Origin of the sequence: Bradyrhizobium oligotrophicum S58 (genome assembly GCF_000344805.1) — a bacterium.
Lineage (GTDB): Bacteria > Pseudomonadota > Alphaproteobacteria > Rhizobiales > Xanthobacteraceae > Bradyrhizobium > Bradyrhizobium oligotrophicum.
Map to the genome: position 1 here is coordinate 4,519,101 of NC_020453.1, position 115,343 is coordinate 4,634,443.

Annotated in this window: 97 protein-coding genes (1 of these 97 only partly in view); 57 read left to right on the plus strand and 40 right to left on the minus strand. The window is 64.8% G+C overall.

Going from position 1 to position 115,343, the window contains the following annotated elements:
- Positions 1–92: 92 nt before the first annotated feature.
- Positions 93–2,126, minus strand: a complete 2,034-nt coding sequence (locus S58_RS19405) for an acyltransferase family protein (RefSeq protein ID WP_042339910.1) — start codon at positions 2,124–2,126, stop codon at positions 93–95.
- A 1,236-nt stretch (positions 2,127–3,362) separates the two neighbouring features.
- Here S58_RS19405 and S58_RS38650 point away from each other — a divergent pair.
- Both S58_RS38650 and S58_RS19415 read left to right on the plus strand, forming a co-directional pair.
- On the plus strand, positions 3,363–3,518 hold the full coding sequence (locus tag S58_RS38650; protein ID WP_012043977.1) for a hypothetical protein: 156 nt from the start codon (positions 3,363–3,365) through the stop codon (positions 3,516–3,518).
- Positions 3,519–3,801: 283 nt separating this feature from the next.
- Positions 3,802–4,074 (plus strand): hypothetical protein, encoded by a 273-nt coding sequence (locus S58_RS19415; protein WP_015667064.1) that lies wholly within the window; start codon positions 3,802–3,804, stop codon positions 4,072–4,074.
- Here the strand turns inward: S58_RS19415 and S58_RS19420 are convergent.
- From S58_RS19420 to S58_RS19435, 4 genes are all read right to left on the minus strand, one after another.
- On the minus strand, positions 4,056–5,717 hold the full coding sequence (locus tag S58_RS19420; protein WP_015667065.1) for a DHA2 family efflux MFS transporter permease subunit: 1,662 nt from the start codon (positions 5,715–5,717) through the stop codon (positions 4,056–4,058). The two genes, S58_RS19415 and S58_RS19420, sit on opposite strands and share 19 nt — an antisense overlap.
- Positions 5,714–6,730 (minus strand): HlyD family secretion protein, encoded by a 1,017-nt coding sequence (locus tag S58_RS19425; RefSeq protein WP_407637884.1) that lies wholly within the window; start codon positions 6,728–6,730, stop codon positions 5,714–5,716. Before S58_RS19425 ends, S58_RS19420 begins: the two co-directional genes overlap by 4 nt.
- Positions 6,731–7,005: 275 nt before the next feature.
- The gene (locus tag S58_RS19430) at positions 7,006–7,374 is read right to left on the minus strand and encodes a PRC-barrel domain-containing protein (RefSeq protein ID WP_015667067.1); all 369 of its coding nucleotides are present in this window, start codon (positions 7,372–7,374) and stop codon (positions 7,006–7,008) included.
- A gap of 300 nt (positions 7,375–7,674) precedes the next feature.
- Entirely contained in the window at positions 7,675–7,908 is a 234-nt protein-coding gene (locus S58_RS19435) for a DUF6894 family protein (RefSeq protein WP_244440607.1), read from the minus strand.
- A gap of 196 nt (positions 7,909–8,104) precedes the next feature.
- Here S58_RS19435 and S58_RS19440 point away from each other — a divergent pair, with 196 nt between their 5' ends.
- Positions 8,105–9,118 (plus strand): SDR family oxidoreductase, encoded by a 1,014-nt coding sequence (locus S58_RS19440; protein ID WP_015667069.1) that lies wholly within the window; start codon positions 8,105–8,107, stop codon positions 9,116–9,118.
- Positions 9,119–9,133: 15 nt separating this feature from the next.
- Here S58_RS19440 and S58_RS39345 read toward each other — a convergent pair whose 3' ends face one another.
- Positions 9,134–9,265, minus strand: coding sequence for a hypothetical protein (locus tag S58_RS39345; protein WP_277996588.1), 132 nt, complete (start codon positions 9,263–9,265; stop codon positions 9,134–9,136).
- Between the two features lie 24 nt (positions 9,266–9,289).
- Positions 9,290–9,484 (minus strand): hypothetical protein, encoded by a 195-nt coding sequence (locus S58_RS19445; protein ID WP_042339917.1) that lies wholly within the window; start codon positions 9,482–9,484, stop codon positions 9,290–9,292.
- 548 nt (positions 9,485–10,032) lie between these two features.
- On the opposite strand from S58_RS19445, the gene S58_RS19450 reads away from it, so the two are divergent.
- Both S58_RS19450 and S58_RS19455 read left to right on the plus strand, forming a co-directional pair.
- Positions 10,033–16,209 (plus strand): HAMP domain-containing protein, encoded by a 6,177-nt coding sequence (locus tag S58_RS19450; protein ID WP_015667071.1) that lies wholly within the window; start codon positions 10,033–10,035, stop codon positions 16,207–16,209.
- A 13-nt stretch (positions 16,210–16,222) separates the two neighbouring features.
- Complete coding sequence (locus tag S58_RS19455; RefSeq protein ID WP_042340816.1) at positions 16,223–17,716, plus strand: HWE histidine kinase domain-containing protein; 1,494 nt, start codon at positions 16,223–16,225, stop codon at positions 17,714–17,716.
- Between the two features lie 14 nt (positions 17,717–17,730).
- Here the strand turns inward: S58_RS19455 and S58_RS19460 are convergent, their stop codons facing one another.
- Both S58_RS19460 and S58_RS19465 read right to left on the minus strand, forming a co-directional pair.
- The gene (locus S58_RS19460; protein WP_015667073.1) at positions 17,731–20,016 is read right to left on the minus strand and encodes an FdhF/YdeP family oxidoreductase; all 2,286 of its coding nucleotides are present in this window, start codon (positions 20,014–20,016) and stop codon (positions 17,731–17,733) included.
- Between the two features lie 314 nt (positions 20,017–20,330).
- Positions 20,331–20,891, minus strand: a complete 561-nt coding sequence (locus tag S58_RS19465) for a type 1 glutamine amidotransferase domain-containing protein (protein WP_015667074.1) — start codon at positions 20,889–20,891, stop codon at positions 20,331–20,333.
- Positions 20,892–21,112: 221 nt separating this feature from the next.
- Between S58_RS19465 and S58_RS19470 the strand changes: the two genes are divergently transcribed.
- A complete protein-coding gene (locus S58_RS19470) occupies positions 21,113–21,409 on the plus strand; it encodes a hypothetical protein (RefSeq protein WP_015667076.1) in 297 nt (98 codons plus the stop codon).
- Between the two features lie 101 nt (positions 21,410–21,510).
- Here S58_RS19470 and S58_RS19475 read toward each other — a convergent pair whose 3' ends face one another.
- Positions 21,511–21,744, minus strand: coding sequence for a hypothetical protein (locus S58_RS19475; protein WP_015667077.1), 234 nt, complete (start codon positions 21,742–21,744; stop codon positions 21,511–21,513).
- Between the two features lie 97 nt (positions 21,745–21,841).
- On the opposite strand from S58_RS19475, the gene S58_RS19480 reads away from it, so the two are divergent.
- Both S58_RS19480 and S58_RS19485 read left to right on the plus strand, forming a co-directional pair.
- Complete coding sequence (locus S58_RS19480) at positions 21,842–22,033, plus strand: DUF3072 domain-containing protein (RefSeq protein ID WP_015667078.1); 192 nt, start codon at positions 21,842–21,844, stop codon at positions 22,031–22,033.
- Between the two features lie 141 nt (positions 22,034–22,174).
- Entirely contained in the window at positions 22,175–22,462 is a 288-nt protein-coding gene (locus S58_RS19485) for a hypothetical protein (RefSeq protein ID WP_015667079.1), read from the plus strand.
- Positions 22,463–22,477: 15 nt separating this feature from the next.
- On the opposite strand, the gene S58_RS19490 is transcribed toward S58_RS19485, so the two are convergent.
- On the minus strand, positions 22,478–23,842 hold the full coding sequence (locus S58_RS19490; protein WP_042340817.1) for a glycoside hydrolase family 3 N-terminal domain-containing protein: 1,365 nt from the start codon (positions 23,840–23,842) through the stop codon (positions 22,478–22,480).
- A 209-nt stretch (positions 23,843–24,051) separates the two neighbouring features.
- On the opposite strand from S58_RS19490, the gene S58_RS19495 reads away from it, so the two are divergent.
- From S58_RS19495 to S58_RS19525, 7 genes are all read left to right on the plus strand, one after another.
- Positions 24,052–25,530, plus strand: coding sequence for a DUF4153 domain-containing protein (locus S58_RS19495; protein WP_015667081.1), 1,479 nt, complete (start codon positions 24,052–24,054; stop codon positions 25,528–25,530).
- A 23-nt stretch (positions 25,531–25,553) separates the two neighbouring features.
- Complete coding sequence (locus tag S58_RS19500; protein ID WP_015667082.1) at positions 25,554–26,255, plus strand: response regulator transcription factor; 702 nt, start codon at positions 25,554–25,556, stop codon at positions 26,253–26,255.
- Positions 26,252–27,877 (plus strand): sensor histidine kinase, encoded by a 1,626-nt coding sequence (locus S58_RS19505; RefSeq protein WP_015667083.1) that lies wholly within the window; start codon positions 26,252–26,254, stop codon positions 27,875–27,877. Before S58_RS19500 ends, S58_RS19505 begins: the two co-directional genes overlap by 4 nt.
- Before the next feature lie 321 nt (positions 27,878–28,198).
- Complete coding sequence (locus S58_RS19510) at positions 28,199–29,815, plus strand: ABC transporter substrate-binding protein (RefSeq protein ID WP_015667084.1); 1,617 nt, start codon at positions 28,199–28,201, stop codon at positions 29,813–29,815.
- Between the two features lie 24 nt (positions 29,816–29,839).
- Positions 29,840–30,817, plus strand: a complete 978-nt coding sequence (locus S58_RS19515; protein ID WP_015667085.1) for an ABC transporter permease — start codon at positions 29,840–29,842, stop codon at positions 30,815–30,817.
- A gap of 3 nt (positions 30,818–30,820) precedes the next feature.
- On the plus strand, positions 30,821–31,651 hold the full coding sequence (locus S58_RS19520) for an ABC transporter permease (protein WP_015667086.1): 831 nt from the start codon (positions 30,821–30,823) through the stop codon (positions 31,649–31,651).
- Positions 31,648–33,270: an ABC transporter ATP-binding protein gene (locus S58_RS19525; RefSeq protein ID WP_015667087.1), complete on the plus strand. Its 1,623-nt coding sequence runs from the start codon at positions 31,648–31,650 to the stop codon at positions 33,268–33,270. The genes S58_RS19520 and S58_RS19525 overlap by 4 nt, the downstream gene beginning before the upstream one ends.
- Before the next feature lie 3 nt (positions 33,271–33,273).
- Here S58_RS19525 and S58_RS19530 read toward each other — a convergent pair whose 3' ends face one another.
- Positions 33,274–34,584 (minus strand): NAD(P)/FAD-dependent oxidoreductase, encoded by a 1,311-nt coding sequence (locus S58_RS19530; protein WP_042340819.1) that lies wholly within the window; start codon positions 34,582–34,584, stop codon positions 33,274–33,276.
- A gap of 150 nt (positions 34,585–34,734) precedes the next feature.
- Between S58_RS19530 and S58_RS19535 the strand changes: the two genes are divergently transcribed.
- Positions 34,735–35,592 carry a VOC family protein gene (locus S58_RS19535; protein ID WP_015667089.1) on the plus strand — a complete coding sequence of 286 codons (858 nt, stop codon included), beginning with the start codon at positions 34,735–34,737 and terminating at the stop codon, positions 35,590–35,592.
- A 41-nt stretch (positions 35,593–35,633) separates the two neighbouring features.
- Here S58_RS19535 and S58_RS19540 read toward each other — a convergent pair whose 3' ends face one another.
- Both S58_RS19540 and S58_RS19545 read right to left on the minus strand, forming a co-directional pair.
- A complete protein-coding gene (locus S58_RS19540; protein ID WP_015667090.1) occupies positions 35,634–36,668 on the minus strand; it encodes a 2Fe-2S iron-sulfur cluster-binding protein in 1,035 nt (344 codons plus the stop codon).
- On the minus strand, positions 36,668–38,599 hold the full coding sequence (locus S58_RS19545) for an ethylbenzene dehydrogenase-related protein (RefSeq protein WP_015667091.1): 1,932 nt from the start codon (positions 38,597–38,599) through the stop codon (positions 36,668–36,670). Before S58_RS19545 ends, S58_RS19540 begins: the two co-directional genes overlap by 1 nt.
- 975 nt (positions 38,600–39,574) lie before the next feature.
- Between S58_RS19545 and S58_RS19550 the strand changes: the two genes are divergently transcribed.
- The 9 genes from S58_RS19550 (at position 39,575) to S58_RS19590 (ending at position 58,836) form a co-directional block, all read left to right on the plus strand.
- Positions 39,575–41,410 (plus strand): type I secretion system permease/ATPase, encoded by a 1,836-nt coding sequence (locus S58_RS19550; RefSeq protein WP_377812167.1) that lies wholly within the window; start codon positions 39,575–39,577, stop codon positions 41,408–41,410.
- A 3-nt stretch (positions 41,411–41,413) separates the two neighbouring features.
- Positions 41,414–43,363 (plus strand): HlyD family type I secretion periplasmic adaptor subunit, encoded by a 1,950-nt coding sequence (locus S58_RS19555; protein WP_015667093.1) that lies wholly within the window; start codon positions 41,414–41,416, stop codon positions 43,361–43,363.
- Positions 43,364–43,424: 61 nt separating this feature from the next.
- The gene (locus tag S58_RS19560; RefSeq protein WP_015667094.1) at positions 43,425–45,569 is read left to right on the plus strand and encodes an autotransporter strand-loop-strand O-heptosyltransferase; all 2,145 of its coding nucleotides are present in this window, start codon (positions 43,425–43,427) and stop codon (positions 45,567–45,569) included.
- Between the two features lie 583 nt (positions 45,570–46,152).
- Positions 46,153–49,416, plus strand: a complete 3,264-nt coding sequence (locus tag S58_RS38175) for a beta strand repeat-containing protein (protein WP_015667095.1) — start codon at positions 46,153–46,155, stop codon at positions 49,414–49,416.
- A gap of 575 nt (positions 49,417–49,991) precedes the next feature.
- Positions 49,992–51,833, plus strand: a complete 1,842-nt coding sequence (locus S58_RS38795) for a hypothetical protein (RefSeq protein WP_015667096.1) — start codon at positions 49,992–49,994, stop codon at positions 51,831–51,833.
- 268 nt (positions 51,834–52,101) lie between these two features.
- A complete protein-coding gene (locus S58_RS19575) occupies positions 52,102–56,334 on the plus strand; it encodes a sulfotransferase (RefSeq protein ID WP_015667097.1) in 4,233 nt (1,410 codons plus the stop codon).
- Between the two features lie 764 nt (positions 56,335–57,098).
- On the plus strand, positions 57,099–57,692 hold the full coding sequence (locus S58_RS19580) for a formyltransferase family protein (RefSeq protein WP_015667098.1): 594 nt from the start codon (positions 57,099–57,101) through the stop codon (positions 57,690–57,692).
- Positions 57,693–57,992: 300 nt separating this feature from the next.
- The gene (locus tag S58_RS19585; RefSeq protein WP_015667099.1) at positions 57,993–58,343 is read left to right on the plus strand and encodes a hypothetical protein; all 351 of its coding nucleotides are present in this window, start codon (positions 57,993–57,995) and stop codon (positions 58,341–58,343) included.
- Between the two features lie 58 nt (positions 58,344–58,401).
- Positions 58,402–58,836, plus strand: coding sequence for a hypothetical protein (locus S58_RS19590; protein ID WP_015667100.1), 435 nt, complete (start codon positions 58,402–58,404; stop codon positions 58,834–58,836).
- A gap of 6 nt (positions 58,837–58,842) precedes the next feature.
- On the opposite strand, the gene S58_RS19595 is transcribed toward S58_RS19590, so the two are convergent.
- Positions 58,843–59,064 carry a hypothetical protein gene (locus S58_RS19595; protein WP_015667101.1) on the minus strand — a complete coding sequence of 74 codons (222 nt, stop codon included), beginning with the start codon at positions 59,062–59,064 and terminating at the stop codon, positions 58,843–58,845.
- A gap of 208 nt (positions 59,065–59,272) precedes the next feature.
- Between S58_RS19595 and S58_RS19600 the strand changes: the two genes are divergently transcribed.
- The 3 genes from S58_RS19600 (at position 59,273) to S58_RS19610 (ending at position 63,427) form a co-directional block, all read left to right on the plus strand.
- A complete protein-coding gene (locus tag S58_RS19600; protein WP_042339929.1) occupies positions 59,273–60,163 on the plus strand; it encodes a DMT family transporter in 891 nt (296 codons plus the stop codon).
- A gap of 186 nt (positions 60,164–60,349) precedes the next feature.
- Positions 60,350–61,810 carry a caspase family protein gene (locus S58_RS19605; RefSeq protein ID WP_015667103.1) on the plus strand — a complete coding sequence of 487 codons (1,461 nt, stop codon included), beginning with the start codon at positions 60,350–60,352 and terminating at the stop codon, positions 61,808–61,810.
- 195 nt (positions 61,811–62,005) lie between these two features.
- Positions 62,006–63,427 (plus strand): caspase family protein, encoded by a 1,422-nt coding sequence (locus S58_RS19610; protein ID WP_015667104.1) that lies wholly within the window; start codon positions 62,006–62,008, stop codon positions 63,425–63,427.
- Positions 63,428–63,518: 91 nt separating this feature from the next.
- On the opposite strand, the gene S58_RS19615 is transcribed toward S58_RS19610, so the two are convergent.
- Positions 63,519–63,758 carry a BrnA antitoxin family protein gene (locus S58_RS19615; RefSeq protein WP_015667105.1) on the minus strand — a complete coding sequence of 80 codons (240 nt, stop codon included), beginning with the start codon at positions 63,756–63,758 and terminating at the stop codon, positions 63,519–63,521.
- A 2-nt stretch (positions 63,759–63,760) separates the two neighbouring features.
- Entirely contained in the window at positions 63,761–64,729 is a 969-nt protein-coding gene (cysK, locus tag S58_RS19620) for a cysteine synthase A (RefSeq protein ID WP_042339932.1), read from the minus strand.
- A 509-nt stretch (positions 64,730–65,238) separates the two neighbouring features.
- On the opposite strand from cysK, the gene S58_RS19625 reads away from it, so the two are divergent.
- Complete coding sequence (locus S58_RS19625) at positions 65,239–65,457, plus strand: hypothetical protein (protein ID WP_015667107.1); 219 nt, start codon at positions 65,239–65,241, stop codon at positions 65,455–65,457.
- A 143-nt stretch (positions 65,458–65,600) separates the two neighbouring features.
- Here S58_RS19625 and tgt read toward each other — a convergent pair whose 3' ends face one another.
- A complete protein-coding gene (tgt, locus tag S58_RS19630) occupies positions 65,601–66,755 on the minus strand; it encodes a tRNA guanosine(34) transglycosylase Tgt (protein ID WP_015667108.1) in 1,155 nt (384 codons plus the stop codon).
- A 219-nt stretch (positions 66,756–66,974) separates the two neighbouring features.
- Between tgt and S58_RS19640 the strand changes: the two genes are divergently transcribed.
- Entirely contained in the window at positions 66,975–68,051 is a 1,077-nt protein-coding gene (locus S58_RS19640; protein WP_042339934.1) for an aspartate-semialdehyde dehydrogenase, read from the plus strand.
- Positions 68,052–68,350: 299 nt separating this feature from the next.
- On the opposite strand, the gene queA is transcribed toward S58_RS19640, so the two are convergent.
- The 4 genes from queA to coaD all read right to left on the minus strand — a co-directional run bounded on the left by queA (position 68,351) and on the right by coaD (position 71,473).
- Positions 68,351–69,445 carry a tRNA preQ1(34) S-adenosylmethionine ribosyltransferase-isomerase QueA gene (queA, locus tag S58_RS19645; protein WP_015667110.1) on the minus strand — a complete coding sequence of 365 codons (1,095 nt, stop codon included), beginning with the start codon at positions 69,443–69,445 and terminating at the stop codon, positions 68,351–68,353.
- A 136-nt stretch (positions 69,446–69,581) separates the two neighbouring features.
- On the minus strand, positions 69,582–70,046 hold the full coding sequence (locus tag S58_RS19650) for a peptidylprolyl isomerase (protein ID WP_015667111.1): 465 nt from the start codon (positions 70,044–70,046) through the stop codon (positions 69,582–69,584).
- Between the two features lie 291 nt (positions 70,047–70,337).
- Positions 70,338–70,901, minus strand: a complete 564-nt coding sequence (locus tag S58_RS19655; RefSeq protein ID WP_015667112.1) for a peptidylprolyl isomerase — start codon at positions 70,899–70,901, stop codon at positions 70,338–70,340.
- 77 nt (positions 70,902–70,978) lie between these two features.
- The gene (gene coaD / locus S58_RS19660) at positions 70,979–71,473 is read right to left on the minus strand and encodes a pantetheine-phosphate adenylyltransferase (protein WP_015667113.1); all 495 of its coding nucleotides are present in this window, start codon (positions 71,471–71,473) and stop codon (positions 70,979–70,981) included.
- 297 nt (positions 71,474–71,770) lie between these two features.
- On the opposite strand from coaD, the gene S58_RS19665 reads away from it, so the two are divergent.
- A complete protein-coding gene (locus S58_RS19665) occupies positions 71,771–72,025 on the plus strand; it encodes a hypothetical protein (protein WP_015667114.1) in 255 nt (84 codons plus the stop codon).
- A 61-nt stretch (positions 72,026–72,086) separates the two neighbouring features.
- Here S58_RS19665 and gyrA read toward each other — a convergent pair whose 3' ends face one another.
- The 4 genes from gyrA to S58_RS19685 all read right to left on the minus strand — a co-directional run bounded on the left by gyrA (position 72,087) and on the right by S58_RS19685 (position 76,689).
- Positions 72,087–74,831, minus strand: coding sequence for a DNA gyrase subunit A (gene gyrA, locus S58_RS19670; protein WP_015667115.1), 2,745 nt, complete (start codon positions 74,829–74,831; stop codon positions 72,087–72,089).
- Between the two features lie 169 nt (positions 74,832–75,000).
- Complete coding sequence (locus S58_RS19675; protein WP_015667116.1) at positions 75,001–75,399, minus strand: DUF2306 domain-containing protein; 399 nt, start codon at positions 75,397–75,399, stop codon at positions 75,001–75,003.
- Positions 75,400–75,415: 16 nt separating this feature from the next.
- Positions 75,416–76,051, minus strand: a complete 636-nt coding sequence (locus tag S58_RS19680; RefSeq protein WP_015667117.1) for an HD domain-containing protein — start codon at positions 76,049–76,051, stop codon at positions 75,416–75,418.
- 143 nt (positions 76,052–76,194) lie between these two features.
- Positions 76,195–76,689, minus strand: coding sequence for a single-stranded DNA-binding protein (locus tag S58_RS19685; protein WP_015667118.1), 495 nt, complete (start codon positions 76,687–76,689; stop codon positions 76,195–76,197).
- A 460-nt stretch (positions 76,690–77,149) separates the two neighbouring features.
- Here S58_RS19685 and S58_RS19690 point away from each other — a divergent pair, with 460 nt between their 5' ends.
- The 6 genes from S58_RS19690 to uvrA all read left to right on the plus strand — a co-directional run bounded on the left by S58_RS19690 (position 77,150) and on the right by uvrA (position 85,090).
- Positions 77,150–77,902 carry an outer membrane protein gene (locus S58_RS19690; RefSeq protein ID WP_042339936.1) on the plus strand — a complete coding sequence of 251 codons (753 nt, stop codon included), beginning with the start codon at positions 77,150–77,152 and terminating at the stop codon, positions 77,900–77,902.
- A gap of 195 nt (positions 77,903–78,097) precedes the next feature.
- On the plus strand, positions 78,098–78,853 hold the full coding sequence (locus tag S58_RS19695; protein WP_042339938.1) for an outer membrane protein: 756 nt from the start codon (positions 78,098–78,100) through the stop codon (positions 78,851–78,853).
- Between the two features lie 311 nt (positions 78,854–79,164).
- Complete coding sequence (locus S58_RS19700; protein WP_015667121.1) at positions 79,165–79,950, plus strand: outer membrane protein; 786 nt, start codon at positions 79,165–79,167, stop codon at positions 79,948–79,950.
- Between the two features lie 214 nt (positions 79,951–80,164).
- Entirely contained in the window at positions 80,165–80,893 is a 729-nt protein-coding gene (locus S58_RS19705) for an outer membrane protein (protein ID WP_015667122.1), read from the plus strand.
- Between the two features lie 289 nt (positions 80,894–81,182).
- Positions 81,183–81,818, plus strand: a complete 636-nt coding sequence (locus S58_RS19710; RefSeq protein WP_015667123.1) for an outer membrane protein — start codon at positions 81,183–81,185, stop codon at positions 81,816–81,818.
- Positions 81,819–82,096: 278 nt separating this feature from the next.
- Positions 82,097–85,090 carry an excinuclease ABC subunit UvrA gene (gene uvrA / locus S58_RS19715; RefSeq protein WP_042339940.1) on the plus strand — a complete coding sequence of 998 codons (2,994 nt, stop codon included), beginning with the start codon at positions 82,097–82,099 and terminating at the stop codon, positions 85,088–85,090.
- Between the two features lie 314 nt (positions 85,091–85,404).
- Here uvrA and S58_RS19720 read toward each other — a convergent pair whose 3' ends face one another.
- The gene (locus S58_RS19720) at positions 85,405–85,707 is read right to left on the minus strand and encodes a hypothetical protein (RefSeq protein ID WP_015667125.1); all 303 of its coding nucleotides are present in this window, start codon (positions 85,705–85,707) and stop codon (positions 85,405–85,407) included.
- Between the two features lie 179 nt (positions 85,708–85,886).
- Positions 85,887–86,873, minus strand: a complete 987-nt coding sequence (locus S58_RS19725; protein ID WP_015667126.1) for a lipase family protein — start codon at positions 86,871–86,873, stop codon at positions 85,887–85,889.
- A gap of 275 nt (positions 86,874–87,148) precedes the next feature.
- On the opposite strand from S58_RS19725, the gene S58_RS19730 reads away from it, so the two are divergent.
- Positions 87,149–87,793 carry an HAD-IA family hydrolase gene (locus tag S58_RS19730; protein WP_015667127.1) on the plus strand — a complete coding sequence of 215 codons (645 nt, stop codon included), beginning with the start codon at positions 87,149–87,151 and terminating at the stop codon, positions 87,791–87,793.
- Positions 87,794–88,076: 283 nt separating this feature from the next.
- On the opposite strand, the gene S58_RS19735 is transcribed toward S58_RS19730, so the two are convergent.
- The 4 genes from S58_RS19735 to S58_RS19750 all read right to left on the minus strand — a co-directional run bounded on the left by S58_RS19735 (position 88,077) and on the right by S58_RS19750 (position 93,398).
- On the minus strand, positions 88,077–89,000 hold the full coding sequence (locus tag S58_RS19735; RefSeq protein ID WP_015667128.1) for a YVTN family beta-propeller repeat protein: 924 nt from the start codon (positions 88,998–89,000) through the stop codon (positions 88,077–88,079).
- Between the two features lie 257 nt (positions 89,001–89,257).
- Positions 89,258–89,827 carry an SRPBCC family protein gene (locus S58_RS19740; RefSeq protein WP_042339943.1) on the minus strand — a complete coding sequence of 190 codons (570 nt, stop codon included), beginning with the start codon at positions 89,825–89,827 and terminating at the stop codon, positions 89,258–89,260.
- Positions 89,828–89,942: 115 nt separating this feature from the next.
- A complete protein-coding gene (locus S58_RS19745; protein WP_244440608.1) occupies positions 89,943–90,653 on the minus strand; it encodes a UPF0149 family protein in 711 nt (236 codons plus the stop codon).
- A gap of 675 nt (positions 90,654–91,328) precedes the next feature.
- Complete coding sequence (locus S58_RS19750; RefSeq protein WP_015667131.1) at positions 91,329–93,398, minus strand: methyl-accepting chemotaxis protein; 2,070 nt, start codon at positions 93,396–93,398, stop codon at positions 91,329–91,331.
- 165 nt (positions 93,399–93,563) lie between these two features.
- Here S58_RS19750 and S58_RS19755 point away from each other — a divergent pair, with 165 nt between their 5' ends.
- The 5 genes from S58_RS19755 to S58_RS19775 all read left to right on the plus strand — a co-directional run bounded on the left by S58_RS19755 (position 93,564) and on the right by S58_RS19775 (position 96,890).
- Entirely contained in the window at positions 93,564–94,340 is a 777-nt protein-coding gene (locus S58_RS19755) for a transglycosylase SLT domain-containing protein (protein WP_042340823.1), read from the plus strand.
- Positions 94,341–94,597: 257 nt separating this feature from the next.
- The gene (locus tag S58_RS19760) at positions 94,598–95,704 is read left to right on the plus strand and encodes a cytochrome P450 (RefSeq protein WP_015667133.1); all 1,107 of its coding nucleotides are present in this window, start codon (positions 94,598–94,600) and stop codon (positions 95,702–95,704) included.
- Positions 95,705–95,848: 144 nt separating this feature from the next.
- Positions 95,849–96,127 carry a DUF2312 domain-containing protein gene (locus S58_RS19765; protein WP_015667134.1) on the plus strand — a complete coding sequence of 93 codons (279 nt, stop codon included), beginning with the start codon at positions 95,849–95,851 and terminating at the stop codon, positions 96,125–96,127.
- Positions 96,128–96,283: 156 nt separating this feature from the next.
- Positions 96,284–96,634, plus strand: coding sequence for a zinc ribbon domain-containing protein YjdM (locus S58_RS19770; protein ID WP_015667135.1), 351 nt, complete (start codon positions 96,284–96,286; stop codon positions 96,632–96,634).
- Positions 96,635–96,698: 64 nt separating this feature from the next.
- Positions 96,699–96,890 (plus strand): helix-turn-helix domain-containing protein, encoded by a 192-nt coding sequence (locus S58_RS19775; RefSeq protein ID WP_015667136.1) that lies wholly within the window; start codon positions 96,699–96,701, stop codon positions 96,888–96,890.
- Positions 96,891–96,956: 66 nt separating this feature from the next.
- On the opposite strand, the gene S58_RS19780 is transcribed toward S58_RS19775, so the two are convergent.
- Entirely contained in the window at positions 96,957–97,928 is a 972-nt protein-coding gene (locus S58_RS19780; protein WP_015667137.1) for a VOC family protein, read from the minus strand.
- Between the two features lie 448 nt (positions 97,929–98,376).
- Between S58_RS19780 and S58_RS19785 the strand changes: the two genes are divergently transcribed.
- Together S58_RS19785 and S58_RS19790 are read left to right on the plus strand one after the other, a co-directional pair.
- The gene (locus S58_RS19785; protein WP_015667138.1) at positions 98,377–98,592 is read left to right on the plus strand and encodes a hypothetical protein; all 216 of its coding nucleotides are present in this window, start codon (positions 98,377–98,379) and stop codon (positions 98,590–98,592) included.
- 226 nt (positions 98,593–98,818) lie between these two features.
- Positions 98,819–99,049, plus strand: coding sequence for an FmdB family zinc ribbon protein (locus tag S58_RS19790; protein ID WP_015667139.1), 231 nt, complete (start codon positions 98,819–98,821; stop codon positions 99,047–99,049).
- 30 nt (positions 99,050–99,079) lie between these two features.
- Here the strand turns inward: S58_RS19790 and S58_RS19795 are convergent, their stop codons facing one another.
- The 7 genes from S58_RS19795 to S58_RS19825 all read right to left on the minus strand — a co-directional run bounded on the left by S58_RS19795 (position 99,080) and on the right by S58_RS19825 (position 105,496).
- Entirely contained in the window at positions 99,080–99,511 is a 432-nt protein-coding gene (locus S58_RS19795; RefSeq protein ID WP_015667140.1) for a Rieske (2Fe-2S) protein, read from the minus strand.
- A 96-nt stretch (positions 99,512–99,607) separates the two neighbouring features.
- A complete protein-coding gene (locus tag S58_RS19800; protein WP_015667141.1) occupies positions 99,608–100,330 on the minus strand; it encodes a DUF3750 domain-containing protein in 723 nt (240 codons plus the stop codon).
- A gap of 165 nt (positions 100,331–100,495) precedes the next feature.
- A complete protein-coding gene (locus tag S58_RS36740; protein ID WP_015667142.1) occupies positions 100,496–101,347 on the minus strand; it encodes an SH3 domain-containing protein in 852 nt (283 codons plus the stop codon).
- A 244-nt stretch (positions 101,348–101,591) separates the two neighbouring features.
- Positions 101,592–102,416 (minus strand): DUF2066 domain-containing protein, encoded by an 825-nt coding sequence (locus S58_RS19810; RefSeq protein ID WP_015667143.1) that lies wholly within the window; start codon positions 102,414–102,416, stop codon positions 101,592–101,594.
- A gap of 30 nt (positions 102,417–102,446) precedes the next feature.
- Positions 102,447–102,743, minus strand: a complete 297-nt coding sequence (locus S58_RS19815; protein ID WP_015667144.1) for a copper-binding protein — start codon at positions 102,741–102,743, stop codon at positions 102,447–102,449.
- Positions 102,744–103,605: 862 nt separating this feature from the next.
- Complete coding sequence (locus S58_RS19820; protein WP_015667145.1) at positions 103,606–104,457, minus strand: 3-hydroxybutyryl-CoA dehydrogenase; 852 nt, start codon at positions 104,455–104,457, stop codon at positions 103,606–103,608.
- Positions 104,458–104,578: 121 nt separating this feature from the next.
- Complete coding sequence (locus S58_RS19825; RefSeq protein WP_015667146.1) at positions 104,579–105,496, minus strand: LysR family transcriptional regulator; 918 nt, start codon at positions 105,494–105,496, stop codon at positions 104,579–104,581.
- Between the two features lie 223 nt (positions 105,497–105,719).
- Between S58_RS19825 and S58_RS19830 the strand changes: the two genes are divergently transcribed.
- From S58_RS19830 to S58_RS19885, 12 genes are all read left to right on the plus strand, one after another.
- On the plus strand, positions 105,720–107,105 hold the full coding sequence (locus tag S58_RS19830; RefSeq protein WP_015667147.1) for an MFS transporter: 1,386 nt from the start codon (positions 105,720–105,722) through the stop codon (positions 107,103–107,105).
- Positions 107,106–107,154: 49 nt separating this feature from the next.
- A complete protein-coding gene (locus tag S58_RS19835) occupies positions 107,155–108,252 on the plus strand; it encodes an amidohydrolase family protein (protein ID WP_042339947.1) in 1,098 nt (365 codons plus the stop codon).
- A complete protein-coding gene (locus S58_RS19840) occupies positions 108,252–109,349 on the plus strand; it encodes an amidohydrolase family protein (RefSeq protein ID WP_015667149.1) in 1,098 nt (365 codons plus the stop codon). The genes S58_RS19835 and S58_RS19840 overlap by 1 nt, the downstream gene beginning before the upstream one ends.
- Positions 109,346–109,759 (plus strand): Rieske (2Fe-2S) protein, encoded by a 414-nt coding sequence (locus S58_RS19845; RefSeq protein WP_015667150.1) that lies wholly within the window; start codon positions 109,346–109,348, stop codon positions 109,757–109,759. The genes S58_RS19840 and S58_RS19845 overlap by 4 nt, the downstream gene beginning before the upstream one ends.
- Before the next feature lie 113 nt (positions 109,760–109,872).
- A complete protein-coding gene (locus S58_RS19850) occupies positions 109,873–110,319 on the plus strand; it encodes a hypothetical protein (protein ID WP_015667151.1) in 447 nt (148 codons plus the stop codon).
- Between the two features lie 120 nt (positions 110,320–110,439).
- Positions 110,440–110,904: a DUF2231 domain-containing protein gene (locus tag S58_RS19855; RefSeq protein ID WP_015667152.1), complete on the plus strand. Its 465-nt coding sequence runs from the start codon at positions 110,440–110,442 to the stop codon at positions 110,902–110,904.
- Complete coding sequence (locus S58_RS19860) at positions 110,901–112,241, plus strand: PQQ-dependent sugar dehydrogenase (protein ID WP_015667153.1); 1,341 nt, start codon at positions 110,901–110,903, stop codon at positions 112,239–112,241. Before S58_RS19855 ends, S58_RS19860 begins: the two co-directional genes overlap by 4 nt.
- Positions 112,242–112,268: 27 nt before the next feature.
- On the plus strand, positions 112,269–112,466 hold the full coding sequence (locus tag S58_RS19865) for a hypothetical protein (protein ID WP_042340824.1): 198 nt from the start codon (positions 112,269–112,271) through the stop codon (positions 112,464–112,466).
- A 129-nt stretch (positions 112,467–112,595) separates the two neighbouring features.
- Entirely contained in the window at positions 112,596–112,802 is a 207-nt protein-coding gene (locus S58_RS19870) for a hypothetical protein (RefSeq protein ID WP_015667155.1), read from the plus strand.
- 121 nt (positions 112,803–112,923) lie between these two features.
- Entirely contained in the window at positions 112,924–113,718 is a 795-nt protein-coding gene (locus S58_RS19875) for a DUF72 domain-containing protein (protein ID WP_015667156.1), read from the plus strand.
- Positions 113,719–113,746: 28 nt separating this feature from the next.
- Entirely contained in the window at positions 113,747–114,280 is a 534-nt protein-coding gene (locus S58_RS19880; RefSeq protein WP_015667157.1) for a DUF4142 domain-containing protein, read from the plus strand.
- A 483-nt stretch (positions 114,281–114,763) separates the two neighbouring features.
- Positions 114,764–115,343, plus strand: partial view of a Crp/Fnr family transcriptional regulator gene (locus S58_RS19885; protein WP_015667158.1) — the 5' portion only. 158 nt of this gene lie beyond the right edge of the window; 580 of the gene's 738 nt are visible here — the first part of the coding sequence; its start codon is at positions 114,764–114,766; the stop codon falls past the right edge of the window.

The window sequence follows — 115,343 nt, forward strand, 5'->3', positions numbered from 1 at the left end:
ACCGATCGGCATGAGACTCGCCGAACAGCGCCCCGTCAGCCCAAGCAGCGCGGAGCGGCTTGGTCGCAAGGAAGCCCGCGTCAACTTGGCCGTCATTGAACCCGAGGGACGCTGTTCCGAGGCGCAGTCGAGCTGCCCCCAGCCATGATGTCCTCCGCCCTGGTCTCGGATGGCTGCTCCAGCCGCCTCAAGAAGGCATCCAGTTGGGGCTTGAGCTGGGAGACGACGAACTTTGAGCCCTCGGGGGTCAGGTGGATGACATCCCAGACGATCGGCGTCTCCGCGTCGATCTTCAACGGACAACGCCGCTCGCTGCACATCGTGTCGAGAATCGAAACGTACTGAACGAGGGGGTACGAGCGAGCAAGCGCCCTGAGATGATCGTCGGTCTTGAACGATGCCTCCAGTGGCAGGAGCGCATTGCCGACCGGAACGTGCGTTCGTTCATAGTTGAACAGCGTTGAAGCCAGCGGAGCTGGGAACTCGATCGAGGGGCCGAACAACAGAACCGGAACACCGGCTTCTTGGGTGGCCGCCAGCAGCGCGTTGAGATCGCGATCGAAGCGCCGCGCAGGAGGTTGGCCGTAGGTCTCGAGATGAGAGCGCCAATTGCCGGAAATGATGACAGCTGCAAAGCCGCCAGCCTTGATCTGATCGCGCAGCAGCTGATTGATGTCGTTACAGTTCCGTGATGTTTCCAGCTTGAGCTCGACGAACGGAGGACAGGCCGCCGACGTCAGCTGCAGGAGGTGGTAGGCATCGGACGGCAGGTCCTTGCGCAGACCCCAGGCATAATGGGCAGCGATGCTGTCGCCGACGAGCAGGATGTTGCGCTTGTTTGCCGCCGGTTTGAGGCACGCGTCAAAATCGTAGGTCGCGAACGGGTCGTCGGGCTGCAGAAAACAGCTGTGCGTGCGGTAGAACGGCTCCGTGGTCTGAGCATTGTAGCGAAGCAATCGCGCCTGCGACTGCGGGAAGCGATCCGCGTAGCCGTCGTGCGCATAGCCGTGGACCCCGACTGCGATCAGGATGACGGCAGCTCCCGCAATCATTCGCGAGCCGCGCAGACCAAGCCATTCCACCCGCTCCCGTGCCGGCCGCTCGACGGCAACATAGGAGATGTAGGCAAGCAACAGCGAGCACAGCAGGAGGGCCGCGGTCGCGAACGCCGAGGTTGCGACATCGAGCGGCAGCGCGGCTCTGCCGAGGACGAACACCGGCCAGTGCCAGAGATAGAGCGAATAGGACAGGCGCCCGAGGAATGTGCCGATCTCGCTGAGCGGCAGCCTCGGCCTGCCCCGCTCCCGATTGAAGGCGATGATGTAGAATGCCGTGCCCAGGCACGGGATCAGCGCATGCAGGCCGGGAAACCTCGTGTCTGGCCGGAAGGCGGCCACGGCGACCAGAATCAACACCAATCCGGTCGATGCAAAGACGAGGCGCGTCTCGACCTTGATTGGAGACCAGCGATGCATGAAGAAGGCGATGCTTCCGACCAGAAACTCCCAGGCCCGCAACGGCGCGATGTAGAAAGCAGCTGGCGCCGAGTGCTTGATCAACAGCTCGTCGAGAGCACACAACGCGACCGTCCCGGTTATGATCAGAACGAGCGACGGCCTCGATGTGGGGTCACGAAACAACCGGCTCCATAGCCAGGTGGTGAGCGGGAACAGCAAATAGAACTGCTCTTCGACCGACAATGACCAGGTGTGGATGAGAACCTTGCCAAGCGTTGGGAGATCGAAATAGCCGGTCTGCAGCCAGAAGAAGACGTTCGACGAAAACAGAAGCGTGGAGACCGCACTCCCATAGAACATGCGATAGTCGTCGGGAGGCGCGAGGAACCACGCGGCGATTCCCGTCACGACGATCATCAGGTAGAGCGCCGGCAGCAAGCGCCTCGCCCGACGTTCATAGAAGGCGATGAACGAGAAAGAATCGGATTGGATTCCGGACCATATGAGCCGGGAGATCACATAGCCGGAAATGACGAAGAAGATATCGACGCCGATAAACCCACCGCTGAAGCCCGGCAACTCGTAGTGAAATCCGATGACCGCGATGACGGCGACGGCGCGCAACCAATCAATATCCGCGCGGTACTCTAAACGCCTTGCACTCGTCACCCTGGCAGTCCCGGCAGATTCACCCTAACCAGTTACCAGCTGACATGTCCGGAAATGAATTGCAACGTGCAGAAACGACCGAAAATACCGTTCTGACCTCGTGTGTCCAAAGTGCCGCATGAGCGGAGCGACGCGCGCCATGCGCAGGTCGTGGACCCCACGGGCCGAACCGACTGCGCACCTCAGGCGGCCTGCGCTCGCGCGAGGGTTCGTCACTCGGGGCTGCCCTCGTCCGAAACGTGGTCGAGACCTGCGATGCAGCGGATCGCCGCCGTGCGGAAAGATCTGCACGGGGCCAGAAGCCTCAGGGACAGCCGAATGGCTCCTAGCCTCCCCTGCACGATGGCAGCGCCTTTCCCGGTGTACCGGGCTTTCTCATCAGCGTCGGTCGGGGTTCTCAGCGAGCTCTCGACCTTGATATCGGGATATCGGAAGCGCGCGGCTTGACTGCGCGCCATGGGGGGTTCGTCCGCTTGGCCAGCAAGCTGTGGATGTCCGTGGATAGCTCACCGTCCCTCCCCCTCCATGTTCAAACGAGGCAACGCCAGGGCGCATCACTCGGGCACGCCGTGCCGCAAGAATGCCTGCAATGGTCGGGCGGATGCGCCACGGCGAGGCCGCAACTGGGCTCAACAGGGGACGCGCGCGAGATTTACCTCGATGATTGTGCGGCTGTTGTTTGACGAGCACACCTTCGACGAGAATTCGAAGGCCGTCTTCCGTCGCCATCATTCACATGATAGCAATCATGCCAATGATACCGGCGCCTCCGTGGCGGAGTTCGTCACAACCGTTAACCGCTCGCCACATATTGGCCGAGGTCGGGATGGGCTGCTTCTATACTACGGGTTGCTTTTACAACCGAGGCGCCTGCTCCCCACAGACAGTCCTCACGCGGGCTGATCGGACGCAGTGAAGACCACGCAAAGCGCTTGTCAGCAAGAATCGCCGTTTAAAACGTGCGGCTTCGCGATTCGACAACCTAGCAACTTCATTCAACAGCCGAGACGTGTACCAATACTTCGGCGCAACTATCATCAACCTGAGATTTAATTTACTGATCATTTACTTTCCGCAACTTTGCCCCAAAAACTGCACGATGCTGGGTTCCTCTTTCACAATTAGAACTCGTCTGGGGCCCTACATCACTACCTCCCCAGAAACGGGCTCTAAGCATCCTCGAATATACTTTTCGTAGCTCAATCTCCGTCTTCGTTTCGCGTACAGAGGTCCACAATGACAACACTGACCAAGGCTCTCCCGACCCATCTCGAAGAGACTCGCATCGATTCCGAGAAGCTGCGGACGATCCTGATGCTCTGCGGCGCCACGGCATTTGGCTTCATTCTTCACGCCACTTACGGTCTCGATCTCAGCTATGCTTTCTTTTGATTGGAAGGGCCCGCCGGTCAGAATCCCGGCGGGCTTTTCAATGATCGACACGTTTTTCGTTCGTCGGTCTTCCGGCTCGCGGGTCTCCTCCAGAGCTCCGCGCGCCGCTTCTGCAAGGCGCGCCGTGGCACGGGCGTCACGCGACGAATGTGGCAGACGCACGCAATCACAGGCTTGCTCCAGCTTTTGCACAGCCCGGCCGCGCCGCTCCCACAATTCCGCCGCGACGACGCGACACGCTGAGGGTGTGAAGGATCGGTGTTGCTTGAGGACGAGTAGCGTCATGCGTTCGCCAGTATATGATCTCTATCAGATGAAGCAGGACCGCTTGCCGAAGGGAGCCCGTTCGGCATGGCTGAGAACCCGACCGAACGAGCCGCCGGCTGCAGCGGATGATTGGATCTTCGTCGGCAAAGAACGCCACCCGAGCCGGTGGACGGTTGCCGAGATGAACGAGAAGGGCACCTGCTATCGTGAGATTCCGATCTGGCTGTCGAGCCGGCGGAGCATGATGGCGGCATCGGCCGACAGCAGCGTTCAGACTCCGGCCGCCTGACCTTCGGGTCCGCTCGACGACTGCCATCGATGTCCGCGCGGCGCGGTTCCGAGATCGGTCGATCTAAGGCTCAAGGCCACGGGGATCATGAACACGGCCAGCAGCGCGAGCGTCCAGAACACATCGATATAGGCGAGCAGCGCGACCTGGTGCTGTAGCGTCCGGCCGACCCACGCAACGGCCTGGCCGGCCGCCTCGCCCGCATTCGAGCCGTGCGATTGGAAGTAGCGCGTCAGGGTCTCGATCGTCTGCTGGTAGTTGATGTCCGACGGCGCAGCGTGCTCGGCCAGCCGGCTCTGATGAAACTGCTCGCGTTGGGCCAGCATCGTCTGCGACAGCGCCACGCCCATGGAGCCGCCGATATTGCGTGCCACGTTGATCAGGGCGGAGGCCTGATTGGTCTTGTCCGGCGGCACGCCGTCATAGGACGCGGTCGTGACCGGCAGGAACAGGAACGGCAGGCCAACGCCGAGAATCACACGCGACAGCGCGGCGTATCCATATGTGATGTCGCCGGTCAGGCCGGTCAGATACCACATCGCGCCGGCGACGACGCAGGCGCCGAACACCAGAAGATATTTCGGTTGCACCACGCTGACGAGGCGCCCGACGACCGGCATCATCATCATGGTGATGACGCCGCCGGGCGAGAGGACGAGGCCGGCGAGCAGCGCGGTATAGTTGAGCTCGGCCTGCAGCAGCTGCGGCAGCATCTGCGTGGTTGCGATCAGCACCGCACCGGTCGCGAGCATCACCAGGAAGCAGGCGCCGAACTGGCGGCGCCCGAGCAGCCGGATGTCGACGATCGGATTCTTGCGGGAGAGCTCCCAGGGAATCAGCGCGATCAGGCAGACCCCGGCCGACAGCGCGAAACAGATGATCATGGTCGAGCCGAACCAGTCGTTGCGCTGACCCTCGTCGAGCACGAATTCCAGCGAGCCGAGCCCGATCGCAACCAGCGCGAACCCGATGAAGTCCACGCGCAAACCGTCGCGCAGAAGGCGCCGCCGCTCCTCCTCCGCGCCTGAGGGTTCGCTGACGAGGGTGCCGACCAGGACGAGGGAGAGGATGCCCATCGGCAGATTGATCAGGAATACCCAGTGCCAGGAATAGGTGTCGGTGATCCAGCCGCCGAGCGTCGGCCCGACCACCGGTGCGACGACGACGGCGACACCGTAGATCGCAAACGCCTTGCCGCGCTTGTGGGGTGGAAAGGAGTCGGCGAGGATGGCCTGCTCCGACGTCGCCATGCCGCCCCCGCCGAGTCCCTGCACGATGCGGAACAGCACCAGCGATTCCAGGCTCCACGCAAGGCCGCACAACAGCGACGAGGCTGCGAACACCGCGACGCAGATCATGTAGAACCGCTTGCGGCCGATCACGGTCGCGAGCCAGCCCGAGATCGACAGCACGATGGCATTCGCGACCAGATAGCTGGTGATGACGTAAGTGCTCTCATCGATGCCGACTGCGAGGCCGCCGGCGATATGGCGCAGCGCGACGTTGGCGATCGTGGTGTCGAGCACCTCCATGAAAGTGGCGATCGAGACCACGAAGGCGATCAGATAGGGATTGTGACCGCCCGCAGCGGAGCGTTCAGGCGACCAGCCGCCTGCGCCATTGCCCGCTGCAACATCGCTCATCGCACCCGGGTCCTGGGCACGACCGACATGCCCGGCCCGACCGGCAGGTCCGCGGGCCAGCTGTCGATCGTGATCTTGACCGGCACGCGCTGGACGACCTTGACGTAGTTGCCAGTGGCATTCTCGGCCGGCAGCAGGCTGAAAGCCGTCCCCGAGCCTGGCTGCACCGATGCAATCTTTCCGGTCAGCCTGCGATCGGGATAGGCGTCGATCCGGACCTCGACCGGCTGACCTGGACGCATGTCGGTCAGCTGGGTTTCCTTGTAGTTGGCGACCACCCAGACGTCGTCCGGCACGAACATCATCAGGCTCTGGCCGGCCGTAGCGAGCGTGCCCCTGGCGGCGCTCAGCTTGACGACGCGGCCGGGCTCTGCCGCGGTCACGTTCGTGTACTGCAGATTGAGATTGGCCTGATCGAGCTGGGCCTGGGCCTGCTGCAGCGAGGCCTTGGCACTCTCGAGTTGCGTCTGCAGGGTCTTGATGCCGAGCTCCGCGGCCGTGAGCGCGGCCTTGGCGCGGGTGGTGTTGGCCTGCTGCGACTGCAGGTCCGAGCGCGTCTGCTGTTCGCGCTGCACGGTTCCCGCACCGCGCTCGACCAGGTCGCGAGCCCGACCCTCCTCCTGCTGGGCAAACTGCCGTTGCGCATCGGCCTGATCGACCTGCGCCCTCGCCTGCGCCACCTGCTCCTTCTGGCTCGCGATCTGCGCCTCGATATTGTCGACATTGGCCTCGCCGACCGCGACCTGCGCCTTGGCCTGATCGATGGCAATCTGGTAATCGCGCGGATCGATGCGGGCAAGAACGTCGCCGGCGTTGACGTGCTGGTTGTCAGTCACGGGAACGTCGATGACATAGCCACCGACCTTCGGTGCAACCGAGAAGCTGCGCGCCGCGATGAACGCATCGTCCGTCGACTCATAGTGGCGGGCGTTCAGCCAGTAAGCGATCGCGCCGATCACAACAACGAGCGCCACGACAATGCCGGCTGCGGTCAGCCAAGGGTGCGCCCGCAGGCGATCCCGCAGCGAGGGCTTGCGCTCCGCGTCGGGTTCAGTCGGGTTGGCCTTGTCGGACTGGCGGCCCTGCTCAGGCGCCGGCTGCTCCTCACGCCGATCATGCGGACGCGGATGATCGGCAGCGGGCTCCCGCGGTTTGGTCTGGGCATCCACGGGAACACCTCAGCTTACTGATGGGTGCGCCTCCCCCCTGGGCTGCGGCGCGTGCGCAGAATAATTCGGCACACCTGAACTTCGTTCCGCCGGCCGCCTGCCGGGACCACCTGCCCGAGCTAAGCGAGATTCACGCCATAGTAGTCGTCGACCTTGCGGCCCTTGGCCAGGTCGCCCCAATCCCATTCGCGTTCATCGGAATATCTGGGGGCTCCGCGCAGCTGACTCTCGGTCACCCCGGTCACATAGCCGCCGAGACGGGTGTCATATTTCAGCGACTGCCACGGCAGAGGATAGTGGTCGTTGCCAAGGCCCAGAAAGCCACCGAAGGCGAGCACCGCGTAAGAGACGCGGCCGCTCCGCTTGTCGATCATCACGCGTTCGATGGTGCCGATCTTGGCGTCATCGGCGCCGTAGACTGCCGTTCCTTCCACCTTGTCGCTGCCGATCAGATTGCCATATTCGCGCTCATCAAGAATCGTTTCCATGAGAGAGCCTCCATTACTTGGTTACTTGAAGGATTGGCGTTACTTGAAGAATTGGCAACGTGGCGCGCGGCCCGAGGGTTCCGCGCACGCGGCGCTCTGTCAATCGGACCCGGATTTCTCGTCCTCACTCCCTGCGGGATGGCGTGTGGCTTCCCGAGATGTTGCGTCAGGCGCTGTCGACTGATGGACTCGCTGCGCGCGATCCTTGTCAGCCGGTTGTTCCTCTCCGCGTCCGGTTCGTACGATCCCTTGACTGCCTTGCGAACTGTCTTGCGCCATCGCTCGTTTCCTTCGGTTTTTCTAATGAAGAACATCGAGCGGGACACGGCAGACCTCGTCCCCCTCTTCATTGGTGACCAGAACCGCGTAGCTCTGGTTGCGCAGCTCGGGATGATCCGAAACCAGCTGCCGCGCAATGACGTCAGCTGAATCCATCGCCTCGCCATCGCCTGGCAGCTCGACATAGCGCTCGCCTGCTATCGTTTCGCTGTTGGTCAAGTCAAAGTGATAAAATGGCATCGTCCCATGTCCCATTCGCGGCCCGCCCACGATGCGGATCTGCTGTGGATTGAAAACGACTCGGACAGGACCCGATCGTTCCCTCACTGAGGGCTCCTGAGCCAATGCGCCACAGCGTCTGAGCCGCACCGCGGCTACAGGATTTTGCCCGGCGTGAGAGAAACGTTCGTCGTCGTCTGCGGTTGGTCCGCACCTCGAGAGGAGAAACCGCATGGCAGACGATTCCAAACCTTCGATGTCACGCCGCCAGATGGTCGGAGGCACGGCAACGCTTGCGGCTGCCTCGCTGGCCTCCGCAACGGCAAAAGGACGTGAGGCAATGGGTGAGACTTCTGCGACGAGCGAAGGGCTCGTCGACCCCAAGGACAAGTATCCGAAGCCGCCGTTCGATCAACAGTCGCAGCCGTGGCCAGGTCTCGCCGGCAAGATGTCTCCCCGGCCGGATCATGGAGAAACCAGCTACAAAGGCTCGGGCCGCCTCGCCGGCCGCAAGGCGCTCATCACTGGAGGGGATTCAGGAATGGGACGTGCTGCCGCCATTGCATATGCGCGAGAAGGTGCTGACGTTGCCATCAACTACTATCCGACCGAGGAGCCGGATGCCCAAGAGGTGATCGATCTGATCAGGGCGGAAGGCCGAAAGGCAGTCGCCATTCCCGGCGATCTTCGCAACGAGAGCTTCTGTCAGCAGCTGGTCGAGCGGGCCGTGGAAGCGCTGGGCGGCCTCGACATCGTCGTCAACAATGCTGCCCGACAACAGACCCGCCAATCGATCCTGGAGGTTTCGTCGGAGGACTTCGACGCCACCATGAAGACCAACATCTATGCGCCGTTCTGGATCATCAAGGCCGCGCTGCCGCACCTCAAGCCCGGCTCGGTCATCATCGGCACGTCGTCCGAGCAGGCCTACGACCCCTCGCCCGACCTCTACGACTATGCGCAGACAAAGGCCGCGACCATGAACTACGTCAAGTCGCTGGCCAAGCAGCTCGGGCCAAAAGGCATTCGCGTCAACGCCGTCGCTCCAGGACCGATCTGGACACCGCTGCAGGTATCGGGCGGAGCGACAATGGAGAAGCTCGAGAAATTCGGCGGCCAGACCCCGCTTGGCCGCCCCGGTCAGCCGGCAGAGCTCGGCTCCATATACGTCCAGTTGGCCGCAGCAGACGCAAGCTACGCCAATGGACAGGTCTATGGATCATCGGGCGGGTCCGGGCAGCCGTGAGGCTGCCTTCTCACCTCAGATACGGGTAACGGGCTGCGGAAGCGAGTAAGCTTCCGTATGCACCTGGCGGATCGTCGTGAATGCAGCGACAGCCGAGGCGACGCTGAACGCGGTCAACAACGCAATGAGAACGGTGCGGGGGGTCATGGGGACACTCCTCATCCGAATTGGTTAGTCGTGCAACGCAACTTCCTTGCGGTCACCGATCGGTTTGATTTCGCCATCGAGCCAATCCTGCTCGAATGCGAGCGCGCTCCAGCCCTGGGCCATGCGTCGATAGCGTCGAAATGCTGGCTCGCCCCCTGCACGCTCGGCGAGTTGAAGGCAGTTATCGGCGTTTTCTCTAAAAAGATCGGATTGCTTCATGTGAATTAGCTGGTAGCCGCAACTGAATGCCGCAACCGCGTTACACGATATTAATCTTCATGAGAATGACGCTGGAACCGCGCCGCACTCGTCTCTCCGCGGAATGGAATTCGAAGGGCAAGGTCTCGCTACAGGTCCTTTTCCGCTTGGCAGACCGTTCGTCGGCGCCGACCGCGCGTCCTGATCCACCAAGCTGGGATTCCCCCTGACTCCTATCGGGTCTGAGCGTCCGCACCCGCGAAACCCCGCACTACAAATTTCTTGGAACATTTCCTGGAAACCGGAGTTGAGCCGCTTGTGCCGACAAAGGCCGGTTCCATTTGCCGGCTGGACTGGCATCCAGCTTGATTTGGGTAGTCGTCGCGGCTTGTATGCCGCCAGCTATAAGACTCAGATTCTTGCTGGCAAACCTGTCGCCTTGGGGGAACTTGATGAGCGATCTCGATTCTGCTGCCGGAGCGTCGCCCACTCGGCAAGGCTTCAGCCGCAACGGGAGCGGAGCTGAGATACCTGACGCCAGCCAGGACCTGCTCCGGGCGCTGCAGGCGATGCGTTCGGGAGACTTCTCCGTGCGCATGGGCGGCGACTATCTGGGCATCGACGGCAAGATCGCCGATACGTTCAACGAGATCATTGCCGCCAACGAGCGCATGGCGCAGCAGCTCGAACGTGTCGGCCAAGTCGTCGGCCGCGAAGGAAAGACCCGTCAACGCGTCAGGTTCGGGATCGCCAGCGGCTCCTGGGCCGACATGGAAAGCTCCGTCAACACCCTGATCGATGACCTTCTCTGGCCGACGCGCGAGGTGACGCGCGCCGTCGCCGCCGTGGCCCAGGGCGATCTCCTGCAGACCGTCAAGTTGGACGTCGACGGCCGGCCGCTGGGCGGCGAGTTCCTGCAGTCCGCCAACATCGTCAACACGATGATCAAGCAGCTCAGCGTCTTCACCTCGGAAGTGACGCGCGTGGCGCGCGAGGTCGGCACCGAGGGCAAGCTCGGTGGACAGGCCCAGGTTCCCGAGGTGACGGGCGTCTGGAAGGACTTGACCGAGAGCGTCAACTCGATGGCCAACAACCTCACCGGCCAGGTCCGCAACATCGCGGAGGTGACGATCGCGGTCGCCAATGGCGACCTGTCGAAGAAGATCACGGTCGACGTCCGCGGTGAAATTCTGCAATTGAAGGAGGCCATCAACACGATGGTCGATCAATTGCGCTCGTTCGCATCGGAGGTGACGCGCGTCGCCCGCGAGGTCGGCACCGACGGCAAGCTTGGTGGCCAAGCCATCGTGCCCGGCGTCGCCGGCACCTGGAAAGACCTCACCGACTCCGTGAACGCGATGTGCGGCAACCTCACCGCCCAGGTCCGCAACATCGCCAACGTCACCACGGCCGTGGCGCGCGGCGACCTGTCGCGCAAGATCACCGTCGATGTTCGTGGCGAGATCCTGGAGCTCAAGGACACCATCAATACGATGGTCGACCAGCTCAATGCCTTCGCCTCGGAGGTGACGCGCGTGGCGCGCGAGGTCGGCACTGAAGGCAAGCTCGGCGGCCAGGCGCAGGTGCCCGGCGTCGCCGGCACCTGGAAGGACCTGACCGACAACGTCAACTTCATGGCCTCGAACCTGACGGCGCAGGTCCGCAACATCGCCGACGTCGCCACCGCGATCGCCAGCGGCGATTTGTCGAAGAAGATCACCGTGAACGTGTCCGGCGAGATCCTGCAGCTGAAGGAAACGCTGAACACGATGGTCGACCAGCTCAACGCCTTCGCGGGCGAGGTCACCCGTGTGGCGCGCGAGGTCGGCACCGATGGCCGGCTCGGCGGCCAGGCCAACGTGCTCGGTGTCGCCGGCACCTGGAAGGACCTGACCGAGAGCGTCAACTCGATGGCCTCGAACCTGACCGCGCAGGTGCGCAACATCGCCGAGGTGACCACCGCCGTCGCCAACGGCGACCTGTCGAAGAAGATCACGGTCGACGTGCGTGGCGAGATCCTGGAGCTGAAGGACACGATCAACACGATGGTCGATCAGCTCAACGCCTTCGCCGGAGAGGTCACGCGCGTGGCCCGCGAGGTCGGCACCGAAGGCAAGCTCGGCGGCCAGGCCATGGTGCGCGGCGTCGCCGGCACCTGGAAGGACCTCACCGACAGCGTCAACTCGATGGCCTCGAACCTGACCGGCCAGGTGCGCAACATCGCCGAGGTCGCGACCGCGGTCGCCAAGGGCGATCTGTCGAAGAAGATCACGGTCAACGTCTCCGGCGAGATCCTTCAGCTGAAGGAAACGTTGAACACGATGGTCGACCAGCTCAACGCCTTCGCAGGCGAAGTGACGCGCGTGGCGCGCGAGGTCGGCACCGACGGCAAGCTCGGTGGCCAGGCCGAAGTGCCAGGCGTCGCCGGCACCTGGAAGGACCTCACCGACAGCGTCAACTCCATGGCGGGCAACCTGACGGCCCAGGTCCGCAACATCGCCGAGGTCGCGACTGCGATCGCCGGCGGCGACCTGTCGCGCAAGATCACGGTCGACGTCCGCGGCGAGATCCTGAGCCTGAAGGAAACGTTGAACACGATGGTCGATCAGCTCAACCGCTTCGCGGGCGAGGTGACGCGCGTCGCGCGCGAGGTCGGCACCGAGGGTCGGCTCGGCGGCCAGGCCAACGTTCCCGGCGTCGCCGGCACCTGGAAGGATCTCACCGATAGCGTCAATTCGATGGCCGGCAACCTGACCGCCCAGGTCCGCAACATCGCCGAGGTGACGACGGCCGTGGCCCGCGGCGACCTCTCGCGCAAGATCACCGTCGACGTGAAGGGCGAGATCCTGGAGCTGAAGAACACCATCAACACCATGGTGGACCAGCTCAACGCTTTCGCGTCCGAGGTGACGCGCGTGGCGCGCGAGGTCGGCACCGAAGGCAAGCTCGGCGGCCAGGCCCAGGTGCCGGAAGTGGCCGGCACCTGGAAGGACCTCACCGACAGCGTCAACTTCATGGCCTCGAACCTGACCGCCCAGGTGCGCAACATCGCCGAGGTCGCGACCGCGATTGCCGGTGGCGACCTGTCGAAGAAGATCACCGTTGACGTGCGCGGCGAGATCCTGCTGCTCAAGGACACCTTGAACACGATGGTCGAGCAGCTGCGTTCGTTCGCGGCCGAAGTGACGCGCGTCGCGCGCGAGGTCGGCACCGAGGGTCGGCTCGGCGGCCAGGCGGTCGTGCCTGGCGTCGGTGGCACCTGGAAGGACCTGACCGACAACGTCAACCTGCTCGCGGCCAACCTGACCACCCAGGTCCGCAACATCGCCGAAGTCACCACGGCCGTGGCGCGCGGCGACCTCTCGCGCAAGATCACCGTCGACGTGAAGGGCGAGATCCTGGAGCTGAAGAATACCATCAACACGATGGTCGATCAGCTCAACGCCTTCGCCGGCGAGGTGACGCGCGTCGCGCGCGAAGTGGGTACCGAAGGCAAGCTGGGCGGCCAGGCGCAGGTGCCGGGCGTCGCCGGCACCTGGAAGGATCTCACCGACACCGTGAACTTCATGGCCGCCAATCTCACCGAGCAGGTGCGCGGCATCGTCAAGGTCGTGACCGCCGTGGCCAATGGCGACCTGAAGCAGAACCTGACGGTGAAGTCGAAGGGCGAGGTCGCAGCCCTTGCGGAAACCATCAACAACATGACCGAGACGCTCGCGACCTTCGCGGACCAGGTCACCAGCGTCGCCCGCGAGGTCGGCGTCGAGGGCCGTCTCGGCGGCCAGGCCAACGTGCCCGGTGCAGCCGGCACCTGGAAGGATTTGACGGGCAACGTCAACCTGCTGGCAGCCAATCTGACCTCCCAGGTCCGCGCCATCGCAGAGGTCGCGACCGCCGTGACCAAGGGCGACCTCACCCGCTCCATTCAGGTCGATGCGCGCGGCGAAGTCGCCGAGCTCAAAGACAACATCAACACCATGATCACCAATCTGAGGCTCACGACCGACCTCAACACCGAGCAGGACTGGCTTAAGACGAACCTCGCCAAGTTCACCAACATGCTCCAGGGCCAGCGTGACCTGACCACCGTCGGCCGCCTGCTCCTGACCGAATTGACGCCGCTGGTGAACGCGCACCGTGGCGTGATCTACCAGGTCGACACCGAGTACACGCCGCAGCTGCGCCTGCTCGCCTCCTATGCAGACGACGGCGTCTATCCGCACCGCCAGTTCGTCCAGTTCGGCGAGGGACTGATCGGACAATGCGTGATCGACAAGCGCCAGCGGCTGGTGTCCGAGATCCCATCGGACGTGGTTCCGGTCGGCTCCGCTTTGCTGCGCGCCGTCCCGAAGAACATCGTCGTGCTCCCGGTGCTGTTCGAGAACCAGGTCAAGGCGATGATCGAGCTGGCGTCGCTGAGCCCGTTCACGACGTCACAGATGACGTTCCTCGAACAGCTGACCGACTCGATCGGCATCGTGCTCAATTCCATTGAGGCCACGATGCAGACCGAAGGCCTCTTGAAGCAGTCGCAACAGCTTGCTGCCGAGCTGCAGGCGCAGCAGCGCGAGCTGCAGCAGACCAACGAACAGCTCGAACAGAAGGCGCAGCAGCTCGCCGAACGCAACGTCGAGGTCGAACGCAAGAACCAGGAGATCGAGCAGGCCCGCCGCGCCCTCGAAGAGAAGGCGACCGAGCTCGCACTGACGTCCAAATACAAGTCCGAGTTCCTGGCCAACATGTCGCACGAGCTGCGCACGCCGCTCAACAGCATCCTGATCCTCGGTCAGCAGCTCACCGAAAATCCTGACGGCAACCTCACCCTCAAGCAAGTCGAGTTCGCCCGCACCATCCATGGCGCCGGCACCGATCTGCTCAATCTCATCAGCGACATTCTCGATCTCTCCAAGATCGAGTCCGGCACGGTGACCGTCGATGCCGAGGAGATCCTCACGGCCAACCTGCTGGAGACGGTCGGTCGTCCATTCCGCCACGAAGCGGAAAATCGCCTGCTCACCTTCAACATCGATGTCGATCCGAACCTCGCGCGGAGCATCGTCACCGACTCCAAGCGATTGCAACAGGTGCTGAAGAACCTGCTCTCGAACGCCTTCAAGTTCACTGCCGACGGGGGGGTGCGCTTGACGGTATCCGCAGCCTTGGGCGGATGGAGCGCCGAACATCCGGTGCTCAACAGTGCGCCGGCGGTGATCGCCTTCGAAGTCTCGGATACCGGCATCGGCATTCCCCAGGACAAGCAGAAGCTGATCTTTGAAGCCTTCCAGCAGGCCGACGCCGGCACGAGCCGCAAATACGGCGGCACCGGGCTTGGACTTGCAATCAGCCGCGAGCTCGCCAACCTCCTGGGCGGCGAAATCCATCTCAAGAGCGCGCCAGGCAAGGGCAGCACCTTCACGCTCTATCTGCCTCTCAAATATTCAGGGCCGGCCACGGCGCCGCGCGTCAGTCCCGGTCCCGTTCCCTACCTCCAGATCCCTGCCCCTCAACAGGCTCCTGCGCCCGAGCGCGTGATCGAGCAGTTGGCCGATGACAGGCTCGATCTGGAGCCGGGCGACACGATCCTTCTGGTCGTCGAGGATGATCCGCACTACGCGCGGGTCCTGATCGATCTCGCGCGCGACAAGGGCTTCAAGGTTCTGGTTGCCAGCCGCGGCGCGCAAGCGCTCGATCTGGCCAAGCAATATCAGCCGGCCGCGATCTCGCTCGACGTGTTCCTGCCCGACATGCTCGGTTGGACCGTTCTCAGCCAGCTGAAGCACAATCCGCTGACGCGGCACATTCCCGTGCAGATCATCACGCTGGATGAAGACCGCCAGCATGCGCTGGCACGCGGCGCCTTCTCCTTCGTCAGCAAGCCGACGACGACCGAAGGTGTCAGCGCTGCGCTGTCTCAGATCAAGGAATATGCCAAGCCGCGCCGCAAGCGACTGCTGATCGTCGAGGACAACGCCGCGGAGCAGATGAGCATTCGCGAACTGCTGGACCATGACGACATCGAGATCATCGCGGCCGAAACCGGCGCCGGCGCCCTCGATGCGCTGCGCAGCGCGCCATGCGACTGCGTCGTTCTGGATCTCCGTCTGCCCGACATGAGCGGCTTCGACGTGCTTGATCAATTGCGCACCGACGATACGCTCGCCGGCGTTCCCGTCGTCGTCTTCACCGGCCGCGAATTGTCGGCCGAGGAGGACGCGGAACTCCATACGATGGCCCGCAGCATCGTCGTCAAAGGCGTGGAATCTCCCGAGCGCCTGCTCGACGAGACCTCGTTGTTCCTGCATCGCGTGATCACGGAACTTCCGACCGAGAAGCAGCGCATGCTGGAAAAGCTGAACAGTTCCGATGAGGACCTGGTCGGAAAGACGGTGCTGCTCGTCGACGACGACGCGCGCAACATCTTCGCGCTGTCGAGTGTGCTGGAACGCCGCGGCATGAAGGTGCTGACGGCGACCACCGGGAACGAAGCAATCGAACTGGTGCAGCACAATCCGGAAATTGCGATTGTGCTGATGGACATCATGATGCCCCAGATGGATGGTTATCAGACCATTGGCGTTATCAGGCAAAATCCCACCTTCGTCCGGCTCCCCATCATCGCGTTGACCGCGAAAGCCATGAAGGGAGACCGCGAAAAGTGCCTAGAAGCTGGCGCCTCCGATTATCTGGCAAAACCCGTCAACACAGAGCAGCTGCTTCTTGCGATACGCATGTGGCTGCACCGCTGAACGGTTCATCATGATAGAACATCAGAAGGTCAATATTCTCCTGGTTGACGATCAGCCTGCGAAGTTGCTGGCCTATGAAGTCATCCTCAAGGAACTCGGTGAGCATCTCGTGGTCGCCACCTCCGGCCGTGAAGCGCTCGAGATCCTGCTGAAGAACGAGATTGCCGTCATTCTCGTTGACGTATGCATGCCCGAACTCGATGGCTTCGAGCTCGCACAGATGATCCGCGAGCATCCGCGGTTCCAGAAGATCGCGATCATCTTCATCTCGGCCATCCAGGTCAGCGACTTTGATCGTTTGCGCGGCTACGAGATGGGCGCCGTCGACTACGTGCCCGTTCCCGTCGTGCCCGAGGTGCTCCGAGCGAAGATCAAGGTCTTTGCCGAGCTCTATCGCAAGACCCGCGAGCTCGAGCATCTGAACCTCGAACTCGAAAATCGCGTCCGCGCCCGCACCGCCGAGCTCGAACGCTCCACGGCCAAGCTCGTCGAAAGCGAGCAACGTCGCAGCATGGCGATCGCGGCAGGCAGGATGGGCTCGTGGGACTGGGACGGCGTCAACGGCGACTGGATGTGGGACGAGGGTCAGTACCGCATCTTCGGCGTGACGCCGGAGAGTTTTGAACTGAACAGCGTCAACATCATGGGTCTGCTTCATCCTGAGGATGCCGCCCGCGCTCGGCAATTGATCGCCGAATTCGGCCGTGGGACGACATCCCATGAAGCGGAGTTCCGCATTCACAGACCTGACGGCGAAGAACGCTGGTGCGTGGGGACGGCGGCTGCAACAACCGACAAGGGTGGCCGCGTCATTCGCGTCAGCGGCGTCACCATCGACATCACTGAGCGCAAGCGCGCCGAGGAGCGCCAGAACCTTTTGACACGCGAAGTGGATCATCGGGCCAAAAACGCATTGACCTTGGCCCAATCGATCGTGAGGCTGACCAAGGCCGATAGCGTGAAGACCTATGTCAGCGCCGTGGAGGGCCGCATCAGCGCGCTCGCGCGTGTACACACCATCCTGTCGCTATCGAGCTGGCAGGGAGCGGAGATGAGCCGGCTGATCGCCGAGGAACTGGCACCCTACGCGACGGGCGGTCAGGTCGCTTTCGGCGGCGCCGAATTGCAGCTCGAGCCCGCGATGGCGCAGACCCTGGCGCTCGCCTTCCATGAGCTCGTGACCAACTCGGCCAAATACGGCGCGCTATCGGTTCGCTCCGGTCATTTATCGGTCAAGTGGGCGATCGAGCATGACCGCCTCGATCTGATCTGGATCGAAACCGGCGGTCCGCTCGTCCATGTGCCGACGTCGCGCGGCTTCGGTACACGCAGCCTGATGGCCAGCGTGGAAAGCCAGCTGGGCGGACGCGCCTCGTTCGACTGGCGTCCGGAGGGACTGGTGTGCCGACTCGTCGTCCCGCTTCGCCCTGGCGCTACACCGCCGGAGATCACGAGCCCGTTTGTAGGGGTCGTCCCCGGTGACGCAAGACAGCGAGCTGCGGGCTGACGGCGCAGGACAGCTCAGACGGCCATGTCGCGCGAAATCCGGACGGGGATGGATTTGGCGGCGGGCACCTTGCTGCCCTCGGCGTAGTGCCACAGTGGGATAAGCCCGTTGCATTCCGGATAGTAGGCTGCAGTGCTGTAGCGCGGAATGTCGAATGCCACCGCCTGCAGTCCGCCGAGGGAGCGCTCGACGCCATCGTCAGCCTTGGTCGAAAGCCGCACCAGGTCGCCCTGCTTGATGCCCAGATCAGCCATGTCGGTCGCGTTCATGAAAACGACCTGGCGGCCACCAATCACACCGCGAAAACGATCGTCCTCATTGTAGATCGTGGTGTTGAATTGACCATCGGCACGCAAGGTCATCAGCTGGAACACGCCATTGCCTTCTTGCGGCGGATTAAGCGCAGCCTTGGGCACGGTGAAATTGGCCTTGCCAGTCGGCGTCTTCCATTTGCGCTCGCGCGCGCCAAGCGGCCGCGGGAAGCCGCCGGGCTGAAACAAGCGATTGTTGAAGTCCTTGAACTGGTCGGGATACGTGCGCTCGATGGCCTCCCTGACAAGCGCGTAGTTGCCGACCCACGCATCCCAGTCGACGCGTGGGTTAGGTCGCAGGGTCGCCTTGGCCAGACCGGCGACGATGGCTGGTTCGGACAACAGGGTCTCGGCGATCGGCTGGCGCTGCCCGCGCGAGCCATGGATGCAGGTGGTAGAGTCCTCCATCGATACTGCTTGCTCGCCACCCGCCTGCCGGTCAATCTCGATGCGACCCAGGCACGGCAGAAGATAGGTCACCGTGCCGGGCACGAGATGGGTACGATTGAGCTTGGTCGCGATCTGCACCGATAGCCTCAGCTTCGACCAAGCCGGCTCCATCAGCGACCTCTCCGGGACGGCGCGCAGGAAATTGCCGCCAAGGCTGATGAACCCCTTCACGTCCTGCTTGATGATCGCCTCGCACGCATCCACCGTGCTCAAACCATCCCAGCGCGGCGGCTCGAATGCGTAGAGCTCTGCGAGCTTGTCGAGCGGCACCAGCTTGGTCTTTTCGGAGATCCCCACCGTCCTCTGCCCCTGCACATTGGAATGCCCGCGGACCGGCGAGATGCCGGCGCCGGGCTTGCCGATGTTCCCGCGCAGCAGGAGCAGGTTCACGATCATCTTCGCCGTCTCGACGCCATGGCGGTGCTGCGTGATCCCCATGCCGTAGTTGGCGATTACAGCGTTGGACGACGCATAGACCTTCGCAGCTGCCAGCATGTCGGCCCGGCCAAGGCCAGAAGACCGCTCGATGTCGCTCCACGACGCCTGGCGGCAATAGCTCGCGAAGTCGTCGAACCCAGACGTATGCTGTTCGATGAAGGCGACGTCGAGCACCCGCGGGCTCTTCCCGGCGATCGCAGCATCGTCCGCCTCGATCACGGCCTTGCAGAGTCCGAGCAGGGCCGCACCATCGCCCCCGACCCTGAGCTGATGATATTGCGTGCTGATCCTCGTGCCGCCGGTCAACACCATCTGAATGGGATTTTGGGGATTTGTGAACCGCTCCAACCCGCGCTCGCGCAATGGATTGAACGTGATGATGGGTACGCCGCGTTGCGCCGCCTTCTGCAACGGATGCAGCATCCGCGGCGAATTCGTCGTCGTGTTCTGGCCGAAGAAGAAGATGCAATCGGCCTTGTCGAAATCCTCGAGCAGCACCGTGCCGACGGGGACGCCGATCACTTCGGGCAGCGCTACTGACGTCGACTCGTGGCACATGTTGGAGCTGTCGGGGAAATTGTTGGTGCCATACATGCGCCCGAACAGCTGGTACATGTAGCTGGTCTCGAGCGATGCCCTTCCCGAAGTGTACATCACGACGGACCGCGGATCGAGCTTGTTCAACTCGCCGCCGATGGCGCGGAATGCGTCATCCCAGCTGACGGTCACGTAACGATCGGTCGCCGGGTCATAGCGCATCGGATGCGTCAGACGCCCCTGCTCTTCCAGCTGATGGTCCGACCACGTCCGCAGTTCGGCAAGTGTGTGCCGGGCGAAGAACTCGGGCCCGACCGTCTTGCCGGTGATCTCCCAGGCCGTGGCCTTGGCGCCATTCTCACAGAACTCGAACGGGTGTGGCTTGGCCGGTTTGGCCCAGGAGCAGCTGACACACATGAAGCCGCCCGGCTTGTTTTGCTTGAGCAGGATCTCGCTGCCCAGAAGCGTCACTTCCTCCTGGGTCAGGATGCTCGCGACAGCACGGACGGACCCCCATCCGCCGGCCGGAGCGGTGTAGTCCTCGATCTTGGCTTTCTCACTCACGGCACATCTCCGCGCGGTTCGTCCGGAAATCCGCCAACCCAAGATGACAGACGAAGTTCCAACGTCTCACGGATCCTTGCTCCGACCGGTTTGATCCGGACGACCCGGTCTTTTGCAGCCTTGGCGGATTAGGAACCGCAACGTCGGCTGCGCGTCTACCTCTTGCCTTCGGCGGCGTTCCCCCATCTCGCTGGAGGCACTCCGTGTGGACTGCGGCCCAGCGTTCGACCCCTCGGGCGCTGGGACCGTCCATCCGAAGAAAGCCGGGCAAAGGCCCGGCTTTCTCTTTCGCGCCAGTCTCCCTAGAACTGAAGTCACGCAGCGCTGCGCTGGAGGTGACGACCTTCCTTGACCTCCTCGATGATCTTGGCGCTGAAGGCTTCCAGGTCGCCCGGATTGCGCGACGTGATGACGCCTTGATCGACGACGACCTCGGCATCCTGCCAGTCGGCGCCGGCATTGGCGACGTCCGTCTTGATCGACCTGTAGGACGTCATCTTGCGCCCCTTCGCGATGCCGGTCTCGATCAGCAACCAGGGTGCGTGGCAGACCGCGGCGACGATCTTCTTGGCGTCGAAAATATCCTTGATGAACTTCAGCGCCTTCGGTTCAAGGCGCAACAGGTCCGGATTGATCTGGCCGCCCGGCAGCACGATCGCGTCGTATTCGGATGCAGCGGCCTGGTCGAGCGTCTTGTCGACCTTGACCGGACGTCCCCAGTCCTTTTGATCCCAGCCCTTGATCTCGCCGGGCGCAAGCGACACGATGTCGACGGTCGCTCCCGCCTGCTTCAAGCGATCACGCGGCACTTCGAGCTCTGACTGCTCGAACCCGTTGGTGGCGAGGATCGCGATCTTCTTTCCCTTGATGTCCATTGAGTTCTCCCTTGGAATCGACACTGCGGGCAACCTCGCGCGCGCGGCCACGTTCCCGCAGCGCGACCGGCAGATCGTCACAACTGGTCGAGTGACGTGATCTCCCGGCGTGGAACCAGCCCGCCTGCGACGCAGTTTGTCCGGTCGAACCTGCTTTGACGGCCGCGCCGCTTGCGCGGCCCCGGCAGCGCCATTCGAAGGATCGCGATCTGGAGCCGCTCGTGCCCTATGCATTGTTTGAGAACGACGAACGGCTGACCCGTCCGTTCCGCACTGAACGCGAGGTCTGGGAGGCGGCGGAACAGGCCGATCTCATCACGCTCGGCACGCATGGCGAGAAGATTCTCGACAACAATTTCGAGATCAAATCCTGCGATGCCACGCCTGAAGAGCTCACAGTCGCGAGCCCCGACATCGTGTTTACAGTAGCCCGCGGCGCAGATCCTGCGACCAGCAACCGGTCATCGGAACAGCCCGTGCCGCCTGCTCATAGGACGCCAGCGAAGACGTCCTCATGAGCAAGAGGAGATCCGACGTCACGGCCTTGTGCTAGCGGGCCTCGCCCGCCCGACATTCGCTGCCGAGGCATCGTCGCAGACGCCGGCACGTTGAATGAAGTTCAGGCATGTCGGGCGCTTCGTTGCTTCCGCGGCTGCCGCCTCGCCTCTTCGCCCTTGAGCAGCTCACGCTGCTCGCGCAGCCGCAAGAGCGCTTGCTGCATCCGCTGCAACAGGGCCTCGGCAGCCTCCGTGCTGATCCCGGCGCGCCGCAATTGCAGGATCTCGCGATTCTGCCGGCCGACCTGGAAGCGCATCCGGTCGATTTCCAGTCGAACCAAATCGATGTCGCACATGGAGCACCTTCGAGAACTGATCGAACTGAATATAGAACAAAACAGGAACAATATTCAAGGGGAGTGTTGGATCCAAGGCAAGCAACGGAGGCTCGTCATGGCCGACAAGATTGAGAAAGACCCGCGAAGCTGGGTGTCTGGAGATGATCCGATCACCGACGCTCAAGCTTCGTATCTGAAGACGCTCAGCGACCAGGCGGGACGGCCCGATCCGACCGATGAAGCGCTGACGAAAGCCGAAGCATCCGAGCTGATCGACGAGATGAGACGCGCCGCCAGTCTGGGGTGAGATTGCGGTTCCCAGCTGATTAGGACGCGTTGCAGGCGACGTGGACCGATCGGTATCTCGATCCTCGCAGGACCGCAGCCGAAACCGTCGCGAATCAGGACTCAGTCGTTTAGGATTCGCAGCCTTTATCGGGAGTGCAGCATGGTTGCGGATAGTGACAGCAAGATTGCCTGGCATCGCGCCCAACTGAAGAAGAACCGCGCGGCCCTGAAGCAGATCGAGACGGCGCGATTTACCGTTGGTGAGAGCGCAGATGCGAGAGCGCTCGAACGGACGAAGACACAGGTCGCGGAGCTGCAGCTCAAGATCCGCGAGTCGGAACAGGTGATCGGCCAGCACGACAAGCAGGCACGGCGGCCGCTGGCGACCGACCTGCGCAGCCTGTCCAACGTCGCCTGGCGCAACTGGGCCGGCAACGGTCCGCGCTGACCGAGGCGACCATGATCAATCCACGATCGTGTTGCGGGCGCTGCCCGGTTCATCGAAATACGTCGAGACATCGGAGGGCGGCGACTTGCCCGGCTCCGACCAGCGTGTCAGCCGTTCGTCACTCCTCCGCAGCGCGTCGAGATCGATGCGTCCTTCCGCCAGAGCCTGCTTGGCGCAGGCGAACACGCGATGAAACTGCGTGCCGTCATAAGCTACCAGCAAGAGATCGGCGCCGCCATTGAGCGCTTCCACGACGGCCTTGCAGAGATTGCGGCCATAGATCGCGCCCATCACGAGATCATCGGTCACGATCACGCCTTGATAGTTCCAGCGGCCGCGGATCAGGCCGTCGAGCACCGCCTTGGAATGGGAGGCGGGACGCTCGGCATCGATCGCATCGACCACCACGTGACCGACCATCATGGCCGCATGTGAGTTGTCGAGCACTTGACGGAACGGCCGCCAATCCGACTGCTCCAACACGTCGGCCGGCGTATCGAGCTGCGCAGAGAAGTGATGCGTGTCGGCCTCGACGCGGCCCAGACCAGGGAAATGCTTGACCGCCGCCCGAACACCGCTCGCTTCAAGGCCCCTGACATAACTGAGCGCGACGTCGCCCACCACGCCCGGATCATTGGAGATCGCGCGCTGTCCGATCAGCGTGTGAAAGTCGAGGCGGTTGCGGGTCCACCGCGGGCGCAGATCGACCACCGGCGCCAGGTTGAACGTGACGCCTGCTGCCGCCAGCGCCTGTCCTTGCGTCCGCCCCATCTCGAACGCGTCGTGCGCGCGCCGCGCCGCGGGCAGATCCGCCAGCGTAGCGAGCCCGGGCATGTTCGGCAGGGTCGGAGACAAATGCGCGACACGGCCTCCCTCCTGATCGGCGGAAACGAGCAAAGGTGGCAGCCCGGCAATCTGGCGTTCGGACTGCAATCGCTTGATCTCGGCGCCCAGTTGAGCCTCGGTGCGTCCGCGCACGTTGTGATGCGTCACATAGACACCTGCGATCAATCCCTGCCGGGCCAACGCTGCTGCGTCCTCGGCGGCGGCGTAGCCGACGATGAAGTGCCGTCCGAGCAGACGCCCCACGTCAGGCGTAGTGCGAAACGTCTCGTATTTGCGCCAGGCGAACATGAATTGTGTCGATGTCAGCGCCACAAGCGGAACGCACCATGTCAGCACCAGAACCCGCCCGCCGACGCCGCGGCTCCAGCGCCCGCCGAGCATCAGCAGCAGCGGCGCAGCAAGGCCGATGATGAGCAAGGCGCCGTGGCCCGTCCCGCGCAGGCGAACCAGATACGGCTCATTGCTGTTGAGCGTGATGAAAATGAAGAGCAGAGCCAGGATCCAGAGGACCACCGTCCTGATACGTCCGAGCATGTTCGCAACCGACCATTCGAGGAAAGACGGGATCTGCGTAACAACGCCGATCTGCCAGCGCCAGCCGCAGACTCGCGCCTGCACGAAATCTGCAAACAAATCCTGAAATGCTGCAGAGCCCTTCGTAAGCGACTGCACGCGCCGACGTCATGCTCGGTTCATCGGCCGCGCCCCTCGGCCGAGTCATCGTCTCATCGAGGATTCCTGCCATGACCAGCTCCGCCGAGCTGGCGGCCGCCCCAGCCGCCTCCGACTCCATGTGGCACAAATTCGCCGTCGCGTTCGGCCTTCTCTGGCTCGCCGACGTCTTGTTCTACGACCAGACTCTCGGCCTCTCCCTGCCGATTTTTGCCGGTGTGCTGGCGGCCATCAGCGGCATGGTCAACCACGCCAGGATCGACCAACAGCGGTCAATGCTCGCGGCCGTCATCCTCATCGCAGGTCTGATACCCGCGATCGAGGACTTGAGCCTGCTGTCGTTCTTGATCGTCGTCTTCACGACGATGTCGGCCATTGCCCTGTCGACCAAGCCGGACGCCTTCGGACTTCACCTCCCGCTGACGGCAGCGCGACAACTGCTTCTGATCGGGCCATTCAGGCTGATACCCGACACCATCGCCACGCTGCGCGCCAATGATTTTATGCGCGTTCTGCTCACCTGGAGTATCCCCCTGGCGCTGGGCTTCGTGTTCATTCTCCTGTTCGCCGCAGCCAACCCGGTGATGGAGCAGTGGCTCGATCAACTCCGTCCTCAAAGCATCGCATCGACGCTGAGCATCGGCCGTCCAATCTTCTGGATCGTGATGCTGTCCCTGATCTGGCCGTTCATCAATCTGCGCTGGCGCCCGCGATCGTCGACGCCGAGTCCATCGATCGACCTCGAGGCGGATCCGGCCCCATCGGTTCTGGCACCGCTGCTCGGTCCGCAGACCGTCGTCCGCTCGCTGATCCTGTTCAACCTGCTGTTCGCCATCCAGACCACGCTCGACGGCATGTACCTGTGGGGACATGCGGCCCTTCCCAATGGAATGACCTACGCTACGTACGCCCACCGGGGCGCCTATCCGCTGATCGTCACGGCGCTGCTGGCAGCCGCTTTCGTGATCATCGCTGTCCGATCCGGAGAGACGGAGGACGAGCCGCGGCTCGTCCGCCCGCTGGTCTATCTGTGGGTCGGGCAGAACGTGCTTCTGGTGCTGTCCTCGATCCAGCGGGTGCACATCTACATCGAGAGCTACCTCCTGACAGGATGGCGCATCGCGGCTCTGATATGGATGACGCTCGTCGCCGTGGGGCTGATCCTGATCGTCGTCCGGATCGCGCTGGAAAAGCCCAATTCATGGCTCGTCCGCACGAACCTGATCGCGCTCGCAGTGACGCTCTATGGCTGCGCGCTCGTCAATTTCCCTGCGCTGATCGCAGACTACAACGTCGCCAATAGTCGGAGGACAGTCCTGAACCGGACCGACATCGATATTGATTATCTGCGGACGCTCGGTCCGCAGGCCATGCCGGCGCTTCGTCGGGCCCTCATGCTGTCACCCTACGACGCTGAACTGGCCCGGGCCCATAACGGGCTGCTGGACCGGCAAATGAGCGACATGGCGTCCTGGCGCTCCTGGAGCTTTCGCGGCTGGCGCTTGCAGCGCTATCTCGATACACATCCTCTATCGCAGACCCCGAGCTGATGCCTCGCCGCGGAGCAGAACACGTGCCCCCTCGAATCCTCATTGTCGACGATGATCCGCATATCCGCGAGGTCTTGCGCGTCGCCTTGAGCAAGGCCGGCATGGCCGTGACCGAAGCAGCCGACGGCCGGGCGGCCCTGGTCAGGTTTGCCGAGGACCGGCCCGACCTCATCGTGCTCGACGTCGGCATGCCGGAGTTCGACGGCCTCGAGGTCTGCCGGCGCATCCGCCGGACCTCGCAGGTGCCGATCCTGTTTCTATCCGCGCGTGACGAGGAGATCGATCGCATCCTCGGTCTCGAGATCGGCGGCGATGACTACGTCACCAAGCCGTTCAGCCCGCGCGAGCTCGTCGCCCGCGTCAACGTCATTCTCCGCCGCGTCGTCTCCGGCAGTGTGGACCGTTCCGCCGAGCCGGAGGAGCTGGTTCATGGCAGGCTTCGCCTCGACCCACAGCAGCACACGGCTCGTTTCGGCGACATGCAGCTCGCGCTCACGGCGCTGGAATTCAGCATCGTGCGCACGCTGATGACGCGCCCCGCGGTCGTGTTCAGCCGCGAGCAGATCATGACCGCGGCCTATCAGCTCAACATCCAGGTCTCGGACCGGACCATCGACAGCCACATCCGCAACATCCGCGCCAAGCTCGCGGCCGCGCATTGCGAGGACGCCATCGAGACCGTCCATGGTGTCGGCTTCCGGCTCGGCCGCTGCGGCACACCATGATCGCGCCCAAGCCCAAGAAGAAGTGGCGACCGTCGCTGGGTCAGATCGTGTTCGGCGTCCTGACGCTGGTGGCCTGTCTTCCACTCGTCGGGCTGTTCTTCTTTCGCATCTATGACAACCAGCTGATCCGCCAGACCCAGGCCGAGCTGATCGCGCAGAGTCGCGTGATGGCTGCCGTGTTCGCCGAGGAGGTCAACGCGCGCCTCGCATCCGGCATTCCGCTCGGTGCCGAGATCCCGCCCGAGGCACGGCCGGACTCCTTGGACGAGGTGACGCCGATCCGCCCCCTGCTCGATCTGCTCGGCAACGACCTGTTCGTTCGCCGTCCCGATGCCCGCGAGGCGGTCCAGCCTGCCGACCCTGCCTATGTCGCGATCGGCGCGCGACTGCTGCCGGTCATCCGCGAGACCCAGAAGGTGACCCTGGCAGGATTTCGCGTGCTCGATCCGCAGGGCGTGGTGATCGCCGGCCGCGACGAAATGGGCAAGTCACTTGCTCATATCGAGGAGGTCGCGGCTGCGTTGAAGGGCAGATACAGCGCGGCGCTGCGCATCCGCATTCCCGACAAGGCGCCGCCGCCGATCTATTCGATCAGCCGGGGTGTCGGCGTCCACGTCTTCTCGGCGATGCCGGTGATCGTCAATGATCACGTCGCCGGGATCATCTACACCTCGCGGACGCCGCGGAATATTTTCGAGCATCTCTACCTGGAGCGCGGCAAATTCGTCGCCGCGGGCTCGACCATCATTCTCATGACGCTGCTCGCCGGGTTCATCGTGGCACGAACGATCACGCGGCCGATGCGCGAACTGGTCGATCGCGCCGGCAGGATCGGCCGCAATGATCCTGCGGGCTTTCGTCCGCTTGCCCATTACGGCACCCGCGACTTCGCCGAGCTGGCCGAGCACTTCTTCGCCATGGCCGAGCAATTGGCGCGGCGCTCGATCTACATCAGAAACTTTTCCTCCCATCTGACGCATGAGCTCAAATCGCCGCTGACCTCGATCAAGGGCGCCGCAGAGCTGCTGCTGGACTCCCTGCATGCGTCCTCAGGTCATCTCACCCGTGCCGAGCAGGAAAAGTTTCTCGCCAACATTCTCGGCGATGCCGATAGGCTCGAGCGGATGGCCCAGCGCCTGCGCGAGCTCGCCCGTGCCGAAGCAGTGCTGCAGACTGACTTGAGCTACCTAGCAGAGGTGCTCGAGCCGCTGCGCGAGCGGTTTCCGACGGCGCAGATCGAAGCCAAGGGCGCTCTGGAGCGCCCGATCAAGCTGTCGAGCGAGACCCTTCTGATCGTCCTCACGCACCTCGCCGACAATGCCGTGCGCCATGGAGCCCGGACGATCAGCCTCGAAACGGAGGATCTTTCGGATCAGTTGATCCTCAGGGTGAGCAACGATGGCAATCCCATCTCCGCCGCCAACCGCGAGCGGATCTTCGACGCCTTCTTCACCACGCGGCGCGACAGCGGCGGCACCGGGATGGGACTGGCGATCGTGCGCGCCATCATGATGAGCCATGGCGGCGAGATCGATCTTCTGCCGACGGAGCTCGAGGTCCGTTTCGAGCTGCGCCTCCCCGTCGCAGACGGCGCGGCACCGGGCCGCACACACCTCAAATAGAATCGAATTTACCACCGTCCTCCAGGGTTGCGGATCCTACATGATCTCCCTGTGGACGGCGGCCGACGTCCTGGGCCCTGATGCAGGTCCGTCGGTCCGGCGACGGCAAGCAATTGCCCAAACGCGACGCCTGCCGAAGTCCAGACGTCCTGCCGACCGTTCGTATACAAGCGATCTGTTCTCCTGCGGCGGTCGCGGCGCCATTGCGGCTGCGACCGTACGGCCGCGCAATTGGGAATGACTTGGCAGGATGATCCGCGTAAGCTCAAGGGCTATTGCACCTTCGGCCAGCCTTGCCGCTGCGTCCTTCGGGAGACCTTGATGAATTCGAGCCGTTTCGAGATCAATCGCCGCACCGCCCTCCTGACCTCCGCCGCGATTGCAGCCAATGTCCTCAACCCGTTCCGCGCTTTCGCTCAGGAGACGCCGCGCAAGGGCGGGGTGTTCAACGTGCATTACGGCGCCGAGCAGCGGCAGCTCAATCCGAGCCTGCAGGCCTCGACCGGCGTCTACATCATCGGCGGCAAGATCCAGGAGAACCTCGTCGACCTCGATGCCGACGGCCAGCCTGTCGGCGTGCTTGCCGAGAGCTGGGAGGCCACTCCCGACGGCAAGACCATCACCTTCAAATTGCGCAAGGGCGTTACGTGGCATGACGGCAAGCCGTTCACGTCCGAAGACGTCGCTTTCACCGCGATGAACATGTGGAAGAAGATCCTCAACTACGGATCGACGCTGCAGCTGTTCCTGACATCGGTCGATACGCCGGATCCGCAGACCGCGATCTTCCGCTACGAGCGTCCGATGCCGCTCAACCTGTTGCTCCGCGCTCTGCCCGATCTCGGCTATGTCTCGGCAAAGCACCTCTATGAGAGCGGCGACATCCGCCAGAACCCGGCGAACCTCGCGCCCGTTGGCACCGGTCCCTTCAAGTTCGTGAAATACGAGCGCGGCCAGTACATCATCGCCGAGCGTAACGCGGACTACTGGCGTTCCAACGCGCCCTATCTCGACCGCATCGTCTGGAAAGTCATCACCGATCGCGCCGCCGCGGCCGCTCAGCTCGAAGCCGGCGATCTGCACTACAGTCCGTTCTCCGGACTGACCATCTCGGACATGGCGCGGCTCGGCAAGGACAAGCGCTTCATCGTCTCGACCAAGGGCAACGAGGGCAACGCGCGCACCAACACGCTCGAGTTCAACGTCCGCCGCAAGGAGCTGGCGGACGTCAAGGTTCGCCGCGCCATTGCGCACGCGATCAACGTGCCGTTCTTCATCGAGAACTTCCTCGGCGATTTCGCCAAGCTCGGCACCGGACCGATCCCCTCCACATCGACGGACTTCTATCCCGGCGCGAACACGCCGCAATACCCCTACGACAAGGCCAAGGCGGCGGCGCTGCTGGATGAGGCCGGTTACAAGCCGGGCGCCGGCGGCACCCGCTTCTCGCTGAAGCTGCTGCCCGCACCATGGGGCGAGGACATCTCGTTGTGGTCGACCTTCATCCAGCAGTCGCTCGGCGAGGTTGGCATCGCGATCGAGATCGTGCGCAATGATGGCGGCGGCTTCCTGAAGCAGGTCTATGACGAGCACGCCTTCGACCTCGCGACCGGTTGGCACCAGTACCGCAACGACCCCGCGGTCTCGACGACGGTCTGGTACCGCTCCGGCCAGCCGAAGGGCGCGCCGTGGACCAACCAGTGGGGCTGGGACGACGGCAAGATCGACAAGATCATCGACGACGCCGCAACCGAGGTCGATCCGGCCAAGCGCAAGGCGCTCTATGCCGACTTCGTCCGCGAAGCGAATACCGAACTGCCGGTGTGGATGCCGATCGAGCAGATCTTCGTCACCGTGATCACGGCGAAGGCCCGCAACCATTCCAACACGCCGCGTTGGGGATCATCGAGCTGGCACGATCTCTGGCTTTCCGCCTGAGCCAAACTCGGTCAGAATGAGGCCATGCGCATCCTGAGCCTTGCGGGGCGGCGATTAGCCGCCTCCATCCCGACTTTGTTCCTGATCCTGATCGGCGTCTTTCTCCTGCTGCAGTTCGCGCCGGGCGATACGGTCGACGCGATGATGGCGCAGATGGGCGGCGGCGATGCCGCGACCGCGCGCGAGCTACGCCGCTTCTACGGGCTGGACCTCTCGATCCCGATGCAGCTCGCGAACTATTTGTGGCGGCTGGTGCGGCTCGATCTCGGCTTCTCCGCGATCTATGGCAAGCCTGTTGCCTCCGTGATCCTGGAACGGCTGCCGCCGACCCTGCTGCTGATGGCCTCTTCGCTGTCGTTTGCGTTCTTCTTCGGCCTCGTCTTCGGGGTGATCGCCGCGCGCGGCGTCAACCGATGGCCGGATACCTTGATCTCGACATTCGGTCTGATCTTCTACGCCACGCCCTCGTTCTGGTTTGGCCTGATGGCGATCGTGGTATTTTCGATCTATCTGCAATGGCTGCCGGCCGGCGGATTCGAGGATATCGGCGCCGTCAGGACCGGCATCTGGCGCGTGCTCGATATCGCGAGCCATCTCGTACTGCCGTCGCTGACGCTCGGCCTAATCTTTCTGGCCATCTATCTGCGCATCATGCGCGCCTCGATGCTCGAGGTGCTCAACCTCGACTACGTGCGTACCGCGCGCGCCAAGGGCCTCGACGAGACCCGCATCATCACCCGCCACGTCCTGCGTAATGCGCTGCTGCCGATGGTCACGCTGATCGGATTGCAGGCGGGCACCATGCTTGGCGGCTCGGTCATCGTCGAGACCGTGTTCTCGCTGCCCGGCCTGGGGCGCCTCGCCTACGAGTCCGTCGTTCAGCGTGATCTCAACACGCTGCTCGGAATCGTCTTCGTCTCGGCGCTGCTGGTGATCCTGGTCAACTTCATCACCGACCTGCTCTACGCGCGGCTCGACCCGCGCATCACGGCCGAGAGCTAGCGCATGGATGCCGTGAAACGCTATTTCCGCAGTCCTGCCGCGGTGCTCGGCCTGATCCTGCTGCTGATCGTCGTCGGCATGGCGATCAGCGCCGGCTATCTCTATCCGCGCGATCCGCTCGCGCTCGCCGGCCGGCCCTTGATCTGGCCCTTCGCCAATCCACGCTTCCTGCTCGGCACCGACAATTCGGGCCGCGACATCGCGGCTCAGATCTTCCACGGCGCCCGCATCTCGCTCTTGATCGGCGGCGTCGCCACGCTGATCGCGGTTACGATCGGCGTCATGGTCGGAGCGCTCGCCGGCTACTACGGCGGATGGATCGACAACATCCTGATGCGAATGACCGAAGCCTTCCAGACCTTGCCGAACTTCGTGCTGCTGCTGGTGCTGGTCGCGGTGTTCGGCTCGACATTGACGACGGTGACTATCGCGGTCGGCATCGTTTCCTGGCCTGCGCCGGCGCGGCTGACGCGGGCGGAATTCCTGTCGTTGCGCAGCCGCGAATTCGTCCAGGCCGGCCGCACGCTAGGCATGCGCGACGCACAGCTGATCCTGGGCGAGATCCTGCCGAATGCGCTGCCGCCCGTCATCGTCTATGCCGGCGTCGTGATGGCGGTCGCCATCCTCCTGGAAAGCGCGCTCGCCTTCCTGCGGCTATCCGACGCCAACGTCGCCTCCTGGGGCAACCTGATCGGCCTCGGACGCGACGTGCTGCGCGTGCAATGGTACGTCTCGGCCATCCCCGGCGTCGCCATCCTGGTCACCGTGCTCGCGGTGTCGCTGGTCGGCCAGGGCCTCAATGATGCACTGAACCCGCGGCTGAAGCAGCGATGAGTTCGACAGATCCCATTCTCGACGTCGACCGCCTGAGCGTTCGCCTGCCCAAGGGCGCCGACCGCACCCACGCGATTTCCGAGGTCTCGCTGTCGATCGCCGAAAACGAGATCGTCTGCATCGTCGGCGAATCCGGCTCCGGCAAGTCGATGATGGCCAATGCCATCATGCGGCTGCTGCCGGAGGGCGTGACCACCGACGGCGGGCGCATCCTGTTCTGCGGCCGCGATCTCTGCACCGCCTCGGCCGCCGAGATGCGCAGCATTCGCGGCGCCGACATCGCGATGGTGTTCCAGGAGCCGATGACCGCGCTCAATCCGCTGCGCACGATCGGCGATCAGATCGGCGAGGTGCTGGACATTCACACTGATCTTGGCAACGCCGAGATCAGGTCGCGGGTGCTGTCGCTGTTGGCCGACGTCCACATCCCCGATCCTCCACGGGCCGCAAAAGCCTATCCGCACGAATTGTCCGGCGGCCAGCGCCAGCGCGCGATGATCGCCATGGCCTTGGCGCTCGATCCAAAGCTCCTGATCGCGGACGAGCCGACCACCGCGCTCGACGTGACGACGCAGGCGCAGATTCTCAAGCTGATCCGCGAATTGCAGCAGCGGCGCAGGACCGCGGTGCTCTTCATCACCCATGATTTCGGCGTCGTCGCGGAGATCGCCGACCGCGTCGTCGTGATGCAGCATGGCGTCATCGTCGAGCACGGCCCCGCGATCGACGTGCTGCGCAAGCCGCAGCACGCCTACACGCAGCAGCTGATCGCCGCGGTGCCGCCCGTCGCTGCGCCGCCGCCGCGCAAGCTGTCGGAGCAGGCGATTCTTGAGTTGTCCGGTCTCGTCAAAACCTATCGGACAGGTGGTTTCCTCGGCCGCGGCGAGCGCGTGACACACGCCGTCAAGGACGTCTCGCTCACGCTGCCGAAGGGCGCGACGCTCGGTATCGTCGGCGAGTCCGGCTCCGGCAAATCCACCCTCGCCCGCTGCATCATTCGCCTGATCGATCCGGACGCCGGATCGGTTCTGCTGGACGGCGAGGACTGGGCCCGCTTGTCGCGCCGCGCGATCCGGGAGCGAACGCAGCGGATGCAGATGGTGTTCCAGGATCCGTATGCCTCGCTGAACCCGCGTCGCAAGGCGGTCGAGCTCGTGGCCCAGGGGCCGATCGTGCATGGCACGCCCCGCGACCAGGCGCTGACGGAGGCGCGCGACCTGTTCAGCCTGGTGGGTCTCGACCCCTCCGCTGCCGATCGCTTCCCGCACGAATTCTCCGGCGGCCAGCGCCAGCGCATCGGCCTGGCGCGCGCCCTCGCGCTGAAGCCTGCCGTGCTGGTCGCGGACGAGCCGGTATCCGCACTCGACGTCTCGGTGCAGGCGCAGGTCTTGAGGCTGCTCACCGGCCTACGCGAGCGGCTGGGCCTGTCGATCATCTTCATCACGCACGACCTGAGGGTCGCGGCGCAGATCTGCGATCTGGTTGCGGTCATGAAGGACGGCGTCGTCGTCGAGCACGGTCTCACGCATGACGTGTTCGGCAGCCCAGAGCATCCCTACACGCAGGCCCTGCTCGAAGCCATCCCGGGCGGCGATTTCGCCCGGACGGCGCATGCTTGATCCCTAGGCGATCTCGCGGGCGTCGCGGTAGCGGTACAGCAGCAGCATCAGCGGCGCGAACGGCCGCAGCAGCGCATGCGCGGGAATGGTCACCGGTTCGGTGAACGGCAGGGCGAGCTCGTTTGCCGGCGCACCGCGAACCGCTTTTGCAAGCTCGGCGCCGAGCGGGATCGTCAGCGCCACAGCGCGCCCATTGCAGCCGGTCCAGCCATAGGCATCGGGACCTAGGCGATGGATACGCGGCATGTAGTCCGTGGTCATGCCGACATAGCCGTTCCAGACGTAGTCGAACCTGACTTCTCCGATCTGCGGCCATAGACGTTGAAGGCGCTCGCCGACGCGTGCCTTCAAGCGCTCAGCCTTGTTGCCGGGACCGATCACGGCGCCACCGGTCACCAGCCGGTTGCGCGCATCATAGCGGGCGAAATAGAGTTCGCCGTGCGTATCGGACATCGCCTGCCGCGCCGGGATGATCGTCTTGCGCACATTGTCCGACAGCGGCTGCGTCGCCATCTGCCAGGACAGCACCGGCATCACCTCATGCGCGATATCAGGTGCGAGCGCCTTGGAGAACTCGCCGCTATAGGCATTGCTGGCCAGCACCAGCGCACGCGCCGACAGCTCACCCTGTGCCGTGCGGACGACCCAGCGATCACCGCGCCTTGCGAAATCGATCACCGGAGAGCGCGCATAGATGCGCCCGCCGAGGCCCAGCACCGTTCGCGCCAGACCACGTGCCAGCGCCAGCGGATTGATGTGTCCGCCGGTCCTGTTCCAGAATCCGCCATGCCATGCGTCCGATCCGAGCATCTCACGCGCCTGATCGCGCGACAACAGCTCGACGGGAGCGCCGAACTTCGACCACTGCTTGAAGCGGCGCTCGGCGATCCTGATCCGCCCTGGCGAATGCACCGGCTGCACCCAGCCGGTCTGCTCGTGCTCAGCCTCGATTCCGTAGCGCCGCACGGTATCGAACAGGTTCTGTGCACTATCGCGCAGCATGGTGACGAAGCGCTCGCCGGCCACGCCGTGGCGCGCGATGAGATCATCGGGATCTGGACGGGACAGTGTCGGAATCACCTGGCCATTGTTCCGGCCGGACGCGCCCCAGCCCGGCTCCATCGCCTCCACGATCGCAACGTCCGTGCCCGCTTCGCGCAAATGCAGCGCGGTCGACAGGCCGGTGAAGCCGCCACCGATGATGACGACATCCGCCTGCGCGCTGCCCCGCAGCATCGGCAGATCAGGTCCAGGCGGGGTCTGGGCCACCCACAAGGAAGGCGGCCATCGAACGTCATCTGTCGTCGTGCTCATCGGGGACAGCTCATCCTTGCTGGTCGACCGCCGCAATGGAGATCGATTTTGCCTTGCGCCCGAGGGCCGTCCGCGCCGGTTGCGGCGCATGGGTCGATTGGGCATAGTTCGGCCGCCAATATGCCAAGTTCGCTGCAAGGAGACAAACGCGTGGCCCTCAAGAATGTCATCGGTATCGATCACGCGGTCGTCGTGGTGAAGGATCTCGACGCGGCGGCCGAGACCTGGAAGCGTCTCGGCTTCACGCTGTCGCCGCGCGGCACCCACAGCGCCAAGATGGGGTCGGGCAATTACACCATCATGCTCGATCCGGATTACATCGAGTTGCTCGGTATTCTCGCCGAGACCGACCACAACGTCCCGACGCGCAATTTCCTCGCGCAGCGCGGCGAAGGCATCGAGCGCATCGCCTTCACGGCGATCGATTCCGCGGCCGGCGCCGAGGAAATTCGCAGCCATGGGTTCGAGCCGATCGGGCCGATCGACTTCGAACGTCCGGTGCCGCTGCCCGACGGCACGATCTCGGCCGCAAAATTCCGCGTCTTTCAATGGCCGGTTGCGGAGGCGCCCGGTGGCCTGCGCATCTTTGCCTGCCAGCACAAGACGCGCGAGACCGTGTGGATTCCGGAGCTGATGACCCACGCCAACGCCGCCAAGCAATTGAAGCAGGCGCTGATCGTGACGCCGGACCCGGCCAAGGATGCAGCGCATCTATCGCGCCTGATCGATTGCGAGGGGCGGAGTGAAGCTGACGGCGCCGTAACGGTCGCCTCCGGCGGCGACCGCGCCGATTTCGTGTTCCTCACACGGGACCAGCTCGCGGCGCGCTATCCCGGCGTGTCGCTCGCTGGCCTGCCCGAGCGCGGCGGCGTCGGCCTCGTGCTGGCGTCGCATGACCTGGCCACCACTGAAAAGGCCCTTGGCGCAGCTTCTGTGCGCAGCGGGGCGAGTATCGTCGTGCCGCCAGCGTCAGCCACCGGCACCCTGCTCGCCTTCGTCGCGGGCTGACGATCAGGATAGAGCGGCCGCGCACACCGGCCGCGATGATCTCATTCCGCCGGCTGGAACATGGCCGGACGGCCGCGCTGGCTATCGAGCCAGCCGACGAGCCGATCCATGAGACCGCCACTCGTCTCCGAAGGTTGCGCCGACGAGACGAACGGATCGCAATGGCACTTTGCACCGGCTGCGCGCGACATCTTGGCGATAGCTTCGGTCATTGCCGGCGCACCACAGGTGTAGACGATGTCGTTCGGCGTAAGCTCCGGCATGTGCTCGGTCGGCCGGCCGCTGCGAATCGCCGGCGAGACGTTCTGCGGCTCCGACACGATCGGGATGATCTTCACGTTCGGGAAGCGCGCCAGCCGGCACAGCGCCTGATGCATGTAGAACGACTGCAGCGTGCGCGACACGACGATGAAGACGATCTCGCGCTTCGGGTTCTCGGTGATGGCGGCGACTGCGATCGCCCACATCGGCGCGAAGCCGGTACCGCTCGCGACCAGGATCATACGCCCGCGGTGCTTCTGCCTGAAAAATGCGGTGCCAAGCGGGGCCGTCAGCTTGACGCGGTGGCCGACCTGAATGTCGCGGCCGAGCGCCGACGACACCAGGCCATCCTTCAGGATGCGGATGTGCAGATAAAGCAGATGGCTGTCGGGCGCGCCGACCATCGGATAGGTCGGGCTGTAGCAGCGCGTCGGAAACCCGCGGTACTGAACCTTGGCGTATTGCCCAGGGAAGAAACGCAACGGCTTCGGCATCTCGAGGGTGACACCGACGACGTCGGGCGCGAGCCGCACGAGATCGCCGACCTCGCAATTCATCGTCACGGTGTCCGGCACCGGCTCGGTGATGATCTTCAGATCCGATACGACACGTGCCTGGCACGCATGCGCCATGTCGCCTTCCATGCCGCCGAACAGCTTGCCATCGACGACAGTCACTTTGCAGGATCCGCAGATTCCGCTGCGGCAGTCATGGGGCAGATCCACGCCGCTGTTGATGGCGCCGTCGAGCAGGATATCGCCTACGTTCGCGTAGAACGTTTCCCTGTTGTACTGGATTTTGCAAATCTTACCCATCACTGCACCTCAAGTCGCATCGGCCGGATCTGCCTCGTATGTCGGATCTGGGTGTGGTCGAAAGCCGCGACGCGCATGAAGACACCGTTCTTGATCGGAACGTCGTATTTGCTTTTCGTGTCCAATTTGCGGGCAATTTCGAGCGTCCAGTGGCCCGCGGCCCAGCGGGCCGCACAACGGATGTCGGCGCGGTCGCCGGTGAACTCGCCGCTGATCAAAACCCCGGGCACGACCGTCCCGATCGGCGTTTGCGCGTCGGCTTCGGCGGAATACGGCACCGATTCGGCCTCCGTCATGAACCAGCGCGCACCTTCACTCTCGCCGATGTTCGGATCGAGGTTGATCTCACCCATCGCCGCCGTCATCGCACCAACGTCCTTCGGAAGGCGCTTCGGTCTCACGCCCCGATTTCCCAGCCTGGCAGCCTCCCTGTCGATCACGAAATTGTCCGAATAGTTCGCCGTGCCCGGATCCGGCGCGAATCCTCCTTTGTACGGCGTGAGCCCTTTGACCTGATCCGGCGTCGGCTCGGCCGGAGGGCCGAAATGGTCGTCATCCATCCACCCGGTCGGACCGCCGCTCGTCGCCTTCCACAGCCAGGCGTCGGCATAGAGGTTCGGCGCCGGCGTGTAGTGAATCCCTCGACCCGAGAGTGTCGCCGGCTTGTCCGGCATCGGCTGCGAGCTCATGTGGAAGGTTCGGTCGGCGGCCAGGGTGATCGGCAGCGTCGTGAACAGCATCGAGAACTTGTCCTCGTTGAAGTCGTTCTCGTCGCCCTTGTCGAAGCCGTTCTGCAGCAGATGCCAGCCATCGGCCTTCTTGATCAGCGGCAGCTGCTTCAGCGATCGGGTCGGGTCCTCCCAGATGACGAGGAAGTAGACCCAGGTCCCGTCATGGGCCGCCTTGATCCAGACGCGCGATTCGCCCGTGCCATCGAAATTGTCGCCCTGGTTGGTCGTGACCATATGCGGCTGGATGTTGCGCCAGACGCGATCCGACGAATCGCCATCGAGCGTTGGCGCGTCCGAGGTGGCGATCCGATACACCGTGACGGTGTCCTCGGCGTAGTAGTCGGCGGCAAACATGGCAGAGCCGATGACGATCGCCGCCGCCGTAGCTACGACGAACGGATTGGCCTGAAAGCTCGGATTGCGGCGGCGCGAATTGCCTTTCGACGGGGCCGGCGGCGGACGCATCCGGCCCGGCGGCATGCGCTGCTCGGACCGCCCCCGCATCGGCTCCTCCATGCGCCGCGGCGCCGGCATCGGCTCGCGCGCTGCAGGCCGCGCAGCAGGCGCCGGCTTCTTCGGAGGCGCCTCCGCCTCCTCGAGCTTCTCCGACTGCTCGACTAGCATCGTGAGCAGCTCGACGGGGTCGAGCTTCGGCGGCGGCGGCGGCAGCGGCGCCGGACGGAACACGCGATAGAGCTGCATCTTTCCGCCGATGCTGAAGTGAACCAGGATGTGCATCACCACGAAGGCAGGAATGACCCAGGTCGCGTACCAGTGGATCATCATCGTGACGTAACCGGACGCCACGCCGAAGAACAGCATGCCGCCGGTGACGATCAAGATCGCCATGGCGATGAACAGCACCCAGTGCAGCATCACGCTGATCGAGCCCAGCCGCGCCGGCCGACGGCCGAGCAGGCCCTTGAACCGCATCTTGTCGACGGTGACACGGCGGCCGAGCCCGGACTTCGAGATATAGATCATGTAGGCGACGGCGACGCTTGCAAGCACGACGCCCGCAGGCATGTGCCAGGTCCAGGTGCGATGTCGCGGCAGCAGCCAATCGAGATTGTTGGCGATCCAGGCATGGCCCGGTGCTTCGGTTGCCATGCGAAGCCCCGTCATGAACGCGATCACCGTGGCTCCAACCAGCGTCCAGTGCAGAATGATCGTTCCATAGTCGGTCTTGCGAATCTTCATGCGTGCGCCTCCCGACATGCGCGCACGCAATCGGCGCGGTTCACCGCCGACCCGGCGACCGAATTTCGTCTCAGCGGATCGATCCGATGCAGCACGGCCGAATAGGCACCCCTGCAGGCCGGTTCTCGACCCGAATCTATTTCCGCATCACGCGTCCCGATGGTGATGTAGTCCAACAACTCGTCGTCCCCCGGATACTCTCAGTGAGCAACTCTTTCGTCTGACATCGGCGCAGGCAGCGCCGTCCTCCATGCCGATCGTTGCCCCGCTACGTTTGTGCGCGACCGCTTGGATCGCGCGTGATTGATCAGTCGTTGCGCCCCCGAGCCGGTGACGGGTTACTCGGATCGCGCGCAAACTGACGCGCTTCATCCTCCCCTGCTGCTCTGTCGACCGTCGCCGTCAGACTGATTGCTGGATCCACGGAGGCCTCGTGTTCGATGACAGAACACATCGCTGTCCGTGATGGCCGACCATGTTGATTGCGTTTCTCGGGCTGGTGCGCGGAGCCTCATGTCGGTGTGTTGCCGCTGTCGTCATGGTCGTTCTCCGCACCACCATCGAATACCGCATGATCGAGATGACAACGCATGTGCGTTGCACCGCAGGAAGATTTATTCGTCTTCGTGGCGTCATTCGGCCCGGACCGCGGCCAATGAGTGCAGAAGCAAGGTGATAGACAGACGAATGTATGACGCGCTGTACGCGCAAGGCATCGTCTTCACGCAGCAACTATCGACGAACGCAAATGGATTTCGGACGGCATTGACCGCCACGAACGATGCCGCACTTTACTTGTTGCCGGTCCGGCGCATCACGCCTGTCGGCCGTTTCGTACCTGCGATGCTGCGACAGAAAGGGCCGTATGTCTCATTGTTGCCGGAAATTCGTCGGCATCGACTGTCAATAGCGCTGATTGAAGCACTGTCCTTTGGGAGACGCGCCTGGATGAGTCTGGCTCAAGACCGCCCGCGAATGAAAGCTGCGGCTGCCTTAACTGACCTTATCTCGGGAAGCGACGATCCCGTGACGCGCGGATTGCGCCAGGCTGTCAAACGCATGGCCGGCATCGGCGTGTTCAGCGGCGTCATCAACATCCTGATGCTGTCGGGCTCCGTCTATATGATGCAGGTCAACGACCGCGTCGTTCCGAGCAAGAATCTCGCGACGCTGATCGGTCTGTCGGTCATGATCCTCGCCGTCTATCTCATTCAGGGCTATTTCGACGCGCTGCGCACCCGCATGCTGTGCCGGGTCGCCACCGTGTTCGATGCTAGCCTGCAGGACGCGATTCACCACGCTCTGGCCACCCTGCCCCTGCGCGGCACCAAGCCGATGCTGATGCAGCAGCCGCTGCGCGATCTCGACCAGCTGCGCGCCTTCATGTCGAGCATGGGACCGACCGCGTTCCTGGACATGCCATGGATTCCGATCTTCCTGATCGGCATGTTCCTGTTTCATCCGCTGATCGGCATCACCGCGGTCATCGGCACGGTGGGCATCATCTCGATGACGCTCGTGACCGATCGGCTGTCGCGCCAGGCGAGCAAATCCGCCAGCGACACCAGCGCCGCGCGCCAGGTTCTTGCCGATGCCACCCAGCGCAACGCCGAGGTGATTCGCGCCCTCGGAATGTCCGATCGCTTCGCAGCGCGCTGGAATGCCGTCAACGAGCGTTATCTGAAGGACAATATCCGCGCCAGCGACGTCTACGCCAATCTCGGCGCGGCCGCGAAGGTCCTGCGCTTCATCCTGCAGTCGGGCATGCTCGGCATCGGCGCGGCGCTCGTCGTCTCCGAGCAGGCGTCGGGCGGCGTGATGATGGCGTCGTCGATCCTGATGGGGCGCGCGCTCGCGCCGATCGAGATCGCACTCGGCAGCTGGAAACAGCTGGTCGCCGCGCGTCAGGGCATCGCGCGTCTGCGCGACATCTGCAAGGCGACCGCGAAGCCGGAAGCGCCTCCGGTCGCGTTGCCGCGGCCGTTCCGCGAGCTGACCGTGCAGGAGCTGACGGTCGCAGCGCCGGGCACGGATCGGCCGATCGTTCAAAACGTGTCGTTCTCGATCAAGGCCGGCACCGGTCTCGCCCTGCTCGGCGCGAGCGCCTCCGGCAAGACGTCGCTGTCGAAGGCGCTGGTCGGAATCTGGCCCGCGCTCAATGGCACGGTCCGCCTCGATGGTGCCGCGCTCGACCAGTGGCACAACGAGGATCTCGGACGCCATATCGGCTATCTGCCGCAGGACGTCGCGCTGTTCGACGGCAGCATCGCCGACAACATCTGCCGCTTCGACGAGAATGCGAGCTCGGATGCGATCCTCAAGGCGGCGCAGATCGCAGGCGTGCACGACATCATCCTGCGCCTGCCGGAGGGCTACGCGACGCGAATCGGCCAGGGCGGCATGTCGCTGTCGGCCGGTCAGCGCCAGCGCGTCGGTCTTGCCCGCGCGGTATATGGCGATCCGTTCCTCATCGTGCTCGACGAGCCGAATGCGAATCTGGACACCGACGGCGAGAATGCCCTGAGCCGCGCCATCCAGATCATGCGGCAGCAGAACCAGAGCATTGTGATCGTCATCTCACATCGTCCCAGCGCACTGAATTCGCTCAACATGGCGCTGGTGCTCTACGAGGGGAAGGCGATCGCATTCGGTCCCTGCCAGGAGATCTTTGCCCGCGTCGCCGGCGCCAAGCCCCCTGCTGGACCGGCCGTCACGCACGCCGCCGCTGCCCCAAGGGTTGCTGGTCCCACAGCGCCTCCGAATCCGAACGCCCGAACGCTTCGTCGCGCCGCCCCAGCAGAAAGCGCTTGATCAATGAAACACATCAATGACTTCAGGCCGTTCGATGACGAAGACTATGTGCGACCGAAGACTCGCGCCGTCGGTCCGCAGGGCGATGCCCTGATTCTCGAACTGCAGCGGTTGCAGGGCGCCTTCGACGACGGCTCGGACGAAGACCCGCGGCAGCGCCGCGGCGCGCGCGACGGCGGCAAGAAGCGCCGGCGTCCGCCGCCGTCGCAAGCCCGAGTTAAGCCGCGCAAGAAGAAAGGCAGCACGATGGGACGTGCTCTCGACGTGTCGTTGTCGCTGTTCGGTCTCGGTACCCCAGCGCCCAAGGCGCGCCGCGGCGAAGGCATCCGGGAGATGGACTGGCAACGCCCGGCGCCGATGCGCGGCTACGAGCCGGAGCTGTCGCCGCCACCGCGGAACGTGCCTGCGCGCGTGCCGAGCAACAACGCGGCGCCCCTCCTGGATCTCAGGGATGCGCGACGCGAGGGCGATTTCGGCGGCAACGCGCCCCGCGCGATGGCACAGAACCTCCCTGCCCGCGTGATGCATGCGCCTGTCGTTCCGCAGACCCGGGTCGGCCGCCTGGTCGGCACCGCCGGCACCGCATTGACCACGGGCATGACCTTCATCGCCGCGCAAGGGACCGCGGCAGATCTCGACGACGATTCGGACGAATCGCTCGTTCCGCGCGTCGGCCGCATGTTCGAGAACGAACTGCGCCTGGGCCTGCGCGTCCTGCTCATCGCGGCAGTTTTCGGCGGCGGCTGGCTGACCCTGGTGCCGCTCGCCGGCGCTGTCGTCGTCCCCGGCAATCTGGTCGTGCAATCCAACGTCAAGGCGATCCAGCACCCGACCGGCGGCATCGTCGCGGAAATCAAGGTCGACAATGGCAAGCGCGTGGCCGCCGGCGATCTGCTGGTGCGGCTCGATGGGACACAGAGCCAGGCCCAGCTGCAGGCGATCACCAAGCAGCTGAACGAACAGCGCGCCAAGATCGCGCGGCTTTCAGCGGAGCGCGACGTCCTCGATCAGCCGGACTATCCGACAACACTGACGTCGCGGACCGACGACCCAAACGTGCGCGCGGTCATCGCCTCGGAGAACGCGCTGTTCAAGGCTCGTGCGATCACCCGCAAGAGCCAGAAGGAGCTCCTGCAAGGGCGTATCGTCCAGCTGAACAACGAGATCAGCGGCATGGAATCCCAGCTCGATTCGAAGAACAAGCAGATCGATCTGATCAAGGGTGAGCTGGCGGGCGTTCAGGACCTCTACGACAAGCGCCTCGTTCCGTTGACGCGACTGACGACGCTGCAGCGGGAAGCGGCACGAATCGACGGCGAACGCGGCCAGTTGGTGTCGAGCGTTGCCGAAACCAAGTCCAAGATCAGCGAAGCAGAGTTGCAGACCGTCAAGATCGATCAGGACTTCCGCAGCGAGGTGGTCAAGGATCTCGGCGATGCGCAGGCCAAGGAAGGCGACCTGGTCGAGAAGAGTGTCGCCGCACGCGACCAGCTGGACCGAATCGAGATGCGCGCGCCGAACTCCGGCACCATCCACCAGCTCGCGGTTCACACCATCGGCGGCGTGATCAAGCCAGGCGAAACCATCATGGAGCTCGTTCCCGACTCGGACGAGCTGCAACTGGAAGCGCACGTGCAGCCGAAGGATATCGATCACATCCACACCGGCCAGGACGCGCTGGTCCATTTCAACGCATTCAATCAGCACACCACGCCCAAGGTGAGCGGTCAGGTCTCGTTCGTGTCGCCCGATACCACCAACGATCAGCGCACGGGCTCGACCTTCTACACGGTCAGGGTCACGTTGTCCGACGAGGAGCGGAAGCGGCTCGGCAGCGTCAATTTGATGCCCGGTATGCAGGCCGAGGTGTATGTCCAGACCGGCAGCCGCACGATGCTCAGCTATCTGATGAAGCCCGTCCTCGATCAGTGGCGCCGCGCCTTCGTGGAGTAACAAGACTGACAAGCCGCGGTCTGCGACCTCGCTCGCGGCGGACGCAGACTGCACCCGCCGCATGAACGTTGCAAACCTTCCCCGCGCCTCCGATCCGACGATGGTGCCGACAGTCGCCACACCGCAAGCCGACGCCCAGCCGGACGTTCGGAGCAACGCGCCCGATCGCCCGAACAAGCCGCGGTTGCCGCCGCCATCGACCGTACCGACGCAGGCCGGGCCGCAGGGCCTTCGCTTCGACTTCAACGACGGCTGCCGGGTCATGCTGCCCGACAACGGTCAGGCTTGGCGCGTCCGGTTGAGCGATCTCGAAACTGCCAACGTCCTTTTCGACATCGAGCTGCGCTCAGGACACGTCAACAGCAGCAAGCGCTACTTCGTCCCGTTCAGGCTCGAGGTCTGGTCAGGGCAAGAGCTCCTGGTGCGCCACGACTACAACGCCGGGGAACGCGACGTCCTGATCCAGTTTCCGGTCGGCACCATTGGCGACGCCATCGGCTGGTTGAGCTACGCGGTGAAATTCAAGGAACTGCATCAGTGCCGCCTCACCTGCGCGATCGGGGAGCCGCTCATCCCGCTGTTCCGCGACGCCTATCCGGATGTCACCTTCATCACGCACGAGATGATCCAGGCCGAGCGATATTACGCCACCTACTCGGTCGCCCTGTTCTTCAACGACGACGAGCTGGTCTATCAGCCCTGCGACTTCCGCCAGGTCGGCCTGCACCGCACCGCCGCGCAAATCCTGGGTGTCGATCCCGCGGAACGGCCGCCGCGCGTCATGCTCAGCGAGGACAGCCGTCCGATCGCCGAACCCTATGTCTGCATCGCCGTGCAGGCGACCACGCAATGCAAGCACTGGAACAATCCGGACGGCTGGCAGAACCTCGTCGGCTTTCTCAAGGCGACCGGCTATCGCGTCATCTGCATCGACCAGAAGGCGGAGCGCAGCCACGGAGATTTCCGGACGCAGATTCCCGACGAGGCCGAGGATCAGACCGGCGACCGGCCGCTGCCGGAGCGTGCCCGCTGGCTCAGACACGCCGCGTTCTTCGTCGGTCTTTCCTCCGGCCTGTCATGGCTCGCTTGGGCGGTCGGCATACCCGTCGTGCTGATCAGCGGCTTCACCGATCCGACCAACGAGTTTGCGACGCCCTATCGCATCATCAACCATCATGCCTGCAACAGCTGCTGGAATGACGCGCGTCATCGCTTCGATCATGAGGATGCGCTCTGGTGCCCGCGGTGGAAGGGCACGCCGCGGCAGTTCGAATGCACACGCCTGATCACGGCCGAACAGGTCGAGGGAATGGTACGCAGGATCCCCGGTTTCGGGCAGGGATTGCGTCCGCAACCGCGGATGCCACTTTCGGCTGCTCCGACCACCCGGCAATCGGCGGCGGGTGGTCGCATGCCGGCGGGACATCCGCCGCAGGCCCCTGCTGGCGCTGACGATCCGATTGCGCTTGGTGCACTGCTGGCGCGCCCGCACGGCGACGTTACGCGCGGCGGCCTCGCGGTCGGTGTGACCGTAGCTGCCGGCCGATTGTTGGATCAGGCCGCCGCTCAGATTGCGGAAGGCGACCGGACGGTCACCGCGGGCGATCCGGCCAGCGCCTTGCAGAACTACAAGCAGAGCATCGACATCGTCAGGTACTTGACCCAGGCCGACCCCGGCAATGCCGGCTTCCAGCGCAATCTCTCGGTCGCCTTGAACCGGATCGGGGCGGTGCTGTTCGTTCAGAGAAATCTCGACGGCGCATGCGCCGCCTATTCCGCCAGTCTCGCCATCGTCCGTCGGCTGACGGCGGCCCATCCTACCAATCCCAGCTTCCAGCGCGATCTCGCATGGTGCCACGCTCTGCTCGCGGACGTGCTCGCGGCCCAGGGCCGCCATGCCGAAGCCTTCGAGCAGCGCCGCTCCAATGCGGCGGTCGTCACGCAACTCGCGAATGCCACTCCCAACGATTCGTCGCTGCAGCAATCCCTCGCGATGTCCTACCAGAGCCTGGGCGACGCGTTCGTTCCTCTCGGCAACATCGATGGCGCAGTTGCCGTCTATCGGGTGGGCCTCGGCCTGATCAAGCGTGGGCTGGACGCGAACGGGCAGGATCCGACCTGGAATCAGCTCTACAATTCGCTGTTGCAGAAGATCAGGAGTGCGCTCGTCGCACAGCGCCAGGTCCCGCCACCGCCTGAACAATAGTTCGGCGAGCTCAGCCGACACGCCCACGCACGCCCTCAACTCCGCGCTCGCTGCCCCGAACCGGTGGTCGTTCGCACCAGTCTAGGTGCGATCGCGTTGAAGCGAACGTCGCAGGCCAGAAAATACCGCGCCCGAAGAGCCGCCTTTGGGGCCTGACAGCCCGAGACGAACCCTGCGGCCAATTTCCGGAGACCGTCCACTCACCGGCGAGATGCAGGCAGCATCTTGACGACAACATGCAGTTCGCGTCAGATCGCCGCACCCCGCATTTGGCGCTTGCGACTGAAAATCAATCACTTGGCAGGCGATGGCGACGGATCTGTCACAGATCCGCGATGTCCAAACAACAACATATTTGCGGACTCCCCAACGCCTTTTTTGGCCCGATTGCTCCGAGCATATAGCGAAGGTGCGACAAAGTAGCGCGCGACAGAACATCGCGCGACACAGCAGCGCACCGGCGTGAGGCGCGGTTCGAACGCGCGGCGCGTCCTGCGGCAGGGCCGATGCGGTTCCGCATCGTCTGGCCAGTTTCGGTACGAGGCCCTGCCGGGCGTCGGATGAACTTGGGGAGAGATGATCCATGGCGAATAACACCTTCAACCCGACGGCCCTGGCCAACGGAACGTCGAACCTGCTGGTGCGTGCTTCCGCGCTCAACATGTCGACCGACCTCGTCCAGGCAGGCGTGGTGTTCAACGATGCTGTCCGCGCCTCGCTCGGCCTGTTCTCGCAAGCCGGCAGCGGCAACTCCAACCCGTTCCTCGGAAGCTACACGACCGATCTGCACGCCGTGCAGAACGATATCGCCGCGATGCTCGCCAATGCCGGACAGGTCACCCTCGGCGGCCAGGCCTTCACGCTGAATGCGACCGACACCGCCGTTCTCACCAACGTGCAGGCGCAAATCTCGACCTTGATCACCGCCGCGGGGCAGACCACGAACGCCGCGACGATCACGGCCGCCGACCAGACGCTGCACGCGGTGCAGCAGGAGATCCTGCAGGAGATCAACGGCGACGCGCATCTCTCCGGCGCGCTCAACAAGGTCAACTTCCTCGCCAACACCGGCGGCCAGGATGTCGCCTTCCAGAATACGCCGGCCGGCGCCGACGATGCGGCGACGTTGGCTGCCGCGACGGCAGGCAACACCCTCAAGGACGTCGGCCTCGTCTTCAACAAGGTGGTCGATCTCGCCTCCGGCGGCATCAGCACTGCGAACCTGCAGGAGGTGACGACCGACCTCACCGCGATCTCGCAGGGCCTGACCAACATCCTGAACAACAAGACCCAGCTCGCGCAGATCGAGAATGGCGAAACGGCGAACGCGGCCGCGCTGACCACGATCCATCTGCAGACGGTGCTCGGACAGGTCAACCTCGAGCTCAACCAATATGCCAAGGCGGAAACGACTGGTAATCAAGCTGCCTTGCGCGGCACGGCCGACAATCTGCTCGACAGCATCGACATCATCCAGAACGACGCCAACCTGAACATGGCAGCCGGCGGCAACGGCATGCCCGGCCATGCCGGCGGCTTTGCAGAAGATCCCGGCGGATTGACCGGCACGGTCACCAAGTTCCAGGACAACCAGGCGCAGACCAATTTCTGGGCTGCGTTCCTGGCCGAGGCCAACACCATCAACGCAACGCTGCAGAAGATTTCGACGGGTGGCGCACAAGCCAGCGCGGCGCTGATCACACAGATCCAGAACTACCAGCAGTTCGGCGCCAATTTCGACGCCGCCCAGGGCAACGTCTTCCGCGGCCGCTTCGACAACGAGCTGCTCAGCGGCACGCTGGAAGCCGACTCCGCAGCCGCGGTGAAGGGCTTGCAGGGAATTCTGAATGGCGACACTGGTGCTGCGCTCGCAGCGGACAAAGCAGCGATCAACGCTGCCGGACAGGGCTTCGCCGCTGACGCCATGGACGTCTCCGGCAACAACATCGCGATCGGCGGCGCCACCTATGTCGGCACGGCCACCACGGTCTCGACGGCGACCTCCGTGCACGGCCTTGCGCACGGCACGATCCCGGTCACCGCGACCCCGAACATCGCCAACGGCACCGGCGGCACGGCCGCGACGCCGCCGAGCAGCGGCGGTGGCGCCACGCCGGTCAACTTCAGTCCGACCGCGCTCGCCAACGGCACCTCGAACCTGCTGACCCGTGCCACCGCGATCCAGCATTCGACGGACCTGGTGCAGGCCGGCGTCGTCTTCAACGATGCGGTTCGCGCCTCGCTCGGCCTCTTCAGCCTCGCCAACAGCGGCAACTCACCGGCCTTCCTCACGAGCTACCAGGCCGACATCACGGCGGTGCAGACCGACATTGCGGCGATGCTGGCCAATCCGGGCCAGGTCACGCTCGGCGGACATACGTTCGCGCTGAACGCCACCGACACGGCGGTTCTCACCAATGTCGAGGGCCAATTGGGCACGCTGCTGCAGGCCGCGGGCCAGTTCGCGAACGCCACCACGCAGGCCGCCGCCAGCCAGACCATTCATGCGCTCCAGCAGGAGATCCTTGGAGAGATCCACAACGACGCGCATCTGGCGAACGCGCTGAACAACGTGCCCTTCCTCGCCAACACCGGCGGCCAGGACGTTGCCTTCCAGACCTCCCCGGCTGGTGCTGACGATCCGGCCAGCCTTGCCGCGGCGACCGCTGGCGCTACCCTCAAGGATGTCGGCCTCGTCTTCAACAAGGCGGTCGAGATCGCATCGGGCGGCATCAACACCGGCAACCTCGCCGAGGTCACCGCGGACTTCACCGCCGTGTCACATGGCCTCACGGCGATCCTCAACAACAAGACCCAGCTCGCGCAGATCGAGGCTGGCGAGACCGCCAATGCGGCGGCTCTCACCACGATCCACCTGCAGACCGTGCTTGGGCAGGTCAACCTGCAGCTAACCAAGTATGATCAGGCCTCCACCACCGGCAATCAGGCGGCACTGCGCGGCACGGCTGACAATCTGCTCGACAGCATCGACATCATTCAGAACGACGCTAACCTGAACACGGCGGCCGGCGGCAACGGCGCTGCTGGACATGCGGGCGGCTTCGCGGAGGATCCGGGCGGACTGACCGGCACCGTCACCAAGTTCCAGGACAATCAGGCACAGACCAACTTCTGGGCCGCATTCCTGGCCGAGGCCAACACCATCAACGCCACCCTGCAGAAGATTTCGACCGGCGGTGCGCAGGCGAGTGCGGCCCTGATCACGCAGATCCAGAACTACCAGCAGTTCGGCGCCAATTTCGACGCCGCCCAGGGCGCCGTGTTCCAGGGCCGCTTCGACAACGAGCTGCTCAGTGGCACGCTCGAGGCCGATACGGCCGCGGCGGTGAAGGGCCTGCAGGGCATCCTCAACGGCGACACCGGCGCAGCACTCGCGGCGGACAAGGCGATGATCAATGCCGCCGGCCAGGGCTTTGCGGCGGATGCGATGGACGTCTCTGGCAACAACATCCCCGTCAATGGCGGCACCTATGTCGGGACCGCGACCACGGTCTCGGCGGCAACCTCCATCAAGGGCACCGCGCACGGCACCATTCCTGTCACCGCAACTCCAAACTTGGCCAACGGCACCGGCGGCACTGCTGCGGCGGGGACGACCGCGGCTGGTGGCGCAGGTGCGGCGGCTGGCGGCGCGGGCGGTACGGCGGCCGGAGGCGCGACAGGCGGAGGCGCGACCGGCACGTCTTCGGGGACCACGGCGGCCAACAACGGCGCCGATCACAGCCACCATCACGATCACAGCAGCCACACGTCGAATACGGCACATAGCGCGATGGCCGGGCCGGACATGTCGCATCACCACGCGATGCATCACATGTGGGGATAAAGAGGTACGAGGGCAGCTATTCTGCACCCGACGACATGCGGAAGCGCCAGGGACCAGCATTCGCCTGCTCCCAGGCGCTTCCAAGAAACGGAAAGAAGAGAGGATCACCACGGAAGAGATCGGAGCTGAAGGCGAAGACGACAGCGTTCACGACCAGCCGAGATGCACGATCCATTCCTCGCCGAACGAGTCGGCTCTCCTTGGAACCATTCCAGCGAGAGCACAGGGAACGATCGCAAGATCAGGGCAACTTCTTGTCTGGACCGTGCGCATCGGCTTCCCCCACAATGGATGTTGCATGGATGCCACGACTAAAATCAAAGAGTTAGAATGTTTCCATAAGCGGCCGTGGCCCGGGTGCGACACTGATCGCGTGCCCGCACAACATCATATTTGAGGACTCCACGGCGCTTCTTTTGGCCCCATTAGAGCAAATAATTCCCAAGTGCTCTGAGGCTGCGACATTTCGCCCGCTCCGCGATGGGGTGAGCGAGGTGCTGTAGCCCGATCAACGCCCGCGTGCTGCCGATACGCCAAGCAGCAGACGCCGGGTTGAAACTTGGGGAGATGATCTAATGGCAGCCAATACCTTCAACCCGACGGCGCTGGCGAATGGCACGTCCAACCTGCTCGTGCGCGCCTCGGCGCTCAACCTGTCGACCGACCTCGTGCAGGCCGGCGTCGTCTTCAACGACGCTACGCGTATCACGACCGGTCTGTTCTCGACGCCGCAGAACAGCGGCAACTCCAACCCGTTCCTCACCAGCTACACGACCGACCTGCATGCGGTGCAGAACGACATCGCGGCGATGCTGGCCAATCCCGCGCAGGTGACGCTCGGAGGCAAAGCGTTCACGCTGAACGCGACCGACACGGCGGTGCTGACGCAGGTCCAGGGCGAACTGACAACGCTCATCAACGCGGCGCCCAACACGGCCAATCCGGCGACGCTCGCCGAAGCCGACCAGACGATCCACAACGTGCAGGCGATGATCCTGCAGCAGATCCAGGGTGACGCGCATCTGTCGTCGGCGCTGACCAACTTCACCTTCCTCGCCAACACCGGCGCTCAAGACGTGGCCTTCCAGGCGCTTCCCGCCGGCAACGACAGCACCGCCAACCTCGCGACCGCGACCGGCGGCGACCTCATGGCGATCGGCCAGGTGTTCAACGCCGCAGCCGACCTCGCGCTCGGCGGCATCAGTGCCAACAATCTCGGACAGATCACGGCCGACTTCACAGCCGTGCAGCAGGGCCTGCAGGCGCTGCTCGCCGATCCGGCCAAGCTCGCCGCGCTCGAAGCGGGTCAGACCGCGGTGGCCGCGCAGACGACGACCTTGCACTTGCAGACCATCCTCGGCCAGATCGGACTGCAGTTGAACAAGTACGACGCTGCAGAGGCCAATGCGAGCCCGACCGCCCTGCGCGGCACCGCCGACAACATCCTGGACATGATCGATGTGTTCCAGAATGACGAGGTGCTCAACAAGGCGGCCGGCGGCACCGGCATGCCGGGTCACGGCGGCGGCTTCTCGGAAATGCCGGGCGGCCTGACCGGCACCGTCACCAAGTTCCAGGACAACCAGGTGCAGACCAACTTCTGGGCCTCGTTCCTGGCCGAAGCGAATACGATGGGCGCCAAGCTCGTTGCGGTCGCGAACGGGACCGCGACGGCGACCCAGGATCTCATCACCCAGATCGCCAACTATCAGAACTTCGGTGTGCAGTTCAACAACGCGCAAGGCGCGGTCTTCCAAGGCCGCTTCGACAACGAACTCGCCGCGGGCGCGCTGCAGTCCGACTCGGCCATGGCCACGAAGGCGTTGCAAGGCATCTTGAACGGCGACACCGGTGCCGCGCTTGCCACCGACAACGCCATGCTGCAGGCGGCCGCCGCCAACTTCATCGGCAACGCCGGTGACATCGGTGGCAACAACATGGCCATCGGCGGCGCGAGCTACGTAGGTTCGGCGACCTCCTTCGTGACCGCGACGTCCGTCAATGGCATCGCGATGGGCACGGGTGCACCGGCCGGCGCCAACCCGAACATCGCCAACGGCACCGGCGGCACGCCGGCGAGCACGACCACGCCGGGCGGCGGCATGGCCGGCGGCGGTACGACAGGTGGAGGAACCACGGGCGGAGGCACGACCGGTGGAGGCACCACCGGAGGCGGCACGACGGGCGGCGGCACCACGGGTGGCGGTACGACCGGTGGTGGAACGGCGGGCGGTGGCACGACCGGCGGCAACAATACCGGCAACAACCACACCACCAACACCCATCACTGCGGCGGCCACCACAGCCATCAGAGCAGCCACCACACCGCAGCTGCGGCTGCGGCCGCGACGGCGGCGGCAGCCACGAGTGGCCCGGACATGTCCCACCACCACGCGATGCATCACATGTGGGGCTGACGCCTCCATCACGACGAGCAACACCGGCCGGTGCAGACCCACAAGGGTCTGCGCCGGCCTCATCGCGTTCTGGTCGGACGGGACAACCAAGCTCGCTATCCCCTGAGCCTGCTCCTGACGTGACGGACGCACGCGTCGCGCGACGAGCCGCATGCGCTGACACTCGAACGTTTCTAGACGACCGATTGCGATCGGCCTCGCACAAGCCTCCGTTTCGCTTCAATCCGCCCGGACAACGGCTTCGGTCGAACATCAGCAAGTTGTCATCATGAACGAGCCTGCCTTCGCCTTCCGTCCCCGACTCGTCTCCGCGTCGACCGCTCCCGGCGGGCCGCTTCCGGCCGCGCTCGACGAGCGCGCGCTGCGGATTGCTGAACAGGCCTATCGGAAGGTGCTGGCGCTTCAGCCGGGACATTTCCGCACCCTCTGCAGCCTGGCGATGGTCCGCCTGCAGCTTGGCGACGCGCACGAAGCCCGCACGCTGCTGGACCAGGCCGCAGAACAAGCTGGCGAGGCCGCAGACCTGCATTTGTCGCTCGGCAAGACCTTCGCAGGCCTGGGCGATCTCACCAAGGCAAGCACGCATCTGCAGCGCGCCGTCGCGCTCGACGAGTCCTCGACCGAAGCCCGTCTTCTGCTCGGCAGCGCGCTCACCAGCCTCGGAGATCCGGCCAGCGCGGTGCGGCACTTGGAGCTGGTGCTCGCCGCCCGTCCGGATGATGCCGATGCCCATCAGGCGCTCGGCTTTGCCTTGCAGCGTCTCGCGCAGCATGAGCGCGCGCTCGCGCATCATGAAGCCGCGCTTGCCGCGCGTCCGGAGTTCGCCGCAGCCGCGGCAAGCCTGGGCGACGCCTGCCGTATGCTCGGGCGGCACTCCGAGGCCATCGCCCATTATTATCGCGCGCTCCAGATCCAGCCCAACGCGCCGGTCGTGCTGCTCAACATCGGCGGCTGCCAGCAAGCCAGTGGCCAACTCGACGCCGCCATCCGCACCTATCAGCAGGCCCTTGCCCTGAGCCCTCATCTGGCCGAGGCGCACTACAATCTCGGCAATCTGCATCTGGAGATGAAGAGCTGGCCGGCCGCGATCTTCCACTATGAGCGTGCCATCGCCGAGCGGCCGGATTTCCCGGAGGCCCACAACAATCTCGCCAATGCGCTGCACTCCCGCGGCAGGCACGACGAGGCGCTCGCGCATTACGACGAAGCGGTACGCCGACGCTCCGACTATGCCGCCGCCCACCGCAACCGCGGCGATGCATTGCGCGACATCAAGCGGTTCGAGCAGGCGATCGCGAGCTATCGCGCGGCCCTCGTCCATGATCCGCGCGACTTGACGACGATGAACCATCTCGCCGGCGTGCTGATGATCCTGGGCCGGCTCGACGAGGCCGCGCGCGCCTATGAATCCGCGCTGGCGGTCAATCCGCGTAATGTCGGCGTTCATCTCAACTACGGTGTGGTCAAGCCGTTCTCGGCCGACGATGCGCGCTGGGCGCCGCTTCAGGAGCTTGCCACGAGCTCGGAGACGCTCAGCGAGGATGCGCGCATCGCGCTGCACTTCACCCTCGGTCGCGCCTATGCCGACATCAAGGACGGCGAACGATCCCTGGTGCACCTGAATGCCGGCAATGGGCTCGAACGCCGCCGCATCAATTACGACGAGAACCAGACGTTGCGCCAGATCGAGCGCATTCGCACCGTTTTCTCCAAGGACACGCTGCAGGCGCGCGCCGGTTACGGCGATCCGTCGCAAGCCCCGGTCTTCGTGATCGGAATGCCGCGGTCCGGGACCAGCCTGGTCGAGCAGATCCTGGCCAGTCATCCCGCCATGCATGGTGCCGGCGAGGTCAACTACTTTGCCGCGGCCGCCGCGCTCTTCACCGATCGCGCCCGCGGCGATTTTCCGGAGATGCTCGCCAAGCTCTCCGATGCCGACTTCGCCGTTCTCGCGCGCGCCTACCTCGAACGGTTCACGGACCTTCCGGCGGACGCGAAGCGCATCGTCGACAAGATGCCGTCGAACTTCCTGTTCGCGGGGCTGATCCATCTCGCGCTGCCGAATGCGCGGATCATTCACGTCCGGCGCAATCCGGTCGACACCTGCCTGTCCTGCTACACCCAGCTGTTCGCCGAGCCGCAGCCCTTTGCCTACGACCTCGCCGAGCTCGGCCGCTACTACCGGGCCTATGAGCGGCTGATGAGCCATTGGCGCGCGGTGCTGCCGGACGGCGTCATGCTGGAAGTGGCGTATGAGGACGTGGTGCGCCATTTCGAGCCGAACGCGCGCAAGATCGTCGCGCATTGCGGGCTCGATTGGGACAACGCCTGCCTGGCGTTTCACGAAAACGAGCGCCCGGTGAACACCGCAAGCCTGGTGCAGGTCCGAAAGCCGCTCTTCGCCGGATCGGTCGGCCGCTGGCGCATGTATGGCGACCGGCTGAAGCCGCTGCTCGATGCGCTCGGCACCGAGGCGCTGCGGCCGATGATTGCCGAAGCGGTGGCGGGAGTGACGCAACCCCAGTCCACGAACGTCGCCCCGCCGGTGGTCACGCCCACGACGGACTCGCGCCCGTTCGAGGCCACGCGGCTTGCGTCACTTCAAACGCTGGCGGACGGCGTGGTCGCCGTCGCCAAGAAGCTGCAGAGCCGCGGCGAAATCAGCGATGCCGAGCAGATCTTCCAGCTGATCCTTGCCGGACAGCCGGCCAATTTCGACGCCCTCGTCGGCCTCGGCGTGATCTGTACCACCGCCAACCGGCTCGACGAGGCCAAGGACTATTTCCAGCGCGCGGTGGCGGTGAACGACACATCCGCCGAGGCGCATGGCAGCATTGGCGCGGTCGAGGCCTCCGCCGGGCGCTACGAGGCGGCCGAGCAGCACTACGAGACGGCGCTCTCGCTGGCGCCGAGCCATCCCGGCATCCTCTATGCTTTCGCCATGGTCCGGCAGAACCAGGGGCGGATCGAGGAGTCGATGGCCCTGCTCAGGCGCGCGATCGACAACAGGCCGCAGCACCTCGACGCGCATTTCGCCCTCGGCAACCTGCTCTATGCGGCCGGCAAGGACATCGAGGCGGCGAGGTGCTACCTCAAGGTCCTCGACTTCAGCCCGGAGCATGCCGAGACCCACAACAACATCGCCAACGTTCTGTTGCGCCAGGGCCATCGCGAGCGCGCGATCGAGCACTACAAGCGGGCGATCGCGAGCCGGCCCGACTACGCCGACGCCTATGGCAATCTCGGCAACGCGTTTCTCGAGCTCAACCGCCTGGAAGAATCCATCGAGCAGAACCTGCTCGCCATCAAGATCAAGCCGCATCGCTTCGGCTCGTACAACAATCTCGGCGTTGCCTACCAGGCGCTCGGGCGCTTCGAGGAGGCGACGGCCGCGTTCCAGAAGGCGCTCGAACTGGCTCCCGACGATGCGCCGATTCATCTCAATCTCGCGAACATGTCGAAGTTCAAGCCGGACGACAGCCGGCTGCCGAGCCTGGAGCAGTTGCTCGAACGTGTCGATCAGCTCGATCAGGAGAAGCAGATCGCCGCTCATTTCGCGATGGGCAAGGCGCGGTCCGACCTGAAGGACTACGACGCCGCCTTTTCGCATCTGCAAAAGGCCAACGCGCTCAAGCGCAAGACCTTCGACTACGATTCCGAGCAGCGGCTCGGCATGATGCGGAACGTCGCCGACCGCTTCACGCCCGAATTCTTCCGCAAGGTCGTGGGGCACGGTGACGACTCCTGGGCGCCCATCTTCATCGTCGGAATGCCGCGTTCCGGAACCACGCTGATGGAGCAGGTGCTGGCGAGCCACTCGAAGGTCTTCGGCGCCGGCGAACTGGAGACCTTCAAGGAGCTGGTCGGCGAATGCGCCAACCGGCAGAAGGTGGTTCCGGCCTACCCGGATCTCATCATGATGCTGCCGCCCGAGGAGATGACGAAGCTCGGGCAGGAGTACACCGCCCGCGTCCGGGTGCTGGCGCCGGAAGCCGAGCACATCGTCGACAAGATGCCGCTGAACTTCCTGTTCGTCGGATTGATCCATGCGGCGTTCCCGCGCGCCCGGATCATCAACACGCGCCGCGACCCGCTCGACAATTGCATCTCATGCTATCAGCTGCTGTTCACCGGGTCCCAGCCATTCGCCTACGACCTCACCGAGCTCGGCCACTACTACAGGGGCTATGAGAGCGTGATGGAGCACTGGCACCAGGTGCTGCCGCCCGGCATCCTCATGGACGTTCAGTACGAGGATCTGGTCGATGATCTCGAGGGCGTCTCGCGCCGAGTCCTCGCGCATTGTGGCCTCGACTGGGAGGACGCCTGCCTCGACTTCCATCGCACCGAGCGCATGGTGCGCACCGCGAGCCTGATGCAGGTGCGCGAGCCCATCTATCGCCGTTCGATCGGAAGCTGGCGCCGCTACGAGAAGCATCTCGGTCCGCTCTGCGCGGCGCTCGGCATCGACGACCCGCCGCCGCCGGCCGAAACGAAATGACCGGCCGCAAATAACCGGGTGCTGTTGCCCAGGGATCGGTGACAGGCGCGGCACCCGGCTATCCGGCCGCGCGGCGGTGCGGCTTACATATTGTGCTCTACGGCCTTTAAGAAATTATCTTCATCATATGCAGACCCGTCAGTTTTAGTACGCAGACGACAGCTGATTACACAATCAAAAGTTGCATTGATGAAATGTGAGTTGAACCCGGCCTCGCCTTGTTCGTAGATCGGTCAAATCACTTCGCCGGGGGCCAATGACAACGCTCGCGATCGGACGGCCCGGTCGGGACGACTGATAGTTCGGTCCATTAGTTCGATCGGTATCAGCCAGCCGTCTTGGCCGTCGTGTGCGAGTGCTGCTGCCGGCTGGGCCAGCAGCGGGACGACGAACGCACGACCGCCTCGAGCCGTGCTGCATGAACCGTTTCATGTTGTTGCTGACCGGGAACAAGGCGATGGCGTTGCCGTGGCGTCACGGGCATTCGGGCGCCGAGCCGTGAGGCGTCCTCATCCGGCCGAACGGAGGTCCGAGGCGACATCTGTTCTCTCGGGACCGGAGGATTTGGCAGACGACTTGGCAGGCGACTTGGCCAGCTTCCAAACGGCCGCGCCGGCCCGGGCTTGTGATGAAACCGTAGTGGGCGCTTGACCTGGACGCCAAGGCTTGGTTTGACCCGAAGGCTTGGTTTGACCCGATTTCGTCCGCTGCGGAGCCTGCCTGACCGGCTCCCGGCCCCGCCCCAACCGTGGAAGATCCCTGACATGCGTATCACCCTCGTCGGCTCCCGCCATTTCGGTGTGGCCACACTGAACATGCTGCGCGAGAGAGGCATCGAGATCGCGCGCGTGGTCGTGCATGACGGCGAGGACCGGCTTGCCGCTGCGGCGCGGGCGGCCGGGATCGATGTCGTGGTCCAGGCCGATCCGAAAGTGGTGCCCGCCAGCGATATCGCTCCCGGGACGGACCTGATCGTCACGGCCCATAGCCATGCCCGCGTCACCCAGGAGGCGGTCGCCACCGCTCGGCTGGGCGGCATCGGCTACCATCCGTCGCTGCTGCCGCGGCATCGCGGCCTGGCGGCCGTGGAATGGACCATCAAAGAGGGCGATCCGGTCGCCGGCGGCACCGTCTATCATCTGGCCGAGCGGATGGACGCAGGCGCGATCGCCGCCCAGGATTGGTGCTTCGTCAAGAAGGGCGAGACGGCGCGCGAATTGTGGGAGCGTGCACTGGCGCCGCTCGGCCTCAAGCTGCTTGGCGACGTCGTCGAATCAGCCAAGGCGAACGGTGCGATTCCAGCCAAGCCGCAGGACGAGCAGTTCGCGACCAAGGCCCCCAGCCTCGGGCCGCACTGAACCGAGATCACGAAACGGTCGGACCGCTGCAGACACATCCATGCCGCCGCAATCGGCGTCGGCGGCCTGCTCGGCCGACGGTTTCGCCTGCCAAAGCAAGATATGGCGACGGGGGCCTCACCTGCTGGGCGAAGGCGCAATTTGCTCACAATGCCGCCGGAATGGCTCAGGGCCGGGTTTTGCATTAATCCTTAATATGCTGAATTCGCTCGGTTAATTTCCGTTTCGGCAGTGCGGCAAACTTTCGTCACATTTCTTCCAAATAAGCTTCTCATCACAGACATTGAGGGACATCGATTCATGCGTCTCGACCGCATTGGAATGGCTTTCGTCGCGTCGATCCTGGCAGGCAGTGCAGCCGCCCCCGCTTTCGCCCAGTCGCCCTATGATGGCCAGTGGCAGGTCACGATCGTCACCAGCAGCGGCAGCTGCGAGCCCACCGCAAGCTCGACCCTGATCGTCGCGGACGGTAAGATTTCTGCGGCCGGCGCCAACGTATCGGGTTCGATCGGGCGCGAAGGCCTCGTGAAGGTCTCGATCAACGGCGCATACGCGAATGGACAGCTCAGCGGCAATTCGGGGTCGGGCAAGTGGAACGGAGCGTCGGCAGGGATCCCCTGCAGCGGACGCTGGCAGGCGTCCCGCATGTAACCCAATACGGCGGCGTCCGGACGCCTCCAAGCGGCGGCTCTCGTTGGCCGCCGTTTTGATGTCGACGCTCCTGACGGCCGCGCCCGGGCACGCGGATCCTGGCCCGTTCAGCGGCTTGGCCGGGACATGGGGCGGCGGCGGCACCGTGGCTCTTGAGGACGGGTCGACCGAACGCATCCGCTGCCGGGCAAGCTACCGTGTGTCCGGGCCACGAATGACCCTCGTCCTGACCTGCGCCAGCGATGCCTACAAGTTCGGCCTGGAGGCAGATGTCGTCGCCGAGGGCTCGGCGATTTCGGGCACCTGGACCGAGACCAGCCGTGGCGTCAGCGGCGTTCTGCAGGGGCGCGGCGGTGGTGGAAACTTCCAATTGATGGCGGCCACCGCCGGTTTCAACGCCAACATCGCGCTGGCAACCCGCGGCAACAAGCAGTCGGTCTCGATCCGGGCCGACAGCCAGTTCCGCGCAGCCAACATCTCGCTGTCGCGGTGACGGCGCTCAGGCGCGCTTGGCGCCGGGGCCAGCGGCCGGCGCCGGGGCCAGCTGGGCTGCGGTGCGCTTGATCGTCTTGGCGACCAGCAGCGCCTGCTCGCGTGTCATGGCAAAATCCTGGACGCCCTTCTGGGTGGTCAGCGACAGCACCATGAGATGAGGCTCCCGCTCCGGCCAGCCGGTGGCGAAGGCGGTCAGGAAGTCGGCTGAGGCGGCACGTTCGGTCATGTGTCAAAGCTGCCCTTGGCTGTTTCGCGGCGGTCGCTTTAGGACGAAACGACCACACACTCCATTGTTTTTCTCGGCCGCAACGCGCAGGCAACCGCCGCGCCTACAGCCGCCTTGATGCACTGCACCGTTGAATCCGTTTGCATTGCTGTTCACGCGAGGTGATACAGCCGCTCTCGCACCTCCCCGCCCCTGCATTTCCAGCCTCATGCATCGCCCCGCTTCGAAACTGATGGCCGCGCTGTGGATGACCGGCTGGCTCAGCCTCATGCTGGTGATGGCGGTGGCCGGGCGCGAAGCCATGCGCGAGCTCAACGTGTTCGAGCTGATGGAGCTGCGCTGCCTCATCGGCCTTGTGATGCTGTCGCCGGTCATCGCGCTCAGCGGCGGCCTCCCAACGCTCCGCACCAGCAGGCTCAAGCAGCACGCGGCACGCAACCTGATCCATTACGGCGCCCAGCTCGGCTGGTTCTTCGCGCTGACCCTGATTCCGATCGGCCAAGTGGTGGCGATCGAGTTCACGATGCCGATCTGGACCGCCCTGCTCGCAGCGACCTTCCTCGGCGAGCGCATCACCCTCTTCAAGCTCGCGGCCATCGTCCTCGGCCTGATCGGCGTCGTCGTGATCGTTCGCCCCGACACCGGCACGATCAATCCCGGACAGCTCATTGCGCTCGCGGCCGCCGTCGGCTTCGGGATCTCGATCGCGCTGGTCAAGTTCCTGACGCGTACCGAGCCGACCGTGTCGATCATCTTCTGGATGCTGGCGGTGCAGTCGGTCGCCGGCCTCATTCCCACCCTGGTGTGGTGGAGCTGGCCGTCGGCCACCGGCTGGGGCTGGATCGTGATGGTCGCGCTATGTGGGACCTTCTCGCATTTCTGCATGGCCCGGGCGATGCTCTATGCCGACGCCACCATCGTGATACCGATGGACTTCCTGCGCGTCCCGCTGACCGCCACCGTCGGCTGGCTGGTCTATTCGGAACGCCTCGATGGCTTCACGGTGCTCGGGGCGGCGCTGATTCTGGCGGGTAACCTCCTGAACCTGCGACCGCCTCAGGCCCAGCCGGCCGTAGCGAGCAGTTCGCCGGGGAACTGACTTCGACAGTGTGAGGTCCGTCACGGAATCGGGGAGATACACGCGATCGGCGTTGGTCTCGCGCAACACTCGCAATCTGCTTTGTGGCAGAAGCGTGATTTTTTGCATCGGAACAAGACTTTTCGGCTCGACCGACGACAAATGCGGGAGCGATCGCTTCGCTAATATTCGTTGGGGGATCTCCTGATGCGCTTTCTCACCATCACGTTGTCGCTGCTCTGCATGGTGCTGACGGCAGAAGCCGCAAAGGCCGACCGCCGCGTCGCGTTCGTCGTCGGCAACGGCGCTTATAAGAGCGTGGCCCAATTGCCGAACCCGCCGGTCGACGCCAAGGCCATGGCGGCGACCCTGCGCAATGTCGGCTTCGACGTCGTCGAGGGTACCAACCTCACCCGCGACAAGATGACCGAGAAGCTGCTCGACTTCGGTCGCAAGGCACAGGGTGCCGACATCGCGGTGTTCTACTACGCCGGCCACGGCATCGCGATCGCCGGCACCAACTATCTGCTGCCCGTCGATGCCGATCTGAAATCGGAGATGGACGTCAAGCTGGGCTCGGCGATCAACATCGACGTGACGCTCGACCAGACCATGGGCGATGCCAAGGTCAAGCTCGTGTTCCTCGACGCCTGCCGCGACAATCCGTTCGCCGCCAAGATCAAGTCGAACTCGGCGACCCGCAGCGTGTCGGTGCAGACCGGGCTTGCCGAGATGAAGTCGGGCGAAGGCACGCTGATCGCGTTCGCAACCGGTCCTGGCCAGACGGCGCTCGACGGCGATGCCGGCGCCAACAGCCCGTTCACCCGCGCCCTGATCTCGCACATCGCGCAGCCCGGCGTGGAAATCCAGCAGGCCATGACCTCGGTCCGCGCCCAGGTCAACGAGGAGACCAGCAAGGGCCAATTGCCCTGGGGTCACACCAACCTGATCGGCGCGGTCTATCTGAACCCGTCGGCCGCTCCTGTGGCAACGCCCGCCGTGGCCGGAGCCGCTCCGGTCGCCGCCACGGCTGGCCCGACGGCGGCCGAGGCCGAGCTCGAGTTCTGGCGCTCGGTGAAGGATTCCAACAAGCCGGAAGAGCTCAACGCCTATCTCGCGACCTACCCGAACGGGCAGTTCAAGTCGCTGGCGATGGCGCGCATCGCCTCGATCGAGAGCGGCGCCGTTAACACCGCGACGCGCAATGTCGGCAAGGGCGTCGATCCCGCGACCTTCACCGAGGAAGGCAGCCAGGTCAGCGAGGATCAGATCGGCCTCGACAAGACCAAGCGCCGGGATGTCCAGCGCCGGCTGACCGGCCTCGGCTTCGACACCAAGATGACCGGCGTGTTCGATGACGAGACCCGTGGCGTCATGAAGCGCTGGCAGGCGGCGCGTGGCTATCCGTCGACCGGCTTCCTGACCAAGCTGCAGCACAAGGCGCTGCTGGCCGAGCCGCAGCCGGCGCCGGCGACAGCCTCAGTCGGCGACGAGGCCAAACCGCGTCGCGCCAAGCCGGCGGGCAACGTCGCGGCAGGCGGCCCGCCACCGCAGGGCGCGCCGGTCTACCGGAATCCGCCGCCGCAGGACAATGCCGGCAACGCTGCCGGCGCGGCCTTCATCGGCGGCATGATGGGGGGTGTCCTCGGTGGCGCGCTCCGGCGCTGACGGTCCTTTCGATCTGAAGTGATGGCCCGTGCCGCAAGGCACGGGCTTTTTTGTTGCCCGCTCGGGCTCTCCCACAACCGCCGATTTGGCCTGGGCCAATCACGGCTTTTTGGTGTAGTCATGATGGCGGATTTCGGTCGCCGATCGTGTTCGCCGAGGGCTGGTTCGACGACAGGTTCGACAGGGGGATGTCAGATGCGGCGGGTCAGCCTCATTCCGGTGCTGGTATTGACGCTCGTCTGGTCCGCGCTCGCGGTCGACACCGCCAGGGCCGACCGGCGGGTGGCCTTCGTCGTCGGCAACGGCGCCTACAAGAACGTGGCCCAGCTCCCCAATCCGCCGGTCGACGCCGCGGCCATGGCGGTCACGCTGCGCAATGTCGGGTTCGACGTCGTCGAGGGCACCAATCTCAACCGCGAGCAGATGACTGAGAAGCTGCTCGAGTTCGGCCGCCGCAGCCAGGGCGCCGACGTCGCCTTGTTCTACTACGCCGGCCATGGCATCGCGATCTCCGGCACCAACTACCTGCTGCCCATCGATGCCGACATCAAGTCCGAGATGGACGCCAAGCTCGGCGCCGCCATCAATGTCGACGTCACGCTCGACCAGACCTTGGGCGACGCCAAGGTCAAGCTGGTGTTCCTCGACGCCTGCCGCGACAATCCGTTCGCCGCCAAGATCAGGTCGAGCGCGTCGACGCGTAGCGTCTCGGTGCAGGCCGGCCTTGCCGAGATGAAATCCGGCGAAGGCACCCTGATCGCATTCGCGACCGGCCCGGGCCAGACCGCGCTCGACGGCGAAGCCGGCACCAACAGCCCGTTCACGCGGGCCCTGATCGCGCACATCACCCAGCCGGGCCTCGAGATCCAGCAGGCGATGACGCAGGTCCGCGCCCAGGTGAACGAGGAGACCGCCAAGGGACAGCTGCCCTGGGGCCACACCAACCTGATCGGCGCCGTCTATCTCAACCCCGGCGCAGGCGGAGCACCGGCGGCCAGCGCTGCCCCGATCACCGTCGCGGCGATCCCGCCTGCCAACGACGTCGAGCTGGAATTCTGGCGCTCGGTGAAGGACTCCAACAGGTCCGAAGAGCTGAAGGCCTATCTGACCAACTACCCCAACGGTCAATTCAGGTCGCTGGCCCTGGCCCGGGTGGCGTCGCTCGAAAACGGCCCCTCCACGACGACGCGCAACCTGACCACCGGCATCGACCCCGCCACCTTCACCGAGCAGGGCACTGAGGTCACCGAAGACCAGATCGGGCTCGACAAGGGCCTGCGGCGGGACGTGCAGCGCCGCCTCACGGGGCTCGGTTTCGACACCAGGCCCAGCGGCAGGTTCGACGAGCCGACGCGCGCCGTGCTCAAGCGCTGGCAGGCGGCGCGGGGCTACCCGCCGAGCGGCTATCTCACCAGACTGCAGCACAAGGCTCTGCTCACCGAGATCGTCCCGGCCGCTTCAACGTCCAGCGCGAGCGATGACGAGCGCCCGGCCCGGCGGGTCCAGCGCAGCGGCGGCGGTGGCGGCGGCTATCACCGCGGCGGCGGTCCGGATGCCGGTGCAGCCTTCATCGGCGGCATGATGGGTGGGATGCTCGGCGGCGCCTTCCGCCGCTGAGCGGCTAACCGCGGATCACCGCCGCGACGAGCGTCCGGGGCGGACGTCGAGGCGGCGGCGATCCGACGCCCCCCCCTGTTCCTTGCTGCGATCAAAGCCCCAGGGCCTTACGCAGGGCCGCGTTGATGCGGTCCTGCCAGCCCGGGCCTTCGGACTGAAAGTGCTCGAGCACGTCCTGATCGATCCGCAACGTCACCTGCTCGCGCGCCCCGGGGATCGCAGCCTTCTTCGGCGGCGCCTCGACCGGCTTGGTCGTGACCTTCTTGAATGCAGCCTCGGCCTCGGTACGGGCGTCGGCCAGCGTGCGCGGACGCCGCGGCTGGTCGGCCATGGTCAGATGCCCTCGAACAGCGCGGTGGACAGATAGCGCTCCGAGAACGACGGCACGATCGCCAGAATCGTCTTGCCGGCGCTCTCCGGACGCTTGCCGATCTCGAGCGCCGCGGCAATCGCCGCCCCCGAGGAGATGCCGCCCGGAATGCCCTCGTTGCGCGCCAGCGCGCGCGAGGTCTCGATCGCGGTCGTGCTGTTGATCTTGACGATCTCGTCGATCACTGTGCGGTCGAGGATGTCCGGCACGAAGCCGGCGCCGATGCCCTGGATCTTATGCGGCGAGTGCTGGCCGCCTGATAGCACCGGGCTCTCCTCGGGCTCCACGGCGACGACCCGGATTCCAGGCTTGCGCGATTTCAACACCTGGCCGACGCCGGTGATGGTGCCGCCGGTGCCGACGCCGGCAACGAACACGTCGATATTGCCGCCGGTGTCGTTCCAGATCTCCTCGGCCGTGGTGCGGCGATGGATGTCCGGATTGGCGAGATTCTTGAACTGCTGCGGCATCACCGAATTGGGCGTGGTGCGCAACAGTTCCTCGGCGGTGGCGATGGCGCCCTTCATGCCCTGCCCGGCCGGCGTCAGCACGATCTCCGCCCCGAGAAAGGCCAGCATCTTGCGCCGCTCCACCGACATCGATTCCGGCATCACCAGCTTGAGCTTGTAGCCGCGCGCCGCCGCGACGAAGGCCAGCGCGATGCCGGTGTTACCGGAGGTCGGCTCGATCAGCACGGTATCCGGCTTGATGACCCCGGCCTGCTCCATCGCCAGGATCATGCCGACGCCGATACGATCCTTCACGCTCGCCGCCGGGTTGAAGTATTCCAATTTGGCCAGGATGGTGGCCTTGACGCCCTGCTGCTCGGGCAGCTTTCGCAACCGCACAATCGGCGTATTGCCAAAGGCGTCCACAATTGAATCAAATACCCTCCCGCGCCCGGGACGCTGTATCGCAGCTGACGACTCCATCAGATCACTCCTTGCGCACTTCGGCGCGACGTCGACAATGTTCCTGACTATCTTCAGCGAGCCTGTTGCGCTGCGCAAGCACGTTTACGCGATCGCATCGTCATCGCGGCGCACAACAAGTCGTCGTTAAATTGCGAAAAACCTACGCATTTGTGTTGCGACAAGGTCAATGAATTGGGTGTAGGTTAGACTTCAGTCGGATAGAGATTCACGATGCAGTCTCGGTGGAGACTGCGATCCGATTGCAGCTTCGGACGAGCTGTAGCTGGCGTCAGCAAGATGTCATCATCAGAATGATACAAGCGGAATGCTCGAACGCCACGAGATGGCGTTCGCAGAACAGAAAATGCGAAAGAGAAAATTCGAAAGATAAGAATCGACCAACAGACAAACTCTTTGTGTGACAGACTTCCTTCCCGTCGGAAGTCGCTCGTTGAAATTGGACTCGTTGACCGTAGACGCCATTCAAACAGAGAACGCCAAACAAAGAGATCGTCCAGGAGGTCCCTATGTCAGCACTCGCTGATCTCATGTCGACCGCATCCCCCCGCCCGGATCCCCGTGGCTGCGATTTGCCGACATGCCCGGTCTGCGCCGACTCCATGATTGCTGCGGAGGCATCGGCGTATCTGGCCGACAATGCGATCAGTTATCTGTGGACCTGCGACACCTGTGGCTACGGCTTTGTCACCAAACACACCTTGAGAACCAAGATCACCTGCAACTGAACGGCGGCGCTGCCGAAGGGTTCCACGACCTGCCGCAGCCGCCTCAATTCCGGGTGCGGATCTATTCAGATTGCAGCTCAGATGCATCGCATCAGTGAGCCGACGACATCGGTCGGTTGCGCCATTTGCATCGTAGTGAGCGGTCAGCTCACGTGCGCGGCGATGTCGCCGCGCGCCCAATCCGCCTTGGTGCGCTCATAGAATTCCGAGAAGCGCCCGTGCGCGATGGCCTCGCGCATCCCGGCCATCAGCTGCTGAAAATAGGCGATGTTGATTTCCGACAGCAGCGTCGCACCGAGCGCTTCGCCGGCCTTGATGAGATGATGCAGATAGGCGCGTGCATAGCTGCGCGCCGGCGGCCACGGGCTTTCCTCATCCAGCGGCCGGGCATCGTCGACATGGCGCGCATTGCGCAGGTTCACCGGTCCGAAGCGGGTATAGGCGACGCCATGGCGGCCGTTGCGGGTCGGCAGCACGCAGTCGAACATGTCGATGCCGCGTTTCACCGACTCCAGCAGATCATCGGGCGTACCGACGCCCATCAGATAGCGCGGACGGTTCGCCGGCAGCACCGGCGCGGTGGCCTCGATCATCTGCAGCATCACGGCCTGGGGCTCGCCGACGGCGAGGCCGCCGATCGCGTAACCATGAAAGCCGATATCGACCAGTGCCCGCGCGCTCGCCACACGCAGGTCGGGGACATCGCCGCCCTGGACGATGCCGAACAGCATGTAGCCCGCAGGCGCGGTCTCGAAGGCCCGGCGGCAGCGCTCGGCCCAGCGCAGCGACAAAAGCATCGCGCGTTCGATGTCGTCAGGCCCGGCCGGCAGCCGCACGCATTCGTCGAGCTGCATCGCGATGTCGGAGTTGAGCAGGCGCTGCACCTCGACCGCGCGCTCCGGTGACAGCTCGATCCTGGCACCGTCGATATGCGAGCGGAACGTCACCGCCTGCTCCGTCACCTTGCGCAGGGCCGACAGCGACATGACCTGGAAGCCGCCGGAGTCGGTCAGCATCGGACCACCCCAGCCGGTGAAGCGCTGCAGGCCGCCAAGGGCGGCGATGCGCTCGGCGCCGGGGCGCAGCATCAAATGATAGGTGTTGCCGAGCACGATGTCGGCGCCGGCGTCGCGCACATCGCGCCAATGGACGCCCTTCATCGCGCCGGCGGTGCCGACCGGCATGAAGGCCGGGGTCCGGACCACGCCATGCGGCGTCGTCAACCGGCCGGTGCGGGCCGCGCCATCCGTGCCGAGCAGTTCGAAATGGTTGGGAAGGTCGCCTTCGGAGGAGCTCATGGCAGGCTTATTGCGTCAGGACGGGTCCCGATTCAACCGCGATCGGCGCAGGTTGGCCGACGACAGAAGTTGACGGCGGTTCCGACCGCCCCTATGGTCCGACACCATGTCGACCTTGACCAAACGCACGACGAAAACCACCAAGCCCTCGAGGGCCTCGGGAGGCGTGCGCGCGTAATCGAACTCGACCGCGACATCTTCGAACCGAAGCCCCGCCTGATGAAGGTCCGGGGCTTTTTTTATGCCCAAATTCCAACCGGAGACAGAGACGTGAAGACCGATCCCACCATTGCCATCGTCGGCGTGACCGGCGCCGTTGGCGCCGAGTTCATCGCCACCCTGGACCGCCGCAACGTCCCGGTCGGCCGGCTCAAGGCGCTGGCGAGCGCTCGCTCGGCGGGCCAGACCCTGACCTTCCGCGGCCAGACCATCGTGATCGAGGAGCTGACCGAGCGCTCGTTCGAGGGCGTCGACATCGCGCTGTTCTCGGCCGGCAGCGGCATCTCGAAGAAGTTTGCGCCGATTGCCGTCCGCTCAGGCGCCGTCGTGGTCGACAACTCCTCCGCGTTCCGAATGGACCCGAACGTGCCGCTGGTGATCCCGGAGATCAACGCCCGCCGCATCCGCGACCACAAGGGCATCATCGCCAACCCGAACTGCGCGGCGATCACGGCGCTGGTGCCGCTGTGGCCGATCCACCAGAAGAACCGCATCAAGCGCGTCATCATCTCGACCTACCAGGCCGCCAGCGGCGCCGGTGCGGCGGCGATGGACGAGCTGGTGCAGTCGACCCGGGCGAGCCTCAACGGCCAGGTCTATGCGCCGAAGGTGATGCCGCATCCGTTCGCCTTCAACCTGTTCAGCCACAACACCGCCATCGATCCCGACACCGGCTACAACGACGAAGAGACCAAGGTCATCAACGAGACCCACAAGATCTTCGAGGACGAAGGGATCGCCATCGGCGTCACCTGCGTGCGCGTGCCGGTGCTGCGCGCCCATTGCGAGGCCATCACCTTCGAATGCGAGAGGCCGATCTCGGAAGACGAAGTCCGCCGCATCCTCGCGACCGCGCCGGGCGTCCGCGTCGTCGACGACCGCGCGAAGAACTACTTCCCAATGCCGGTCGATGCGTCGGGCCAGGACGACGTGCTGGTCGGCCGTATCCGGAAGGACCTGTCGGATCCGAGCGGTCACTCCATCGCGATGTTCGTCGCCGCCGACCAGCTGCTCAAGGGTGCCGCGCTGAATGCCGTGCAGATCGCCGAGCTGCTGCCGGAGCGGGCGATGGCGTAAGGCGGCCCAGCCGCATCTCCACCAACAATGTCATCACCCGCGAAAGCGGGTGATCCAGTACTCACCAATACCTGTTATCTGCCGAGCCGCCGCGGCGTACTGGATTCCCCGCCTTCGCGGGGAATGACGGCGGAGAGTGTGGCGCGAATTGCCCAGGGCGAGCTGTGAAAATGTAGGGTGGGCAAAGCGGCGCCGTTAGGCGGCGCGTGCCCACCATCGGCGCCGGTGGGTGCGGACGGTGGGCACGGCGCGCGAAGACCGTGCCCCACGACGTAGCGCGTCGCACGCCTTTGCCCACCCTACGGTTCGACGATGCGCTCATCCTGTTGGCGGAACAACAAACATGCATCGCCGTAGGAATAGAACCGATAGCCACTCCTGATCGCATGCGCGTAGGCGGCCTGCATCGTCTCGAGACCGGCGAAGGCCGAGACCAGCATGAACAGCGTCGAACGCGGCAGATGGAAATTGGTCATCAGGATGTCGACTGCGCGGAAACGATAGCCGGGCGTGATGAAGATCGAGGTCTCCTGCTCGAACGGCGCGATCGTGCCGTCGGGCAAGGCTGCGCTCTCCAGCAGCCGCAACGACGTGGTGCCGACCGCGACGATGCGGCCGCCCCTGGCGCGCGCCTCGTTCAGCGCGGTTGCCGTCTCCGGCGTGAGGCTCCCCCACTCCGCATGCATGCGGTGGCCTTCGGTGTCCTCGACCTTGACCGGCAGGAAGGTGCCGGCGCCGACATGCAGCGTGACGCGCTGCAGCCCGATGCCACGCTCGCGCAGCCGCTGCTCCAGTGCCGGCGTGAAATGCAGGCCAGCGGTGGGCGCGGCAACCGCACCCTCCTTGGCCGCGAACATGGTCTGGTAGTCCTGGGTGTCCTGCTCGTCGGCGGGACGCTTGCCGGCAATATAGGGCGGCAGCGGCGGGCGGCCGAGATCGGCGATCGCCTGGTCGAGCGACGGGCCATGAAAGACGAAGGACAGCGTCACCTCGCCCTCCTCCCCCTTGGCCTCGACGGTCGCGTCGAGATGGCCGAGCAGGCAGACCTTGCCTTCGTTGCCGAACCGGATCGTGTCGCCGGGCGCAAGCTTCTTGGCCGGCCGCACCAGCGCCTGCCAGCGCGAGCCGTCGAGCCGCTTGATCAAGGTCGCCTCGATCTTCGCCTCGGTGTCACGGCTGATGCGGCGGCCCGAGAGCTGCGCCGCGATCACCCTGGTGTCGTTGACGACGAGCTGATCACCCGGCTCGAGCCAGTCCGGCAGATCGGCGACGGTGCGGTCGCGCAGCACCCCGTCGCCCTGCACGACGAGCATGCGCGCCGCCTCGCGCGGGCTCGCCGGGCGCAGCGCGATGTTCTCAGGCGGAAGATGGAAGTCGAACAGGTGGGTGCGCATCGTCGTTCTGGAACGACCGTCGGCCCCTCATCCTGAGGAGCGTGCGTAGCACGCGTCTCGAGGGATGAAGGCCCGACTATCGGCCTCATGGTTCGAGACGCGTGCTACGCACGCTCCTCACCATGAGGGTCTCGCATTACGCCGCGTCGGCGGCCATGTAGGCCTTCACGATCTTGTCGGGGTTCTGCACCGGCTCGCCGCGCTTGATCTTGTCGACGTTCTCCATGCCCTCGGTGACCTTGCCCCAGACCGTGTACTGCTTGTTCAGGAAGCTCGCGTCATCGAAGCAGATGAAGAACTGGCTGTCGCCGGAATCCGGGCTGGCGGCGCGGGCCATCGAGGTGGTGCCGCGGACATGCGGCTCGGCGTTGAACTCGGCCTTCAGCTTCTTGCCGGAGCCGCCCATGCCGGAGCCCTGCGGACAGCCGGTCTGCGCCATGAAACCGTCGATCACGCGGTGGAACACGATCCCGTCATAGAAGCCCTCACGGACGAGCTCCTTGATCCGCGCAACATGGTTCGGCGCGAGATCCGGACGCATCTCGATGGTCACGGGGCCCTGGGTGGTTTCGAGGATCAAGGTATTTTCGGTCACAGCCATGCTGGTCTCTCAGTTTGGTTGAATTGACGGGGGTCAGGACTTGCGAACAGTCCTGGGCTGAAAATGTCGAGGCGTCTTCCAATCTGCGGCCGTCACCCCTCCTGACGGCAATCCGGGTCACGAGAGGCCCGGGCGGTGGCGGTCCAGGATAGACCCATCACGCTTAAAGCTGAAGCCGCCGGCGGCGTCGATACGACGGGCGGCAGAGCCGGTGCGCGCCGGCGACGTGGCAAAGGGTCCTTAGAGGCAGGGAACCCAGGCCAGGAGACTCGGGTGCCCTGCTCTAGCGGTCTACTTGATGTCGGAGGCGACCTGAACCTTCACCATCTTGTCGGGATCGGTGACGGCGCCGCCGGCGGAGCCCGGAGGCGCCTTCTTGAGCTTGTCGACCACGTCCATGCCCTGCACGACCTCGCCGATCACGGTGTACTGGCCGTTGAGGAAGGACGCGTCGCCGAAGCAGATGAAGAACTGCGAGTTGGCGGAATCGACGCTGTCGCCGCGCCGGGCCATGCCGACGGTGCCGCGCTTGAACGGCGTGCTCGAAAACTCCTGCTTCAGGTTTGGATATTTCGAGCCGCCGGTGCCGTCGAATTTCTGGCCGTCGCCGGTCTGCGCCATGAAGCCGTCCATGACACGGTGGAACGGCACGTTGTTGTAGTAGCCTTCGCGGGCCAGCGTCTTCAGCCGCTCGGCGTGCTGCGGCGCCAGATCAGTCCGCAGCTTGATGACGATGCGGCCCTTGGTGGTGTCGATGACCAGCGCGTTCTGCTTGTCGAGCCCTGAAGGCAGCGACTGCGCCAGCGCCGGCAGCGCGAACACGAGAGCGAAGATGAAGGTGAGAGCTCGGATCATGGCAACTCCGACAGGATGATGAGAGGAAAACGCGTGGCAATGCCGCGCGGCGCAAGGCACCGCCGGCACCTGGATCGTCAAACGAATTTGGCCTTGAGGCTGGCCACCACCGACGGCGGCACGAAATGCGAAATCTCGCCGCCCATGGCCGCGATCTGGCGCACCAAGCTGGCGTTGATCGGACGGACCGGGACCGACGCCGGCACGAACACCGTCTGAATCGACGGTGCCATGGTCTGGTTCATGCCGGCGAGCTGCATCTCGTAATCGAAATCTTTGCCGTCGCGCAGGCCGCGGATCATCATGATCGCGCCGGCGGCGTGCGCCGCGGTGATGGTCAGATTGTCGTAGGTCGAGGCCTCAAAGCCGCAGCCGGCTGCGGCGGCGACCGGGCCGAACACCTCATGGGCCATCGCCAGCCGCTCCTCGGTCGAGAACAGCGGCTTCTTGCCGTGATGCACGCCGACCGCGACGATCAGCCGGTCACAGAGGTGAACGGCCTGCCGGACCACGTCGAGATGGCCGTTTGTGACGGGATCGAACGAGCCCGGATAGAGCGCAATACGTTGCATGCGCCCGTCCTATACCGGCCGGAACAGGCCGGCAAGCCGCCGCCGCCCGTGCTGGCGCGGCTGTGATGGTCCGCAGCCGCGGCAGCGGTCACGGGACATTGCGAGGGCGAGGCGGAACTGCATCCCCCACCCGCGATTGTTTCATCGGAACTTCGGCGGCGAAACACACCCGCGGGGACATGAAACCAATTCGTGCGGTCCGGGAAAACGTCTCGAAACCCGAAATGGTTATCAAATTCTCAACGAACAACGGGCCGAACGGCCCAGCACGACCAAGACACAAGACAGGGGACCGTCATGATCAAAGCGCTTTCTGCCATCGCAGCGGCCGGCTTGGTGGCTACCGCCCTCACCCTCCTGCCCGGCTTTGCCCCGCAGGTCGAAGCCAGCGTGCCGCGGCCGCTGGCCAAGGCGGACCGCCTGGACATTCGCCCGATCGGCCGCGACTGCTCGCAGCAGGCCTGGCCGAACTTCGAAGCGTCGTGCCTGCGCACCGCCGGCACGAGGGCGACGATCCGCGAGGCGCGGGTCGTCGGCGTCGACCGGATGTAGCGAACAGCGAAGGGGGCAGAAACCTGGTTCTTCCCCTATTCGCTACTCGCCACTCGTCCTCTTATTCGCCGTTCGCCTGCTCGCTCGCCCCGTTGCCATTCTCCGTCTCCTCACCGATATGCTCGACGGAGACGACATGCTCATCGTCAGCCGTGTTGAACACGATGACGCCCTGGGTCGAGCGGCCGGCAATGCGGATGCCGTCGACGGGGCAGCGGATCAGCTGGCCCTTGTCCGTCACCAGCATGATCTGGTCGCCGTCCTCCACCGGGAACGAGGCGACGAGCTTGCCGTTGCGGTTGTTGACCGACATTGCGACGATGCCTTTGCCGCCGCGGCCGGTGGTGCGGTACTCGTAGGACGAGGTCCGCTTGCCATAGCCATTGACCGACACCGTCAGCACCACCTGCTCCTGCGCCGACATCTCGACATAGCGTTCCTGCGACAGCTGGATCGAGCCTGCCGCCGCCTCCTCACCCTCGCTCTCGACCGGCTCCTCGCTCGCGACCTCACCGGCCATGGCGCGGCGCATCTTCAGATACGCGGTGCGCTCGTCCGAGGTGGTCTCGACATGGCGCAGGATCGACAGCGAAATCACCTTGTCGCCGCCGGCAAGCGCAATGCCGCGCACGCCCATCGAGGTCCGCCCGGTGAACACGCGCACGTCGGTCACCGGGAAGCGGATGCACTGCCCGCCCGACGCCGTGAGCAACACGTCGTCGCGCTCGGTGCAGATCTGCACGTTGACGATCTCTTCGCCCTCGTCGAGCTTCATCGCGATGATGCCGGAGCGCCTGACATCGACGAAGTCCGACAGCTTGTTGCGCCGGACGTTGCCGCCGGTGGTGGCGAACATCACGTCGAGATTGGCCCAGGAGGCTTCGTCTTCCGGCAGCGGCATGATCGTGGTGATGCGCTCGCCCTGCTCCAGCGGCAGGATATTGATCAGCGCCTTGCCGCGCGCATTGGGCGCTGCGATCGGCAGCCGCCAGACCTTCTCCTTGTAGACCTGGCCGCGCGACGAGAAGAACAGCACCGGCGTGTGGGTGGAGGCCACGAACAGCCGGCTGACGAAATCCTCCTCGCGGGTCTGCATGCCCGAGCGGCCCTTGCCGCCGCGACGCTGGGCGCGATAGGCCGACAGCGGCACGCGCTTGGTGTAGCCGGCATGCGACACGGTCACGACCATGTCCTCACGCTGGATCAGGTCCTCGTCCTCGACCTCACCTTCCTGCTCGGCGATCAGGGTCCGGCGCGGCGTGCCGAACTCGGCCTTAACAGCACCCAGCTCGTCCTTGATGATTCCCTGCACCCGCGCCCGCGAGCGCAGGATATCGAGATAGTCGTTGATCTCGACCTTGAGCTTGTCGAGCTCGTCGGAAATCTCTTCACGGCCGAGCGCCGTCAGGCGCTGCAGACGCAGGTCGAGAATGGCCTTGGCCTGCTCGAACGACAGCCGGATCGTCCCATCCTCGGAGAGACGATGGCGCGGATCGTCGATCAGCGTGATGATGGCTTCGACATCGCGCGCCGGCCAGTCGCGCGACATCAACGCCTCGCGGGCGGTCGCCGGATCGGGCGAGGTCCTGATCACCCGGATGACCTCGTCGATGTTGGCCACCGCCACCGCGAGGCCGACCAGGATGTGGGCGCGGTCGCGGGCCTTGTTCAGCAGGTACTTGGTCCGGCGCGTGACGACACGCTCGCGGAACGCGACGAAGATCGTCAGCAGGTCCTTCAAATTCATCGTCTGCGGACGGCCGCCGTCGAGCGCCAGCATGTTGGCGGCGAAGCTCGTCTGCAGCGGCGTGAACTTGTAGAGCTGGTTCAGCACCACGTCCGGCACCGCGTCGCGCTTCAATTCGATCACGACGCGATAGCCGTCGCGGTCCGACTCGTCGCGCAGATCGGAGATGCCTTCGATCTTCTTCTCGCGCACCAGCTCGGCGATGCGCTCGACCATCGTGGCCTTGTTGACCTGGTACGGGATCTCCGAAACGATGATCGCCTCGCGATCCTTGCGGATGGTGTCGATCGTCACCTTGCCGCGCATCATGATCGAGCCGCGGCCGAGATGATAGGCCGAGCGGATGCCGGCGCGGCCGAGGATGATACCGCCGGTCGGAAAATCCGGCCCCGGGATGATGTTGATGAGATCGTCGATGGTGAGCGCGGGATTGTCGATCAGCGCGACGCAGGCATCGATGACCTCGCCGAGATTGTGCGGCGGGATGTTGGTGGCCATGCCGACCGCGATGCCGCCGGCGCCATTGACCAGCAGGTTCGGAAACTTGGCCGGAAGAACCGACGGCTCCTTGTCCGAATTGTCGTAGTTCGCCTGGAAGTCGACGGTGTCCTTGTCGATGTCGTCGAGCAGCGGGATCGCGGACTTGGCGAGCTTGGCCTCAGTGTATCGATAGGCGGCCGGCGGATCGCCGTCGACCGAGCCGAAATTGCCCTGGCCGTCGATCAACGGCACGCGCATCGAGAAGTCCTGCGCCATGCGCACCATGGCATCGTAGATCGACTGGTCGCCATGCGGATGGTATTTACCGATGACGTCGCCGACCACGCGCGCGGACTTGACGTACTTCTTGTCGGGCGTGTGGCCCTGCTCGTACATCGAATACAGGATGCGCCGGTGCACCGGCTTCAAACCGTCACGCGCATCGGGCAGCGCTCGCGACACGATCACGCTCATCGCGTAATCGAGGTAGGAGCGCTTCATCTCGTCGAGGATGGAAACGGGACGAATGTCGGAAGGTCCGCCCGGCTCGCCGGGCTTCTCATCTTCTTTATCGGACAAAGGGGGTTCCGGTCGGTTTTGACAGGCGAAAATCGCTTGGAATCATATAGCGCATGGCGGTGTCGCAAGCCACCCCCAAGGGGGGCCGGAGCGCGCTTTTTCTGCTCGCCTTTCCAGTCACTTAACCAGACCGTGCAGTCGCCCGGGACAGGCCGCGCGAACCGTCCCGCTACGACCCGAACACCACCCTGTGCATGATTCGTCCCGGCAGCAGCGTGAACAGCCCGGCAATCACCAGGGCGCCGGAAAACAGCATGATCATTGCCCGGCGATGAGCTGCGATCCGATGACGGCGCGCAGCCCAGACCGCCAGCGGCAGCACGGCCAGCGTGTAGATCGAAAGCAGGTGGATCGGGCTCCATGGACCGACCAGCCGGATGGTGTGAATCCAGAACGAACTGGCCGCAACGGCGACCATCAACGCGACCCAGATCCAGCCGAGCGTCCGATGCGGCAAGGTCCCTTTCGGGGCCGCGAACTGGACGAGTCCCAGCGCGAACGCCGCCATCGCGGCAAGGGCGTGCAGCAGAATGGCAGGCCCCGCGTCGAGCAGCGGTGCAAAGCTCATGCGACGGCCTCGGTGGTCAGGTTGGAGCAGCCTGCGCAATGTGCAGACGCTCCTTGATGGCGTCGACGTCGACGCAACCGGCACGCATCTTGGCTTCGGCCTGCCGTTTCACCGCCGCGCACATGTCGGCGAGCAGAGGATCATGGCAGCACGCGGCATCCATCTTGGTATAGACCAGATCGTACTCGATGGGCTGCCAGGTCTCCAGGCCAGCGAGATTGTGCTGCATCTGGACCTCGAGATGGTCGAGCGCCGCGGCGAATTTCGCCTCTGGCGTGGTGCGCGCCTCGAACTCGTGAAACAGGTCGAAGACCTCCTGCCCGGCCATCCCTTGCAGCCGCGCCCTGATGTCCTCGATCGCCTGACGCTCCTTCGCCGCCTTGGCGTCCTTGCGGCTGCCCGTCTCGAAGAACGGAACGTCACCCGCCAACGCCTCGACGAGATCGTGCACGATGATCATCTTCAGGACGCGATCGATCGCGACCGGGTGGCTGAGGTCGCGGTGCATGAGCAGCGCGAGCAGCGACATGCTCCAGCTATGCTCGGCCACACTCTCGCGACGTCCGTCGGAAAGCCAGCTATGGCGGAGCTCGCGCTTCAGGCGCTCCGCCAGCTGGTAGAAATCGACGACCTTGGCCACAGGGTCCAGCATGGGACCAGCTCCAGCAGCACTGTGGGACGAACGATGTGGGACGAACGATCCGACGGAGCCGGGCAATGCACGTCAGCGCCCGACGCCGCTCTTCGACCTGGTCACGACCAGGACACACACGCTCCCATGAGGTCGTTCAGACCTCAGAACGGAATGTCGTCGTCCATGTCGTTGTTGCGTCCGCCACCGCCAGCCGAAGCCACCGCGCGGCGCGGCGGCGCCATCGACGGACCGCTGCTGCCGAAATCACCGCCGGCATCGTCGGCGAAGCTGCCACCGCCGCCGCTGCGACCGTCGAGCATGGTCAGCGTCGAGTTGAAGCCCTGCAGCACCACCTCGGTCGAATACTTCTCGACGCCGCTCTGGTCGGTCCATTTGCGGGTCTGCAGCGCGCCCTCGATGTAAACCTTGGCGCCCTTCTTCAGGTACTGCTCGGCAACCTTGCAGAGGCCCTCATTGAAGATCACCACGCGGTGCCACTCGGTCTTCTCCTTGCGCTCGCCGGTCCCCTTGTCGCGCCACGTTTCCGACGTCGCGATGCTCAGATTGGCGATCGGCCGTCCATCCTGCGTCCGCCGAATCTCCGGGTCCTTGCCGAGATTGCCGACCAGAATCACCTTGTTCACGCTACCCGCCATCACACTCTCCCGCGGTTCTCAAATCACGGACCGGCCCCGCCTGCCAGCCTCTCGGCACCAGGCGGCTGAACCCTTCCTCTCGGGCCGGACCCTATACGGTTGCCACGCCGGCCACCTGCATTCTCGCTGCTTATCCACATATAGCAGGCCGGGCCGGATTGTTCCAGTTTTGTTCGCGCTCTTGTGTTTACAACCATGCGTCGAGTTCCATGGAACCTGATGGAACTCAAAGTTCCGCAAAAGGAACCCGGAAAAGGTTCCCGAAATCACGGAAAAGTAATTAACTTTCATCAACTTAGCACGCCTCACTTCCTCCTCGCCTGTGGCTTTTGGGAGACGGTATCCAGGGTTGAATCGCGTATATTTGCGGACGGATTGGGGCCGCGAGCGTGGTCGCACCAACTCACAAAAGTGCGTCTCCGGGGACCATTTTGGAGACGCCCAAAGCGGGAGACTTGGGATGAAAAGAATTTTTCTTGGAGCTGTCAGCTTGATGGTTTTGGGGGCGCTGACGCCGGCGGGAGCCGCCGATCTCGCCGCCCGCCCGTACACGAAGGCCCCGGTGATGGCGCCGACGCCGCTCCCGACCTGGACCGGCTTCTATCTCGGTCTCCAGGGCGGCGGCGGCTGGGGCCGCAGCGATGAGACCTTCTTCGGTGCGCCGAACACGGCGATCTTCGCCGGCACGCAGAAGTACGACATCACCGGCGGCTTCATCGGCGGCGTGGCCGGCTACAACTGGCAGGTCGACAACATCGTGTTCGGCCTCGAGGGCGACTACCATTGGGCCGACATCCACGGCCGCTCGTCCGAGATCAATCTCGGCGCGGGTGACAGCTACTTCACCAAGCTGCGCGGCTTCGGCGACATCAAGGGTCGGCTCGGTTGGGCGACCGGTCCGGCGCTGTTCTTCGTCAGCGGCGGTGCCGCTGTCGGTGACCTGCAGCACCGCTATGATCCCGGCCTGCGCGGCGCAGCGTTCGGTGCATCACAGAGCGACTGGCGCTGGGGTTGGACGATCGGTGCCGGCGCCGAATACATGTTCGCCCAGAACTGGTCGGCCAAGGTCGAGTACAACTATCTCGATTTCGGCAAGAGCACGCTGCAGTACACCCCGGTGGCGGGCGACCGCTCGGAGTGGAAGGACACCGTTCACACCGTCAAGGCCGGCATCTCCTACCACTTCGGTGGTCCGGGCGTGTCGCGCTACTGATTGCACGCAGACCGCGAATATGTCGAAAGGCCGGCCTCGCGCCGGCCTTTTTTTGTGTGCCAGAACGGGCACTTGCTAGGCCGATGTGTCCTTTGGGTGACGGCTTTTTACGGCGGGAGGGGCTATCAAGGTCCGGCGGGTGTGGGCGTTGGTGAGAGCGTGCGTGCGGGCGTCGGACTAGGTTTGGGGACTGCGATGAGAAGTCTGTTGCTGGGGGCGACAACTTCGCTGGCGCTGGGGTTTGCGCCGGCGATCGCAGCCGATTTGCCCGCGCGCACCTTCACCAAGGCGCCTGCGATGATCGCGACGATCTATGATTGGAGCGGATTCTATCTCGGCCTGAATGCGGGCGGCGGCTCGGCCCGCACCTGCTGGACCAACAACGTCTCCCTTGCCGGCGTCCCCGCGACCAATGCCGAAGGCTGCCATGATGCAGCCGGCGCGCTCGCCGGCGGCCAGATCGGCTACCGCTGGCAGGCGGGCAGCTGGGTGTTCGGCGTCGAAGGCCAGGGCAATTGGGCCAATCTCAAGGGCAGCAACACCAGCCAGCTCGCGCCGGCCGTGACCAACCAGACCAAGGTCAATGGCGTTGGCCTGCTCACGGGCCAGATCGGCTATGCCTGGAACAACGTGCTCTGGTACGTCAAAGGCGGCGCGGCGGTCGCAAGCGAAAAGTACAACGGAATTGCGACGGCCACCGGCACGGCGTTCGACCAGGCGAGTGCGACGCGCTGGGGCGCTACGGTCGGCACCGGCGTGGAGGTCGGCTTCGCCAAGAACTGGTCGGTCGGCGCCGAGTACGAGCATATCTTCATGGGCAACAAGGCCCTGAACTTCTCCGGCCTGCCGGCGGGCGCCGCGACCCGGACCGACACAGTCGGCCAGGACGTCGACATGGCCACCGTCCGTGTCAACTATCGCTGGGGCGGCCCCGTCGTCTCCAAGCACTGAGGCGGCACTCGCCGGTTTATCGCCCCTCGCTTCGGACGAAGGCGCTGCGCGTGTCCGGAGGCCCCGGCCGATCGACCGTGGCGAGAGCTGATCAGCTTCAAACACCAAGGCTGCATCGTGCCCCGCCGCTGTCATGCGGGCCGCCGCCTCATTTACCTCCGCTTAAGCACGATCGGCACATCCCGCGCTGCGCTGGGCTGTGGTCACAGTTTTTAGAAATCAGTCTTTCCTACAACCAGAGCAGGCCACACGCGTGGGCCCGGATCGGAGGGATCCGGCGAGGGAAGACTTTGGGATTGGGGAGACGAGAGATGCAGAAGACAACTCTGATCGTGAGCGCGGGCGCCGCATTGCTCGGCCTGGCACCGGCATCGGCCGCCGACTTTGCGACGCGGCCCTATGGCAAGGCACCGCCGCCTGCCTATGTCACGCCGCTGCCGAGCTGGGCCGGGTTCTATCTCGGCGCCAATGGCGGCGCCGACTGGAGCCACAATTGCTGGACCCTGAATCGGTTCGGCGCCGCGGCGGTCGCGCCGACGCAGAGCGAAGGCTGCCATAACGCCACCAGCGGCCTCATCGGTGGTCAGGTCGGCTATCGCTGGCAGGCCGCGAGCTGGGTGTTCGGCCTCGAAGCCCAGGGCAATTGGACCGATCTGAAATCCTCCAATGCGAGCACCGCGGCGCTGACAACCGGCATCACCAACACCACCAAGACCGACGCCATTGGCCTGTTCACCGGCCAGGCCGGCTACGCCTGGGGCAACGTGCTCTGGTACGTGAAGGGCGGCGCCGCGGTCACGCACAACAAATACACCGGAACCGCCAACGCAGCAGCGCCCTTCCCTGTCGGCACGCAGCTGGATTCGGCGAGCGAAACCCGTTGGGGCGGCACCGTGGGTACCGGCGTCGAGTTCGGCTTCGCACCGAACTGGTCGGTCGCGGTCGAGTACGATCACCTGTTCATGGGATCGCGCGACATCAGCTTCCCGGCGACCGCGACCGTCAATTCACGCGTCGACACCATCAAGCAGGACATCGACATGGCGACGGTCCGGGTGAACTACCGATTCGGCGCCCCCATGGCGACGCGCTACTGAAGCAAAGGCAGCTCTCCGGAGCCTACCGCAAAGGCCGGCGCCCGCGCCGGCCTTTTTCGTGTCCGCAGCTCGGCACCGACGCGGCTATTTTATGTTAAATATTTGATATATAACGCTTTTTTGCCAATGTGGCGCGTGCGTTACAGCATCTCCGGGATGCCGCGTGTATGAACATTTCCATCGCTTGTCATTCCAACTCCCGGGGGAGAATTTGATGAAGAAGTTGCTTGTGATCACGACGGCCCTCGTCGGCATCGCAGCCGCCACATCCGCGTCGGCAGCCGACATGGCAGCGCGGCCTTACACCAAGGCGCCGCCGATGATTGCCACGATCAACGACTGGAGTGGCTTCTACCTCGGTATCAACGGCGGCTATGGATCGAGCCGCAACTGCTGGACGCTCGCGGACGGCCGCGCCGAAGGTTGCCACAACGCAACCGGCGGCACCGTCGGCGGACAGTTCGGCTATCGCTGGCAGATGAATTCGGTCGTGTTCGGCCTGGAGGCGCAGGGCAACTGGGCCGATCTGACCGGCAACAATATTACGCCCCTTTTCGCGCCGGATAGGAATCGCAGCAAGATCACCGCCTTTGGCCTATTCACCGGCCAGATCGGCTATTCCTTCGACAACGTCCTGCTCTACGCCAAGGGCGGCGCGGCCGTCACCGACACCAAGTACGAGATCTTTTCCGGCGTGATCAACACCGTGCTGGCCACCACGACCGTGCACAAGTGGGGCGCATCCGTCGGCGCTGGGGTCGAATACGCCTTTGCGCCGAACTGGTCGGTGGGCTTCGAATACGACCACCTGTTCATGGGCAACACGAACGTCCCGTTCCGCGGCGCCGTATTCGCCCAGACCGACAATATCAAGCAGGACGTCGACCTGTTCACCGCCCGCCTGAACTATCGTTTCGGTGGCCCGGTCATCGCCAAATACTGACCAGTTCCACAACCCGAACATTCAAAGGCCGGCGCAAGCCGGCCTTTTTTGTTGCGCTGCGGACACTGTTGGCTTTGCGTGACAGGCGGAACCCAAGCATTTGAGCGACAAAGGCTTTCTGCCGTTGCCCGTAGATCCCCGGTTTCGTCGCGGGTGTGGCTTTGAGGTGACGGCAATCTGCGCGGAACCGGGCTATAGGGGGACCGTCAACTTGAACGGGTGAGTCTGTTTCGTGCGTAAGAACTTCGGTGCGACGCGGACTGCTAGGACTAAACTGGAGAGAAGAAGAATGAAGAAGATCCTGCTTGCGACCGTGGCCCTGGCCGCCTTGGCCGCTCCCGCTGCCGCTGCCGATCTTGCTGCGCGTCCCTACACCAAGGCGCCGGTTGCCGCGCCGCTCCCGACCTGGGCCGGTTTCTACATCGGCGCCATGGGCGGTTATGCCACGGTTGAAGACAACGGTCCGGACGGCGGCCTCGCCGGCGGCACCATCGGCTACAACTGGCAGCAGGGCGCTCTCGTGTTCGGTCTCGAGGCGGACGCCGCCTGGGCGAGCATCAAGAGCGGCGAAGGCGTGATCCCGGGCTTCCTGGGCACCTTCAACACCAAGATTCAGGACACCGGCAGCGTTCGTGGCCGCATCGGCTACGCCTTCGGTCCGACCCTGATGTACGCCACCGGTGGTTACGCCTGGGCTGAGAACAAGCTGACCAACACGTTCCTCGGCGCCTCGGTTTCCGACACCAAGTTCCACAGCGGCTGGACCGTTGGTGCTGGCCTCGAATACATGTTCGCGCCGCAGTGGTCGCTGAAGGGTGAATACCTGTACAAGAGCCTCGGCAGCGAGAACTACTTCGTGAACAACATCGCCTCGGGCACCCTGAACCTGCACTCGGTTCAGGTCGGCGTGAACTACCACTTCTAAGATCGACGCCTCCGGGCCAACGCACACAGCCTCCGCTCTGCCAGAGCGGAGGCTTTTTCTTTGCGGAATCAAGCAGGCTGCATCGCGGAACCAGTCGCCCTCCTGCCATTCGCTGCCATTCCCCGAACGCATTGTTGATGATTCGCTGACGGCACTGGAAATCCGCGCCCGTTCTTCCTACGTTCCGACGATACCTTTCCCCTCTGGCGTCCGATGGCCGGCTTCCGGCAGAACGCGCCTGTAACGATGGCGTGATGCCGCGCCGTGGGACGATCGTCATGGATGAAGTGATCAAGGCCAAGCAGCGCGCGCAAGCCAATTCGTCGAGCCTGCGGGCCATCACCATCCGCGGCGCCCGCGAGCACAATCTCAAGAACATCGACGTCGAGATCCCACGCGACCGGCTGGTCGTGTTCACCGGGCTCTCCGGCTCCGGCAAATCCTCGCTCGCCTTCGACACGATCTATGCAGAGGGCCAGCGCCGCTACGTCGAATCGCTGTCGGCGTACGCGCGCCAGTTCCTGGAGATGATGCAGAAGCCGGACGTCGACCAGATCGACGGCCTGTCGCCGGCGATCTCGATCGAGCAGAAGACGACCTCGAAGAACCCGCGCTCGACCGTCGGCACCGTCACCGAGATCTACGACTACATGCGCCTGTTGTGGGCGCGCGTCGGCGTGCCCTACTCGCCGGCCACGGGGCTGCCGATCGAGAGCCAGACCGTGTCGCAGATGGTCGACCGCGTGCTGGCGATGACCGAGGGCACCCGCCTCTATCTGCTGGCGCCGGTCGTGCGCGGCCGCAAGGGCGAGTACAAGAAAGAGCTCGCCGAATACCTCAAGAAGGGCTTTCAGCGCGTCAAGATCGACGGCACCTTCCATGAGCTCGCCGAGGCGCCCACCCTCGACAAGAAATTCCCGCACGACATCGACGTCGTCGTCGACCGCATCGTCGTGCGCTCCGACATCGGCCAGCGCCTCGCGGAGAGCTTCGAGACCGCGCTGAAGCTCGCCGAGGGGCTCGCCGTGATCGAGTTTGCCGATGCTCCCGCTTCCGCCGCGCCAGCGGAGGAGAAAGAGAAGAAGAAGACCGCAAAGATCCACGACAAGAGCGGGCCCGAGCGAATCCTGTTCTCGGAGAAATTCGCCTGCCCTGTCTCCGGCTTCACCATTCCCGAGATCGAGCCGCGGCTGTTCTCGTTCAACAACCCCTATGGCGCCTGTCCGGAATGCGGCGGGCTCGGCGTCGAGCAGCATGTCGACGCCGACCTCGTCATCCCCGACAAGGACGCCACGCTACGCAAGGGCGCGATCGCGCCCTGGGCCAAGTCGTCCTCGCCCTATTATTTGCAGACGCTGACCGCGCTCGGCAAGTTCTACAAGTTCACCCTGGACACCAAGTGGAAGGACCTGCCGAAGAAGACGCAGAACGCGCTGCTGCACGGCTCCGGCGACGACGAGATCAAGTTCACCTATGAGGACGGCGTCCGCGCCTACGACACCAAGAAGCCGTTCGAGGGCGTCATCACCAACATCGAGCGCCGCTTCCGCGAGACCGAGAGCGAATGGGCGCGCGAGGAGCTCGGCAAGTATTTCAACGACGTGCCCTGCGCCGGCTGCAAGGGCTTCCGGCTGAAGCCCGAGGCGCTGTGCGTCAAGGTCGCCGGCAAGCACATCGGCGAGATCTCTGATCTCAGCGTCAAGGCCGCCGGCGAATGGTTCGCCGAGGTGCCGAAGCAGCTCAATGCGCAGCAGACGGAGATCGCCACGCGCATCCTGAAGGAGATTCGTGACCGCCTGACCTTCCTGCTCGATGTCGGCCTGAACTACCTGACCCTGGCGCGCTCCTCCGGCACCCTCTCCGGCGGCGAGAGCCAGCGCATCCGCCTGGCCTCGCAGATCGGCTCGGGTCTCACGGGCGTGCTCTATGTGCTCGACGAGCCGTCGATCGGCTTGCACCAGCGCGACAACGCCCGCCTGCTCGATACCCTGAAGCGGCTGCGCGACCTCGGCAACACCGTGATCGTGGTCGAACATGACGAGGATGCCATTCGGCTGGCCGACTACGTGCTCGACATCGGCCCCGGCGCCGGCACCCATGGCGGCCACATCGTCGCCGAGGGCACGCCGGCCGAGATCATGCGCAATCCGGCCTCGCTGACCGGCAAATATCTCACCGGCGAGCTCGAGGTCGAGGTCCCGGAGCGGCGGCCGCCGAACCATCGCCGCACCATCAAGGTCGTCAACGCCCGTGGCAACAATCTCAAGAACGTCTCGGCCGAGATTCCGCTCGGCCTGTTCACGGCGATCACCGGCGTCTCCGGCGGCGGCAAGTCGACGCTGCTGATCGACACGCTCTACAAGGCGATCGCGCGCAAGCTCAACGGCGCCAGCGAAGGCGCCGCACCGCACGACCGCATCGAGGGCCTCGAGCATATCGACAAGATCATCGACATCGACCAGTCGCCGATCGGCCGCACCCCGCGCTCCAACCCCGCGACCTATACCGGCGCGTTCACGCCGATCCGCGAATGGTTCGCCGGCCTGCCCGAATCCAAGGCGCGCGGCTATGAGCCCGGCCGGTTCTCGTTCAACGTAAAGGGCGGCCGCTGCGAGGCCTGCCAGGGCGACGGCGTCATCAAGATCGAGATGCACTTCCTGCCCGACGTCTACGTCACCTGCGACGTCTGCAAGGGCAAGCGCTACAACCGCGAGACGCTCGACGTGCTGTTCAAGGGCAAGTCGATCGCCGACGTGCTCGACATGACCGTCGAGGAGGCCGCCGAGTTCTTCAAGGCGGTGCCGCGCGTGCGCGACACCTTCGAGACCCTGCGCCGCGTCGGCCTCGACTACATCCATGTCGGACAGCAGGCCACCACGCTCTCCGGCGGCGAGGCGCAGCGTGTCAAGCTCGCCAAGGAGCTGTCCAAGCGCGCCACGGGGCGCACGCTCTACATCCTGGACGAGCCGACCACCGGCCTGCACTTCCACGACGTCAAGAAGCTGCTGGAGGTGCTGCACGAGCTGGTCGCGCAGGGCAACACGGTCGTGGTCATCGAGCACAATCTCGAGGTCATCAAGACCGCCGACTGGGTCATCGACCTCGGCCCCGAAGGCGGCGACGGCGGCGGCGAGATCGTCGCCTGGGGCCCGCCGGAGGACATCGTCAAGGCCCCGCGCAGCTACACGGGCCAGTTCCTGAAGCCGGTGCTGGAGAAGTCCGCCAAGCCGAAGAAGCGCACCCGCGGCGCGGCCAGCGAGGCGGCGGAGTAACATTGTAGCCCGGATGAGCGCAGCGATATCCGGGTTCACCACCAACTTTGGCGACGATCCCGGATATCGCTGCGCTCATCCGGGCTACGCGGCTCTTTCGTTCGTAATTCTCGAGCGACAAACAACACGGACAGCTCGCCGGTTCCGCGGCTCACGCCAGGAACTGTGCGACACAACGCACCGCTCACTTGTCCGCGAGCCGGTGATCCGCCGAGCCACTGCTGCAGACGTGGCGTGCATTCAAGACATGGCAAACCCGCCGCTCGGGTGCGAGCGACGGGTTTGATCGACTCACGCGATCCGCGTGACGGCAATTACCACTGCCGATAGACGCCGGTCAGCGTACCGTTATTGTTGCCCTGCGGGCCGACATCGCCTTGGGTCGAGCTCGGGGTGGGATGATTGGTGCCGTTGTAGCCGCGGCCCCAGGTCACCGGGCCCGGCCTGTACATCGGCGACGGCGCGGCGTCATAGACAGGCTCGGAATCGTAAGCCTGCGCCGGCGGCACCCAGGCCATCGAGTCGCCATAGCGGGCATAGCCCTGCGCGGATGCGGCGGCGGTGCCGAGCACCAGCGTTGCGGCAGTCAGCGCTGCCATCTTGATCGTGCGTTGCATGGGAGTCTCCTTGCTTCTGTGCGGGGTCAACCACCGCACTGCGGCAACCGTTCCTGCAACGCACGCTCACAATTGCCGTGATGAAATGTTGATCGGCGCATTCCGAAAGCCCCTTGCAGACCCGCTGAAGGCGGGCCTGCAAGTCCAGCTCGGATGAGAAAACGATCCGGCTCAGGAGCTCACGCCGCGACCGCGCGCGGCCGGGCTACGCCGGTCTTGGTGACGCCGGGCAGCGGCGGCGCCTTCGTGCCGGTGGCGTGCGGGAAATACTGCAGCTGCATCGAATGCATGTAGCCGGCCTCGGCGGTCCAGGAGTCGTTCGCCTCCGCGATCGGCGCAACGGTGAACAGGTCCGGATTGCTCGGCACGATCGACGTATAGGTCGGGATCGTCGCGCTGAGGAGCTCGAGCGGCAGATAGATCGAATAGTAGTTGGTGTCCTTCAGGACCGGACCCGGCGGCGAATAGGTGCCGAGAATCCCGGTCAGATTGGCCCAGCCCATCGGCACGATGTCGTTGCCGTTGACGGCCGCGTAATAGGTGAAATTCTTCGCGAACGCCGTCGCGAACCCGGCGGTCCACATCGTCGGAGCGGCGAAGGTGTGCGGCCACAGCGTGAACTTCAACGACGCGTTCAGCTTCGGCAGCTGGTCCTGCAGCCACGCCGTCGCCACCACGGCGAGCGCGCCGCCGAGGCTGTGACCGGTCACCATGAGCTGCAGATTCTGCTTGGCCGCCAGGCCGCGCAGATAGTCGAGCAATGACAGATCGGTCTTGGGATCGGTGAGCGCGATGACCAGCGCCAGCGCATCGTTGATCCCTGCGCTGATCTGCTGCGGCGCGCCGGCCTGCTGCGGATAGAGCCACGGCACGAGGAAGACCGCGTCGGCATCTGCGAGCACGTTCTCGAACGCGCCGGCGACCGAGCCGTCGACATCGGTGCCGCGGAAGGCCAGCGCGTAGCTGCCGTCGCTGCCTTGCGCGACATAGGCCAGAACGCCGTTGTTGACCGCAGGGCCCCAGGCCAGCGACCACGGACCGTTCGCCGCGCCTGACGGAACCGACTTGAGCAACGTGATGAAGTCACCGGGCTGGACCGTATCCAGCGCGTCATCGATATAGGCGAAGTACGACAAATACGCAGCAGCAACCTTGTTGAGGGCCATCTGAAAATCTCTCTGGGTCTGGTGATTGAAAAAAATGTCATCAAATTCTGCGCGGATGGAATCGATGATCCGCCAGAGCCGCATCATAACGGTTGGCACCTCGGATGCACATCACAACATGTTCAACCTGAGATCATCGAACCCGCCGCGGGCCTGCGTCACTCATAGGTCGCGGCTCATTGCGTCATGACCATCTCGTTGCTATGGCGCAAGGCTACGCGCCGACACTCACCGGCTACGATCTTCACTCATCCCGCCGAGCCACACGCGATCCGATGCCCTACTCCCTCGTCATCTTCGACCTCGACGGCACGCTCGCCGACAGCTTCCCGTGGTTTCGCGTCCACGTGAATACGGTCGCCCAGCGCTTCGGCTTTCGCCAGGTGAAGGACGAGGACATCGATGGGCTGCGCCACGCCTCGACCCGCGAGATCCTTGATTTTCTCAAGGTGCCGCGCTGGAAGCTGCCGTTCATCGCGCGCCACGCGCGCCAACTGAAGACGGCGCATGCAGCGAACATCCCGCTGTTTGCCGGCGTCGACATCATGCTCGACACGCTTGCCGCCAACGGCACCAGGCTCGCATTGGTCTCGTCCGACAGCGAGGCCAATGCACGCCAGAAGCTCGGATCGCGCGCCGGCCTGTTCGCCGATTTCGACTGCTCGGCCTCGGTGTTCGGCAAGGCGCGGAAGTTTCGCCGCGTGCTGAAGCGGCTGCGCGTCGACCCGGCCGAGGTCATTGCGATCGGCGACGAGACCCGCGACATCGAGGCCGCGCGCGCCGCCGGCATCGCCTTCGGTGCGGTGACATGGGGCTATGCCGCGGAGCGCGCGCTGCGCGAGCACCGGCCTGAGATGCTGTTCACGCGGATGGAGGAGATTGCGGAGCGGTTGGTGGTGCCCGCGGGTCGAAATCCGTAGCCTGCATGAGCAGCGACGACATGCAGAGATAATCACGAGCCTCGATACCTCCCCGGCGTCATTGCGAGCGCTGCGCCGCAGCGAAGCAATCCAGAGTCTTCGCGCGGCCCTGGATTGCTTCGCTACGCTCGCAATGACGGCGTCTGCAGATGCAACTCCATTCTCGCTACCTGCTTCACCGCCGCAGCCACGTAGCCCGGATGAGCGCAGCGACATCCGGGGTATCGCTGACGTCGGAGGAGAACCCGGATGTCGCTGCGTTCATCCAGGCTACACTCTCCAATCACCGCCGCAAAAACGCACCGAACGCGCGCGGGCCGTCGCCGACCTTGATCTCTCCGGTGACCTTCAGCGCGGCGACGTCGATGACGCTCAGGATGTTGCTTTCCCAATTGGCGACGATGATGCGCTGGCCATCCGCCGTCGCCTCGATGCCTTCCGGATAGTCGCCGACATTGATGCGCTTGAGCGGCTGCAGGCCCGCCAGGTCGAACACGCTGACCGTGCCGTCATACTGATCGGTGACGAAACCCCTGCCCTGCGCCAGCGCCACCGCATAGGGCCGCAGGCCGGTCTTGACGCGGCTGATCTCGCGGCGCTCGGCGAGGTCGATCACCGAGACATCGTTGGAGGCGACATTGGCGGTGTAGGCGCGCTTGCCCTCGGCATCGATGGTGACACCGAATGGCCGCGTGCCGACCTTGATGGTCGCAAGCCGCTGGCGCGTCGCGGTGTCGATCACCGACACCATGTCGTCGTCACGATCCGCCGACAGCAGCAGCTTGCCGTCCGGCGTCACCGCAAGCCCCGACGGCGAGGCGCCGACCGCGATGCTGCCGGTCACGGTCCGGGTCTTGGCATCGATCACGCGGATCGCCGCGTTGTACCAATCGGCGACGTAGACCGTCGCACCATCCGGCGCCACGGCAATGCCGAGCGGCCCGCCGCCGACGTCGATACGTCCGACCACCTTTCGCTCGGCCGCATCGACGACGCTGACGGTCTTGTCGTCCGGGCTCGCCACATAGGCGAAGCGCCCGTCGGCCGCGACGGCAACGCCGGCCGGCTTGCCGCCGATCGGAATCGTCGCCACCGGCTTCGAGGTCGCGAGGTCGACGATGGTGAGGTCGTCGCTGAGCTGATTGGTGACGAAGGCTTCTTCGGCGCGGGATGGGATGGCGATGCAGGTGAGTAAGGCGGCGAGCAAAGCACCAAAGATGCGATTTAAGAAACGATGCGGGCTGGAGCGCCGGGCTCGGTGCTCATCTCGCCCCGCCTGCGGGGGCGCGACGAGCTTCGCTCGCACTGAGAGGCCGGATTGCATCGAAGATGCAATCCGGGCGAGGGGGTACAGGTCTAACCACCCACACTTCCCGTGCGTCTGCCCCTCACCCCAGCCCTCTCCCCGTGAAGAACGTGGAGAGGGAGCGCACCGCTGACCAGGCGACATCTTCCGCCTCTCGCTCAGCTCCCGCTCTCCACCTTCTTCTTCAGGCCTTCGAGCCCGCCCTTGTAGAGCCCGCTGACCGCGTTGACGGCGGCCTCGTCGCTCAGCTCCGGCGGCGGGTCGTTGTTGGGGAAGCCGCGGTAGAACGCGCCGGTCCATTCGACGACGCTGCCCTTGCCGTCCGCGCTCGGCGTGACCGCGATGGTCGACGAGTAGTTCGTCACCGGCAGCACCTTCACGTCGACGGCGGTGATGCGATACGAATAGCTCATCTTCTCGGCATCAAACTTGTAGAGCTCCTCGTCGACGGTGGCGCCGCCCTTCAGGGTCAGCTTGCGCGTGGCGCCGATCTCGTTGCCCTTGTCGCCTTCGGTCTTGTCGACCACCCCGAGCCAGCTCATGTCCTGGAAGTTGCCGATCACGGCCCACACCTTGGCGGGCGCGGCGTTGATCTCGACATGCTCCTGCACCTTGCGCCGGGTCGGGCCATGCGCGTCCGCCGTCGTCAGGGTCGTGATTGTCAGGGCCGTCGTTGCGATCGCGAGCGCTGCCATTGCGGCCCGCGCCTTGCCGAACACCATCCTCATATCGTTTCCTCAACCAGTCTCATTGGCCCGCGCATCCGGCGCGGGCGGGCCCATCTTTGCACCGCACCAGATTGTTGCAACAAAAAAGACCGTGTCGTGGCGATCGGCGGCCGCCTCAATTCGCGCCGCAGCAGCGCTTGTATTTCTGGCCGGAACCGCAGGGACACGGATCGTTGCGGCCGACCTTGCCAAAGGAGGCGAACGGGTTGGGCTGCCTGGCAAAGTTGGTGAACGTGGGCACCGGCGGCCCGCTCTGCCGGTATTGATACAGGGTCAGCACCGCCTCGCGGATATCAGCCGGCGCATCGCGGTCGAGCTTGGCGTTCTCGACACGATCGTCGTCGAGCGCCAGCTCGATCGCCACCATCAGGCTCACAGCCGCGTCAGCCACGTCGCCGTCGATCTGCCGATAAGCCTTGAACCTCTCATGGCGAAGGTCCACGGCCGCCGCGAAGCCGTCGATCCACAGCTCCCAGACGACGTCGCCGTTGAAGGCGTCGATTGGAAAGCGCGGCTGGTACTGCTCCGGGTGCCGCGCGAGCGTCAGCGCGATCTCCCGGTGATAGTCCATGACCAGCCCGAGCACCTCATTGGTATGGTCGATGCTGATGAAGACGGAGCGATGCCCCTTGCCGAGCCCGAAGGCTGACGCGAACCATTCGCCCGGTGGAATTGGCTCGGGGAGCACGAGCAGGCCGGCGATGAAGCCGTCGAGCTCCTCCAGCACCATGGCGCGATCATCCAAGGCCAGGAGCGCCTGTTCGAGCTTGTCGTGGCGACCGATCTGCTCCGGCATGCTGCCCCCATCGTCCTTCGCTGCCGTCACGTCCCGAGTCGCCCGACGGGCACGCCGCGCACATGGCTGAGCCACGACGGAGCCGTTTTGACACCAAAATCGCCATGCGCGCAAAACCTAAATTTGCGCACGGGATCAGCGGCATCACCCCTGTCCAGTCCGGCGCGAAAAATATCCACCTTCCAATTTTCCGAAATTTCGGGTTTCCTGGACGCGTCCCGTCCTCGCGAGAGGGGCGCTTCGCGGTCGTCACGGGCGTGGAGGGCGGGATGCGATGGACGTCACGGACCCGGTGCTGATGCGCAAGACGACGGGTCTCGTGGCGGACGGCGAAATCGTGTGGTCCTGACTTCCCCACGCTGAGGTCAAGTGGGTGTCGATGCCTCCCCAGGCGTCGCGCCGATGACGGTGGCCAAAAAGCCCGGTGCACCGAGGAGCGCGCATAAGCCGTAAAGCCGTCGCTCAGGGAAGGCCGGTGGCGAGCTCAAGCGGTCGTCGCAACACCAAGTGTTTTCATTCCTGATAGCAACTCGTCAAGCGCCTCGGCTGAACCTGTGGTACCTGCCGCCTGCACTTCTTTCGCAGGCAGGCCATGGGTGCGGCCAGCGCCCGGCACTCCCCGCGCCCTCTCATCTCGGAGGGCAAACCAAGAGCAGGACTCGGGCGCAAATCTGCGTCGCGGGATCGCTCTCGCTCGGCGATGCCTTACGCCTTGCGCACGGTCCCGAGGAAGCCCTCGACCGCCACCCGAAACCGGTCGGCATCATCAGACATGCGGCGCACCGAATCGGCCATCGCAGCCCCCGCATTGCCGGTCTGCCGGTTGAGCGCAGCGACCGAGCCGATCGTGTCGGTGACGGCGCGCGTGCCTTGGGCGGCCTGCTGGAAGTTGCGCGAGATCTCGGTGGTGGCGGCGCGCTGCTGCTCGACGGCGGCCGCGATCGCCGTCATCTTCTCGTCGATGCCGGAGATGTTGAGGCTGATGGCGCGGATCGCCTCGACCGATTCGCCGGTGGCGGCCTGGATCTCGGCGATCTGCCGCGTGATGTCGTCGGTCGCGGTCGCCGTCTGCGCCGCGAGGTTCTTGACCTCGCCGGCGACCACCGCAAAGCCGCGGCCGGCATCGCCGGCGCGCGCCGCCTCGATGGTCGCGTTGAGCGCGAGCAGATTGGTCTGGCTGGCGATCGCGGTGATCATCTTGACGACCTCGCCGATGCGGTTGGCGGCACGGTCGAGCATCTCGACGGTGGCGTTGGTCTGCGCGGCCTTCTCGACTGCCTGGCGCGCATCGGCCGCGGAGGCCTGCACCTGCGATGCGATCTCGGAGACGGAGGCCGTCAGTTCCTCGGTCGCCGCCGCGATGGTCTCGAGATTGGTGGTCGCGGTCTCGGCGGCGCTGGCCACCGCTGCGGTCTGCTCGGTGGAATCGTCCACCAGCTTGCGGACGTCGCCGGCGCTGGAATCAAGCTGGCCGGTCGAGTTGCCCATGCTGACGATGACCGCCTGCACGGTATCGTCGAAGCTCCTGCAGGCGCTGTCGATCGCCTGCGAGCGCTCCAGCCGCTTACCCTGGTCCTGCTCGCGCTCCTGGGCGAGCCGGTCCGCCGTCGCGGCGCTCGCGCGCAGGCCCTCGAGCGCCGCGGCCATCGCGCCGAACTCGTCGGCATGGGCGAACTGCGCCACCGGCGTCTGATAGTCACGTTGGCCGATGCGCTCGATCGCCTGCATCAGCGTCCGAACCGGACGCACCAAGCGGACGCGCACCGCGCGCAGCGCCAGGGCGGCGACCAGCAGCGCAGCGACAAAGGCGATCGACTGCACGACCAGGCTGGTCAGCGCCGCGGTCTTCAGCGCCTCGGCGCGGGCGATCGACGCGTCGAGCGCGGTCATGCCGATGGCGATGATGCCGTTGAACGGGCCCTGGCAGAAGGCGTTCCATTCCGCCGGCGCCATCGCCGGCTTGCCGCTGCCGTCGAGACTCTTGGTGATCTGGTCCATGCGCTGATGCGCCGCTTCGACCTCCGCCCGCGAGCTCTTGACGACGGCGGCGAGCGCGGTGCTGCCGGCGCCGGCGGTGAGGTCGTCCAGCCCGCTCCAGCCGGCATTGATGGTGCCGCGGCCCTGCGCCGTCGCCAGCTTCTGGGCCTCCTCGAGCGGCTTGGAGCTGTTGATGTTGGGACGCAGCGCCGAGCACTGCAGGCCGTAGCGGTCGCGGACCTGCCAGGCGAGACGGCGCGCCTGCACCATCTGCGCGATCGCGGGATCCGTCATCCAGGCGCGGTTCGAGACGGCGAGCGACGCCGCATTGGCGGCATCCAGCGTCTTGGTCATCTGGTCGTACCAGGCATTGGTGCGCGCCAGCACCCGCTCGGCACGCGGCCGCGCGCCCTCGTCGAACAGCAGCTTGAACTGCGGCACCGTCGCGTCCCAGGCAGCCTTCAGCCTGGTCACGAGATCATCGCGCTCGGGAATGTCGAGACCGGCAAGGGCGGCGACGATGCCGTCATACCCCCTCGCCTCGACCCCTTGGAACTCGGTCAGCTTGGCGCGCGGGTCGTCCTCGCTGAGCAGCGCGCTCTGAATGTCGCCGCGGTGGGCGCGCATGACGAGGACGTTCTGGAAGATCGCCTTGTCGGCGGCGGCGAGTTGCTCGGTCGCGACGCTCTCGCGGTAACGCCCGGCCGCGCCGCTCATCAGGATCGCCGTGGACACCAGGATGCCCGCCGCCAGCACCGACAACAACACCATCAGCAGGGTACTGACCGACTTCTTCATCACGCACCGCCTCAACCACGAAAAGTGGCAGGATGACGCAATTGCACGAATTCTTCCTTAACCATGGACCGGCACAGAGGTCCCCGAGGTAATCAGTTGCCGAACACGCCTGCTCCACCGCAACAAAAAGCGCGCAAGCCGCGCCGAGCCACGCGATGGCGCGCCCTGCGCCGCGATGCGGCGCGGCTCGCGCAGCGCGGCGGGCGCTGGCTGCGCCGGGCTGCGGGCTCAGCGCCTCGGTGGTTGAGGATCGCGGCCGTCGTCATGCTCGCGCTTGGCGTCTTCGCGCTGGCCAATCTCGCCTATCACGTCGTCCGCAAGCCGACCGAACTGTTCGTGGTGACCGGCCATTCGCTCGACAAGGAGCCGGAGCAGACGTGGCGTGACTATGGCGCGCTGTTCCGCGCGCATGCGACGCGCTCGATCACGCCGGAACTCCTGGCCGCGCTGGCGCAGACGGAAAGCTCCGGCAATCCGGTGGCGCGCACCTATTGGCGCTGGCGCCTGGCCTGGAACCCGTTCGCGCTGTATCAGCCCGCCTCCAGTGCCGTTGGCCTGTTCCAGATGACCGATGGCACCTTCGCTGACGCCTCGCGCTTCTGCATCCGGGACCACGAGGTGGTCAGCGACGGCTGTGGATCACCAAGCCTGTACATCCGCGCCTGGCCCGCGCATGCGGTAGCGCTGACCGTGATCTCGCTCGACCGCCAGGTCGCCGCCGTGCTCGCACGTACGCCTGCCGCAAAGCCGACACCGCAGCAGCGGCAGGATCTCGCCGCTGTCATACATCTCTGCGGCGCCGGGCCGGCAGCGGGCTTCGCGCGCCGCGGGTTCAAGCCCGATGATGGCGAGCGCTGCGGCGACCATTCGGTCGCGGGCTATCTCGGCAAGGTCAACGCCATGAAGAAGCAGTTTCGGACTCTGGCGGCAGGTGGAGGCTAGGCGTTTGGAGGATGTGCATCCAGCCGCAGCATGCCGGCACGGCGTCTGTTCGCAGAGCGGCCGCTTCACGTCGAGGTGATGACGAACGAATGCACTGATTGATCCTGCGCCGCTGTGTCTTATCTCGGATGCTCACGATCTCCCAATGGTGGTGTTTCATGCTCTCCGATGCTTCAGCAACACGCCCGCAAGACTCCCCGCATCAGGTTCGGCCATCGGCGCGGACGACATCACAGCGTGACGATGCCGCGCCCGTCGTGCGGATCGACAGCTTCGCCGGTGCCCGCGAGGTGCTGCGCTGCCCGGACGTTCGGCAGGCCGGCTTCAACGCAGAGCTCGTCGCACGCTTCATCGGACCGGCACATGCGCCGGTGCTCTATCAGGACGGCGAGCCGCATCAGAAGCAGCGCAGCGCCACCGCGCGCTTCTTCGCGCCACGCGTGGTCGCGACCCGCTATCGCGAGCTGATCGAGCGGACCAGCCATGAGCTCGTCGCGCGCTTTCGCGCTGCCGGCCGCGGGCGCCTCGACGACATGAGCCTCGAGCTTGCGGTGGCGGTGGCAGCCGACATCGTTGGACTCACCGAGAGCGACAGGGCCCGCATGGCGGTGCGGCTGAACCGGTTCTTCAGCGCGCCCGTGTCGGGGCACGGCACGATCGCCACGCTGCGGCAGGCGCTGCTCGGCCAATGGCGGATGCTGAGCTTTCACTGGTTCGACGTGCGGCCGGCGATTCGCGTCCGCCGCCGGACGCCGCGCGAGGACGTGATCTCGCATCTGATCCAGGAGGGCTACTCGGACCGCGAGATTCTGACCGAATGTCTCACCTATGGCGCCGCGGGCATGGCAACCACGCGCGAGTTCATCGTGATGGCCGCATGGCGGCTGCTGGAGCGCGAGGATCTGAGGGCGCGCTTCCTGCAAGGCGATGAACAGGACCGTATGACGATCCTCGAGGAGGTGCTGCGGCTTGAGCCGGTCGTCTCCACGCTGAAGCGCCGTGCGACGCGTGATCTCGTGGTCGATAGCGGCGCGGGGCCAATGGCAATCGCCGCCAACAGCCTCGTCGAAATCGAGGTGGGCGCTGCCAACCGTGATCCGAGCGCGGCAGGCCCCTGCCCGCACCAGCTCGATCCCGATCGTGCACGGCCCGCGAAGGCCTCGGCGAGCCTGATGAGCTTCGGCGACGGCCCGCACCGCTGCCCCGGCGCGGCGGTCGCGCTGCATGAGGCGGCGATCTTCCTCGACCAGTTGCTGCGCGTGCCCGGCCTGCACCTCGAACAGGTGCCGGCGATGACCATCAATCCCGTCAGCTCCGGCTATGAGCTGCGCGGCGCCGTGATCGCGGTGGCTCCGCAGAGGTGATGACGCACACGCGGCATGGTCGCCGGCGGGCCGGGTTCCGCGTTAAGCACGTCGGCTTCGCGAGGTGTGGGGAAGCCCCTGATGTTAACAGATTGGCAACGAACTCCCGCGCATTTTCGGGGCCCCATTAGTGTAGGAGTCACCATGTCAGAGATCGGCATTCCCGGCGCGCGCATCCGGTCCTTCGTCGAGCGGATCGAGCACCTCGATGGCGAGTTGGCGGAGCTGAACGAGCAGAAGAAGGAAGTGTTCGCCGAGGCCAAGGGTGAAGGCTTCGACGTCAAGATCCTGAAGGAGATCATCAAGCTCAGGAAGCAGGACCAGGACGAGCGCGACGAGCACGAGACCCTGCTCGACACCTATCTGCGGGCCATGGACGCGGCCGAGAGCGCGCCCAAGGTCGCCGAGAAGAAAGCGGCGTGACGACGGGCTGGCTGGACCAGCGACGTCGTAGACAACGGCAGCGCGCGACGCTCCGGCAACGCGCGCTGTAGCTGCAGACCGGGCGGGATTTTCCTTGCCCGGTTCCATCCGAGCCTCTAACGCTGCACACGCTTCCAGCAGCGCCTTGAGGACGAGATGACCGACGCAACGACCTGCCCCCAATGCCATTCCGAACACGCCTATCAGGATGGCGCGCTGTGGGTCTGCCCGGAATGCGGTCACGAATGGAGCGGCGACGCCGCGAGCGCCGCGGCGGCCGACGACGATGCCAGCATCCGCGATGCCAACGGCAATGTGCTCGCTGACGGTGACAGCGTCATCGTGATCAAGGACCTCAAGGTCAAGGGCTCATCCTCGGTGGTCAAGGGCGGCACCAAGGTGCGCAACATCCGCCTGCAGGAGGCGAGCGACGGCCACAACATCGCCTGCAAGATCGACGGCATCGGTCAGATGAACCTGAAGTCGGAATTCGTGCGCAAGGCGTGAGACCCGTGACCTCCCGGAACATTCACGACGCCGCGGCGTTCGGATGAACAATGGGAGGATGGCCATGCTGACGGATAACCAGATCGCGACGCTTTCGGATATCGGCCAGGCGATCGCCTTCTCACCCACCCGACAGGACGAGCTCGACGACCTGATCCGCGAAGGCTACGTCGCCAAGGATGGCGACATCTACGAGCTGACGGCGAAAGGCCAGAAAGTGCTGACCGATCGCGGCGCCGGACTGAACGAGGCCTGAGACCTCGCAGACCGCGAGAACCCACAGCCTCTGGCCGATCAGCTCCATCGAGCAGGCTCCAACGCATCACACCCGGATCAGACGGACCTTGGTCCCCCAGGGATCGGCGGTCTCCAGACCGTTCGGTAGCGCCGTGAGGGTTGCGCCGGCATGACGCAGCCGCGCCTCCTGCGCTGCCAGCAGGTCTTCGCCCCTGACCTCGAAGGAGAACCAGGACAGCCCGGTGGTGCCGTCGTCGCGGCGGCCAGCGCCGGCGCTGCGCCAGGTGTTGGCGCCGATGTGATGATGGTAGCGGCCGGAGGACAGGAAGGCGGCGCGGTCGATCGTCCGAGTCGGGTTGAGGCCGATCAACCCGGTGTAGAAGCCGGCGGCCTGGCCGATGTCGCCGACCTTCAGATGCACATGACCGATGCGCAAGCCGTCGGGCGCGCACGCATAGTTGCTGGTGCGCGTATCGGTCAGCGCCACGAGATCATCGACGTCGAGCTGCTCGGTGCCCATCCTGACCACGCCGTCCTGCCACTGCCACAGCTTCGGCGGCCGGTCGGAATAGACCTCGACGCCATTGCCTTCGGGATCGTCGAGATAGATGGCCTCGCTGACATTGTGATCGGCGAAGCCGGTCAGCGGCGTACGGTTGCGCGCGACATGCACCAGCCAGCGCGCGAGGTCCTTGCGCGTCGGCATCAGGAAGGCGGTATGAAACAGCCCAGCCGCACGCGGCGATTCGCGGCTCGCCTCGGGCCGCGGTTCGAGTTCGATCAGCGGCACGCCACCAGCGCCGAGCCGGACTGACAGCGCCGTCCGCTGCAGGACGGAGAGGCCGAGGACGTCCCGGTAGAACGCTGCCACCTTGTCGGGATCGTTGACGCGCAAGGTCACCATGCCGATCCGGATCGGGGTCTGGCTGGCGAAGGTCGGGCCCGCGGCCGTACTTTCGCCGCCGCCTTCGGCCCGCGCGGCTGCAATGGCGGCCATCGTCATCGACGAAACGCCGGCAAGCTCGAGCAGCGCGCGTCGCGTGAAATCGGTGGTCATGAAATCCCCCAGAAATACCCCGTCTTCCTACGGAACTGCCGCCCGCTGGCGCAAGCCTGCCCATCGGGCGGGCCCGTCACGTCGGTGTGAAGCCACGGTTTTCGGCAATGGGGCGAACACGGCATCCAATCCTGCGATACGCAGCCGTTGGCGAACGATGCAGGACTGCGCAAGCGCTGCCTGTTGTTTGACATCGCCCGATTACGCTCCACCCGGTGGCCCGAACGGAAAGGCGCAACGGCGAGCAAACAGTCGACTCATCAGCAGCGAAGGCACGCCAAAGAGTGAACGATGCGTGATGTAAGCAGTGAATCCGTCACGCTTTTGTAGCCATGAAGTGACACCCGTACCAATCCTTTCCGTAGCAACACGGCGTAGATTCATAACTTGGCATGAACTCTGCTTTCTCGATCCTTACCGGGTCCCACTCTGAAGAGGCAGAATCAACGTGCTCGTCACTCTCGTCGCAATGCTCTGCAACGGCCAACTCTGCATGGAGAAGGTTGTTACCAACAGCGAGATGTCCGGCATCACGATGACATCATGCGCGGTCAGTGCGCAGATCGGAATCGCAGACTGGATGTCCAAGGGTCCCTATCACGAGTGGCGTCTCCAAAGTTACAAGTGCGTCGCCGGCACCTATGTGCCGAAGACCCACGCCTGATCGGCTGCCCTGGCCGGCCGGTGCCCGGATCCCCGGGGACCGGCGGCCTTGCCGGCGGTCGCGCATGGCGCCTGTCGCGTGTTCGACGCACGCGGCGTCGCGTTCGTCACATGCCCGGCAGCAAACTGGCCATTTGCATGCAAATGAGCCCCGAATCGTCGCCTTGGGCGGCGTTGCGGCTGGCCCGCTTCGTGCAAAGCCTCTCGCGTGAACGAGGGGATGCGTCATGCCGTTCTACAGCTTTCATTGCGCGACCTGCGCAGAAGATATCGAGTTGCTGGTCGGGCTTTCGGAAAAGCCGGTCTGCCCGACCTGCGGCGGCCGCAAGCTCACCCGCCTGCCCTCGCTGCCGGCAGCGCCGGCGCGCAGCCCTGGCCTGATCAAGGCGGCGCGCGCCCAGGCCGCACGCGAGGGGCATCTCAGCAACTACAGCCGCAGCGAACGCAAGAAGCGCTGATCGAACGTAAGCCAGCCGTGGGGCAGATCCTCAGTCCGAGGTGATCTGCACTTCGGGGACGTCGTCCTCGGGATCGTCGATGTCGAGGCCGTCCTCCTCGTCCAGATCGATGCCGGAGAGGCAGACATCGCCGTCATCGATCACGAGGTGGATCGGCTCCAGCGCCTTGCCCTGGCAGGGCCCGATGAAGCACTGCCCGGTATCGAGATCGAACTGCGCGCCATGCTGGCTGCAAACGAGGAAATTGCCTTCCTCGTCCATGAACTCGCCCGGACGCTTGTCGAGGCGCGCGCCCTGATGCGGGCAGGCATTCTCGAAACCGTAAAAGTTGTTGCCCTTGCGCGTAACCAGGATCGGCCAGGGCTTGGCGCTGCCATCTGCATCGCGCCGCTGCAGGACGAATCCTTGCGCCGTGCCGTCGTCGACCTCGTAGGTCGCGCAGATCGCGAACAGCGTGTTCATGCCGTGCCTCCTCTGGCGCATCCACGACATCGCGGGCGCCTCGAGGACAGCCGCAGCAAGCAGCATGCCAGCCGCTTTGTCAGAACAGACGCGCCCTCAAGCCAGGGGCATGCCGAGCCGGCCGATCCCGGGAAATTTCAGCGCCGGCCGACGCCAATCGACGCCCAGAACTCCGCCAAAGACGTTCAGCTCGAGGCCTTCGATCCAACCGACGGTAATGCCGAGATAGCCGCCGAGCGACAGGAACAGGCCGGTGCCGGACGCCGTGCGCCCCCACCAGGCGTCATAGGGGAAGTCCTTGCCGATCGCGGTCGGCGGCAGCACGGCGTTCAGCTCGGGCACCGCATTGAGCGTCGCCTGGACAAAGGTGTTCGAGTTCGGGCCCGGCCAGGCGTTGTAGTCGCCATAGGCGCGGAAGCGATAGCCCTCGACGACGCTCCGGATCTTCGGGATCACGCGCTCGGCCTCGTCACCATCGACGGCCAGCACCATCTCGGGCAGCGCCCCAAACCAGCGCCCGTCGGGCGCGAAGCCGTCGACACGGATCGGCTCGCCCCAGGCCGTGTAGTCATAGCGCGTATAGCGCGGGGCGCCCTTCTCCTTGACGACGATCCAGCTGTGGACCGCGAAGATGCCGCGCCAGCGCACGGTGCGCGCAGCGAATACGCGCACGATCGCGTCGGCATGCTGTGCAGGGGACGGCAGCAGGCCCGCGCTCGAGCGATCTGCGGACTGCCAATTGCCGCGGCGATCGCCACGCAGATAGTTCGCGGCGGACAGTGAGATGGGCGTGATGATGAGCAGCAGGAAGAGGAGCACGAGCTTTTTCACGGCAGGCGGAGATGACGATGTGAGGATAAGTCTGATGTAGTCATCCTCTCCGATCGCGCCAGCCAGCCGGGCCCTACAAACATGGTCCGCAAAGTTCACAATCAGGACACCAGCATAACGAACTCGCTGGTTGCGCGCTGCCGGCCGTGGAGGCTAGTGCCGGCGGAATCCACCGCCTGACCCTGACCGACCACCACCACCACCACCACGGGGACCGCTGGCGCCCATGTGCGGAGCACTCATCGCGGTGCCTCCGGCGAAGTGAGCAGGTGTGCCGATCTGCGGCGCGCCGCCGATCGTACCCCGCATGCCGCCCATCTGCGCCCGGGCGCTCTGCGGCGAACCGCCGCCGCGTCCCATCGCCGACTGCGTGGTTTGAGCCGGCGTCGCGGGCTGCGATGCCGCTCCCATCGCGGACCTGGCTCCGCCAGGACCTGCGACCGGCGCTGGCGATCCCGTCGCCATGCGGGGAGGTGTGACGGACTGGCCGCCAGCTCCAGCTGCGGCGCTCGCTGCGCCAGCGGGCTGCGCCACGGCGCCCGGACCACGCCCCGGACCGGCCGGGTTCATGCCCGGTTGTTGCGGATTTTGGGCTGTGACGGGCTGACGATGCCAATAGCGATTCCAGAACGCATGCCGATGGAACCACGGGCGCCCGATGTAGAACGTGCTCCAATAGGTCGTCAGCACGAACGGCGTAACCGGCACGTACTCGACATATTCCGGAAGGACCACATATCGCTCGCGGTACAGATAGGAGAGCGTTCGCGCCGCCACCCAGCCGCGCTCGCGTTCGAAACTGACGTCGCACCACGCGCCGCCCTCGATGCAGCCATGGATGGTAACGCGGGCGCCCGCTGGAATGCGCTCGACGACAGGAAAGCCGGAACCTGGGCCTGCGCGCATCGTCGCCGAGGTGCGCACCAGTCCGGTGGAGGCGACAGCCAGCGATGTCGTCGTCGCGATCAGCAGCGCTGCCAACAGACACGATCTGAATCTCACCATGAGCACCTCCTGTCTGCTTGCGGGAGCGCAGCTGAGCGCGACATGCTTGCTCCGCATGCGCAGTTCGCCCGCTTCGGCATGAACCGAAGGGGATGGTGACAGGCTATCGCGCCAACCTCACGGCGCTACGGTGGACGCGGCGATTTGCCCGCGCCTCATTGGATCCGCTTGAAGGTGGGAAGATCATCACGCGGCCTCAGCGGCGATGCGCCGCGCCCATGATTCCGCCATAGGCAAGCGCGTCTCAGGGCGCGCCATTGCCCGAGAGGATCTGTCCGACGCCGCCCAATCCGCGGCGAAATGCTTCGTCGAAAGTCACGCCACGGATCTGCCACTCGTGCTGCTGTCCCGCCGCGTCGAGCCGCCACTGCGCGACCCAGACGAGTTCGTTGTCATCCCAGGTCAGGCGTCCGAACAGCTTCGCCTCTGCGCCGGGCAGCAGCGCGAACAGGTCCGCGGTCGGACCATCGCGCAGATCGGCCCTTCCAGGATCGACCTTCGCGAGCATTGACGACGTGGGCAGAACGATATCGAGGCCGCGCTTTGCCGCCGCAGCCCGCAGCGCGTCACGCTGCAGGTCGGATTGCCGGTCATCCGACACGACCAGAAAATTCCTGCCGCCGGACCTCATCGCCACGATCACGGCGACGGCGGGACGCGGCGCCAGCCACGGCTTGACGCCCAACGACGCGAGCAGATCGTCGATCTTCGTGCGGTCGAACGATGTGGTCAGATCGTAAGAGCGATCGCGGGTGCCCTGCTCGTCGTGCTTCGGCTTCCCCGACTTCTGGTCATGATAGTCGAAGCCGGTGACGAACTCGCTCGCCCGAGCCTTGAGCGGTGACAGCCGCGCGTCTCCGCTGAGCTGAAACGCGCCGGACACCTTGATCAGCACGTCCTCCAGACAGATCGCAAAGCCTGCCCGGCGGTTGTCCTCGCCCTGCCCGGTCACGATGGTCTGAGCGCGATAGAGGTCGTCGGTCTCTGCCCTAGCGCCATGACAGAGCCCGACGATCAGCCACAGCGCGAGGCACCATGCACCTCGCCGGAAAGCACCGCGCCGTCCCATCTTGTCGCTCCGCTCGCAGCGGGTGAACGGCTATTTTTGCCGGTCGAGCTTGATGATCGTCTTCGTGCCGTTACCGTCAGCGGTCGAGAACGTGACGCGATCGCCGGCGTGGACCTCCTCGATCATCGCATTGTCCTTGACCTTGAACTCCTCGGCGGCGGACGCATTCGCGCCCACGGTTCCACTCTGAACGCGCTTGATCGCAACGGTTCCATTCAGGCGGTTGATTCCCGTTACGACGCCCGTGGCACCCTGCTCTGCAGCAAGCGCAGGCAAGCTCCACGCAAGAGCTGCGACCGTGGCCAGAGTCATTCTTGCTGCTTTCATCGCTGTTCTCCTGCTGTCTGGTCCGCGGCAGACAAGACGCCACGAACCCCTTTTGGTTCCCGAGTTCAGTCTACCTGCTTTGATTATACTCGCAGATGAACGCGGCCGTTTGACGGACCGCAAGTTGAAACGGTCATCCCCGCGCTCACGATGCCGATGGGGTCACTCAAGGCAAACCGGGTTTTCCGAACTACACGCCGCCGGTACCTCGCCGATCGGCCTACACGACCGGCGGGCAGCCCACCCCTATGTAGTCGCTTCCCGACATTTGTCATCAGACCCCGCAGACTTCGTTCGGTGCTGCGGCGCGGCTGTGATCGCTCTGTAACGCCGAATTCATCAATGCGTCATGATGCGCCTTGACAGCGACGACAAGCGGGAGGACAGATTGCGGCTGTTGTTCGTCTGCATGACTGCCCACGACAACGTCAGCGACGGCCGAACGACGGCAAACATTCGATCGCAAGGAGGTTCAATGACTCCACCTCCGTACCAGATCCGCTGAGTGTAACGGTATCGTTTCGGACCATTGCATAGCGGCAAACCACGAACGGCACGCCGGGGCGCGGCTTAGTGGGCTGCATCAGCAAGGCATGGCCCCTTGCCCGCCCGGCGGTTGCCGTTGGCACTCGAACGGATAGTGCTGTGGCGCCGTGGTTGACCGGATTCAACGGTGAGTAGCTGCTGCTGCCGGCCGCACTGGCTGCACGTAGCAGCGATGCCGGAACCAGCAACACGTTTTTTGGACGTTCTTGAGGTGCAGACATCGCGAGATGTCGACGTCTCGCGCCGTCAGCGCGACGTCGGACGCTTGTGGTCCGCCGCGCGCCGACTCATTGGCCGCTGCTATTTGGTATAGCTGTTACTTACTGTAGTCGTAGAAGCCCTTGCCGGTCTTGCGGCCAAGCTGTCCGGCGGCCACCATCTCCTTCAGCAGCGGCGCGGGGCGATATTTCGGATCGTTGAAGCCGTTGTAGAACACCTCCATCACCGACAGCATCGTATCGAGGCCGATCAGATCCGCCAGCGCCAGCGGGCCGATGGGATGATTGCAGCCGAGCTTCATGCCCTCGTCGATGTCGGCGGCGGTGGCGATGCCTTCCGAATAGGCGAAGATCGCCTCGTTGATCATCGGGCACAGGATGCGGTTCACCGCGAAGCCGGGGCTGTTCTTGGCGGTGATCGCGACCTTGCCGATGCGCTTGGCGAAGTCGGCCGCGGCGGCATGGGTCGCATCCGAGGTCTGCAGGCCGCGGATCAGTTCGAGCAGAGCCATCATCGGCACCGGATTGAAGAAGTGCATGCCGATGAAGCGGTCCGGCCGGTCGGTGGCGGTTGCGAGCTTCGTGATCGAGATCGACGAGGTGTTGGTGGCGATCAGCGCCTCCGGCTTCAGGTTCGCACAGAGATCCGCGAGGATCTTGTGCTTGAGCTCCTCATTCTCGGTCGCTGCTTCGATGACCAGATCACAGCTCGTCAGCTTCGCCTTGTCGGTGGTGCCGGTGATGAACGACAGCGCCTTGTCCTTGTCGGCGGCGGTCATCTTGTCCTTCTTCACCAGGCGATCGAGGCTCGAGCCCACCGTGGCGAGCCCGCGCGCCACGGCCTGCTCCGAGATATCGACCATGACGATCGGGATGCCGGCCGCCGCGCAGACCTGCGCGATGCCATTGCCCATGGTGCCCGCCCCGATGATGCCGACCGTCTGAATCATTGCTGATGCCTCTCTCGCTACCTGGGGACCGCGCCCCGCTTTCCGGTGTTGCTTAACAGGCTATCGCGCGGCCCGGTAGACCCCCGCCCGCCGGCTCAAAAGCAGGCACGCACGCTCGGCTTCAGGAGACGGAGGCGTGAGCCGGTTGGCCTTCTCCCACCTTACGGAAGGCCTCGCGGATCGACGTCAAGAGCGTCTGCACGCGCGCCAGACTGGCCCGCGTCGTCGGTACCAGCGCCTTGACGCAGAGATCGGGCACCAGGACCTCCGGGAGAAGCTCGATCAGAGCGCCGCTCCGCAGCCGCTCCGCCACCGCCATCCGCGACACCACGGCGATGCCGCCGCCCGCACTCAGGGCCTCGACCAGCAGCGCGTTGTTGTTGGTCACGAGCCGCGGACGCACCGCCATCGTCGTCAGTCCATTCGTGCCGTCGAACGTCCAGACCGGTCCCATCGGCGTGAATACCAGGCAGTCGTGATTGGCTAGATCTCGCACCTGTCGCGGATGGCCGCGCCGCGCGAGATAGGACGGCGCGGCACACAGCACCCGCGGAAAGGCCAGCAGCGGCTCCTCGATGACGCCGTGGAAGGACGAGGGCATCATGGTCAGCACGATGTCGAAGCCCTCCTCGACCGGATTGACGGTGCGGTCGACCAGCACCGCCTCGAGCGTGACCCGCGGATACTTGATCTGGAAAGCTGCGAGCAGCCCGGACAGATCGATGGCCATCGGCGATCCCGGCGCCTTGATCCGGATCTGGCCTTCGATCTCGTCCGGCGATCGTTTCACGCCGGCGGCCATCTCGTCGTACTCACGGACGATCTGCTGCATGGTCTCAAGATAGCGTTCGCCGACTTCCGTCAGTTGCAGTCGCCGCGTGCTCCGCCGCAGCAGCTTGCATTTGAGCGACCACTCCAGTTGCCCGACCCGCTTGGTCACGACCGATGGCGCCAGCCCCATCTGGCGCGCCGCCTCGGAAAAGCTTCCGCCCCGGGCGGTGGCTACAAATGCCTGCATGTTCAAGAGGCTATCGCTCATTTCATCCAATCCGGAAAAAATGTCCGTCCGAAATAGCCTATTCTCTCTCGATCCCGAAGCAAATAGCCTGCAGCCGCAAACTGCTTTGGCTGCGGATGCATCCCCCACGTTGCGCCCGACGCCGGCTGTTCCGCCAAGAACGGCCAAGAACGGCCGGGCGTCGCCAGAGTGGTTTGCAACAAGCCGTCGTCAACGAACGGCAGACAAAGGGGAAGGAGCGACAATGAGCGCCACAGCCGTCATTGACGTCAGCGACGTCATCGAGCGCCAGCGCCGCAACGGCCTGGTGCTCAAAGTCATGATCCTCTCCACGGTGATGATGTGCCTCGATGGCTATGACCTGCACGCCATGGCATTCGCGGCGCCGGCCATCGTCCGCAGTTGGGGCATCGACAAGGCCACGCTTGGCGTGGTGTTCAGCGCCGGCGTGTTCGGCATTCTCGTCGGCGGCCTGATCTTCGGCTATCTCGGCGACCGCATCGGACGGCGGCTGGCGATCGTCGCGGCCACGATCACGTTCGGCGGCTTCAGCCTGCTGACGGTGTGGGCCGGCGATCTGAATATGCTCATCGCGCTCCGCTTCCTCGCCGGCATCGGCATCGGCGGACTTGCACCGCTGTGCTTCTCGCTCAATCTCGAATATGTCCCGAGCCGCTATCGCGGCACCGTGGTCGCGATCATCATGCTCGGCTATGTCGCCGGCGGCAGCGCCGGCGGGCTGATCGCGGCCTGGCTGGTGCCGCATCTCGGCTGGCCGATCGTGTTCTGGATCGGCGGCGTGCTGCCGCTGATCGCGGCGATCGTCAGCTTCTTCACCTTGCCGGAATCGATCAAGTTTCTCGTCGTCCAGGGCCGGCAGCCCGACGAGGTGGCGCGCATCGTCAACAGCATCGAGCCCGGCCTCGATGCAAAGCCCACCAGCCGCTTCGTGGTCCAGGAAGAGGAGCCGAGCCCGGCCGGCAGCGGCCCATTCGCACGCGTCACGGCGTTGTTCGACGGCAAGCTCGCGATCGTCACGCCTCTGCTCTGGGTCGCCTACATCGCCAGCTCGATGACGATGTTCTTCCTCAACAGCTGGACGCCGATCCTCGCCGAAGCCTCCGGCTACTCGCCGGCACAGGCGGCCTTCGGCCTCTCGATGTTCAGCCTCGGGGGCTCCGTCGGCGCCCTGCTCGCGGGCTGGGCGCTCGACCGCTTCGGCGTCCTTGCCATTGCCGCGGTGCCGATGATCGCCTGCCCGCTGGTCGCCTCGCTCGGCTTTGCCGGCTTCAGCGACGCCGGCTTCCTCACGGCGATGATGTGTGTCGGCTTCTTCGTCGTCGGCGGCCATCAGGGCCTGAACAGCGCCGTCGGCCAGTTCTATCCCAGCGCCAACCGCGCCACCGCTGTCGGCTGGGCGCTTTCGGTGGCCAAGATCGGATCGATCGGCGGGCCGCTGATCGCCGGACTGCTGATTGCGCGTCACCTGCCGGCGTCGAACCTGTTTCTGCTCGCCGCGCTGCCGCCGCTGGTAATGGCGAGCTGTGTCATCGCCCTGGGCCTGTCGCAGCGTCGGCGGACCGTCACGGCCGCCGAGCCGGACAAGGTCGATCAGGCCGCACCGGCCTGATCCCGTCTTTGCCGCGCGCCACGATGATCCGAGAGCAACGGAGCCGACCATGAGAATGCCCTATGCGGGCGCGATCGATTGCGATCTCCACGTCCCCGCCCCGACGATCAGCCAGCTGCTACCCTATCTCGACGACTATTGGCGCGATCAGCTCGTCAACCGCGCCATCGACCGAATGCCGTTCGCGATGATGAGCTATCCGCCCAATGCGCCGATCAGCATGCGCGCCGATTGGCGCGCATCGCAGGCGGCAACGGCGCTCGACACGCTGCGCACCCAGGCGCTCGACGCGTTCGGCGTCCGGTACGCCGTCGCCAATGTCATCCATGGCGCCGTCGCGCTCCACAATGACGACATGGCCGCCGCGCTCTGCCGCGCGGTCAACGAGTGGCTGCGTGCGGAATGGCTCGACCACGAGCCGCGGCTGCGCGGCTCGATCCTGATCCATCCCCAGGATATCCCGCAGGCGGTGGCAGAGATCGAGCGCCTCGCAACCGATGGCCGCTTCGTCCAGGTCCTGATGCTGGCGATGGGCGAACGGCCGCTCGGCCGCCGCGAGTACTTCCCGATCTATGCGGCCGCGGAACGCCACGGGCTCGTCGTCGCCGTGCATGCCGGCAGCACCTATCGCTACGCGCCGACCATCGTCGGCTGGCCCTGCTATCAGTTCGAGGACTACGTCGCCCAGGCGCAGGCGTTCGAAAACCAGACCGTGAGCCTGATCGCCGAAGGCGTGTTCCAGCGCTTTCCGGAGCTGAAATTCGTCTTCCTGGAATCCGGCGTCAGCTGGCTGCCGGTGACGATGTGGCGCACCGACAAGACCTGGCGCGGCGCCAGGCCCGAAACGCCGTGGATCGACCACTGGCCGTCCGAAATCATCCGCGCGCATATCAGGCTGACGACGCAGCCGTTCGACGCGCCCGACGCCGCGGCGGTCGCTCAGACCATCGAGCGCATCGGCTCCGACGACCTTTTGCTGTTCGCGACCGACTACCCGCATTGGCAGTTCGACGGCGACGACGTGCTGCCCGACGGATTGCCGTCGTCCACGCTGCGCAAGCTGCTGATGGACAATGCGCTGGCGACCTATCCGCGCCTGACCGAGAACGCGCTCGGCGGCACGGCCACGATCGAGGAGACGATCTGATGAACGCCCCATTCCGAGAGCAGCAGGCGCGACAGACCCTCGCGGTGGTGGACTGCGACATCCACCCCGCGCATCGCACGCCCGGCGAGCTGCTGCCCTATCTCGAACCGCGCTGGCGCGAGCACTACCAGACCTATGGCGTGCATGTGCGGCAGGCGCTGTCCAGCACCCTGATGTATCCGCGCATGATGGCTGCGGGCATGCGCTCGGATGCGCTGCCGGCCAATGGTCCGGCAGGCTCGGACCTCGAGATGTTGCGCAAGCAGCATCTCGATCCTGTCAATGTCGAGTTCGGCCTCCTGATGGCGCTGAGCAAGGGCGGCATGGAGGAGCGCAATCCCGAGTTCGCCGCGGCGATGTCGCGCGCGACCAATGACTGGCAGATCGACCGCTGGGTCCGGGAGGAGCCACGGCTGCGCGCCGGCATCGTCGTGCCGCAGGAGTTTCCCGAGGCCGCGGTGGCCGAGATCGAGCGCTGCGCCGCTGACCGCCGCTACGTGCAGATCATGCTGTCGTCACGCCCATCGGACCCGCTCGGCCATCCTCGCTACTGGCCGATCTACGCCGCCGCTGAGCGCGCCGGCCTGCCGATCGGCCTCCATCCCGTCGGCTACAATGGCGGGCATCCATCGACCGGGTCGGGCTGGCCGACCTACTACCTGCAGGAACACTACGTGTTCGTCGCCTGCATGGAAGCGCTTGCCGCGAGCTTCATCCTGGGCGGGGTGTTCGAGCGCTTTCCGGGCTTGAAGGTCGTGCTGGTCGAAGGCGGCTTCGCCTGGGCGCCGGCGCTGGCCTGGCGCATGGACAAGCATTTCGACAAGTTCCGCAAGGAGGTGCCGCATTTGAAGCAGCTTCCGTCCGACTATTTGCGCCAGCACATCTGGTGGACGACGCAGCCGATCGAGGAACCCGAGCAGGCGCGGCATCTGGTCGAGATCATCGACTGGATCGGCTGGGACCGCCTGCTCTACTCCTCGGACTATCCGCATTGGGACTACGACAATCCGAGCTTCTCCTTCAAATTCCCGATGACCGAGGCCCAGCGTCGCAAGATCTTCAGGGACAATGCGATGGCATTGTATCGCCTGTCATGAGTCGCCACGTCGTCTGTGCGGCGGACGAGTTGCCGCCGGGGTCGCGCCGGACTGCCTTCGTCGACGGCCGAGAGATCGCGCTGTTCAATGTCGACGGCCGGCTGCATGCGCTGTTGAACCGCTGCCCGCACGGCGGCGCCCGGATCTGCAGCGGCATCGTCACCGGCATCGCCCAATCGTCGGGTCCAGGCGACTATCGCCTGGAGCGGCACGGCGAGTTCCTGCGCTGCCCCTGGCACGGTTGGGAATTCGAGCTCGCCACCGGGCAGTCATGGTGCGACCCGCGCACGACGCGGCTGCGCAACTATGAGGTCAGGCGCGAGGCTGGTGGGAACCTGGTCAAGGGGCCCTACGTCGCCGAGCGTTACCCGGTCGTCGTCGAGAACGACTACATCGTCATCGACATCTGACGACGCCAGGCGGCGCTGCGCGCGCCCTTTCTGGAACGGATGCTATCTCCTCTCGTTGGTTTTGCGCCCGGTGGACCTGATCGTCGGGCGCAGCGGCGCGGGAGGCGAATGGCATGGACGGCGGAGCGGCAACATTCTGGGGCTGGGGAATCGGCATTGTCGTCCTCGGTCTGGTCCTCGCTTACGCAGCAATGCGATCGGGACGATTGCGCCCCGGCGAGCGCGCGCGGCTCGACGAGAATACGCGGGCAAGCCTTCATGCCCATGATCAGGCTGAACGCGCTACTGGCGCCAGCTCGCGCGTACCCGGCATGCAGAGCAACACGCCCTATGCCCTGCTCATTCCGATCATCGTGGTCGCCGCGGCGATCGCCCTGATGTTCTGGTCGTTCGCAGGCGACCGGACACCACGGCAGGACGCGGTGAACCAGCAGAACACGAACCAGCAGACCACCGGGAATGCCGCGCCGAAACAGGCCCAGCCGACCGCGCCCGCACCGCGGAACGATACCGCGGGCGACAGCGCCAGGGGCAATGGTCCGCTGAACAGGAGCCAATGAGGTTGTTAGGTCGCGGGCCAGTCGTGTCACGCCTCTCGATATGGACCGAGGCCTTACGACGCGCGCGGCAGAGGCCGTCTCCGACGGCCTTCCCCGGCTGCAGCATCTGAGGAGATCACCTTGACGACCGCCGACACAAACCTCCCCGCGCTGGCGCCGACAGCGACCGTTGCGCGGCATCCGATCCACCCGATGCTCGTGCCATTTCCCATCGTCTGCTTCATCGGCGCGCTCGTCACGGACATCGCGTATTGGCGGACCGCCGAGATCATGTGGGCGGACATGTCGGCCTGGCTCCTCCTGGTCGGCCTGATCATGGGCGTGCTGGCCGGCGTTGCCGGTCTGGTCGACTTTCTCGGCAACCGCCTGATTCGATCGCAGACGCCGGCCTGGCCGCACATGATCGGCAACCTGATCGCGCTGGTGCTGGCCTTCTTCAACAACATGGTTCACTCGCGCGATGCCTGGACATCGGTGGTTCCGACCGGGATCATCCTGTCGCTCGTCACGGTCCTGATCCTTCCCATCACGGGATGGCTCGGCTGGGCGCTCGTGTACCGTCATGGCGTCGGAGTCGCCCGATGAGCAATCTCAACGCGCGGCACGTTGCGCCCCTGCTCACGGCACTGCTGCTCGGAACCTCCGCCTTCGGCCTCGCCGGCTGCAACGAAGGTGGCGATCCCAAGGCCGAGGTCGGGGGCAACGTCAAGCTGCCGCCGTTGACGCAGTATCTGCTGCCGCCGATGAACGTCGCCACGGTGGTCGGCTGGAAGCAGGGCGAGACTCCCAAGGTCGCACCGGGCCTGAAGATCGAGGCGCTCGCCATTGGCCTGCAGCATCCGCGCTCGCTGTACACCCTGCCCAATGGCGACGTGCTCGTGGTGGAATCCAAGGCACCGCCGCCGCCGCCCGCAAGACGGCCGAAGGACATCGTCATGGCCTTCGTGGAATCGTGGGCGACGTCGGGCGGCAGTACCGGAGCGAGCAACCGCGTCACGCTGCTGCACGACGCCAACGGCGACGGAATCCCCGAGCAGAAAAGCGTCTTCATCGACCACATGAACTCGCCGTTCGGCGTCGCGCTGGTTGGCAACGACCTCTACATCGCCAACACCGACGCCATCGTCCGCTATCCGTACACGCCCGGCGAAACCCAGATGAAGGACCCGGGCACGACGCTGATCTCGCTGCCCGGCGGCCCGATCGACCACCATTGGACCAAGAGCCTGACGGCGAGCCCGGACGGCCGGCTGCTCTATGTCGGTGTCGGCTCCAACAGCAACATCACCGAGAACGGCATCGAGGCGGAGAAGAACCGCGCCGCCATCCTCGAGGTGGATCGCAGCTCCGGCCGCTGGCGCATCTTCGCGAGCGGACTGCGCAATCCGAACGGGCTGAGCTTCGAGCCGCAGAGCGGCGCATTGTGGACGGTGGTCAACGAGCGTGACGAGATCGGCCCCGACCTCGTGCCGGACTACATGACGTCGGTGAAGGATGGCGGTTTTTATGGCTGGCCGTACAGCTATTACGGCCAACACGTCGATCCGCGCGTGAAGCCACAACGGCCGGACCTCGTCGAGAAGGCGATCGTCCCGGACTACGCGCTAAGCTCCCATGTCGCGCCGCTCGGCATGACCTTCTACACGGCCAATACTCTGCCACAGACCTATCGTGGCGGCGCCTTCGTCGGCGAGCATGGCAGTTGGAACCGCACGCCGCTGAACGGCTACAAGGTCGTCTATGTGCCGTTCTCGGCGGGCAAGCCGAACGGCGAGGCACAGGACGTCGTGACTGGCTTCCTCAACGATCAGAACGAGGCACGGGGCCGGCCAGTCGGCCTCGCTGTCGACAAGACCGGCGCGCTTCTGATCGCCGATGATGTCGGCAACACGGTCTGGCGCGTCACCGCATCTGGCAGCTAACTCGGCGCTCACGCGATGGAGGACGGAATGGGACTTGCGCAATACGCAATTGTCGCGGTGGAAGACCACTGGAGTGTGCTGCATGACGGCAACGTTCACGGTGACTACGCGACCAAGGAAGCGGCGTTCGAATCGGCGGCCGCAGCGGCCACTCTGGCGCTGAAGCAGGGCCATGAAGTGCACCTCAGCGTGCCCGGCAACGATCCAGAGCGATCAAACAACTAATGAGCAAAAGCTCGCGGCGGCCCGGTTCCGCCGCGGCTTCCGCTGATCGTGAACCGCACGCTAACGTGTGTTAGCGACATCGGCGTGATGAGGTCGCAGACTTCTGTTCGGGAGAACAGGAGTTCATCGATGTCAGTCAAGCGAATCCGACGCAAGCAGGTCATTTCGTTCGCAGAACGTCTGCAGCAGGCTGCGGCGGCCGCGCGCGACGCGGCCGAGTTGCTGCCTGCGGGGCAAGAACGCGACCTGCTGTTGAGGAAGGCGCTCCAGGCCGAGACTGCGGCGCATATCAATCAGCTGTTGAGCGCCCCGATCCTGCAGGCCGCCGACCGCTAGCGCGCTGCGCCGAGCGCTACGAGACGGCGCGACAACGCTCCCCCGCCTGCCGCCTCGTGGCAGGAACTCCAACGCATCGAACGCTTTGACTGGGAAAATGACGTGTCCCAGCGAGGTGATGATGGCGCGGCTCGTGATCGGCACATCGGGATGGCACTATGCATCCTGGCGCGGCGCGTTTTACCCGTCCGGCCTGATGATCAAGCACCAGCTGCCCTATTACGCTACGCAATTCGAGACCACCGAATTGAACGGCGTGTTCTATCGGACGCCGACCGAAGCCGCCGTTCGCAGCTGGCGCGATCAGACCGGCCCCGATTTCGTCTTTGCCTGGAAGGCCTCGAAGTTCATCACGCATTGGAAGCGGCTGTCCGCGCGCTCGGTGAACAGCATCGAGCTGATGGAGAGCCGGCTGGCGTTGCTCGGCGACAAGGCTGGCCCGGTGCTGTTTCAGTTGCCGCCGCAATTCGAGGCCGACCCCGAGCGGCTGGAAGCCTTCCTGCCGCTGCTGCCCAGGCACCGGCGCTACAGCTTCGAATTCCGTCATCCGAGCTGGTATGCGCCTTCGGTCATTCGCCTGCTGAGAGCGGCGAACATCTCGCTATGCCTGTCGGATCATCACGACGCTCCAGCGCCCTGGAGACGTACCGCCGACTTCGTCTACGTGCGCGGCCATGGCCCCGGCGGTCGCTACAAGGACAACTATCCGACTGCGGCGCTCGAGGATTGGGCCAAGCGCGTCCATGCATGGTCGGCGCAGGGCATCGATGTCTTCGTCTACTTCGACAACGATCAGAAGAGCGCAGCTCCCGCCGACGCATTGCGACTGCGCGCCCTGCTCGACGCTGTCCGCGGGCGAAGACGGCACGCAACGCGACGGCCCACAACGGAACATCGGGCCCAGCTTCCTGTTTAATCCTCGACCTGACATCAGAGGAACGACCATGAAGCGCACGATCATCGCAATCAGTTGCCTTGTGCTAGCCGGCCCCGCTTTGGCGCAATCGATCGGAGAAAAGACCGGCGTCAATTCGGCGCTCGGGATCACGCCGAGCACCGAGGACTTCGTCAAGCAGGTCGCCATCAGCGACATGTTCGAGCTGCAGTCGAACAAGCTCGGCGAGGAGAAAGGCAACGCTCAGCAGAAGAGCTTCGCCGCGCAGATGGTGAAGGACCACACCAAGACCTCCAGCGAGCTGAAGAGCATGGTCGAGAGCGGCAAGATCAAGGCGCAACTCCCGACCGCTTTGGACAGCGCGCATCAGAGCAAGCTCGACAAGCTGAAGGGCGCTCAGGGCAAGGATTTCAGCGCCGATTTCGATGACATGCAGGTGAGTGCCCACAAGGACGCGGTGTCGCTGTTCGAGCGCTATGCCAAAGGAGGCGACAATCCCGAGCTGAAGGACTGGGCCGGCAAGACGCTGCCGGCGCTGCAGCACCATCTCGACATGGCGCAGAATCTCACCAAAGTTAAGTGAGAAGTGAGAAGCGGCTACAACTAATGATCCCCGGCAAAGCCGGGGGCTTTAGGGCACGCGGCCGCTGAAGGGGACCTATCGCGGCGTGCTCGCGGCACCCAAGAATTGGGGTCCCAAGGGGGGCTCGACGCCATCAATTCGCTGACCGGGCCGAACGTCCTCGCCTCTCGCTCCGTATTCGCGCCCAGAAGTTCTGCCCCGCGAAATTCCGTTTCCGCTCTCCTTGTACCCGGCCAGACGGATCGCGCCTTTGCCGTCGATATAACCAGTCTCCCGCGAAGCGACCTACTTTGGCGGGATCCAACGCCTCAAGTACACATGATCAGCATCAAGGAAATTGCCGTGGCCGGACGGAAACAGAGTCCGGTGAAACGGCTGTAGGCAAAGTTGCGGGCATTGCAGGCATTGAGGTAACATTCTAACATAGGTTATTGTAGTCGCACCACATGGAACCCCTATAAGCGATCTCGGGGGAACCGCTCCTTGAGTCACCTGGTACGCAAGCTCGAGAACTTCGTCCGCCTCTCTGCGGCGGATCGCCTGATGCTCAACCGCGCTGCGGCGCAGAGGGTGAGGACGTTTGCGCCGCGCACCGACATCGCGCGCGAAGGCGAAAAGCCCAAGGACGTTCATTTGATCTTGAACGGCTGGGCCTGCCGTTACAAGCAGCTCGAGGACGGCCGGCGTCAGATCGTCTCGTTCTTCCTGCCTGGCGACATCTGCGACCTCAACATCTTCCTCCTGCGCGAGATGGACCACTCGATCGGCACCATCACTTCGGTGTCGATCGCCGACCTGTCACGCGAGTTCTTCGACGAGATCAGCACCGGCTTCCCGCGCGTCGCCACCGCTTTCTGGTGGGAAACGCTGGTCAACGCCGCGATCCAGCGCGAATGGACCATGAATCTCGGACAGCGCACCGCGTCCGAACGCATGGCGCATTTGTTGTGCGAACTGTTCTTCCGCCTGCGGCTGGCCGGTCTGGCCGACGACCAGAGCTGCAGTTTCCCGCTCACCCAGGCCGACCTCGCCGAGGCGACCGGCCTGTCGAAGGTCCACGTCA

Excerpts from the sequence above, each read along its gene's own strand:
- S58_RS38650 (WP_012043977.1), top strand. The coding sequence starts at position 3,363 with ATGACAACACTGACCAAGGCTCTCCCGACCCATCTCGAAGAGACTCGC.
- S58_RS19415 (WP_015667064.1), top strand. The coding sequence starts at position 3,802 with ATGCGTTCGCCAGTATATGATCTCTATCAGATGAAGCAGGACCGCTTG.
- S58_RS19420 (WP_015667065.1), bottom strand. The coding sequence starts at position 5,717 with ATGAGCGATGTTGCAGCGGGCAATGGCGCAGGCGGCTGGTCGCCTGAA.
- S58_RS19430 (WP_015667067.1), bottom strand. The coding sequence starts at position 7,374 with ATGGAAACGATTCTTGATGAGCGCGAATATGGCAATCTGATCGGCAGC.
- S58_RS19435 (WP_244440607.1), bottom strand. The coding sequence starts at position 7,908 with ATGGGACATGGGACGATGCCATTTTATCACTTTGACTTGACCAACAGC.
- S58_RS19440 (WP_015667069.1), top strand. The coding sequence starts at position 8,105 with ATGGCAGACGATTCCAAACCTTCGATGTCACGCCGCCAGATGGTCGGA.
- S58_RS39345 (WP_277996588.1), bottom strand. The coding sequence starts at position 9,265 with ATGACCCCCCGCACCGTTCTCATTGCGTTGTTGACCGCGTTCAGCGTC.
- S58_RS19445 (WP_042339917.1), bottom strand. The coding sequence starts at position 9,484 with ATGAAGCAATCCGATCTTTTTAGAGAAAACGCCGATAACTGCCTTCAA.
- S58_RS19450 (WP_015667071.1), top strand. The coding sequence starts at position 10,033 with ATGCGTTCGGGAGACTTCTCCGTGCGCATGGGCGGCGACTATCTGGGC.
- S58_RS19465 (WP_015667074.1), bottom strand. The coding sequence starts at position 20,891 with ATGGACATCAAGGGAAAGAAGATCGCGATCCTCGCCACCAACGGGTTC.
- S58_RS19475 (WP_015667077.1), bottom strand. The coding sequence starts at position 21,744 with ATGTGCGACATCGATTTGGTTCGACTGGAAATCGACCGGATGCGCTTC.
- S58_RS19480 (WP_015667078.1), top strand. The coding sequence starts at position 21,842 with ATGGCCGACAAGATTGAGAAAGACCCGCGAAGCTGGGTGTCTGGAGAT.
- S58_RS19485 (WP_015667079.1), top strand. The coding sequence starts at position 22,175 with ATGGTTGCGGATAGTGACAGCAAGATTGCCTGGCATCGCGCCCAACTG.
- S58_RS19490 (WP_042340817.1), bottom strand. The coding sequence starts at position 23,842 with ATGCTCGGACGTATCAGGACGGTGGTCCTCTGGATCCTGGCTCTGCTC.
- S58_RS19495 (WP_015667081.1), top strand. The coding sequence starts at position 24,052 with ATGACCAGCTCCGCCGAGCTGGCGGCCGCCCCAGCCGCCTCCGACTCC.
- S58_RS19505 (WP_015667083.1), top strand. The coding sequence starts at position 26,252 with ATGATCGCGCCCAAGCCCAAGAAGAAGTGGCGACCGTCGCTGGGTCAG.
- S58_RS19510 (WP_015667084.1), top strand. The coding sequence starts at position 28,199 with ATGAATTCGAGCCGTTTCGAGATCAATCGCCGCACCGCCCTCCTGACC.
- S58_RS19515 (WP_015667085.1), top strand. The coding sequence starts at position 29,840 with ATGCGCATCCTGAGCCTTGCGGGGCGGCGATTAGCCGCCTCCATCCCG.
- S58_RS19520 (WP_015667086.1), top strand. The coding sequence starts at position 30,821 with ATGGATGCCGTGAAACGCTATTTCCGCAGTCCTGCCGCGGTGCTCGGC.
- S58_RS19525 (WP_015667087.1), top strand. The coding sequence starts at position 31,648 with ATGAGTTCGACAGATCCCATTCTCGACGTCGACCGCCTGAGCGTTCGC.
- S58_RS19530 (WP_042340819.1), bottom strand. The coding sequence starts at position 34,584 with ATGAGCACGACGACAGATGACGTTCGATGGCCGCCTTCCTTGTGGGTG.
- S58_RS19540 (WP_015667090.1), bottom strand. The coding sequence starts at position 36,668 with ATGGGTAAGATTTGCAAAATCCAGTACAACAGGGAAACGTTCTACGCG.
- S58_RS19545 (WP_015667091.1), bottom strand. The coding sequence starts at position 38,599 with ATGAAGATTCGCAAGACCGACTATGGAACGATCATTCTGCACTGGACG.
- S58_RS19550 (WP_377812167.1), top strand. The coding sequence starts at position 39,575 with ATGAAAGCTGCGGCTGCCTTAACTGACCTTATCTCGGGAAGCGACGAT.
- S58_RS19555 (WP_015667093.1), top strand. The coding sequence starts at position 41,414 with ATGAAACACATCAATGACTTCAGGCCGTTCGATGACGAAGACTATGTG.
- S58_RS19560 (WP_015667094.1), top strand. The coding sequence starts at position 43,425 with ATGAACGTTGCAAACCTTCCCCGCGCCTCCGATCCGACGATGGTGCCG.
- S58_RS38175 (WP_015667095.1), top strand. The coding sequence starts at position 46,153 with ATGGCGAATAACACCTTCAACCCGACGGCCCTGGCCAACGGAACGTCG.
- S58_RS38795 (WP_015667096.1), top strand. The coding sequence starts at position 49,992 with ATGGCAGCCAATACCTTCAACCCGACGGCGCTGGCGAATGGCACGTCC.
- S58_RS19575 (WP_015667097.1), top strand. The coding sequence starts at position 52,102 with ATGAACGAGCCTGCCTTCGCCTTCCGTCCCCGACTCGTCTCCGCGTCG.
- S58_RS19580 (WP_015667098.1), top strand. The coding sequence starts at position 57,099 with ATGCGTATCACCCTCGTCGGCTCCCGCCATTTCGGTGTGGCCACACTG.
- S58_RS19585 (WP_015667099.1), top strand. The coding sequence starts at position 57,993 with ATGCGTCTCGACCGCATTGGAATGGCTTTCGTCGCGTCGATCCTGGCA.
- S58_RS19590 (WP_015667100.1), top strand. The coding sequence starts at position 58,402 with ATGTCGACGCTCCTGACGGCCGCGCCCGGGCACGCGGATCCTGGCCCG.
- S58_RS19595 (WP_015667101.1), bottom strand. The coding sequence starts at position 59,064 with ATGACCGAACGTGCCGCCTCAGCCGACTTCCTGACCGCCTTCGCCACC.
- S58_RS19600 (WP_042339929.1), top strand. The coding sequence starts at position 59,273 with ATGCATCGCCCCGCTTCGAAACTGATGGCCGCGCTGTGGATGACCGGC.
- S58_RS19605 (WP_015667103.1), top strand. The coding sequence starts at position 60,350 with ATGCGCTTTCTCACCATCACGTTGTCGCTGCTCTGCATGGTGCTGACG.
- S58_RS19610 (WP_015667104.1), top strand. The coding sequence starts at position 62,006 with ATGCGGCGGGTCAGCCTCATTCCGGTGCTGGTATTGACGCTCGTCTGG.
- S58_RS19615 (WP_015667105.1), bottom strand. The coding sequence starts at position 63,758 with ATGGCCGACCAGCCGCGGCGTCCGCGCACGCTGGCCGACGCCCGTACC.
- cysK (WP_042339932.1), bottom strand. The coding sequence starts at position 64,729 with ATGGAGTCGTCAGCTGCGATACAGCGTCCCGGGCGCGGGAGGGTATTT.
- S58_RS19625 (WP_015667107.1), top strand. The coding sequence starts at position 65,239 with ATGTCAGCACTCGCTGATCTCATGTCGACCGCATCCCCCCGCCCGGAT.
- tgt (WP_015667108.1), bottom strand. The coding sequence starts at position 66,755 with ATGAGCTCCTCCGAAGGCGACCTTCCCAACCATTTCGAACTGCTCGGC.
- S58_RS19640 (WP_042339934.1), top strand. The coding sequence starts at position 66,975 with ATGAAGGTCCGGGGCTTTTTTTATGCCCAAATTCCAACCGGAGACAGA.
- queA (WP_015667110.1), bottom strand. The coding sequence starts at position 69,445 with ATGCGCACCCACCTGTTCGACTTCCATCTTCCGCCTGAGAACATCGCG.
- S58_RS19650 (WP_015667111.1), bottom strand. The coding sequence starts at position 70,046 with ATGGCTGTGACCGAAAATACCTTGATCCTCGAAACCACCCAGGGCCCC.
- S58_RS19655 (WP_015667112.1), bottom strand. The coding sequence starts at position 70,901 with ATGATCCGAGCTCTCACCTTCATCTTCGCTCTCGTGTTCGCGCTGCCG.
- coaD (WP_015667113.1), bottom strand. The coding sequence starts at position 71,473 with ATGCAACGTATTGCGCTCTATCCGGGCTCGTTCGATCCCGTCACAAAC.
- S58_RS19665 (WP_015667114.1), top strand. The coding sequence starts at position 71,771 with ATGATCAAAGCGCTTTCTGCCATCGCAGCGGCCGGCTTGGTGGCTACC.
- S58_RS19675 (WP_015667116.1), bottom strand. The coding sequence starts at position 75,399 with ATGAGCTTTGCACCGCTGCTCGACGCGGGGCCTGCCATTCTGCTGCAC.
- S58_RS19680 (WP_015667117.1), bottom strand. The coding sequence starts at position 76,051 with ATGCTGGACCCTGTGGCCAAGGTCGTCGATTTCTACCAGCTGGCGGAG.
- S58_RS19685 (WP_015667118.1), bottom strand. The coding sequence starts at position 76,689 with ATGGCGGGTAGCGTGAACAAGGTGATTCTGGTCGGCAATCTCGGCAAG.
- S58_RS19690 (WP_042339936.1), top strand. The coding sequence starts at position 77,150 with ATGAAAAGAATTTTTCTTGGAGCTGTCAGCTTGATGGTTTTGGGGGCG.
- S58_RS19695 (WP_042339938.1), top strand. The coding sequence starts at position 78,098 with ATGAGAAGTCTGTTGCTGGGGGCGACAACTTCGCTGGCGCTGGGGTTT.
- S58_RS19700 (WP_015667121.1), top strand. The coding sequence starts at position 79,165 with ATGCAGAAGACAACTCTGATCGTGAGCGCGGGCGCCGCATTGCTCGGC.
- S58_RS19705 (WP_015667122.1), top strand. The coding sequence starts at position 80,165 with ATGAAGAAGTTGCTTGTGATCACGACGGCCCTCGTCGGCATCGCAGCC.
- S58_RS19710 (WP_015667123.1), top strand. The coding sequence starts at position 81,183 with ATGAAGAAGATCCTGCTTGCGACCGTGGCCCTGGCCGCCTTGGCCGCT.
- uvrA (WP_042339940.1), top strand. The coding sequence starts at position 82,097 with ATGGATGAAGTGATCAAGGCCAAGCAGCGCGCGCAAGCCAATTCGTCG.
- S58_RS19720 (WP_015667125.1), bottom strand. The coding sequence starts at position 85,707 with ATGCAACGCACGATCAAGATGGCAGCGCTGACTGCCGCAACGCTGGTG.
- S58_RS19725 (WP_015667126.1), bottom strand. The coding sequence starts at position 86,873 with ATGGCCCTCAACAAGGTTGCTGCTGCGTATTTGTCGTACTTCGCCTAT.
- S58_RS19730 (WP_015667127.1), top strand. The coding sequence starts at position 87,149 with ATGCCCTACTCCCTCGTCATCTTCGACCTCGACGGCACGCTCGCCGAC.
- S58_RS19740 (WP_042339943.1), bottom strand. The coding sequence starts at position 89,827 with ATGAGGATGGTGTTCGGCAAGGCGCGGGCCGCAATGGCAGCGCTCGCG.
- S58_RS19750 (WP_015667131.1), bottom strand. The coding sequence starts at position 93,398 with ATGAAGAAGTCGGTCAGTACCCTGCTGATGGTGTTGTTGTCGGTGCTG.
- S58_RS19765 (WP_015667134.1), top strand. The coding sequence starts at position 95,849 with ATGTCAGAGATCGGCATTCCCGGCGCGCGCATCCGGTCCTTCGTCGAG.
- S58_RS19770 (WP_015667135.1), top strand. The coding sequence starts at position 96,284 with ATGACCGACGCAACGACCTGCCCCCAATGCCATTCCGAACACGCCTAT.
- S58_RS19775 (WP_015667136.1), top strand. The coding sequence starts at position 96,699 with ATGCTGACGGATAACCAGATCGCGACGCTTTCGGATATCGGCCAGGCG.
- S58_RS19780 (WP_015667137.1), bottom strand. The coding sequence starts at position 97,928 with ATGACCACCGATTTCACGCGACGCGCGCTGCTCGAGCTTGCCGGCGTT.
- S58_RS19790 (WP_015667139.1), top strand. The coding sequence starts at position 98,819 with ATGCCGTTCTACAGCTTTCATTGCGCGACCTGCGCAGAAGATATCGAG.
- S58_RS19795 (WP_015667140.1), bottom strand. The coding sequence starts at position 99,511 with ATGAACACGCTGTTCGCGATCTGCGCGACCTACGAGGTCGACGACGGC.
- S58_RS36740 (WP_015667142.1), bottom strand. The coding sequence starts at position 101,347 with ATGGTGAGATTCAGATCGTGTCTGTTGGCAGCGCTGCTGATCGCGACG.
- S58_RS19810 (WP_015667143.1), bottom strand. The coding sequence starts at position 102,416 with ATGGGACGGCGCGGTGCTTTCCGGCGAGGTGCATGGTGCCTCGCGCTG.
- S58_RS19815 (WP_015667144.1), bottom strand. The coding sequence starts at position 102,743 with ATGAAAGCAGCAAGAATGACTCTGGCCACGGTCGCAGCTCTTGCGTGG.
- S58_RS19820 (WP_015667145.1), bottom strand. The coding sequence starts at position 104,457 with ATGATTCAGACGGTCGGCATCATCGGGGCGGGCACCATGGGCAATGGC.
- S58_RS19825 (WP_015667146.1), bottom strand. The coding sequence starts at position 105,496 with ATGAGCGATAGCCTCTTGAACATGCAGGCATTTGTAGCCACCGCCCGG.
- S58_RS19830 (WP_015667147.1), top strand. The coding sequence starts at position 105,720 with ATGAGCGCCACAGCCGTCATTGACGTCAGCGACGTCATCGAGCGCCAG.
- S58_RS19835 (WP_042339947.1), top strand. The coding sequence starts at position 107,155 with ATGAGAATGCCCTATGCGGGCGCGATCGATTGCGATCTCCACGTCCCC.
- S58_RS19840 (WP_015667149.1), top strand. The coding sequence starts at position 108,252 with ATGAACGCCCCATTCCGAGAGCAGCAGGCGCGACAGACCCTCGCGGTG.
- S58_RS19845 (WP_015667150.1), top strand. The coding sequence starts at position 109,346 with ATGAGTCGCCACGTCGTCTGTGCGGCGGACGAGTTGCCGCCGGGGTCG.
- S58_RS19850 (WP_015667151.1), top strand. The coding sequence starts at position 109,873 with ATGGACGGCGGAGCGGCAACATTCTGGGGCTGGGGAATCGGCATTGTC.
- S58_RS19860 (WP_015667153.1), top strand. The coding sequence starts at position 110,901 with ATGAGCAATCTCAACGCGCGGCACGTTGCGCCCCTGCTCACGGCACTG.
- S58_RS19865 (WP_042340824.1), top strand. The coding sequence starts at position 112,269 with ATGGGACTTGCGCAATACGCAATTGTCGCGGTGGAAGACCACTGGAGT.
- S58_RS19870 (WP_015667155.1), top strand. The coding sequence starts at position 112,596 with ATGTCAGTCAAGCGAATCCGACGCAAGCAGGTCATTTCGTTCGCAGAA.
- S58_RS19875 (WP_015667156.1), top strand. The coding sequence starts at position 112,924 with ATGGCGCGGCTCGTGATCGGCACATCGGGATGGCACTATGCATCCTGG.
- S58_RS19880 (WP_015667157.1), top strand. The coding sequence starts at position 113,747 with ATGAAGCGCACGATCATCGCAATCAGTTGCCTTGTGCTAGCCGGCCCC.